The organism is Streptomyces sp. NPDC015345 (assembly GCF_043078805.1).
Classification (GTDB): Bacteria; Actinomycetota; Actinomycetes; order Streptomycetales; family Streptomycetaceae; genus Streptomyces.
This window is the reverse complement of the sequence record NZ_JBIBTX010000001.1, coordinates 1,299,191-1,414,163: the sequence shown is the minus strand read 5'-3', so window position 1 is coordinate 1,414,163 and position 114,973 is coordinate 1,299,191. Positions and strand designations below refer to the sequence as shown.

Here is a 114,973-nt window from a genome sequence, read left to right as displayed (position 1 = left end):
CGTGCTCGGGTGACATGTACTGCGGGGTGCCGATCAGGCCGCCGGACTGGGTGAGCTGGGTGGCGTCGGCCGCGCGGGCGATGCCGAAGTCGATGACGTACGGACCTCCGGAGCCCAGCAGGATGTTGCTGGGCTTGAGGTCGCGGTGGATGACGCCCGCGGCGTGGATCGCGGTCAGGGCGCGAGCCGCGCAGCCGATCAGCTGGAAGACGGCGGGCAGGGGCAGCGGGCCGTACGCGGCGAGGGCGTCGTGCAGGGGGATGCCGGGGATGAACGCGGAGGCGAGCCACGGGAGTTCGCCGGAGGTGTCGTGGTCCACGACCGGGACCAGGTGGTAGCCCTGGACGCGGCGGGCCGCCTGGACCTCCTGCTCGAAGCGGCGGCGGAAGTCGGCGTCCTGGCCGTACTCGCGGCGGATCACCTTGAGCGCGACGGGCTGGCCGCCGCGGGTGTGGGAGAGGTAGACGGTGCCCATGCCGCCCTCGCCGATCCTGGCGAGGAGGCTGTAGCCCGCGGCCTCTCTCGGGTCCTGGGGCCCCAGGGGGCTGAGGATTTCGGTGCTGCTCATGGTGGTTGGGAGCCTCCCCCGGTGGATGCGCGACGCCTGCGGCGCGTGAAGCGTTCAGAGCTTACGACACGCTTATGCCGGGGGAAGTTCCCGTGGGGCGGGGGGAATTCGGTCCGGGCCGCCGGAAGCCGCAACTGTTTGCGGGTGGTAGGTGCGGAGTTCATGTGTCGCGGCATCAACTATTGGAAAATAAAGGCTTGTTGAGTCGACCAAGGCCTGCCGGGCACAGAAGGCCTGTCGAGTACAGCGGGTTCCGGGCACGTCCGTCAGCGTCATTTCCCCCCACTGGAGGAAACCTCATGCGTCGTCGACTCGCCGCCCTTGCCGTGGGCGCCGCTTCCCTCACTCTCGGGCTGGGGGTCACCGCCGCCCCGGCGGCCGCCGTGCCGGCCGACAAGGCGCAGGTGCTCAGCCGCTGGACCCAGACCGACGTGGCCAGTTACCAGGCCTGGGCCTCGGCCGACGCGAACCGGGGTGCCTGGAGCGCGTACGGGTTCAACTGGACCACCGACTACTGCTCCACCTCGCCCGACAACCCCCTCGGCTTCCCCTTCAAGACGTCCTGTGCCCGGCACGACTTCGGCTACCGCAACTACAAGGAAGCGGGCACCTTCAGCGCCAACAAGGCGCGGCTCGACAGCGCCTTCTACGCGGACCTGAAGAGGGTGTGCGCGCGGTACAGCGGCGCGACGAAGGCCACGTGTGACGGGACGGCGTGGACGTACTACCAGGCCGTCGACAAGCTCGGCTGACCCGGTGCGCGCGCCCTGCGTCTCACGTCTCGCGGCGTACGCGGCGTGACCACTCCTCGTCCCGCACCGTCAGCGGCGCCGTGGGCGGCAGGGCGCGGACCGTCTCCGCCTCCGCCAACGGCACGCCCGCGCCCGGCGGCCGGGCCGATGCCGCCTCGATGCGCCGCACGTCCTCGGCCACGGGCGCCGGGAGCCATCCGGTGAAGTCGCGCAGGGGGCGCGGGGCCGCCGCCTCGGCCTCGCAGAGGCGGGCCGTCTCGGCGGCCGTCGGGCGGTCCTCGGGGCGCGGTGCCAGGCAGTGGGCGGCGATGGTGCGCAGCGGTTCGGGCACGTCGTCGAGGACCGGGGGCTCGCGGTCCGTGCCCGCGATGCGCGCGGCGATGGCCAGGCCGTTGCCCCGGCCGTAGGGGTGGTGACCGCAGGCGGCCTCGGCGATGATCAGGCCCAGGGTGAACACGTCGGAGGCGGGCGTGACCTCGCGGCCCAGCGCGTGCTCGGGCGACATGTGGCGGGGCGTGCCGACGAGGCGGCCGACGGTGGTGAGCGTGGCGGCGCCCGCGGCCCGCGCGATGCCGAAGTCGAGCAGCCAGGGCCCGTCGGAGGCCAGCAGGATGTTGCCCGGCTTCACGTCGCGGTGGATGACGCCCGCCGTGTGCACGGCGTCCAGGGCGTACGCCGTGCAGGCGGCGAGCCGCAGCGCGGTGGGGACGGGCAGCGGGCCATGGTCCCTGAGGGCGTCGTCGAGCGGGAGGCCGGGGACGTAGCGGGTGGCGAGCCAGGGGAGTTCCGCCTCGGCGTCGTGGTCGACGACGGGGATGAGGTGGTAGCCGTAGACGCGGCGGGCCGTGGCCACCTCGCGGGCGAAGCGTGCGCGGAAGGCGGGGCCCTGCGGGGCGCGGGTGTACTCGGCGCGGATCAGCTTCAGCGCGACGGGCTGGCCGCCGCGGGTGCGGGAGAGGTAGACGGTGCCCATGCCGCCCTGGCCGATCCGCGCGAGCAGTGGATACCCGGACACGTCCCGCGGGTCGTCGTCCCGCAGCGGCTTCGGAACCGCGAGTGGCCTCGGAACCGCGCCCCGCATGTGCCGCCCCCCTCTGTCCCCCGGCCTGTCCCCTGGCCCGGCCGGTGTGCTGGGCGAGCGTATCGCGCGGGGGTGCGGTCGCGCCGCCGGGCAACGTGGCCGCGCTTCCCGGCGTCTTCGGTGGCGGAGCCCGTGTCGCCGATCGGCTCTCGTGGGGGTAGGGGCCGCAGGGGCCACCCCGGGCCGAGTTCTCCGTGGCCTGATTGGTTGCCTCCGTGGCGCGGAATGGGTGATGAGATTCGCCATACCATTCCAATTCGGGCATTTGGTCTAAGGTGGGTGAGATTGTCTGACGGAGGTACGAGATCCACAGCGGAGATCCACCACGGAGATCCACAGCGCAGGTAACCGGACCACCCATCGACCGCGGACCACCGAAGGGCTCCAGCCATGACCGTGAACACCCCCGAGAACCTCTCCCAGGGCCTCGCCGCACGGCTGCCCGAAGCCTGGGCCGCCACCGAGTTGACCGTCGTCATGCCGACGTACAACGAGGCGGGGAACCTGCCCGGCATGGCCGAGGCCCTGATGGCGCTCCCGCTGACCGGCCTGCGCCTCCTCGTCGTCGACGACTCCAGCCCGGACGGCACCGGTGAGATCGCCGAGCGCTTCGCCGAGCGGTACGGCAGCGCCCGCATGAGCGTCCTGCACCGCACGGAGAAGGACGGCCTCGGCCGGGCCTACGCCGCGGGCATGGCGCGGGCCGTCGCCGAGGGCGCGCACTACGTACTCCAGATGGACGCGGACGGCAGCCACCCCGTGGCCAAGGTCGCCGAGCTGCTCGGGGTCGCCCTCGCCACCGACGCGGGGGTCGTCATGGGCAGCCGGTACGTCCAGGGCGGCACGCTCTCGGACGCCTGGGGCGCCCACCGCAAGCTGCTCTCCCGCTGGGCCAACGCCTACGCGGGCACCATCCTCGGCACCCGCGTCCGCGACATCACCGGAGGCTTCAACCTCTGGCGCGCGGACGCCCTGCGCGCCATCGACCTGGCCTCCGTGGACAGCGCGGGCTACAGCTTCCAGGTCGAGATGAAGTACCGCGCGCTGCGCCGCGGCTTCGGTGTCATGGAGGTGCCGATCCACTTCGAGGACCGCACGGTCGGCGAGTCGAAGATGAACCTGATGGTGCAGCTGGAGTCGATCGTCATGCCGTGGAAGCTGCGGCTCGACGCGAGAGCGTCCGCTCGCGGCTCGGGGGCGCGCGGATGACGGCGCCCACGCTCCAGGAGGCGCCGCCCGCCGCCCCGCCCGCCCCGCCGGCGGCGCCGCCCGCCGCGCCCGCCTCGACCCTCGCGCGGCTGCGCGGGCTGGCCCTGGAGCTGGTGAAGTTCGGCCTGGTCGGCGGCAGCGGGGTCGCCGTCAACCTCATCGTCTTCAACCTCCTCCTGCACGGCTTCGGTTCGCCTCCGATGACGGCGACGGTCCTGGCCAGCTGCGTGGCCATGGGCACCAACTACCTCGGCTTCCGCTTCTTCGCCTACCGCGACCGCGCCTCGCGCACCAAGCGGCAGATCGCCCTCTTCTTCGTCTTCAGCGGGATCGGCGTCGCGATGGAGAGCGTCCTGTTCTACGCGGCGTACCACGGCGCGGACATGAGCGGACCGATCGGCTCGAACATCGCCAAGGCGCTGTCGATCGTCCTGGCCTCGGCGTTCCGCTTCCTGGTCTACCGGACGTGGGTCTTCCAGCACGATGCGCGTCGCCTCTAAAGCCGCCTCCAAGGCCGCCTCCAAGGCCGCCTCTGAAGTCGCCTCCGAAGGGGGCATACGGTCCCCGCGCCCTCTCGTACCGCACGCCTTCGCCCTGCTCCTTGTCGCCCTGCTCCTCCTGGTGATCGTCCGGCTGCCCTGGGCGGGCGACCTCGGCATCCACGCGGCGACGATCGAACGCCTGCGCAACGACCCACTGCACCCCGGCAACCCCCTGGTCGACGCCGACACCCCGAGCCCCTACTACTCGCCCTGGACCCTGCTGCTCGGCTGCCTGGCGAAGGCGACCGGGCTCGGCACGTTCGTGGTGCTGCGGGTGGCGGCGGTGGCGGGGCTGGGGCTGCTGGCGACGGGCGTCGGCCACTTCGTACGTACGTTCAGTACGCGTCGTGGGGCGGCGCCGGTGGTGCTGCTGTGCCTGCTGCTGCTCTGGGGCCCCGGGCTGTTCAACTGGAGCGGTTTCCTCGGCCTCAACTCCCTTGCGCTGACGGTCTCCTACCCCAGTACCTTCGCGCTCGGGTCGGCCTTCCACCTCTGGGCGCTGCTGCGGAGGGCGTTGCGGTCGGCCGCGGGGTGGCGGGTGTTCGTGGGGCTGGGTGTGTTGTGGGCGGTGACGCTGCTGAGTCACCAGTTCACTGGGGTGGTCGCGTCGTTCGGGGCCCTCGCGATGGTGCTCGGGGCGCGGCCGTGGCCGACCAGGGCGGTACTGCTACGGGTGGCCGGCGGCCTGGCGCTCGGGCTCGCGGTGTTGGTGGCTTGGCCGTACTACTCCTTCTTCGGCCTGCTCGGCGTGGGCGGCCTGGAGGAGATCCACCGCTCGCTGTACCGGAACCTGCTGCCGCACTTCGGCCTCGCGCTGCTGGGCGTGGCGGCGCTGGCCGTGCGGTGGCGCAGGGACCACCGCGACCCCCTGGTGATCTTCTTCGCGCTCGGCGCGGCGATGTTCGCGGCGGGCGGCCTGACCGGCCACTACTCGTGGGGCAGGGTGCTGCCCGCCGCCCTGATCCCGGCGCAGGTGGCGGCGGCGCTGGAGGCCTTCGGCGCGGGCACCGCACGCAGGGCCTTCGCCGCCCTGCTGGGCGCGGCGCTGGTGCTGGGCGCGTGGACGCAGGCGGGAACGCTGGGGTATGTGGTGCCGCGGGGGGTGCTGCCGGGTCCGGTGGCCGCGAAGTACAAGCCGCCGTGGGCGGGTTACGACTGGCTGTCCCCGCGGGTCCGCCACGGAGACGTGGTCATGGCGAAGACGTTCCCTTCCCGCCAGATCCCGGCGTACGGGCCGTACACGGTCGCCCCCGGCTATCCGGACTTCTTCCTGCCGGATGAGGGGGAGCGGGGGGAGGCGGTACGGAAGTACTTCGCGCCCGGCACGACGCGGGCGGAGCGGTTGGCTGTCCTGCGTCGATATGGGGTGCGGTGGGTTGTGGCGTATCCGGGGGACGGGGGGTTGCGCGGCGACGATCCCGCGCTGAGGGAGTCGGGGGTGGGGCCGAGGGGGCAGGTGTTGTATGAGGTGGTGGGGTGAGGCTGGCGGTCCGGGAGCGCCTACTTCGCCGCGGGGCTCCAGGCGGGCGGGACTTATCGGGCCAGTAGGGGGATCGCAGGCCGAGTGCTCACTCCGGAGTGAACTCGTACTGCACCTCGTAGAGGTGGCCGGCCTTGACCATGACCGTGGCCTCGATGGGGCGGTCCCCGTCGCTGTAGACGACGCGCAGGGTGCGCAGTACGGGCAGGTCGCTCGGGAGGCGCAGCGCCTGGTACTGCTCCTGGGTGGGGACCCTGGCGGAGACCCGGTCCACACTCAGGCGGGGCGGGAATCCCAGTTCGGCGAGGAGGGCCGGGGTGCCGCCCCGGATCTTCTTCTTGCCCATGATGGGGGTGCCGTGGGCCAGGCTCAACGGGTAGTAGGACGCGACCAGTTCGACCGGCTCGTCGTCCAGAAAGAGGATTTGGCTGCGGAGGGCCACCGATTCGCCGTCGGAGAGGTTCAGGGCCGCCGAGACATCGGCCGGAGGCCGCGACTCCGTCACGTCCAGCAGCGTGCTGTGCGCCCGGACGCCGTGCTCGGCCGCCGCGGTGAGCCAGCGGTAGGGCTCTCCTGGAGGTGCGGGGGCCATGTAAGAGGCGGGCCGCATGGTCCGCTGCCGGTGCTCTCGTACGGTGACCGCCGCCCCGGCGCGGCCGATGACGAGCCGCTCGTCCTTGAGGAGGTGCAACGCCTTCTGGATGGTGGCGTTGGACGCGTCGAACCTTTCTTTGAGCTGGTTCGTTGTGGGCAGCTTCGAGCCCGGGGCGAGGTCGCCGCTCATGATCTCGTCCCGGAGATCGGCGGCGATCCGCTCGTGCAGGGAGCGGTGGTCCGCCGTGCCGTCGTCGGTGTGGGGCACTGTCATCCGATCCTGATCTCGTAGCGGAGCCGCTGGCGGTGGGCGGGCATGACCATCATGTCGGCCTGGATCGGCCGGTCGGCGCCGTCGAGGGTGAGCCTGTTCAGTCGCAGGACCGGTTCGTCCCCGCCCAGGCGGAGGGCTTCGCGCTCCTGGGCTGTGGGCATGCGGGCGGTGACGTCCTCACGAACGCGTACGCCGATGTGGCCGAGTTCGGCGAGGAGTGTGACGGCTCCGCCGCGGATCTTGCCCGTCCCGGCGAGGCGGGTGCCGCGGGCGATCTCCACGGGGTAGTAGGTGTCCGTCAACTCGATGGGCACGGAGTTGAGTTCGATGACCCGGCGGCGTACGACGACCGGTTCTCCGGCGGTTACGCCGAGCAGGGCGGCGACTTCTTCCGGTGCGGGCACCTCACCGGCATGCGTGATGCGCTGACTGCCCTTGCCGCCCCGGGCGGCGGCCTCCTCGCCCCAGGCTTCTGGCTGCCCCTTTTCTCGGGGCGTCACGTACGGCATCGAGGTACTGACCTACGTGCTGTCTCTCACGGCGTCCTCCTGCTGGCCGATGGCGGCGACCTTGCTCGTATACACGGTAAGCAAATCACGCCGGGTGTTCGCCTACCTTGCTGCTTTTCGCGAATAGCGATACGTTACTCGCGCTCGCAGGTCTGTGCGCGCCGCGCGCTGCTTTGCCGTAGAGGTACTGACGGAGTGGGGAGTTGCCGATCGGCTGGACGACATCCGGCTCTGCGTCTCCGAACTCGCCACGAATGCCGTACTGCACGGCGCCCCTCCTGGGCGGGAGTTCTGCCTGCGTCTCGTTCTCGACGTTGCGTTCGTCCGCGTCGAGGTGGTGGACAGCGGCGACGGGCAGCCGCGGGTGCTTGACCAGGGCGCCGAGGAGACGGGTGGTCGGGGACTCTTCCTCACGAGCGCTCTGAGCGACGATTTCGGGGTCACTTCACACGTCCCGGGCAAGACCGCGGGAGGAAGGGCGTCAGCCTGTGGCGTGACGGCGGCCGCGCGGACTGCCGGGTGTCCTCCCCCCCCCCGGCCTCACCGCGTCACGCTGGCCACCAACCGCGCCGCCCTCCTCACCCGCGCCCCCGCCTTCGCCCCCGCCCTGCGGGCCAACGGACGTACGACCTTCGCCGTCACGCCCACCGGGGTCCAGCGCAGCTGGAGGCGGCCCGCGGCGCGGCCTTCCGGTTCCACCGTGACCTCGTGGGGGAGTGCGCCGCCCCGGTAGTCGATGCGGGCCCGCAGGGTGGGGAACGTCAGTGGGGCCAGGAGCAGGGACGTGTTGCGCAGGGTGCCTGAGGTCAGTTGCAGGACCGGGTGGCGGGTGCCCTCGAAGCCGTTGAGGGGGAGGGGGGCCGCCGTCAGGTCCAGGTGGGCCCTGCCTTCGAAGACGCCGGGGCGGACCGGGTCCAGGCGGAAGGGGGTCCTCATGCGGCGGTGGCCCGGGGCCAGGAGGAGCGTGGCCACCTGGGGGCCCACCGGCAGGCGAAGGCCCGGGTCGTATGTGCGGATCGTGAGGTCGACTGAGGCGCCCGGGCCCCGCTCCACCCGCGTGATCTCGTGGCGGAACTGCGCGCTCGGGAAGGGGCGCGAGTCCAGGCCCTGGTCGGTCATGTCCAGTTCGGTGCGGGCCTCCTCCGACTCCGGGACGTACGCGCCCCAGTACACCCGGCCCTCCGCGTCCATCGACGTCTGCCGCGGCGCCACCCCGTGGCCGAGGCCCCGCGCCGCCAGTTGCGCGTCCGTCAGGCGGTTGTCGCGGATCAGTTGGAGGACGACCCGCTCGGCGCGGGGCAGGCGCGCGTACGCGTCGGAGGACAGTTCCGCCAGGTACGGGTTCACGATGTCCGCGAAGCCCGCCAGCCACTCCTCGTCGCGGAACGGCAGGTCACCCGCGTACATCCGGAAATCGTGCTTCAGGAACTTGAAGTCCTTGGGCTCCCGGACGGCCTCGTGACCGCCGGCCACGAGGAACTCGTCTATCAGGCGCTGGACGTGGATCCGGTCGCGTACGTTGGACAGCTTGTGGCGCTGGTTCGAGATCGACGCCGACTCCGCCGCCTCGTAGGGGGCTATGTACCAGCGGTAGACGGGGTCCGGGATCACCGTGAAGGACTTCGCCAGGCAGTACGCCTGCGCGGAGAACAGCTGGTCCTCGTAGTGGATGCCCTCCGGGAAGCGCAGTCCGCTGCGGTCCAGGAACTCCCGGCGGTACATCTTGCTCGTCGAGAGGTGTTCGAAGAGGAGGGAGGGCTCCGCCTCGATGCCGTTCACCGTGCGGCGTTCCGCCACCAGGTGCGGCATCCATGTCGACGTGCGGCCCGTGTCCACCCGGACCCGCTCCACCGCTCCCATGACGAAGTCCACTTCCCGTTCGCGGTGCGCCGCGAGCAGCAACTCCACCGACCGCTCCGGGAGTTCGTCGTCGCTGTCCAGGAACATCAGGTACGGGGCGCGCGCGATGTCCAGGGCACGGTTGCGCGGCGCGCTGCATCCGCCGCTGTTCTCCGGGAGGCGCAGATACGTGATGCGGGCGTCCTCCGCCGCCAGCCGGCGGGCCACTTCAGGGGTGTTGTCCGTGGAGTGGTCGTCGCTGATGATGATCTCGATGTTCTCGTGCGTCTGGCGGCGCAGGGACGCCACCGCGCGCGGCAGCCGCTCCGCGTCGTTGTAGACGATCACCGTCACGGTGACATCGGGTATCTGCGTCATCGGGTCATCGCCTCCTCGGGCGTCGGGGCCGGGGTGCGCGCGTCCACCGGGGTCACGGGCGGCAGCGACTCCTCGCTCTCGCCGAGGAAGACGCGGCGCACGACCCGCTCGGCGGCGCGCCCGTCGTCGTACTCGCAGAAGCGCTCGCGGAACGCCTTGCGTGCCTTGGCGGCCGACTCGTCGTGCCATGCCTCGGACGTGAACACCTCCGTCAGCTCCTCCTGAGTGCGCGCCACCTTGCCCGGCGCCTTTGCCATCAGGTCGAAGTAGACGCCGCGTGTCTTCGCGTACGTCTCCCAGTCGTCGGCGTAGATGACGATCGGGCGGTCGAGGTTGGCGTAGTCGAACATGATCGACGAGTAGTCCGTGATCAGGGCGTCCGCCGCCAGGGAGAGGTCCTCCACCGGGTCGTACGACGAGACGTCGATGATCCTGCCGCTCTTGCGCAGGCCTGCCAGCGGCGATGTCGCGCCGCCGTAGAAGTAGTGGCCGCGCACGAGCAGGACCGTGTCCTCGCCGAGGCGGTCGGCGAGCGTGGCCAGGTCGAGGCGCGGGGTCCAGGCCGCCTCGTAGTCGCGGTGGGTCGGCGCGTAGAGGATGGCCCGCTTGCCCGGCGCGATGCCGAGCCGGTCGCGGATGGCGCGGATGTCGGCGGCCGTCGCGCTGTAGAAGACGTCGTTGCGCGGGTAGCCGTAGTCGAGGGACTCGTAACGCGAGGGGTACGCGCGTTCCCACATCTGTGTGGAGTGGCTGTTCGCGGAGACGCTGTACGTCCACTTGTCGACGCGCTCCAGCAGGCTGTGGAAGTTCAGGCCCTTGGCCGCCGCCGGGTAGTCGAGCTGGTCGAGGCCCATCCGCTTGAGCGGCGTGCCGTGGTGCGTCTGGACGTGGATGGCGTCGGGGCGCTTGACGACCGCGTTGGGGAAGTTGACGTTGTTCACCAGGTACTTGGCGCGCGCCAGCACCTCCCAGTAGCGGCGCGTGCCGGGCACGATGTGGTCGGTGCCGGGCGGCAGCAGCGGCACGTTCGCCGCCGAGACGACCCACACCGGGTGGATGTGCGGGGCGAGTTCGGCGAGCTTCGCCGCGATGGCGGCCGGGTTGCAGGCCACGCCCCGGTCCCAATAGGCCGTGAAGACCGCGAGGTGGGGGTCGACGGGGCGCTCCAGCTCCCTGCGGTAGCGCAGGTCGCGGACCTTCACGCCCACCTTGTGCTTGCGCGCCACGACCGCCGAACGCAGCTTGCGCCGCTGCTGGTTCGCGGTCTGGAAGGTGCGGTACTTCGTGTACGCGTCCTCTTCGAGGATGCGGCGCCGCACGCCTTCCAGGCCGCCCGGCCGAAGGTACCCCTCGGGCCGCCACGCGACGGCGGCCTTCGAGGCGCGGTGGAAGAACTCCCTGCGGACGGAGTCGGGCAGCTTCTCGCGGGCGATCACCCGCAGGCAGTCGCCGGCCATCACGTCGTAGAGCGCGGCGCGGGGAGCGGCCGGCAGGCCGAGGTCCGCGGTGAGGGCGAGCAGCGACTCGTAGCGGTCGATGACGCCGAAGCGCTCCTCGGGGCGGCCGGTCGGCAGGCTCTCGGTGCGCAACTCCCGTACGTTCAACGTCACTTGGTCCAGCGTCGCGATACGGTCCGCCAGGAGCAGCGCCGCGTACGCCGCGTACGTCTCGTCATGCCCCGCCAAGTGCTCCGCGTGCTCCCGCCAGAACTCCGCCCGCAGCACGCGGTTGCCGAGCAGCGGCGTGACGCGCAGCAGGTCCGGGCAGTCCGCCAGCGGCAGATCGCGGCGGCCCTGCCTGGCGAGGTGCTTGCCGTCGGGGCTCGGCATGCCCTGGTGCCGCCACGTCGAGCGGACGTGGTCGGCCACGAGTACGTCCACGCCATCCGCGAGATCGGCCACGCGGTCCGCGACCGTGCGCGGCGCGCCCGTCGGCACGGTGTCCTTGCTGTGCACGAAGTGCAGCCACCGGGCGCCCGCACGCTCGGCGCCCGCCACCCGCGCCGCCGCGTCGTCCGTGCCCTCGGGCAGCGGGACGACGGTGACGCCCGGCCGGTCGGACGCGGCGTCCCGCGCGGAGGCCCCCACCGCGGCGACGATCACCTCGACGCCCGGCGAGGCCTGCGCGGCGAGGGCGTCCAGGCCGGCGGCCAGGTGGCCCTGGACGTTGCGGCCGTACACGACCACGCTCAGCACGGGCGGCCCGGCGGTGGTCTCCGTCTGTTCCTCGGGCATGGCGGTGCCCCCCTCTTCCGTACTCATGCGGTGGTCGTCCCTCGGTGGGCCAGCATCCGGTCCACGACGCGGCGCGCGGCCTGCCCGTCGTCCAGGTCGCAGAACTCGGCGCGGAAGTCGTCGTACGCCTGTTCGTACGGCGCGCTCATCGCGTCCACGTCGCGCAGTGCCGCGATCAGTTCGTCGGAGGTCGGGAGCAACGGGCCCGGCGCGCGCTTGGCGAAGTCGAAGTAGAAGCCGCGCAGCCGGTCGCGGTAGTGCTCCAGGTCGTACGTGAAGAACAGCATCGGACGGCCCGTCACGGCGAAGTCGAACATCACCGAGGAGTAGTCGGTGACCAGGACGTCGGCGATCAGGAGCAGGTCCATGATGTCGGGGTAGCTCGCGACGTCCCACACGAAGCCGTCGCCCGCGCCCGGCACCGGCTCCACGATGTGCGCGTGCGGGCGGACCAGCAGGACGTGGTCGTCGCCCAGTTCGTGCCGCGCCTTCTCCAGGTCGATGCGCAGGTCGAGCAGGAAGCCGCCGCGGTGGCGCTGCTTGTCCTCGCGCCACGTCGGGGCGTAGAGGACCACCTTCTTGCCCTCGGGCAGGCCGAGCGCGCGGCGTACGCGGGCGGCGCGCTCGGCGCGGTCCGGGGCGAGCAGCACGTCGTTGCGGGGGTAGCCCGCCTCCAGGAGCTCGCCCTCCACGTCGCCGCCGAACCGGAAGGCGCTGCGCATGATCGGCGTGCTGAACCGGTTCGGGGAGAGCAGCATCGTCCACTGGTGGCGCTCGCGGTCCAGGTCCATCAGGTACTGGGTGCTCGCGAAGTGGTCGTTGTCGAAGTCGAAGCCGATCCGCTTGAGCGGTGTGCCGTGCCAGGTCTGGACGATCTGCTGACCCTCGCGCCGCTCCAGCCAGCGCGGGAAGTGCGTGTTGCCGACGATGTAGCGGGAGCGGGCCATCGCCTCGTAGTACTCGGGGCTGTGCACGCGCACCGCCTTCGCGGTGGCCGGGACCTCGCACTGGCCGTCCTTGACGACCCACAGGTGCTCTACCGGCAGGCCCCGGCGGACCATCTCCTCGTGGATCGCGCGCGGCGAGTCGCCGTACATGCGTCCGCCGAAGACGTCGTACAGGACGGCCTCGCGCAGGGGCTCGTGGCGGGCGGACGGGTAGGCCTCGGTGCGCAGCCTCGTCTGGCGGTAGCGGCTGCGCTCGTCGGGGCGCAGCTCGGAGTGGGCCATCAGCGCCAGCTGGTCGTACTGCCGGACCTGGAGCTCGACGCGCTTGCCGTGCGCCACGACCTCCAGGGGCAGGTGGGCGTGGACGGGCGGGGCGAGCTGCACGGCGGTGCGGGAGCCGTCCGGCTTCTGCACGGACGGCCACCAGAAGCCGGCCCGCAGGGGTGTGGCGCCCGCGTGGGCGTGGGTGGGGGCGGGGACGAAGCGCGCTGTGAAGCGGCCGCCCTCGGCGCGGGCGGGGAACGTGTACTCGTGGCCCGACCAGGTCTGGCGCAGGACCAGCTCCAGGTCGCAGGTGCCCTGGGCCGGATAGCTGCCGGTGAGGGTGACGGTGCCGTCGGGGGCCACGGAGACGCGGTCGATCAGCGGCTGCGCGGGCTGGTCGCAGAGCTGGAGGTAGCCGCCGGGGCTGCGGCGGGCGTACATCGCGCGGTCTCCGTGCGGGAACTGGGCGCCGGAGAAGCCTTCGCGGTCATCCAGGATGAGGGCGAGGCGGGTCGACTTGGGCCCAACCTCAGTTCCGGCACCGGTGACGATCTCCACCGACATGTCCCACCGGCCGATCGACCGCTCCGCCTGTGTCGGCCTCAGCCGTTCGTGGTCCTCGCGCACCTCCGTGAGGGCCGCCGTGCCGATGAGGGCCGTGAAGGGGACGCGGCCCTCCACGGGCACGCCGAGGTCCAGGGGCACCGTCAGGATCGTGCCGGACTCGCGGTGGCGCATGCGCAGCCGGGCCGTGCCCTCGGGGGCGGTGCGCAGGACGCCGCGGACGAGCAGGCCGGTGCCCTCGGCGCGGACCTCCAGCGCACGCGCGTGCGCCGTCTCCACGCGGATGGCCAGCTCGCCGTCCTGGATCTGCGGGGCCACGCGGACGTCCTCGGCGACCCAGTGCGCGGGCGGCGTCTGCCCGGAGCCGGTGCCCGCGCCGTACAGCGGCCCGCGCCGGGGCGTCGAGCCCGTGCCGGCCACGGCGACCCGCACGTACCACAGGCCGTCCACCCACCTGCCGCGGTGCCGCAGCCGCGCGGGGTTCACCAGCGCCCCGAAGCCCGCCCAGTCGGCGTGCCGGAACTGCGCGCCCGAGGCCACGGTGGCCTCCGGGTCGAGATGGGTGCGGGCGGGCACGAGGACCGTGCGGCGGCTGCCCTTCTCCTTCAGGATCAGCGACTTCAGCGCCTTGCTCCGCGACTCGGCGCCGAGCTGGCGCGGGAACGCCCAGCCGGAAAGCCACAGCTTGCCGTCGTGCCAGGCGGCCTCGTCGAGGCGGCTGCGCAGCCGCAGTTCGGGGTCGAGGCGCAGGACGGCGTCCGGCACCGGGGCGGTCGGGTCGAGGAAGGGGTAGTCGGCCTTCGGGTGCAGCGTCCCGGAGACGGGGATCGAGCCGCCGTGGTCCTTCTCGAACTCCAGCTGCGCGATCAGCTCGTCCAGACGCCGGTGCACGGTCAGATACAGCTTCAGCTTGTGCGGCACGTGCAGCGCGCGCACCGCGTCCTGCCCGATCTCGCGGACCAGGCGGCCCACGTGCTCAAGGAACGCCTCCTGGTACGCGGCGTCCGAGCCGGGCAGCACCCGCCAGAACAGCGGGATCTCCTCGGCGAGGGCGTTGTTGTCGTAGACCCGCAGGTGCTCGGCGTACATCGGGTCGTCGCCGACCCGGGCGAGCAGGAACTCGCGCACCATGCGGATCGACTTCACGCGGTCGATGAGCCCTTGCGGGTTGGTGCGGTTCTGCGTGATGGACCGCTCGCCGGTCTCACGCTCGCGCCAGTTGTAGATCGGCTCGCTCAGCACGTCCACGGCGTCCGCGAGGTAGTGCGCGGGGACGCTGACGGGGGCGTCCTCGTAGAGCATGGCTTCGGGGTACGCGAGCTGGTGCTTCTCCCAGAAGGAGCGGCGGTAGACCTTGTTCCACGCGGTGCGGTCGGTCAGCAGCGGGCGGAACTTCGAGACGTGTGTACGCAGCCGGGTCGCCGCGAACGGCACGCGGTGCACGGGCGACTGGACGTACCCGGCGGAGCGGAAGCGGGTGACGTTGCCGGCCGCGAAGTCCGAGCCGGTGGTGTCGAGCGTCTCGATGAGCAGGGCGTACGCCGTGGCGGGCAGCGTGTCGTCACTGTCCACGAACGCGAGGTACTCACTGTCCGGGGACATCTCCCGCACGCCGGTGTTGCGCGCCGCGCCGAGGCCCTTGTTCTCCTGGGATATCAGGCGGAAGCGGGGGTCGGCCGCCGCGAAGGCCTCGGCGATGGCCGCGCTGCCGTCCGTCGACCCGTCGTCGACCATGACCACTTCGAAGTCCGTGAAGGTCTGGGCCGCCAGGGACTCCAGGCACTCGTCGAGGTAGAGCTCGACGTTGTAGACGGGGACGACAACACTCAGCCGTGGCTGCACGCGCACTCCTTCTGTTGCTAAACGCTCCCATAGTGTAAGGATGCGCATATTGATGCGACAAAAGGGCTACCTGTCCGGTTTTGAGTCGCGCGGTCACGCGAACCTCTCGTACTCCTTCAGTACGTCCGCCGTGGGGCCGTCCATCCGCAGCTCACCGCGCTCCAGCCACAGCACCCGGTCGCAGGTGTCGCGGATCGACTTGTTGTTGTGGCTGACCAGGAAGACCGTGCCCGCGCGCTCGCGCAGCTCGCGGATGCGGGCCTCGGAGCGCTTCTGGAAGGAGCGGTCGCCGGTGGCCAGTGCCTCGTCGACGAGCAGCACGTCGTGGTCCTTGGCGGCGGCGATGGAGAAGCGCAGGCGGGCCGCCATGCCGGAGGAGTACGTGCGCATCGGCAGCGTGATGAAGTCGCCCTTTTCGTTGATGCCGGAGAACTCGACGATGTCGTCGTAGCGCTCGGCCACCTGCTCGCGGCTCATGCCCATGGCGAGGCCGCCGAGGCGTACGTTGCGCTCGCCCGTCAGGTCGTTCATCATCGCCGCGTTCACGCCGAGCAGGGAGGGCTGGCCGTCGGTGAAGATGCGGCCGCGCTCCACGGGCAGCAGGCCCGCGACCGCCTTGAGCAGCGTCGACTTCCCCGAGCCGTTCGTCCCGATCAGGCCGATCGCCTCGCCCTTGCGGGCGGTGAAGGACACGTTCTTGACGGCGTGCACCGTGCGCACGCCCGCCCGCGCCTCGGTCTTCCCGCGGCCGCCGATGATCCGGTTGAGGGCGGCGGTGGCGGTGCCGCGGCCCGCTCCGGTGCCGTGCACGCGGTAGACGATGTCGACCTGGTCGACGATGACGGTGGGGGCGGGGGTCCGCTCTGTCTCAGCCACGGCCGTAGGTCTCCTCTGCCTTCCAGAAGTAGATGAACCCGCCGATCCCGGCGACCAGTGCCCAGCCCAGCGCCCACGCCCACACGTGGTGCGGCAGCTGGTCCGCCCGGAAGGTGTCGATCAGGGCGAACCGCATCAGGTCGATGTAGACGGCGGCCGGATTGCACTCCAGGAGGACCTTGACGGCGTGCGGCAGGTCCCGGTCCCTCAGGACCGCGTCGATGCTCCACATCACGCCGGACGCGTACATCCACGTCCGCAGCACGAACGGCATCAGCTGCGCGATGTCCGGCGTCTTGCTGCCGAGCCGGGCCATGACGAGCGCCAGGCCCGTGTTGAACGTGAACTGGAGTACGAGGACCGGGATCACCAGGAGCCAGGACGGCGCGGGCGGGACGCCGAAGCAGAGCAGGATCGCGACGAGCGCGGCCATGGAGAACAGCAGCTGCTGGAGCTGTTGCAGGCAGTACGAGATGGGCAGCGACGCGCGCGGGAAGTGCAGGGTGCGGACCAGGCCGAGGCTGCCGGATATGGCGCGGGTGCCGGCCATGACGGACGCTTGCGTGAAGGTGAAGACGAAGACGCCGGTGACCAGGAACGGGACGTAGTCCTCGACGTCCCGCTTGGTGTTCATCAGGACGCCGAAGACGAAGTAGTACACCGCCGCGTTCAGGAGCGGGGTCATCACCTGCCAGAGCTGGCCGAGCTTGGCCTGGCTGTACTGGGCCGTCAGCTTGGCCGTCGCGAAGGCGGTGATGAAGTGGCGGCGCCGCCACAGCTGCCGGACGTACGCGGGCAGGGAGGGGCGGGCACCGCTGACGGTCAGGCCGTGCCGGGCGGCGAGTTCGGCGGGGGAGAGGGGGGCCGCCGGGGTGGGGGGTGCGGGCGGTGGTGCGTCGAGGACCTGGCTCACATCCGTGGCTTTCGCTCGGGGAGGCTGCGGAGGGCTGCGGCGTGCGTCGGGACGGGCCCGTATCGTCGCAACGCCGAGCGTAGGACCTTGTGACGTCGGAACGCAACCGTATCGTCGTGACGCTGGGCCCTGCTTATGCTGTCCGTATGACGACGAGCAGGCCAGAGGGTGAACAGGCGGGCGGGCCGGAGGGCGAGCAGCAGGGCGCGCCCACGGAGGCACGGCCGCGCCGCAGGGCGCCCGCCGGAGCGGCCGTGCTCCGCGAGGACGTGACCGAGGCCATCCGGGCCGCCGTCTTCGAGGAGCTGGCCTCCGTCGGGTACGCGCGCATGTCCATCGAGGGCATCGCCCGCCGCGCGGGCGTCGGCAAGACCGCCGTCTACCGCCGCTGGCGCTCCAAGCTGCACCTCGTGCTCGACCTGGTGTCGGCCATAGCGGTCCAGGGGCTGCCCGCGCCGGACACCGGCTCCCTGGAGGGCGATCTGCGGCTGCTGTACGAGGTGACCTCACGCGCCCTGCGGCACCCCGTCGCCTCGCAGATCATCCCCGACCTCCAGGCCGAGGCGGCCCGCAACCCCGAGATCGCCGAGGCGCTCCAGAAGGCGCTGCGCGAAGGGCAGCACGGGGTCGCGAGCGGCATCGTGCGGGCCGCCGTCGAGCGGGGCGAGCTGCGGGAGGGTGCCGACGAGGAGCTGGCCCTCGACCTGGTGTCGGGGCCGCTCTACTGGCGCTCGGTGGTGGTGCGGGCGAAGCTGCCCAAGGGGTACCTGGGCCGGCTCGCGGCGGCCACGGCCGCCGGGCTGCGGGCGCTCTGAGCGGCGCCGGCCTTGGAAAGCGGCTGCTCAGGCGTCGCGGCGCCGCGTCACGTACAGCGTCACCGCCGTGCCGAGCGCCACGGCGCCCGTGACGACGCTGATCAGGACCTGCTGGATGCCGTCGAAGACGAGGCTGGTCGAGACGTTGAGGGCGACAGCGGCGGCCAGGACGAGCCAGAGCAGGGCCTTCATGGGGTGATTCCTTCCGGGGGCGGGTGACCGGCGCGCCGTGCGGCGGCCCGGCACCCACGCTGTCACCGGTCGGCCGTCGGCACGATGGGGTGCTCCCCCGGGCCGATGGTGGGGCCTGCTACACCCCAGGGCGGGCGCCCGCCTCCGGATGCAGCCGCACCCACCCGGCCCACGCCGAGGTGATCATGTCGCGCACGTCGCGCTTGGCCGTCCAGCCCAGTTCCGTGGCGACGCGGTCCGCCGCGGCCACCACGCGGGCCGGGTCGCCGGGGCGGCGGCCGGTGACCTCGGCGGGGATGGCGTACCCCGTCACGTCGTTGATGAGGTCCGTCATCTCGCGCACCGAAACGCCCTCGCCCCGGCCGACGTTGAGGGTCAGATCCGTGCCGGGCGCCGCCGCCGCGAGCCTGCGGGCCGTCGCCACATGGGCCTCGGCCACGTCGACGACGTGGATGTAGTCGCGTACGCAGGTGCCGTCCGGGGTGGCGTAGTCCGCGCCGAAGACGAGGGGGGACTCACCGGCGGTGAGCTTCTCGAAGACCATCGGGACGAGGTTGTAGACGCCGGTGTCCGCCAGCTCGGGCGAGGCCGCGCCCGCCACGTTGAAGTAGCGCAAGGACGCCGTCGCCAGGCCGTGCGCGCGGCCGGTGGCCCGCACCAGCCACTCGCCCGCCAGCTTCGTCTCGCCGTAGGGGCTCATCGGCAGGCACGGCGTCTCCTCGGTGACGAGGTCGACATCCGGCATGCCGTACACCGCGGCGGAGGAGGAGAGGACGAAGGACGGGACCGCGGCCTCCACCACCGCTTCGAGGAGGACCCGCAGGCCTTCCACGTTCTCGCGGTAGTAGCGCAGGGGCTGCTCCACCGACTCGCCGACCTGCTTCTTCGCCGCCAGGTGGATGACGCCGGTGATGGCGTGCTCCTTCAGGGTGCGGGCGACGAGCTCCGCGTCCAGCGTCGAGCCGGTCACGAGCGGGACGCCCGCGGGGAGGCGTTCGGCGATGCCGGTGGACAGGTCGTCGTAGACCACGGCCCGCTCGCCCGCCTCCGTCATGGCGCGGACGACGTGCGCCCCGATGTATCCGGCGCCGCCGGTGATCAGCCAGGTCATGGTCGTCTTTGTCCCGTCTTGTCGCGCGTGTTTCCGTGAAGGTGCAGTGTCGCAGAGCCGGTGTACGGGCCGTGTCAGCGGCCGGAAGCGCGCCCGAGGGAACCCCTGAGGGAGCCGGCCAGCCGCGTGAGGCGCCGCTTCGCGACCCCGGCGACACCCCGCACGCCGGGCGCGAGCCGCACCGAGAGGTTCCCCGCCTGGGTGGCGTACGGCTGGACGAGCAGGACGCCGTGCCGCCCGTTCGGCACCACCGTGCGGCGCAGCAGCCCGGGTCCCGCGACGGCGTGGGCGGTGGACTCGCGCGTCGTCCCGTCGGCGAAGCGGACCCGCAGCCGCAGGTCCCACACGCCGCCGTCCAGCGACCCGAGGTCGAGCAGGACCTCCGCGGTCCAGGTCTCGCCGGGCCGCTCGGGGCCGAACGCCGCGGTCCTGCGCAGGCCCGGCAGGCCGCTGTGCCGGTGCACCAGCTCGACGTCGACGGTGTCGGGGCCGGCGGCCGCGACCCGCCCGTACAGCTCGCGCAGCCGCAGCGTGAGCCGGCTGCCGCCCGCGCGGGGCCGCAGCTCGCCGTCGACCGCGAGGGGGAGCAGCCGCATGGGGCGTACCAACAGGTGCTCCAGGGTGACCTGGGGCAGGTCCGCCGCCCACACGGGCGTGCCGTCGGCCGCCCTCGGGTACGGCGGCGCGAGCCGCGCCGGGCGCGCCGCCACCTGCTTGAGGCGGCCCAGGTCGCGCGGCTGTTCGGAGGCCAGGACGACGCGCGCGATGACGCGGCCGGGGGCGGGCGCGGCGTCGAGGTCGGCGGCGTCGAACGTCTCCAGGTACGCCCGCGTGAGCGCCCACCACTCGCGCCGGTACTCCTCGCCGCGCGCGGTCAGTTCACGGGCGTACATGCGCAGCCCGTGGTCGATGAACTTGGCGCGGGCCGCCCGCGCCAGCCGCTTGCCGCCGGGCCCCGGCGCGTCCCGCAGGATCTCCACGGACTGGCGGTGGGCCTCCATGCGGGCCTGCCAGTTGGTGATTCCCGAGCGGTCCAGGGAGATGGAGAGTTTGGCGGCGGCGCGCCGCACGTGCCACACGTACACCGTGTCGGGGACGAGCGCGATGCGCGGGCCCGCGGCGAGCACGCGCGCGGTGAAGACGAAGTCCTCGTAGACGAAGCGGCCTTCGGGGAAGCGGATGCCGTGTTCGCGCAGGAAGCCGGTGCGGTAGAGTTTGTTGACGCAGAGCGTGTCGTGGACGAGGCGGGTGCGCAGCTCGGGCCGGGCGACGAGCCGGGCCTTGGCGTAGAGCTCCGGTTGCCAGGGCACCTCGCGGCCCGAGGGCAGTTCGCGGCGCACGCACAGCCCCGACGCGACCTCGGCGCCGTGCCGTTCGGCCGCGGCGAGCAGCGCGGCCGCCGCGCCGGGCGGCAGCACGTCGTCGCTGTCCAGGAACATCAGGTACGGCGCCGACGCGGCGTCGATCCCGTCGTTGCGGGGGGTGCCGCAGCCACCGCTGTTGCTCGCGCGGCGGATCACCCGCACGCGCCGGTCCCGCTCCGCGAGGCCGGCGAGGACCGCGTCGCTGCCGTCCGTCGAGCAGTCGTCGACGGCGATCACCTCGCGGACGACGGGGCCCTGGGCCAGCGCGGAGCGCACGGCGTCCGCGACATGGGCCGCGTCGTCGTAGCCGATCACGACGACGGAGATCTGGGCGGCGGACGGGTTAGGGGCGGATGGGTTCTGGGCAGTCGGGTGAGGCGGGATGCGGTCCACGGGGGAAATGTTAGTGGTTTCTCGTAATTATCCGATTAGGGGGGTATTCCGGGGTGCCGCACCGTCCCGGTTCGGGTGCTTCGGACCGCCGACCCGCGCCAGCACCTCGCCGGTGTGCCGGCTCCAGTCGACGACCACCGCCTCCCGGGGCACCTTCTGGCCGGGGGACAGCAGCAGCCACCGCACCTCGTAGCGGCGCACGATCGCCGCGCGCTCCTCGCGTGTCGAGTCGGGGGCGAGGTACGCGCGCACGGCGGCCAAACGGCGGCCCCGGACGTCCTCGTCCAGCGAGGCGTCCGGCCAGGCGGGGGCGACGAGGTTGGCGCCGTACGCGGGCACGGACCGGGTGGGGCGGTAGCCGTCGGTCAGCACGACGTCGCCGCGCCGCATATGGCCGACCGCCCAGCCGTAGTCCGGCCAGCGCGGCGGCTGGTCGAACCCGATGGGGTCCAGCGCCCGCGGCACCACCGCCCCCGCCTGGATCTGGAAGAACCCCACGCAGGCCCCGAGCGCCGCCGCCCCCGCGAGCGCGCCCCGCCGCCACCCCCAGGGCCGCGGCGCCGCAAGCTCGATGGCCAGGGCGAACTGCAGGGGCACCAGCGTCAGTCCGAGGATGCGGCCGTAGGTGTAGTGGCCGCTGACCCAGCCGTACGCGACGACCGCGCACTCCAGGGCGAACATCAGCACCAGCGGGTCCGTGCGGTCCCTGCGGAAGCGCAGCCACAGGGCGGGCAGACCGAGCAGCGCCAGCCAGAACCGCTGGGGCATCTCGGTGTAGAGCTGGCGGTGGATCCAGTCGACGCTGCCGTCGCCGACCAGGGAGAAGACGCTGTAGTACGGCCAGAGCGACGCGATCAGGGCCGCGGTCGCGGCGGTCGCCGCCCACATCCACACCTTCCGGCCGGACGCCGCGAACGCGACCACGCCGATCACCGCCGCCACCGACGAGATCGGATGGATGAGCAGGACGGTCCCGCACAGGGCGCCAAGACCGACGTACGCCCCAAGGCCCCTTCCGCGCGGTCCCCGCGCCAGCGCACCGGCCCACGCCCAGGCCCAGAACGCCAGGCCGATCGCGAACGTCGACGGGTAGCCGAGGTTCCCCGTCATCGACATCAGGCCCAGATAGCCGCTCCACCACGCCATGCGCGTGCCCCAGAGCAGCACCATCGCGAACAGCGCGAGGACGGGGGCCCACGGGCGGGGCGTCAGGAGCCGCACGAAGCGTCCGATGCCGGTGAGCAGGACGAGGAGGTTGAGCGGGCCCGAGACCTTGACGACCTGCCAGCCCGCCAGGTCGGTCGCCCTGGCGAACAGGCCCTGGGCGACCGCGTACGGCGAGTAGTACGCGCTGCCGTCACCCGGCAGGTCGGCCATCGGGTGCGCGGGGTGCAGGAGGTCGTCCTTGAGGCGCTCCACGACCGCCGCGTGCTGCCCGAAGTCGCAGCACATCGGCACCCGCCAGAACGCCAGCGACATCACCAGCCAGAACAGCCCGCCGAACACCGCGTAGGGGGAGGGGCGCCACCGGGGGCCACCCCCCAGAGCCGTCGCGCCGTGGACGGCCCTGCGCACGAGGAGCGTGCCGCTCACCGCATCAGCCTCTCCGCGACGCGGGCCGCGGCCCGGCCGTCGTCGAGGTCGCAGTACGCCTCACGGAAGGCCGCGTACGCGTCCGTGTGCCGGGCCGCGATGGCGTCCAGGTCGCGCAGCGCCTCGACGACCTCACCGGTGGAGGCGAGCAGCGGCCCCGGCGCGCTCGTCTCGAAGTCGAGGTAGAAGCCGCGCACGGTGTCGCGGTAGTGCTCCAGGTCGTAGGCGTGGAAGAGCATCGGGCGCCCGGTGTGCGCGAAGTCGAACATCAGCGAGGAGTAGTCCGTCACCAGCACGTCGGCGATGAGCAGGAGTTCGGCGGCCCGGGGATGGGCCGACACGTCCCGCACGAACGGCGCGCGGGCGCCCGGCAGCCGGCCCGCCGTCAGCGGGTGCTTGCGCACCAGCAGGACGTGGTCGTCGCCGAGCACCGACTCGGCGGCGCGGAAGTCGAGCGCCGGCTCGTAGCGGAACCGGCCGGGGGCGTACGCGAGATGGTCCCGGTAGGTCGGCGCGTACAGCACGACCCGCTTGTCCGGCGTGACGCCCAGCTCGTGGCGCACCCGCTCGGCGACCTTCTGGCGGTCGTCACCGAACAGCACGTCGTTGCGGGGCGAGCCCGCCTCCAGGACCTCGCCGTCGTAGGCGAGGGCGCGGCCCAGGTGCGGGGTGGAGAAGCGATTCGGCGAGACCAGGACGTCCCATTGGCGGGACAGGCGCGGCAGGGCGTCGAGATGGCCGTGGTCGGCGTAGAGGGAGTCGGTGAGGTCGGTGCCGATGCGCTTGAGCGGGGCGCCGTTCCAGGTCTGTACGACGGTCTGGCCCTCGCGGCGCTCGAAGAAGTCGGGCAGGTGGCCCGAGGTGACGATGCGGCGGCAGCGGGCCAGCGCCTCGTACCAGGCGGCGCTGTGCTCCTCCACGCCCTTCGCCCCGGCGGGCACGTGGGTCTGCTGGTCGTGCGTGACCCACAGGTGCTCGACGTCGGCGCCGCGCCGCACCAGCTCCTCGTGGACGGCGCGTGGAGAGTCCCCGTCGAGATACAGCACGGCATCGGTGAGCGGCTGTTGGCGGTGGCGCGGATAGTGGTTGGTGCGCAGCCGGTGCTGGCGGTAGGCGCCGCGTTCGGTGCGCGCGAGCACGGAGCCCGCCTCGACGAGGAGGCGGTCACCGAACCGCCGGTCGACGGTGAACTCCCGCCCCTCGACGCCCCGGTGGAGCGGCAGCCCGGCCGCCAAGGAGGCGAGCAGCCGCACCGGCATGCCGATCTCGGCCTGCCCGGCCTGCCCGGGGGCGCTCCCGGTGTCCCGCAGGAACGCGTACCACCGCCCCTCGCGCAGCGCCCCGCCGCCCGGCGCGACCACCGCGCGCAGCCGGTCGTCCGCGACGCGTTCGGCCGGGACCGTCAGCTCCTCGTCGCGGCCGCTGTGCCGCAGGACCAGTTCGGCCTCGGGCCAGGCGGCCCCGGAGGCGAGCATCTCGACGGTCAGCGTGCCGTCCGCGCCCCACGCGACGCGGTCGGCGACCGGCTGCCGCGTCACCTCGACGACCAGCTCGCCCCGGTCATTGGCCGTGGCGCACAGCTCCCGGCCGTCGTCCGACGCGTACCGCCCCGGCGCCAGGGCGAGAGCGGCGGCCAGTGACTTCAGCGTGCCGTCGGGCAGCACGAGGTTGGCCTGCCAGCGGTCGCCGTGCGGCGGCTCGACCTCCTTCGGCGCGAGGTGCGGGGTGGGCGCCACTCCCGTCAGGTCCGCGATCCGCACGCGGACCTCGAAGCGGTCCTCGGCGAGCGCCACCGGGTAGTCGACGTCGGTCCCGGAGTGCTTGTGGGTGAGGCGCAGGGCCCGGGGGCGCACCCGGCCGGGCAGGCCGCCGCTCAGCACCACGTCGCCCCCGTCGCGCCGGTGGGCCTCGACGCGCGCCGCGTACTCCTGGACCCGCAGCACCAGGCGCCCCTTGCTGTGGCCGAGGACCAGGCGCAGCCCGTCGCCCAGCTCGCGCACCAGGGACTGCGCGGACGCCCCCTCGGCGGCCCGCACGGCCGCGCGCCGCACCGTGCCGTGGCCCGCGACGACCACGCCGAGCAGCCAGTTCCCGGGCCGCCACGCCCCGCCCGTCCGCAGCTGCTCCGGGTCGACGGTCATCTCGAAGCCGGCCAGGTCGTAGCAGTGCAGGCGCTGCCGTGACTGCTCGGTGGCCTGCGGGGCGGCGACCGTCCGCGTCGGCACGCGGCGCAGCCGCCCCTTGCTCCGCGTCGACCGCAGCAGGCCCGCCTTGACGGAGTGCCCGGGGCGGGTCGCCTCCAGATTGCGCACATACGCGTATCCGCTGATCCGCAGCTTCCCGTCGTCGCCCCACCGTGCCTCGCCGGCCCGCGCCACGACGGGCAGTTCGCCCCGCCCGACGCGCGTCAGCTTCTCCGGGACGCGGCCGATGCCCGGGTAGGCGGCCCGGCGGCGCAGTGCGCCGCGCACGTGGAAGGCGGTGCCGTTGGCCCGCTCGAAGGCGAGCAGATCGATGAGTTCGGCGGTGCGCGCCTCACGGACGAGGTGCCACTTGACGCGCAGGTCGACGGGGAGTCCGGTGATGACGGCGGGGTCGGCGCGGCGCAGGAAGGCGGCGGCGTCCGTCATGAAGGCCGTGCGGTACTCGGGGCCGCCCATCGGCAGCCCCTCCAGGAAGTACACGAAGTCGTCGCGCAGACAGGAGGCGTCGTACGTCTCCTTCATCTCCGGCGCGTGCCGGGCGAGGAAGCCGCTGACGTGCGCGCAGGCCGCGATCCGGTCCCGCACACCCTTGACGTCGGTGCGCCGCCGGGTGATCGAGCCCTCGCGGACCCGCCAGTAGTAGACGTGGTCGCTGAGCACGTCCACGGAGTGGGCGAGGAAGTGCGCGGGGATCATCACGGGCGTGTCCTCGTAGAGCTTGCCCTCGGGGAAGGCGAAGCGGTGCCGGTCCCAGAAGGAGCGGCGGAACACCTTGTTCCAGGCCACGCGGTCGGAGAGCAGGTCCAGGTCGCGGGAGATGTGCGTACGGGTGCGCGGCTCGGTCAGCCACTTGTACTGCCAGGCCTGCGAGCGGCCGCGCTCGGTCAGCCGCCAGACGTTGCCGCTCGCGAAGTCGGAGCCGGTCTCGTCCAGGCTCGCGATCATCCGCTCGTACGCGTCGTGCGGCACGACGTCGTCGCTGTCGACGAAGGTCAGGAACTCGGCGGTGGGCGACGCCTTGCGCACGCCCGTGTTGCGGGCGGCGCTCAGCCCGGCGTTGCGCTGGCGGACGTAGACGAAGCGCGGGTCGCGGGCGGCGAACTCACGGGCGATGAGCGGGCTGCCGTCGGTCGAGCCGTCGTCGACCATGACGCACTCCAGACCACGGGGGCCGTCCGGACCGTCGGGACCGTCATGCCGCCCCGGTGCGTTGATGCCGTTGACGGTCTGCCGGGCGATCGATTCCAGGCACTCCTCCAGAAACTCCTCGACGTTGTAGATGGGCACGACGACGCTGAGACGGGGATGCACGGCGACCGGCCTTTCATGGGAGTACGGGCATATTTAGCCCCCTTTGCCCGCTCGCGGCCGGTGCCGGTCAGTTTCTCTGGCGTGTGTCACCCCAATGAGTGAGGTGAGGTCTTCGACAGGCGGTGTCCGGCTGACTACCGTCGGTTGCTATGTCGCGCTTCTCGGTTGTCGTCCCCGCCCACCGCGTCCAGGGCTACCTGCGGGAATGCCTGGACTCAGTGCTCACCCAGTCCTTCGGCGACCTCGAACTGACCGTCGTCGACGACGCTTCGCCCGACGCCTGCGGCGCGATCGCCGCCGAATACGCGGAGCGCGACCCGCGCGTGCGCCTGATCCGCCTCCCCGTCCGGGCGGGCACCGGCCCGGCGCGCAACATCGGCGCCGATCGCGCCACCGGCGGCCACCTCCTCTTCCTCGACGGCGACGACCTGCTGCTGCCGGGCGCCCTCGAAGCCCTCGACGCGGCCCTGACGGCCCACGGCGATCCGGACGTCCTGCTCTTCGCGCACGACCGCGTCGACTGGTGGGACACCGTCCGCCCCGGCGGCACCCTCCTCACGGGCGATCCGCTGGGCGCCGCCCCGGCCGCCTGGAACCGCCTCTTCCGCCGCGACTTCTGGTGCGCGCAGCGGCTCGCCTTCTCCGACGGCGCGTACGAGGACGTGGTGCCCGTCCACACCGCGACCCTGCGCGCGGACGAGCGCCTCGCCACCTGCGACCGGACCTGCGTGCGCTGGCGGGAGCGGCGCGGCGGCAGCTTCTCCAAGACGCCGGGCCGCCACCACTTCGCCGTCATCGGGCGGTACGGGGAGCTGCTCGCCGCCGCCGGGCCCGCCGACCGCGCCCGGCTCCTTCCGCACGCCGCCGCGCACCTCCTCGCCGTCCTGGACGACCCCGGCCGGATCCGCGCGGGCGACCGGCGCGACTTCTTCCGCGAGGCGGCCCGCGTCCACCGCACGTACGCGCCCGAGGGCACCGAGCCCCGTGGCCCCGGCGAGAAGGCCCTCGCCACCGCCTCCTACGCGGCCTACGAAAGTCTGCGCAAGGCCGAGTCGCGGCGCCTGCGCGTCACCCGGCACCTCAAGCGGCAGAAGAAGAAGCTGCGCGCCCGTGCCATGCGCGCCGCCTACCGCGCCGACCTGCACCGCGCACTGGACCCGCACCTCGCGGTCTACGGCGCCTACTGGAACCGCGCGGTCTCCTGCAACCCGGCCGCGATCCACGCCAAGGCCCGCGAACTGGCCCCGCACATCCGGGGCGTGTGGGTGGTCTCCGGACGCCACAAGGACAAGGTGCCCGCCGGGATCGAGTACGTCGTCGAAGGCTCCCGGCGCTACTGGGAGGCGATGGCGAGGGCGACGTACCTCATCAACAACTCCAGCTTCCCCGGCGGCTTCACCAAGCGCCCCGGGCAGCTTTACCTCCAGACCCACCACGGCACCCCGCTGAAGAAGATGGGCCTGGACCAGCGCCGCTACCCGGCCGGCACGCACGGCATCAGCTTCCAGAAGGTCCTCGACCACACCGACCAGTGGGACTTCAGCCTCTCCGCCAATCCGCACTCCACGGAGATCTGGGAACGCGTCTACCCCTCTCCCGCGTACGAGGCCCTGGAGGCGGGCTACCCCCGCAACGACGTGTACTTCACGACGGGTGACGAGGAGATCGCCCGCATCCGCGCGGAGCTGGGCGTCGAGGACGGGCAGACCGTGCTGCTGTACGCGCCCACCCACCGCGACTACCAGAAGGGCTTCCTGCCCCACCTGGACCTCAGGCGCTTCGCCGACCGGCTCGGCCCCGCCTATGTCGTCCTCGTGCGCGCCCACTACTTCTACGGCGCCGACGCCGGGCTCGACGCCCACCGGCGGATCGTCGACGTCACCTGCCACGCGCGCGTGGAGGACCTCTGCCTCGCCGCCGACGCGCTCGTCACCGACTATTCGTCCCTGATGTTCGACTACGCCTGCCTGGACCGCCCGATCGTGACGTACGCCCCCGACTGGCAGGCCTACCGCCTGGCCCGCGGCACCTACTTCGACCTGCTCTCCGGGCAGCCGGGCGAGACGCCGGGCGCGGTGGCCACCACCGAGGACGAACTGGCGGAGCTGTTCCGGGGCGGCGCCTGGGACTCCCCGCAGGCGGCGAAGCTGCGGTCGGCGTTCCGGTCCCGCTTCTGCCCCTACGACGACGGGAAGGCCGCCGAACGCGTCGTACGGCGGCTCTTCCTGCCCACCGCTCACAGCTCGTAGGGCGAACGCACCGGGAAGTACGCCGTCAGGAACGACCTGATGGCCAGCGCCATCTCCTCGTCCGCCATGCCGCTGTCGGGCGACTCCCCGATGCAGAACGCCGTCCTGTCGCGGTTCTGCAGCAGCCGCCCGAGCCGCGCGTGGTCGGCGCGGTCGCCGATGTCCACGAAGTCGTACGAGATCGTGCCCGGCACCGCGCGCCCGGTGAGGTACGCGTAGTGCTGGTAGAGCGACGAGACGAGGGAGTGGTCGCCGACGGAGCGGAAGCGGCTGCGGGCCGTGGCCGCGAGCTGCTCGGGGAAGCGCTCGGTGATCTCCGTCAGGACGCTGCGGCGCAGCGCGTACGGCACGTGGAAGAAGCTGTGGGTCGTGGTCCTGCCGAACGTGCGGCGCAGCAGCTCGCGGTTGTTCTTCGCCGCCGCCAGATAGCCCTCGTCGTCCGGCGAGAGCGGCAGGGCGGGCACCGACTCCGAGGACCAGAAGAAGCGGGGCAGGCCGTTGCTGAGGAAGAACGTGTCCGGGTTGGTGGGGCGGCCGAGGAACATGTCGTCGTTGAAGTACAGAAAGTGCTCCGACAGCCCCTCGACGCGGTGCAGTTGGCTTTCGATGGAGTGCGAGTTGAAGGTGGGCAGACACTCCTCGGGGTCGGCGAACAGGTCGCGGTGGTCGACGACCGTCAGGCCGGGATGCTCCCGGTCGAGCCAGTCCGGCACCTGCCCGGCCGTGACGAGGAAGACATGCCGGACCCACGGCGCGTACATCGCCAGCGAGCGCAGGCTGAAGCGGAGTTCGTCGCGGTTGCGGAAGCGCACGGCCCCGTCGTCCGCCGACTCCTGCCGGTTGCCGCCACGGGTCGCGTCCCGGCGGGCGCGCCACTCGGGGTCGGAGTCGTCGACCCAGGTGTAGACGGCGTCGATGGGGAAGTCGATGTCCCTGACGAGGAGTTCGGTGAACACCTGGAGGGTCGGGTAGTCGCGGTCCCCCACCCGCAGGGTCGCCGTCGGGGTCAGCGAGGGCAGAACCGAGCCGGCCAGCGTCGTCCCGAACGGCGCGCGGAAGCCGTCCTCGGCGGCGGGCCCGCCCTGGGGCGTGCGGGGCCAGAACGCCACCGTGCAGCCGAGGCCCGCGCCGTGCCGCAGCGACAGGGTGGTCGTGGTCACCGGCTTGAAGATCCTGACGCCGGACAGGTCGCCGATGCCGTCGAGGCGTTCGGCGAGGACCACGCCGGGCGCCGCGTCGCGCGGGTTGACGAGCTCGGCGTAGACCGGCTCGTCGCGCAACGCCCCGGCCAGGGCCTTCAGCGCACGGCCCTGGTCGTCGGCGGCCACCGCCAGGGTGTGTGCGGTGCCGTCGGCGGTGCGCACCAGCGCGTAGGGCACGTCCTGGGCCTCCAGGGCGGACGCGGTGAGCCGCAGGTTCCACTCCGCCATGCGCGGGGCGAGCACGTCGTCGCGCCGCTCGGCGAGGCGGCCCACCGAGCGGATGACGCGGCCCGTCGGATCGGCGGCGATGATCTCGTCCTCGCGGGCCCGCTCGTCGGCGGCGGCCGCGGCGTCGAAGGTGTAAGGCGCGGCAGGCCGGAAGCCGCAGCCACCGGAGGCGACACCGAGCGCCACCCGGTCCGCGCGCCCGCGCAGCCGCTCCGGCCGCTCCCGCCCGGCCACGAGCCGCGTGTACAGCTCCTCCCAGCGCCCGGTGACGTCCGCCGAGGAGAAACGGGCGTAAACGCCTTCCCGGGCGGCGCGGGCGTAAGCACGCCGAGCAACACCATCACCCATCAACTCGGCCATGGCACAGGCCAATCCATCGACCTCCCCGGGTGGGACGAGCAGCCCGTCGACGCGGTGCCGCACGATCTCGGCGGGCCCGGTCAGCACGTCGTACGCGATGACGGGCACCCCGGCGGCGAGCGCTTCCAGGAGCACGAGCGGGAACGCCTCGTTGTGCCCGGCGGTCATCAGGCTCAGCCCCGCCTTGGCCCACTCGGCGGCCATGTCCTGGCAGGGGCCGAGCAGTTCGACCCGGTCGTGCAGGCCGAAGCCGTCGACCAGGCGGCGCAGATGCTGCTCGCGGTGGCCGCTGCCGAAGATCCGCAGCGTCCACTCCGGGTACGCCTCGGCGACTTGGGCGAAGGCCCGGACGGCATGGTCGACGCGCTTCTCGCCGGTCAGCCGCGCCGCCATGACGATGACCTTGCTCTCGCCGTCCGCGCGCGGCCGGAAGCCGTCCGGCACGGCGTTCGGGATGACCGCCAGCTCCGGCGCGGTGGGCCCGAGGGACTCCGCGATCCAGTCGCGGGTGCGTTCGGTCAGCGTGACCAGGGCGTCCAGGCGGGGGGCGTGCAGGAGCAGCGGTTCGCCGGAGGGGCCGCGCCGCTGGGTGGGGCGGTGCTCCTGGTGGACGGTGATCACCCGGGCGGGCGCGAGCGTCACGGCGGCGGCGAGCAGCGCGGGCGTGGTGGTGACCAGCACGTCGGTGTCGATCGCGGAGAGCGCGGCGGTCATCTCGATGTCGGAGAGCCGGTCGAAGGTGTCCTCCCAGGCGGGCCTGATCAGCTCGCTGGGCAGCGCGGCGAGGGTACGGCACGCGGAGCCGTCCAACTCCGTCTCCCTCACCGGACGTTCGGGTGTCGTCGTACGGTCCACGAGGTACCGCACGGGCAGAGCGCGCGCCTCCGCGAAGAACGGCTCGGCGCGGGTCCGGAAGACGGAGACGACCTCGACCTCGATCCCGGGCCGCTCGGCGAGATGTGCGGCCTGGGTGTAGGTGGCCAACTCGGTCCCACCCATCTCGTCCCCCCAGCCGAGCAGGTACGTGATCTTCATGAGGTCTCCTTAGCGGGCTCCCGCGTGAGGTCGGTGATGTCCCCGCACGTCACCGCGAAGGCGCCGGTGCCGGTGAAGTGGGCGTGTGCCCGCACCAGCGCCCCTTCCGGCAGCGCGAAGACGCGGAAGGGCGTGGGGTAGGCGGCCGAGGGGTCCCGCACGTCCGTCAGCCACCGCCCGAGCGGCAGCCCCGCCACCCGGAAGTCCCACACCCACTGCCCGGCCCCGGCCCCGGTCATGGCACCGAGCGGCACCCGCAGCGTGAACGCGCCGCCCGGTCCGCCCACGACGTCGGCCGGCACGACGGCCTTGTCCCTGCGCCGCACGGCCTCCGCGCGCACCGGCGGGAGGGCCGCCCCGACCAGCCGCCCGTGCACGGTGATCCCGTCCCCCCGGGGCTCGAAGCGCACCAGTTCCGCGCGGGGCCGCGGCCGCGTGGCCTGGAGCACGGCCCGCCCGGTGCGGGACCGGACGATCCGCACGAGCGTCCCGGTCCGCGGGTCGGGGGCGTGCGGCAGGGTGGGCGTCGAGGGAGACGCGCCCTCCCCGGCGGGCGCGATTCCCTGACGCCGTACGCGGCCGTCGGCGCCCCGCGTCTCGACGGTGAGCCGCCACACGCCGTCCCGCATGTCCCGCAGGGTGGCCGTGGCGGTCAGGAGGGGCGTCCCGGCCGTGTGCCGCTCGAGGACGAGAGGGACGGTGAGCCTGCGGCGGCCGCGCGTGATCAGCAGCCGGGCACGGTCCGAGGGCGCGGCGTTCCCCGCGGCGAGGGCGAGGTTCAGGGTGCGGCTGTCACGGAGCGAGAGATGCACGGGCGTCAGCGGCGGCTCGGCGCGGGACACACGGCCGTGCGGTCGCCCGGCGGCGACCCGCTCCAGCCGGAACCGCGTGCTGCGCACGGTGGCACGCAGCCGCCGGACGAGGCGTGGCCGAGGCCCGAGGAGGCGGGGTGGCGTGAAACCAATGCGGTCCATTTATCCACTTTGCCCATTTTGAGACCGCGACTCGCACTCCGCCCCCCGTTTCGCCCCCACAGACCCCCCACAATCGCCCCGCTCGGAGCAGCGGAGCGCGTCCCGCGAGGGGGCGGGACGGCCGTGCGGCCCGCAACCACAAGCGCACCCGAGGGAACGTCGGCCGGGGTCCTGAGGCACATGGAGCCCGACGACAACCCGCAGCCGCCCACGCGCCGAAGGGGCCGTGGGGGTAGGTGCGCGCGGAGCACAGTGGCGGTCACCAGGGCCCCGAAGCAGCAAAGGCCCCACACCAAGATGGCGAGCACGGACCTACCCCCGCGGCCCCGCCCCGCAGACGCCCCGAGGCGCCCCGGGCCCACACACCGACCCGCAGCCGCCCACGCGCCGAAGGGGCCGTGGGGGTAGGTGCGCGCGGAGCACAGTGGTGGTCACCAGGGCCCCGAAGCAGCAAAGGCCCCGCACCAAGATGGCGAGCACGGACCTACCCCCACGGCCCCGCCCCCAAGACGACCCGAGGCACCCCGCAACGAACCGGGACGGCCCAACCAAGGGCCGCCCCACTCACCGTACGTACAGACGTTCCACGCCACGCGACGGCTACTTCACCGCACCCGCCATCACCCCCGACACGAACTGCCGCTGGAACGCGAAGAACACCGCCAGCGGTATCACCATCGAAATGAACGCCCCCGGTGCCAAAATGTGCACGTTGTCACCGAAGAACCGCACCTGCTGCTGAAGCGCCACCGTGATCGGCGGATTCTGCGAATCGGCGAAGATCAGCGCGATCAGCATGTCGTTCCAGACCCACAGGAACTGGAAGATGCCGAGCGAGGCGATCGCCGGCGCCCCCAGCGGCATCACGACCCGCAGGAAGAGCCGCAGCTCACCCGCCCCGTCCAACCGCGCCGCCTCCAACAGTTCGCGGGGGATCTCCGCGAAGAAGTTCCGCAGCAGGAAGATCGCGAACGGCAGACCGAACGCCACGTGGAAGATGACCACGCCCACCGTCGTCTCGAAGATGCCGATCTTGCCGAAGAGATCGGCGATCGGCACCAGCGCCACCTGCACCGGCACGACGAGCAGCCCGACCACGGCGATGAACCACCAGTCACGCCCCGGGAAGTCCATCCACGCGAACGCGTACCCCGCGAGCGAGCCGAGGATCACGACGAGCAGGGTCGCCGGCACGGTGATCGTGACGCTGGCCAGGAGCGAGTCGGTGATCGTCTCGTCCTTGAGGAGGTTCGCGTAGTTGTCCAGCGTCATCTGCGAGGGCGCGCCGAAGACCTTCCACCAGCCGCTCTCGCTCATGTCGGCGGAGGACCGCAGCGAGCCGATCAGCAGCCCGACCGTCGGCATCAGCCAGAACAGACCCACCAGTACCAGGAACACGCGCAGCGCGGTCCCGCCCAGCGCGGAGGCGATCCGCCCGCCCATGGACTGCTTGGCCTTGACGGTCTCCACCCGGTTCGTCGTCATCGTCGTGCCTCCCGCCGCATGCGCCGGATATTGAACAGCATCACCGGGATCACCAGCAGGAAGAGAAGCATCGCGATGGCGCTCGCCACGCCCGTGTCACGGTCGCCGAACGCCGAGTTGTAGAGCTGGAGCGCCAGGACGTTCGCGTCGTCCTTCGACGAGCCCGGCGGGATCACGAAGACCAGGTCGAAGATCTTCAGTACGTTGATCATGAGCGTGACAAGCACCACCGCGAGGACCGGCGCGAGCAGCGGCACCGTCACCCGCCGGAAGACCTGCCACTCGTTGGCACCGTCCACCCGCGCAGCCTCAAGCAGCTCACGCGGCACGCTCGCGAGCCCCGCCGCGATCAGGACCATCGCGAAACCGGCCCACATCCACAGGTACGAGCCGATGACCGCCGGTGTGATCAGGGACGGCCCGAGCCAGTCGACGCCGTTGTACGGCTCGCGGAAATTCGAGGCCGGGAAGCGCAGTTGGGCACCGTCGGCCTCCTTCGGCAGCGCGAAGGTGCCGTCCGCCGCCGCCTCGGTGGACGCGACCACCTCGCCGCCCTTGACGGCCTCGATCCGGATGCCCGCGTAGCCGAACTCGGAGGTGTCGGGCGCGTTGGGCTCGCCCCGGCCCTTGCCGCGCGTGAAGTCCTGCCAGGTCGCACCGGTGACCTGGTCCGGATCGGCCTGCGCGGGCTTCGCGGCCTTCGCGTCGTCCGGCATCTCGTTCGGCGGTACGCCCGTCAGCGGCAGCGCTACCGGCTCACCCGCCCGCACCGGCTCCTTGGTGATGAACGCGCCGCCGCCGGCCGCCTTCAGAGGCGAGTTCATGGCCGGATGCGCCTGCGGGAACGCCGACGACTCGGCGAACGTGTCGTGCACGCTCACCGCGACGGCGTTGGCGACACCGCGGTCGGGATCCGACTCGTACACGAGCCGGAAGATGATGCCCGCGGCGAGCATCGAGATCGCCATCGGCATGAAGATGACGAGCTTGAACGCCGTGCCCCAGCGCACCCGTTCGGTCAGCACCGCGAAGATCAGGCCGAGCGCGGTCGCCACCGTGGGCGCCACGACCACCCAGATCGCGTTGTTCTTGATGGCGGTCAGAATGCTGTCGTCCGTGAACAGCGTCTTGTAGTTGCCGAACGCCGTGAAGTCGCCCGACTCGTCGAAGAAGCTGCGGAACAGCGAGTACCCGATGGGGTAGAGGACGAGCGCGCCGAGCAGCACCAGGGCGGGCAGCAGGAAGAGCACCGCCACGGTCTTGCGGGTGCCGGTCACGCTCTTGCGCGGAGTCGTGGCCGGGGGCACGACCTTGGGGGTGCCCCCGGCGTTCGCGGACGCCACCGCGTCAGTCCTTGTAGGCCTTGGCGGCGGCCGTCTCCAGCGTCTTCTGTGTCCCCTCGACGTCCTTCGGGTTCTTCAGGAAGTCCTGGAGCGCCTTCCACTCGCCCTTGCCTGGCGTGCCGCCGAAGGACTGCGGGGCCTGGTCGGACATGTCGAAGCGGATGTCGTCGCCCGCCGCGATGAGCGCCTTGGCGATGTTGCGCTGCACGTCGTTCGGGTACGCCGCCAGGTCCAGGTTCTTGTTCGGCGAGATGAAGCCGCCCGCCTCCGCCCAGATCTTCGCGGCGTCCGGCGAGGCCAGATAGGTCAGCAGCGCCTGCGCGCCCTTGCTGTCCTTCAGCGCGACGGCCGCGTCACCGGCGACCACCGCCGGGGACTCCTCGCCGACGGCCGGGAAGGGGAACACCTTGGCCTCCTTGCCGACCTCGGCCTTGGTCTCGGAGATCGGCAGGGAGACCATGTCGCCCTCGAAGACCATGCCGGCCTTGGGCTGGTCGCCGCCCTTGAACGTCTGCTTCACGGATGCCGGGAACTCCGTCTGCAACGCGCCGTCCGCGCCGCCCGCGACGAAGCCCTTCTTCCCGAACAGCTCACCGAGCGTGGTCAGCGCCTCCTTGACCGACGGGTCCGTCCACTTGATCTCGTGCTGGGCGAGCTGGTCGTACTTCTCCGGACCCGCCTGCGACAGGTAGATGTTCTCGAACCAGTCGGTGAGGGTCCACGCCTCGGCGCCCGCCACCGATACCGGCGGCACCCCGGAGTCGTAGACCGTCTGGGCCGTCTTCATGAAGTCGTCCCAGGTCTTCGGTTCGCTCACGCCCGCGTTCTCGAAGACCCGCGTGTTGTACCAGATCAGCGACTTGTTGGCGGCCTTGAAGTACACGCCGTACTGCTTGCCGTCGACCGCGCCGAGGTTCTGCCACCCCTTGGCGTAGTTCTTCTCCAGCTCCTTCCGCGCCTCGGGGCCGACCGGCTTGGCCCACTTGTTCGCCACGGCCTGCTCGATCGCCCCGACCTGCGGCAGCATCGCGACGTCCGGCGGCTGCCCGCCCGCCACCTTCGACTCCAGGAAGCTGATGATGGGGTCCTGTGCGGGGACGAAGGAGACCTTGGCGCCCGTCCTCTCCTCGAACTCGTCGAGAACCTTCAGGAAGACCTTGCGCTCCGAGCCGCCCCACACGGCGGAGACGGAGACGGTCTGCCCGTCCAGCTTGGGCAGCTGGACCGTCGCCCCGCCGTCCTTGGCCCCGCTCTCGTCCGACTTGTCCCCGTCGTCGCTGTCGCCGCCGCACGCGGTGACGGTGAGCGCGAGCGTGCCCGCGACGAGGGCCGCGGTGAACCTGGCGGTGGCACGCCGGTGTTGCCGCGACCCTGGTGTCCTGCGTGTCCTGCGAAGAGTGCTGCGCATCACTGCCCCGTTCTCTTCCTGGCATGTCCCGTGCGCTCTGGTCTACGCCCGTGCGGGGAGGGGCGGCAAGATGGCCTGCGGTGTCAACTCGTAGATCGTGATGGCGTTGTGACGTGCCGTCATCGTCCCTTGCCACGCCTTGTCACACCACTGGTGGGAATAGGCACCACCCGACGCCGGTTGGGCCCGGCATGACTGACGCAACCGACGGCTCCTTCGACCCGCACGCGCTGCTCGCCGAGAGCCGCCTCGGAGTCCTCGCCACGATCAAGTCCGACGGCCGCCCCCAGCTCTCCCCGGTCCTGCCGACGTACGACCGCGCCACCGGCCGCCTCCAGGTGTCGACCACCGCGGGCACCGCCAAGACCACCAACCTGCGCAGGGACCCGCGCGCAGCCCTGGAGGTCACCCACCCCGACGGCATGGCCTGGGCCACCGCCGAGGGAACGGCCACCCTCACCGGCCCCGGCACCGACCCGCACGGCCCCGAGGTCGAGGCTTTGGTGGAGTACTACCGCAACGCCGCGGGCGAACACCCCGACTGGGACGAGTACCGCGCGGTGATGGTCGCGGAACGCCGCGTACTGATCACCATGGAGGTGGAGAGGGTCTACGGAGCAACGATCCGCTAACACCCACCCCGGGTTCACAGCGCCCCGTAAGGGTCGCGGGGAACGGCGCAACCAGGGCCGCCCCCTCAGGGGCGCGGGGAACTGCGCGCCCAGCCACAACGCACCCGCAGCCGAACAACAAGGCCAGCCCGCCGAACCAAGGCCACCCCGCACCCGACCCCGACTACAAGAGCGACGGCACCTGATCCGCCGACACCGACCGCGCCGCCCTCTCCAGAGCACTGGCCAGCAGGGCCAGATCCGTCGGCCCGTTCCCCAACTCCCGCACGGGCCGCCGAGCCGGCGGATCCCCCATCCGCTCCCACTCCAGCGGCACAACCGTGGGCCGCAGCGTCGCCGTCCGGGGAATCCGGCCGGTGACCCGCCCCGCCTGGAACGCCGTGGCCCTGCCGTCCGGGGACCGCAGCTCGCCCCGGCCCGGCGCGGGCTCCTCCGGCCCCGCCGTCACCGCGTCGAGCACCACCCGCAGCGAGGCCCGCTGCCCCAGCTCGGTCTCCGGCATCCGCTCACTGCGCCCCGTGGTCGCCACCAGGTGCACGCCGAGCCGCTCACCGTCCCGTGCGACCGCCTCCAGGGCGCGTACGACCGAACCGGCCGCGGGCCGCCCCGGAGAGCCGAGGGCGGGCGCGAGCAGTGCGTCGAAGTCGTCGACGAGCACCACGAGCCGGGGCAGCGGAGGCCCTGGCTCGGCCCGCCGCCGCGCCGCCATGGGCCGCAGCCGCATCGTGGAACTCGGCGGCGCCTCCAGATCCCCGTCGGACGGCTGGCCGGGCGCGGCGGCGGAACCACCCGCAGCGCCAGCCCCGGAGGACGCCCCGCCCGCCCCGGAGGACGACGGCGACCGCTGCGCCACCAACCGCCCCGAAACCTCCCGCCGCGTGTGCCACTCGGCGAACCCGAGCACGCCGAGCAGCTCGGCCCGCCGCTTCAGCTCGGCGGCCAGGGACTGCGCGAACTCCCGCATCCGCACCGGGTCGTTGGCCACCAGATGGGTCGTGACATGCGGCAGGTCCGTGCAGACACCGAGCCCCGCGCCCTGCCGCCCGGCGCCCCCGCCACCGCTGTCGCGGCCGTCGACGAGCACGATGCCGAGCCGGTCGGGCCGCTCCGCGGCGGCCAGCGACGCGGCGACGGAACGCAGCAGCTCCGTGCGCCCGCTGCCCGCGGGACCCTCGGCGAGCAGATGCGGCCCGTCGGCCGCCAGGTCGGCGACGAGGGGCCCGCGCGGCCCCGCCCCGAGCACGGCGACGGCCCGCCCGCCGAGCGCCTCGGGGTCGTCCGCGGCCGCCGCCCACCGCGCCATCAGCGAGGCGGGCGTGGCCCGGGCGAGGCCCAACTCGTCCAGCAGCCTGGCCGCTTGGGGCAGCGGAGCGGACACGCGCGCGTGCCCCTCACCGACCGTGCCGTCCGTCCGCAGCGGCGCCAGCGCCCGCGCGAACCGCTCGGCCCAGGCAGGCGACACCGCGTCCAGCGCGGCGACGGTGCCATGCCCCGCGGGGCGCCCGCCCGCCGTCCGCATCAGCCGCAGCGCGGTCGCCACGTCACCGCTGAGCAGCGCGACGGCACCACACGCGCGGAAGGGCGGCGACACCGAGCAGGCGGCCTCGTACGTGTCCAGGACGGGCGACGCCGGTGAGGCGGCCTCCGTCTCGGCGAGGCATACGACGTGGATCCCGGCCCGCGCGCCCTCACCGGCGAGCCGGACCGTGGCGTCGCGCAGCCCGGCCGAACCGGGGTCGCCGTCGACGACGACGACGGTGCGCGACGCGGGCTCCGCGGCGGGCGTGCCGCCGCTGTCCGTACCGCCCGTGCTGTCGGCGCTGTCGGCGATGCGGTCGTCCAGGCGGCGGATCAGCTCGTCCACGCGCGCGGCCGCCTGGTCGCGGTCGTAGGCGAGCAGGAGTCGGCAGTCCTGGCCGTGCGTGGGCCGCAGATGGGGGAGCCAGCCGAGCCACGCCCACTCCGCGGTGCGCTCCTCGGTGGGGCGCGCGCGGTCCGTGCTGATCAGCACGATCTCCAGGCAGTCGGGGGAGTGCAGTGCGCCGAGCTGGGCGACGACCGCCCTGGCCAGGCCGGTCAGCCGCTCCCGGGGCCCGGCGAGACCGAGCGCGCCCACCTCGCGCAGGCTCACGGTGACGGGCACGGCGGGCAGCAGCCCCCGGTCGTCGGGGCCCGCCCGGTCGACCGTGCCGAGCCGCACCGCGAGGGACTCCGGATGGGCCGGACCGCGCTCCCAGAGGCGGGGCCCCGGGCCGAGCGCGGTGAGCAGCAGGGCGGCGGGATCCGGCCACGACTCGGGCGTCCGCGCGGCGGCGGCCACGGCGAGCTCCTCCGGAGTGGGCTCCGACGCTCCGGAGCCCCCGTCACCGCCGCCCGCGTGTCCCTCGTGGCCGTCGTGCGCGTCGTACCGGTCGTACACCTCGTACCCGTCGTGCGCGTCCTGGCCCTGGCCGCCGTCCCTGCCGCCGGTCAGCCGACGGGCCCAGGCCGAGAGGCCGCCGCGTCGACGCAGTCCGCGCGGCACCGTCGTGCCCCGCAGCGGTGTCCCGAGACGGGTCTGTTCGGCGTCCGGCGCGCCGCCCTGCACCGGTACGACACCGGGGTCGCCATCGGCCGGGCCGTACACCCCATGGCCACCGCCGTGGGTCTGCGCACTCCCGTACGCCCCCTGAGTGCCGTACGCCCCTGAGGTCCCCTGGGCACGGGCGGCACCCGCAGCACTCGCGGTGCCGTCCCCGCCCGCCGCTCCCCAGTGCGCCGAGCCGTACGCGTGATGGCCGGGCGTCTCCTGGGAGTGCGAGGGGGCGAGGAAGGCCGGCTGCGGGGTCGCGGCGGCCCGCACGCGCACGTGGCCCTCACCGTCCGGGGCCGTCGAGAGGGCGGCGCCCGCGCCGGACGCCGGGCCGAGGCCGCCGTCCGTCAGGCGGAGCGCCGATTCGCCGATGCGCAGCAGGGAGCCGGGGGTGAGGCGCACGGGGCGGTCGGTGACATCCCTGCCGTCCACGGACGTGCCGTTCGTCGAGCCGAGGTCCGTGACCGTGACGCGGCCGTCCGCCGCGAGCGTGACCGCGCAGTGCATCCGGGAGACATCGGGGTCGTCCAGCGGGACGTCCGCCTCCGCCGAGCGGCCGACCCGGATCTGGCCGCCGTGCAGCAGATGGACGCCGCCCGCGTCGGGGCCCGCCACCACGTGCAACTGGGCGGCCGCCCCGGCCGGTTCGGGCCCCGGCTCGGCGGGCGCCCCCAGCGAGAGGACGGCGCCGTCGATCAAGGGGGGCTCACCGAGCGTGCACCGCTGGGCGTCCAGGCGCTCCGGGCCCGCGTACAGCACGAGGGGGCTCTCGCTGCCCGCGACGGCCGTGGCGAGGCCGGAGGCGACGGCGGCGAGCGCGGTCCCCGCGGGGGCGGTGACCAGGACGTCACACGAGCCGTGCGCCCCCGCCGCACCCGTGGGGCGGCCTTGCTGCTCGGTCTGGCCGCTGCGCGGCCCGAGGACGGTCAGCCGGATCTGCATCGCCGTCAGCGGTCCCTTCTGCGCTGGGCGCCCGGCACGGGGACTCGCGCTGTGTTTCCCCCCACCGCACACGGGCACGTCGGCCAGTACTGGGGGCATCCTCGCACCTGCCACTGACAACACGCCCGGCGGCCACCCGTAAGTGATCTTGATTGGTCGGCTCTGCTCGGAAAAGTGCCTGCTTGGACCGTTGGGGACAGGTGCCGGAACCCGTGGAAGAAGCTCACACCGGGAACTCGGCGGCAACCAATGGCCACGGGAGAGCGTCTCCCTCCCGGGCAGGCGAACGGTCGGCTTCCGTTCGGCCGGCGGCCCCTCCGGCGGCACTACAGTGGGTCGGAACACCTTCGTACAGCCCCCCGGACAGGACCAGACGGGACCAGCGTCCGGCGGGGGCCAGCCAGATCAGCAGGGAGCGCATGACGTGCGGCCGGTAGGCAGCAAGTACCTGCTCGAGGAGCCGCTCGGACGCGGCGCCACGGGCACCGTCTGGCGAGCCCGCCAGCGGGAGACCGCGGGGGCCGAGGCGGCCGTCGCCGGCCAGCCCGGCGAGACCGTGGCGATCAAGGTCCTCAAGGAAGAGCTCGCCAACGACGCGGACGTCGTGATGCGCTTCCTCAGGGAGCGGTCCGTCCTGCTCAGGCTGACGCACGAGAACATCGTCAGGACGCGCGACCTGGTCGTCGAAGGTGACCTCCTTGCCCTGGTCATGGACCTGATCGACGGTCCCGACCTGCACCGCTACCTGCGCGAGAACGGCCCGTTCACGCCGGTCGCGGCGGCCCTGCTGACCGCCCAGATCGCCGACGCGCTCGCCGCGAGCCACGCCGACGGCGTCGTGCACCGCGACCTGAAGCCGGCGAACGTCCTGCTCAAGCAGGACGGCCAGGGCATGCACCCGATGCTCACCGACTTCGGCATCGCGCGCCTCGCCGACTCCCCGGGGCTCACCCGCACCCAGGAGTTCGTCGGCACGCCCGCGTACGTCGCGCCGGAGTCCGCCGAGGGCCGCCCGCAGACCAGCGCCGTCGACATCTACGGCGCCGGGATCCTGCTGTACGAGCTGGTCACCGGCCGGCCGCCGTTCGGCGGGGGCTCGGCCCTCGAGGTCCTGCACCAGCACCTCAGCGCCGAACCGCGCCGCCCCTCGACCGTCCCCGACCCGCTGTGGACGGTCATAGAGCGCTGCCTGGACAAGAACCCGGACCGCCGCCCCAGCGCCGAGAACCTCGCCCGGGCCCTGCGCGTCGTCGCCGACGGCATCGGCGTGCACTCCACCCCCGCGCAGATCGCCGCCGCGGAGGGCGTGGGCGCGCTGCTCATGCCCGACCCGGCCCCGGCCCCCGTGCCGGACGCCCCCGGCGCCGCCGACCCCACGCAGGTCCTGCCGAACACCGCGGGCTCGTACGACCCGAACGCGGCGACGAGTGTCATGCGGAACACCGGCGGCCCCGGCCAGGGCACGGGCGACGCCGACCCGACGTCCGTCCTGCCGAGCACCGGCGCCGCCGACCCGACCGCGGTCATGCCGCCGGTCCCACCGGGCGCCCCGGGGGCGGACCCGAACGAGCCGCACCCCTGGCAGAACCAGATGCGCGCGGCCCGCGACCGCAACGACCAGACCCAGGTCCAGTACCTCGACCCCGGCGACGACCCGCTGCGTCGGCGCCCTCAGCGGCAGGTGGCCCGCCCCGAGCCGCAGCAGCCGCAGCCGCGCCCCCAGCAGTACGCGCCGCAGCAGCCGCGCGGCCGGCGTCAGCAGCCCCCCGCGCCGCAGCCGTACCAGCAGCCCCAGCACCAGCCGCAGCAGTACGCCGCGCCCCCGCAGGCGCCGCCGCCCCAGCAGCCCGCCCCGCGCCCGGCGCGCGAGCCGAGGCAGCCGCGTCAGCGCAGCGCCAACCCGATGAAGATCCCCGGGCTCGGCTGCCTCAAGGGCTGCCTGTTCACGCTGCTCATCCTCTTCGTGGCGAGCTGGCTGGTCTGGGAGTTCAGCCCGCTCCAGGAGTGGATCGGCACGACGAAGGGTTACTGGGAGCAGCTGACGTCCTGGTACGACACGGTCAGCGGCTGGATCGGAAAGCTCGGCGCGAACTAGCGCGCGGACGGTTCTGGGGATTTGTCGACATCGGCAGGGTGATTTCTGCTCCCGGAGTGAAGGTTGGCGGCAATGCCGCGTAGTTTTGTCGCCAACACGCATCCGTAGGAGCAGTCTTGACGCGCAAGATCGGCAGCCGGTACACCGCCCACCAGATCCTGGGCCGTGGCAGCGCCGGCACGGTGTGGCTCGGCGAGGGTCCCGAAGGCCCCGTCGCCATCAAGCTGCTGCGCGAGGACCTGGCGTCCGACCAGGAACTCGTCGGCCGCTTCGTCCAGGAGCGCACGGCCCTGCTCAGCCTCGACCACCCGCGCGTCGTCGGCGTCCACGACCTGGTGGTCGACGGCAATGACCTGGCCCTGGTCATGGACCTCGTACGCGGCACGGACCTGCGCACCCGCCTCGACCGCGAGCGCCGCATGGCCCCCGAGGCCGCCGTCGCCATCGTCGCGGACGTCGCCGACGGCCTCGCCGCCGCGCACGCCGCGGGCATCGTGCACCGTGACGTCAAGCCCGAGAACGTCCTGCTGGACATGCAGGGCCCGCTCGGCCCCGGCGGGGCGCATCCGGCCCTGCTCACCGACTTCGGCGTCGCCAAGCTGATCGACTCCCCGCGGCGCACCCGCGCCACGAAGATCATCGGCACCCCGGACTACCTCGCTCCCGAGATCATCGAGGGCCTGCCGCCGCGCGCGGCCGTCGACATCTACGCCCTCGCGACGGTCCTGTACGAGCTGCTCGCGGGCTTCACGCCGTTCGGCGGCGGACACCCCGGCGCGGTCCTGCGGCGCCACGTCACCGAGACGGTGGTGCCGCTCCCGGGCATCCCCGAGGAGCTGTGGCAGCTCCTCGTCCAGTGCCTGGCCAAGGCCCCGGCGTCCCGGCTGCGCGCCTCCGAGCTGGCCGCGCGCCTGCGGGAGCTGCTGCCGCTGATCGCGGGCATGCCGCCGCTGGACGTCGACGAACCGGACACGGAGTCCTCCGCATCCGAGGAGGCGTACGACGACGCGGCCCCGGCCCCCGAGCCGCGCGCCGCCGCCCCCAGGCGCGGAGCGGTGCCCCTGGTGCCGGGCTCGGCGTCCGCGGACTCCAACCGCGACACCCACACGTCCATGCGGGTCCCCGGCCCCGACGAGCTGGCCGGCGGCGCCCGCGGCACGGCCCGCGCGCCCCGGGCCGCCGGCGCGGCCAGGCCCGGTTCCGCCAGGCACCGCGCCTCCGCCCGGCGCCGGCGGATCACGCTGGGCGTGGCGGGAGTGGTGCTGGTCGCGGCGGCGGGCGTCGGTACCTGGGTGGCCACGTCGGGTGACGACACACCCCCGGACAGCGGCAACTCCGCCCCTCCGACCCCCTGACCCCCGGGCACGGGGCCCCGGAGGCCCCACGCGGGAGGGGACGGTTGCCGTAGCCGTTACGCTGGAGTCGTGGCAGTCGTCGATGTATCCGAAGAGCTCAAGTCCCTCTCCTCGACCATGGAGTCGATCGAGGCCGTCCTGGACCTCGACAAGATGAGGGCCGATATCGCCGTGCTCGAGGAGCAGGCGGCCGCCCCGTCCCTGTGGGACGACCCGGAGGCGGCGCAGAAGATCACCAGCAAGCTGAGCCACCTCCAGGCGGAGGTCAGGAAGGCCGAGGCGCTGCGCGGGCGCATCGACGACCTCAGCGTGCTCTTCGAGATGGCCGAGGAGGAGGACGACCCGGACACCCGTGCCGAGGCCGAGTCCGAGCTCACCGCCGTCAAGAAGGCCCTCGACGAGATGGAGGTGCGCACCCTCCTCTCCGGTGAGTACGACTCCCGCGAGGCCGTCGTCACCATCCGCGCGGAGGCCGGCGGCGTCGACGCCTCCGACTTCGCCGAGAAGCTCCAGCGCATGTACCTGCGCTGGGCCGAGCGCCACGGCTACAAGACGGAGCTCTACGAGACCTCGTACGCGGAAGAGGCCGGCATCAAGTCGACCACCTTCGCCGTCAACGTCCCGTACGCCTACGGCACGCTCTCCGTGGAGCAGGGCACCCACCGCCTGGTCCGCATCTCGCCGTTCGACAACCAGGGCCGCCGCCAGACCTCCTTCGCCGGCGTCGAGATCCTCCCCGTGGTCGAGCAGACCGACCACATCGAGATCGACGAGAGCGAGCTGCGCGTCGACGTGTACCGCTCCTCGGGCCCCGGCGGCCAGGGCGTCAACACGACCGACTCCGCGGTCCGCCTGACCCACCTGCCGACCGGCATCGTCGTCTCCTGTCAGAACGAGCGCTCGCAGATCCAGAACAAGGCGACCGCGATGAACGTCCTCCAGGCGAAGCTTCTTGAGCGCCGCCGCCAGGAGGAGCAGGCGAAGATGAACGCCCTCAAGGGTGACGGCGGCAACTCCTGGGGCAACCAGATGCGTTCGTACGTCCTGCACCCGTACCAGATGGTCAAGGACCTCCGTACGGAGTACGAGGTCGGCAATCCGGAGTCCGTCTTCAACGGCGAGATCGACGGTTTCCTGGAGGCCGGAATTCGCTGGCGCAAGCAGCAGGAGAAGTAAAAACCCGCTCCAAGCGGCTTTATCGACAAGGCAACTGCCGCCCAAGAGGCGGCAGTTGCCTTTTACGTCACAGTCACATGTCCCTACGACGGTCAACTGCCCCGATTTCGGACATCGCGCCCGCAACGACCTTGACGCTGCCATGAAAAGTGGAAAGGCTAGCGCGCGGTACGCGTATTACCGGGGCGCATGGGATCCGTGGGGGCCGATCGAACGCCCCCGGCGAATGCCGCCCCGGACGCTGCCTCACTGACATTTCAGCTACTGGGGGTAGCAGCCTGATGACCAAGAAGACGCGCATCCGTATCGCGCGGATAGCCGCGGGCGCCGTGATCGCCGCCGGTGCCTCGCTGACCGCCGCGGGTGCCGCCTCGGCCCTCGACGTCGGCGTCGACCTCGGCGGGGTGGGCGCGGGCGCCCACGCGGACGAGACCGGCGTCGGCGTGGACGTGGACCTCGACCCGCAGGACGACCCGCCGGCGCCCACCACGGAGCCCACGGCCCCGGATCCCACGGCCCCGCAGCCGACGGACCCGCCGGAGCCCACCACGGAGCCGACGGACCCGCCCGAGCCGACGGACCCGCCCGTGCCCACCTCGGACCCGACCGCCCCGGGTAACGGGAACGGCGGCAACAACGGCAACGGCGGTAACAACGGCAACGGCGGCGGCCACGGCAATGGCGGCGGCAACGGTGGCGGCAACGGTGGCGGCAACGACACCGGCCCCGACGGCGGCGGCTCCGTCCCCGTCGAGCAGGGCAAGGCCAAGGACAGCCTGACGGACACCGGCTCCACGCCGGTCGAGCAGGCCGGCGCCAAGGGCGGCGACCAGGCCGGCAAGGGCGAGCTGGCCGAGACCGGCGCCGCCGAGACCACCTTCCTCGTGATCGGCGCCGCCACGATGATCGCCGGCGGCATCGGCTTCCGCATCCTGCCGCGCCTCGTCGGCAACCGCGGCGCCGCCGCCTGATCCCGGGCGCCGACGCACGCGACGTAGGCGGATGTACGTCACGTACGCGCCGTACCGGCCGTACGTGACGTAGCCGCCGTACGGAACGCACGGAAGAAGGGCCCGGAGCTCATCGGAGCTCCGGGCCCTTCTTCCGTGTCTGCCTTACGCGGACTGGTGCGCCAGCAGCGCGACCGCCGCGATCAGTACCACGAGCAGGGCTATCAGTGCCGCGGGGTTGAGGCCCGCGAAGGGCCCCTCCTGCTGCATGCGCTCGCGATTGGCCCGGCACACGGGGCAGCGGCCTTCATTCACGGGCGCTGCGCAGTTCGCGCATACCAACCGATCCAGGGTCATGCGCTTCTCCTCCCGCACAGTCTCAGCCTGCCCAACGCTACGGGGAACCCAATCGTTCCCCTTACCACTGTGCCAGCTTCCGCGGATTTCGGCGCGGCCCGCCCTCTCGCGACGGTTTCGGCAGGTTCCCAGCCTCGCCACTTCCGTGACAAAACGCGCAACTCCGGACGTCGACTGCGCTCGCGTACCGCCTTCGCGTATGGTCACGCTCACCTACCCCCGGCAACCCGTGGTGCATCCGTGATCCGTTTCGACAACGTCTCCAAGGCCTACCCCAAGCAGACCCGCCCCGCTCTGAGGGACGTCTCCCTCGAGATCGAGAAGGGCGAGTTCGTCTTCCTGGTGGGGTCCTCCGGCTCCGGAAAGTCCACTTTCCTGCGGCTCGTCCTGCGCGAGGAGCGCACCAGCCACGGCCAGGTGCACGTCCTCGGCAAGGACCTCGCGCGCCTGTCCAACTTCAAGGTGCCGCACATGCGCCGCCAGTTGGGCACCGTCTTCCAGGACTTCCGCCTCCTGCCCAACAAGACCGTCGGCGAGAACGTGGCCTTCGCGCAGGAGGTCATCGGCAAGTCCCGCGGTGAGATCCGCAAGTCCGTCCCGCAGGTCCTCGACCTCGTGGGGCTCGGCGGCAAGGAGGACCGGATGCCCGGCGAGCTCTCCGGTGGTGAGCAGCAACGCGTGGCGATCGCTCGCGCGTTCGTCAACCGGCCGAAGCTCCTCATCGCCGACGAGCCCACCGGCAACCTCGACCCGCAGACCTCCGTCGGCATCATGAAGCTGCTCGACCGGATCAACCGGACCGGCACCACCGTCGTGATGGCCACGCACGATCAGCAGATCGTGGACCAGATGCGCAAGCGGGTCATCGAGCTGGAGAAGGGCCGTCTCGTGCGCGACCAGTCGCGCGGCGTGTACGGCTACCAGCACTGACGCCCCGTATCCCCACTGCCTTCTGTTCCACCAGATCCACCGAAAGGCCGCCATGCGCGCCCAGTTCGTCCTGTCGGAGATCGGCGTCGGCCTCCGTCGCAATCTCACGATGACCTTCGCGGTCGTCGTCTCCGTAGCGCTCTCGCTCGCCCTGTTCGGCGGCTCGCTGCTCATGCGCGACCAGGTGAGCACGATGAAGGGCTACTGGTACGACAAGGTCAACGTCTCGATCTTCCTGTGCAACAAGGCCGACGCCGAGCAGGACCCCAAGTGCGCCAAGGGTGCCGTCACGAACGAGCAGAAGGACCGGATCCTCGGCGATCTGAAGAAGATGCCCGTCGTGGACACGGTCCAGCACGAGACGGCGGACGAGGCGTACAAGCACTACAAGGAGCAGTTCGGCGACTCCCCGCTCTCCAGCTCCCTCACGCCGGACCAGATGCAGGAGTCGTTCCGCGTCAAGCTGAAGGACCCGGAGAAGTACCAGGTGGTCGCGACGGCCTTCTCGGGCCGTGACGGCGTGCAGTCCGTCGAGGACCAGAAGGACTACCTGGAGAACCTCTTCGAACTCCTCAACGGCATGAACTGGGCGGCGATCGCGGTGATGGCGCTGATGCTCGTCGTCGCCCTGATGCTGATCGTCAACACCGTGCGCGTCTCGGCGTTCAGCCGCAGACGGGAGACCGGCATCATGCGGCTGGTCGGCGCGTCCAGCTTCTACATCCAGATGCCGTTCATCATGGAGGCCGCCGTCGCCGGTCTCATCGGCGGCGCGCTCGCCTGCGGAATGCTGCTCGTGGGCCGCTACTTCATGATCGACCACGGACTCGCGCTCTCCGAGAAGATCAACCTCATCAACTTCATCGGCTGGGACGCCGTTCTGGCCAAGCTGCCGCTGGTGCTCGCGATCGGCCTCCTGATGCCCGCGCTTGCCGCGTTCTTCGCGTTGCGCAAGTACCTCAAGGTGTGACAAGTACCCTCCGCGTTCCAGGGCGCCGTACGGTCCAACGGACCGTACGGCGCCTTTCGTTGTCCTAGACTCACCGGCATGTCAGGTCTCGACCGGTTCGCCGATCGGCTCGTCGTGCCCCGCCGTGTACGCCGCGGGGCGGCCCTGACGTTGGTCTTCGCGAGCGTGCTCGTCACCGGGGCCGCCACCGGTTCCTGGAGCGAGGCGGCGGGCGACGGCCGGAAAACGCCTCCTGGGTCGGTGCGTTCGGACGCCGTGGCCCCCCTTGGCGGTGACGGCCACACCGCCGAGCGGGCATCCGAGGCCGCCGCCGAGGCCATGGCCGACGGCAAGTCCGCCGAGAAGGCCGCCGAAGAGGCCGTCAGCCGCAGCGGGGACCGCTGGGGCTCGGTGTACTCCCACGGCGAGTACCAGGAGTTCGAGGAGGCCCTCGACGGCGCCTACACCGGCGTCGGACTGTGGGCCCGGCGCGGCGCCGACGGCCGCATGGAGGTCTCCCGGGTCCAGAAGGGCGGGCCCGCCGACCGCGCCGGGATCCGCAAGGGCGACCGGCTGCGCTCCATCGACGGCGAGCGCGTCACCGGCCGCCCCGTCACGGAGGTCGTCGCCCTGCTGCGCGGCGACCGCGCCGGCACCCCGGTGCGGCTGGGCCTGGAGCGCGCCACGCGCGCGTGGAGCGAGACGCTGCGCAGGGCGCGCCTGTCCACGGACTCCGTCACCGTGACCAAGCTCTCCGGCGGGGCCGTCATGATCAAGGTCGCCGCGTTCACCAAGGGCTCCGGAGAGGCCGTGCGCTCCGCGGTGCGCGAGGCGCCCGAGGGTGCGGGGATCCTGCTCGACCTGCGCGGGAACTCCGGAGGCCTGGTCTCGGAGGCGGTCACCGCCTCGTCCGCGCTGGTCGACGGCGGTCTCGTGGCGACGTACGACGTACGGGGCGAGCAGAAGGCCCTGCACGCCGAGCGCGGTGGTGACACCGGGCGACCGGTGGTCACGCTGGTCGACGGCGGCACCATGAGCGCGGCCGAGCTCCTCACCGGCGCCCTCCAGGACCGCGGCCGCGCGGTCGTCGTGGGCTCCCGGACCTTCGGCAAGGGATCCGTCCAGATGCCGAGCCGCCTTCCCGACGGCTCCGTCGCCGAGCTGACCGTCGGCCACTACCGCACCCCGTCGGGCCGGACCGTGGACAGGCGGGGCATCACACCGGACCTGGAGGTCGAGCACGGGGCCGAGGCCAGGGCCGAGACAGTATTGACTGGCCTCGGACCCCCCTCGTAGTGCGAAAATGGGCGGACTATGGCGAAGGAAAAGGTAAAGCGCAAGGCCGCGAAGGCCAATGAGAAGGCCCCTGCCCGCAAGATGGTCGCGCAGAACAAGAAGGCGCGGCACGACTACACCATCCTGGACACCTACGAGTGCGGCCTGGTGCTGATGGGCACCGAGGTGAAGTCGCTGCGCCTGGGCCGGGCCTCCCTGGTGGACGGCTTCGTGCAGATCGACCGCGGGGAGGCGTGGCTGCACAACATCCACGTCCCGGAGTACGTGCAGGGCACCTGGACCAACCACTCCGCCACCCGCAAGCGAAAGCTCCTGCTGCACCGGGCGGAGATCGACAAGCTGGAGTCCAAGTCCCAGGAGACGGGTCACACGATCGTGCCCCTGTCGCTGTACTTCAAGGACAGCCGCGTCAAGGTCGAGATCGCGCTGGCCAAGGGCAAGAAGGAGTACGACAAGCGGCAGACGCTGCGCGAGAAGCAGGACACGCGTGAGACGAACCGCGCGATCTCGGCGGTCCGGCGCCGGCAGGGTATCGCCTAGCGGCGAGGTTCCCGGGAATGGGCTGGCACCCGTCGGCGTTGGTCACGTACGATGGGTCGTGCTCCGCAGGTGACGGGGCGCGGTTTGAAAAATCAACATGGGGATGATCGGTTTCGACAGCGGATGTCGAAGCAGGGGAAGCGTGTCGAGGAAGCGGCAATGATCTCGTAAACCATATGTCGCAACCAATAATCGCCAACACCAAGCGCGATTCCTTCGCCCTCGCTGCCTAAGTAGCGACTCGGTGAAGTGTCAGCCCGGGGCTGTTCCCGACCCGGATCCTGGCATCAGCTAGGGAACTAAACTTCTGGACCCGGTCACGGGGTCCAGGAGGAAATCAAACAGTGACTGGGCCCGTCGGCGACTTGTTCGCGGGATCGCCGGGGCCGAGAAAATCGCAGCGAACTGCACACGGAGAAGCCCTGATTCTGCACCGTTGGACGCGGGTTCGATTCCCGCCATCTCCACAATTCCCATGTGAGGTTGAAGCCCTCTGGCCCCCGGGCCAGGGGGCTTCTTCCGTGCCGCGGGGTTTTCCGTGCCGCGGGGTTTCCGTGCCGCGAGGTTTTTCGTGGCGGGTCCGGAGTGGGGTCTGTCGCCCGGCCGCGCCCTCCGGGATGCTCCAGGGTCATGAGTAGACCCGTGAGACGCGTCAACGACCGCATGCGCCACTGGATCTGGCCCGCCGTCCTCGGCCTCGCCGCGGCCACCCTCTCCGTCAGCTCACCGGCCGGGGCTGACGCCGACCGGTCGGGGCTGCCCGAAGCCATCGACACCGTCCTCGGCGACCCCCGTATGGAGGGCGGCGTGGCCAGTGTCGTGGTCGCCGACGCCGCGTCCGGCGACGTCCTGTACCGGCACCGCCCCACCGGGCGCCTCATGCCCGCCTCCAACACCAAGCTGCTCACCTCGGCCGCCGCCATGGAGCTCCTGGGCCCCGGCCACCGCTTCACCACCGACGTCCTGACCGACGGCGAGCGGCGCGGCCCCGTCCTGCGCGGTGACCTGTACCTGCGCGGCACGGGTGATCCGACGACGCTCGCCGAGGACTACGACCGGCTCGCCGCGAAGATCGCCGGCTCGGGCGTCCGCCGCGTCTCCGGACGGCTGATCGCCGACGACACCCGCTTCGACGACCACCGCGTCGGCGACACCTGGAGCGCCGACGACGAGTCCGCGTACTACGCGGCGCAGATCAGCGCCCTGAGCGTCGCCCCCGACACCGACTACGACACCGGCACCGTCATCGTCGAGGTCACGCCAGGGGCGAAGGCCGGCGACAAGCCGCGGGTCGGCGTGACGCCGAAGACCGACTACGTGGACATCGACCTGCGCGCGAGCACCGTCGCCGCGGGCGGCGCGGACACCATCGCCGTGGAGCGGCGGCACGGGCGGAACACCATCACCGTCAGCGGCACGGTCCCGGTCGGCGGGTCCGCCACCAAGGAGTGGGTCACCGTCTGGGAGCCGACGGGGTACGCCGCCGCCGTCTTCCGGGACGCGCTCGCCGCGCACGGTGTGCGGGTCAGCGGCCCGACCAGGGCCGGGGTCGCCACACCGGAGGGCGCACGGCGGCTGGCGTCGCACGACTCCATGGAGCTCAAGGACCTCATGGTCCCGTTCATGAAGCTCTCCAACAACATGCACGCCGAGAGCCTCACCAAGGCCATGGGTCACAAGACGACCGGGCGCCCCGGCAGTTGGCGCGACGGGATCGCCGCCATCAGCGGCTATCTGAAGACCGCGGGCGTCGACCCCGGGAAGCTGCGCCAGGTCGACGGCTCCGGTCTCTCGCGCAAGGACAACGCCCCCGCCGACCAGTACATCGAGCTGCTGCGGGCGGCCAAGGGCGAGCCGTGGTTCGCCGACTGGTACGCGTCCCTGCCGGTGGCCTGCGGGCCGGGCAAGTCCGTCGGCGGCACGCTGCGGTCACGGATGTGCGGCACACCGGCGGCCCTGAACGTCCGTGCCAAGACGGGCACGCTGACGGGGGCCTCCGCGCTGTCCGGCTACGTGACGGACAAGGACGGCCGCGAACTGGTCTTCAGCATCATCCTCAACAACCACCTGGCCCCCTCGGTGAAGGCGCTTGAGGACGCGATCGTGGTGACCCTCGCCTCGTCGACCAGGGACAAGGCGGTGCCGGTCATGCCTCGCTCGACGCGTGTCGCCGAGCGGGACGGCGACGTGGAGTGCTCGTGGCGCAAGCCTGCGCGCTGCTGAGCAGCAGGGCGGCGCAGGCGGCGGCGACCGGTACCCAGTAGGCCGTGGCGGGGCCCAGCCGCTCAACCGCCCAGCCGCCGCACGCGGCGCCGCACGCGATGCCCCCGAGGAGGCCGGTCACGGCGAGGGTCATGCCCTCGTTCAGGCGCCCCTCGGGGGTGTACCGCTGGACCAGGGTCATGCCGGTGACCATCGTGGGCGCCGTCGCCATGCCCGCGACCAGCAGGGCCCCGGCCAGGGCGACCAGCGAGCCCGTGACCGTCACCGCGAGCAGCGGCAGCGTCATCAGGGCCGCCATCGCGGCACCGCACAGCAGGTGGCGGCGCACGAGCGGGCCGCGCGGTTTCGCGGCCCCGTAGACCAGGCCCGCCGCGCAGGAGCCCGCGGCCTGGAGGGCGAGGATCGCGCCCGAGGCCGCCTTGTGCCCCTGCGCGTCGGCGAAGGCGATCGTGACGACCTCCAGGGAGCCGAAGACGGCGCCGGTGGCGAGGAAGACGACCAGCAGGGCGGGCATCCCGGGCGCGCGGAGGGGCGACGCGGCTTTCCTCGCGGCGTCGTCCGTACGTCCCTGGGGCGGCGGTTCCGTGGCGCGCTGCGCGGTGAAGAGCAGCACGCCCGTCAGCAGCAGGACCACGCCGATCAGGGTGCCCGCCTGCGGGAAGAGCGCCGCGCAGAGGAAGGCGGCGAGGACGGGACCGAGCATGAAGCACAGCTCGTCGACGGACTGTTCGAAGGAGTTGGCGGTGTGCGCGGCCGCGTCGTCGCCCTTGAGGAGGTGGGCCCAACGCGCCCGGGACATGCCTCCGGTGTTGGGCGTCGTGGCCGTGGCCGCGTACGACGCGAAGAGGGTCCAGTCGGGCGCTCCGTACCGCACGCAGAGCAGCAGCGAGAGCGAGCCGAGCGCCGCGATCGCGGTGGCGGGCACGGCGACGCGCGCCTGGCCGTGGCGGTCGACGAGCCGGGCCGTCCAGGGCGCCACGACGGCGGTCGCCGCGAGGCCGGTCGCGGTGACGGCGCCGGCCAGCGCGTACGAGCCGCGGGCACCGGAGATCATGATGACGGCGCTCATGCTGAACATGCCCATGGGCAGCCGTGCGATGAGGTTGCCGAGGGTGAAGGCGGTGGCGCCGGGTATCGCGAAGAGGCGGGCGTATGGGTTGTGGGGCTTGTGGGGCATGGGCTCACCCTCGCGGCGGGCGGTCCGCGGGGTCCAACACCTTCTCGGGTGCCATTCACGCGTACGCGTTGTAAATTCCTGCGGTGACGCGACTTCCAGCCCCGTTCCGTGACGTGGATCCCCGCCTGCTGCGCGCGTTCCTCGCCGTCGCCGAGGAGCTGCACTTCACCCGGGCCGCCGCCAGGCTGTATGTGGCGCAGCAGGCCCTGAGCCGTGATGTGCGGCGCCTGGAGCGGGAGTTGGGCGCCGAGCTCTTCTCGCGCACGACACGGCAGGTCATGCTCACCGCCGACGGCGAGCGGCTGCTGCCGTACGCGCGACGGGTCCTTGAGGCGCAGGACGAGCTGGTCGCCGCGTTCACGGGGGCCGCACGGCCGCTGCTCGTCGATCTGAACAGCCCCGGGCTCGTCAGCGGGCGGATCCTGGAGCGGGCCAGGGAACTCGCCCCGGAGTGCGAGCTGATGGCCCGCTTCGAGAGCGGGCTGACCGGAGCCGCCGTCGAGATGATCGCCGGCCGCCTCGACATGTCCTTCGGGCGGTACGCCGGGCTGGACCCGGCCCTGCGGGCCTCCCTCGCCCAACAGCCCGTGCGGTACGAGCCGATGGCGGTACTGCTGCCGTACGGCCATCCGCTGACCGGGCTCGACGCCGTGCCGCTGGACGCGCTCGCGGGGGAGAGCGTGTACGCGGGGGCGGGCAACCCGAGGACGCCGGAGTGGACCGACCTCGCGCACCGGCTCTTCGAGGGGCGAGGCATCGGCGTCGCACCGCCCGCGCCACTCGCCGTGGGCCGGGAGGAGTTCGGGCGGCTCATGGCGAAGAACCGTCACCCGGTCCTGGTCGTCGTGGACTTTCCGGCCATGCCGGGCGCCGAGCTGCGGCCCCTTGTCGACCCCGTTCCGCTCTCGCCCGTGTCGCTGGTGTGGCGGAAGGGGCTGGCTCACCCGGGTGTCGCCGCGGTCCGGGCCGCCGCCGCGGAACTGTCGGCCGACGAAGGGTGGCTGGAGAGGCCCGCGGGAGGATGGGTTCCGGCCGCAGATGCACTCATCATGATGAGTCGTCACTGACCAAAAACAATCCCTGTGGCCGCTGCGCTACGTTCGTTCTCCGGGCCCGGTGTGGCAGGGGGAGCGCTCGGACCAGGTGGGGGCCCGGTCCGCACGGCAGGGGCCCGGGGTCGTACGCGCACCCGAAATCTCTGACGTGGGGGGTTGTGCGTACGCATGGAAACGTGGCGAGAAGATGCCCTGCCAGGACACACCCACGACCCGGACGAGGTCACCGTCCGGATCGACGGCCTGGGGCGCGGCCCGGCGGAGCCGTCGGCGGGAGAAGACCCCCGCGGGCCGGCCGACGGCCCCGTCTTCGTCGACGAGACGGGCCGCCGCAGCCGGAGGTACCGCCGGGTCGGCGTGGGCGTCGGGGTCGCCTGCGGCGTCTACGCCCTGGTCATCGTGGGCACGCTGCTCTCGGGCAACTCCAGCGCGCCCTGGCTGCCGGTGCGGGGCCCCAAGGACGACGGACCGGCGAGCAAGGTGGAGACCGCCGACCGGCCGACGGGCACCGCCACCCCGTCCGCTCCGTCGTCCCGTACGACGCGGGCCTCGCACGGCCCTGACGCGGAGGGCGAGCACGGCGACGGGCCCCGCCCCTCGGGTGAGCGGGACGGTCGCGGACGGCGGGACGCGCCGCCCGACGGTGACGGCGACCGTGACCGTGCCGGGCGGATTCCGGAGGGCGGCGGCGCGCCACCGGCCCCCGGCCCGGACGCCCCGGGCACGCCGGGCGCCCCGGATGACGGACCCGCCCCGGGCCCGACCAGCGGTACGCCGGACCCGGGTCCCGGCCCGGTGGTTCCGGCCGACCCGCCTCCCTCCCAGGAGCCCACGCCGTCACCGGAACCGGGCGGCAGCGAGACACCGGGCGGTGGCGGCGGTGGTGGCGGCGGCGAGGTCCCCGCCGGGTACACGCCGCCCGCCGAGCAGCCTTCCGCGGACACCTCGCCGCCCCCGGAGGCCGCCGAGTGAAGGACTCCCGCACCGACGGGGGCCGTTGCGGCGGCCCCCAGGACAGCCGTGCCCGGAAGGGGAGCGGGGCCGAGCGGCGGACCGGCGGCGGGCGGCGCGGCGAGGCGACGCGCACCGCCCGGCGGCGCAGGCTCCTGTCGCTGCGCCATCTGCTGCCCGCGCTGCTGCTCGGCGCGCTGCTCGCCATGCTGATGCTGCGCGGCTACGTACACAGCGAGATCCTCGCCGACCACCGCGTCAGGCCTGCCGCGCCCACCGACCACGTACCGCGCGAGATCCTGCGCGGCGGCCCCGTCATCGACACCCGCGGCGGGCGTGAGACCACCCTGAGCGTGCCGGACCACCGGCTGGTCCTGACGTTCGACGACGGCCCCGACCCCGAGTGGACCCCCAAGATCCTCGACGTCCTCGGGAAACACCGGGCGCACGGCGTCTTCTTCGTCACCGGCACCATGGCCTCGCGCCATCCCGGCCTCGTGCGGCGCATGGTCGACGAGGGCCACGAGGTCGGCCTGCACACCTTCAACCACCCCGACCTCTCCTACCAGTCCGCCGAGCGCATCGACTGGGAGCTCTCACAGAACCAGCTCGCGCTCGCCGGGGCGGCAGGGATCCGGACCTCCCTCTTCCGGCCCCCGTACTCCTCCTTCTCCCACGCCATGGACGACCGGTCGTACCCGGTGGCCCGGTACATCGGTGCGCGCGGCTACCTCACCGTGGTCAACGACACCGACAGCGAGGACTGGAAGCGCCCCGGCGTCGACGAGATCATCCGCCGCGCCACGCCCGAGGACGGCGCGGGCGCCGTCGTCCTCATGCACGACTCCGGCGGCGACCGTTCGCAGACCGTCGCCGCGCTCGACCGCTTCCTGCCCGAGATGCGGGAGCGGGGCTATACGTTCGGAAACCTCACCGAGGCCCTGGACGCGCCGAGCGCGCACACGCCGGTCAGCGGCGTCGAGCTGTGGAAGGGCAGGTCCTGGGTCTTCCTCGTCGGCGCGGCCGAGCGGATCACCGACTGCCTCGTCGTGGCCCTCGCCGTCGTCGGCGTCCTCGTCTTCACCCGGTTCGGCCTGATGCTGCTGCTCTCGGGCGCGCACGCCCGCCGGGTGCGGCGGCGCGACTTCCGCTGGGGGGCGCCCGTCACCGAGCCCGTCTCGGTCCTGGTGCCCGCGTACAACGAAGCCAAGTGCATCGAGGCCACGGTCCGTTCCCTGATGGCGAGCGACCACCCCATCGAGGTCATCGTCGTCGACGACGGCTCGTCGGACGGCACCGCGGAGCTCGCGGAGGGCCTGGGCCTGCCGAACGTACGCGTCCTGCGCCAGCCCAACGCGGGCAAGCCGGCCGCCCTCAACAGAGGCCTGGCGGGCGCCCGGCACGACATCGTCGTGATGATGGACGGCGACACGGTCTTCGAGGAGTCCACCGTCCGTGAGCTGGCGCAGCCCTTCGGCGACCCGCGCGTCGGCGCCGTCGCGGGCAACGCGAAGGTCGGCAACAGGGACTCGCTCATCGGTGCCTGGCAGCACATCGAGTACGTGATGGGCTTCAACCTCGACCGCCGGATGTACGACGTGCTGCGCTGCATGCCGACCATCCCGGGCGCGGTCGGCGCGTTCCGGCGCTCCGCCCTGGAGCGGGCCGGCGGCATGAGCGACGACACGCTCGCCGAGGACACCGACATCACCATGGCCCTGCACCGCGACGGCTGGCGGGTCGTGTACGCGGAGCGGGCGCGCGCCTGGACCGAGGCCCCGGAGTCCGTCCAGCAGCTCTGGTCCCAGCGCTACCGCTGGTCGTACGGCACGATGCAGGCCATCTGGAAGCACCGCCGCGCCTTCGTCGAGTCCGGCCCCTCCGGACGCTTCGGCCGTGTGGGGCTGCCGCTGGTGTCGCTGTTCATGGTCCTGGCACCGCTTCTCGCCCCGCTCATCGACGTGTTCCTGCTGTACGGCCTGGTCTTCGGCCCGACCCGGAAGACCGTCGCAGCTTGGCTCGGCGTGCTCGCGGTGCAGGGGTTCTGCGCCGCGTACGCCTTCCGGCTCGACCGCGAGCGCATGACCCATCTGATCTCGCTGCCCCTCCAGCAGCTCCTCTACCGGCAGTTGATGTACGTCGTGCTCTTGCAGTCCTGGATCACGGCGCTCACCGGGGGCCGCCTGCGCTGGCAGAAGCTGCGGCGCACGGGAGTGGTGGAGGCGCCCGGCTCCCTTCCTCGACCGCGGACCGACGAGTACGAACGGAGGCCCGTCGCATGAGCCGGAGTCTGCTGATCCCCGAGGCCCCCGCCGCCGCGCGCGAGCCCGGCAGGGACCGCTGTCTCGACGTGCTGCGCTCCCTCGCGCTCGTCCGCGTCGTCGTCTACCACCTCTTCGGCTGGGCGTGGCTGACGATCGCCTTCCCCTCGATGGGCGTGATGTTCGCGCTGGCGGGCTCGCTCATGGCGCGCTCACTGGACCGACCGGCATGGGACGTGATCAAGGGCCGCGTCCGCCGGCTGCTGCCTCCGCTGTGGGTGTTCAGCGCGGTGGTGCTCTCCCTGCTCCTCGCGGGCGGCTGGAACGTCTCCGAGGACCCCGACCACGGCGGCGCCTGGTCCCCGCTGGCTCTGCTCACCTATGTGGTTCCGGTGGGCGCGCCGCCCTTCCCGTGGCATCTGGGCGACGAGGCGGGGCTCCTGGAGGACACCTGGCCGGTGCAGGCGGCGGGGCCGCTGTGGTACCTCCGCGCCTATCTGTGGTTCGTCATCGCCTCGCCCCTTCTGCTGTGGGCGTTCCGCAGGGCGCCGTGGGTAACGCTGTTCGCGCCGCTCGCGCTGACCTCGGTGGTCGGTACGGGTCTTGTCACGATCCCCGGCGAGGTGGGCGACGCGGTCACGGACTTCGCGGTGTACGGCGGCTGCTGGGTCCTCGGCTTCGCCCACCGGAGCGGCCTGCTGGCCCGCGTCCCGCGCTATCTGGCGGTGTCGGCCGCGTCGCTGCTCATGGCCTTCGGCCTGTGGTGGGCGTCGGGTCATCTCGGGCCGGACGGCTGGGACCTGAACGACATCCCGGCGGCGCAGGCGGCCTGGTCCTTCGGCTTCGTCGTCATCCTGCTCCGGTACGCGCCGTCGTGGCCATCGGGTCCATCGGGGCCGCGGCGGCCGGGCAGGTTCGCGAAGTGGGACAGGCTGGTCACGCTCTCCAACAACCGAGCCGTGACGGTCTACCTCTGGCACAACCTCCTGATCACGGCGACGGTGCCGGTCATCGACATGGCGTACGACCTGCCGTTCATGGCGGACGCCCGCTGGGACGCGGCGCTGGACGCCACGTACGGGCTGTGGATGGCCGTGCTGGTCTGGCCGCTGCTGGGCCTGACGATCGTGGCGGTGGGCTGGGTGGAGGACCTGGCGGCGGGGCGGCGGCCGAGGCTGTGGCCGGACGGTGTGGAGGTGTCGCGGAGGAAGGATGGACGTTCTTCGCGGTCTCGGCGGGGGTTCGGCGGCGAAGCGGACTGATTGCCGGAAGGGTCGTGATCGTTCCATTGCATCGCGTGATCGTCGGCGCGGCCGACTCCTAAGCTGGCGGCTCTTCCTGCCGCTCGCACGGGGTGTAACTCCGCTGAGCGGCAGGCCCATCACTGCCAGGAGATCGCTTTGCTCTGCAAGAAGACCGCGCTGCGCTTCGCCGCGCCCGTCGCAGTACTCGCCCTCGCACTGACCGCCTGCGGCGGCGGAGACGACAAGAAGTCGGAGGACAAGCCGAAGGCGGACGCCCCCAAGTCCCCGGCCAAGCCCGCCGAGCCCGCCGCGCTGGCGGCCGGCGAGAGCACCACGGGGAAGGTCAAGGAGGGCGACGCCACCGTCACGTACGACGTCGCCGCGCAGAAGGTCGACGTGGGCACGGAGGCCGAGACCAAGAAGCTGGTCTCGGACCCGAAGCGGGCCAAGGGCCTGGTCGCCGCGGTCGCCCACGTGAAGTACACGCACAAGGCGGGCGCCCCGCTCGCGGACGTCCCGGACGTGGGTGACGGCGCGGAGGTCTACGCCGACGGCACCCGCGGCGGCCTGCTGATCGGCGCCTCCGAGGACGCGCCGGGCTGCGAGGACGAGCTGGAGCTCGAGGGCTGGAAGAAGGGCGAGAGCCACGTCATCTGCCAGACCTACCTGGTGCCCGTCGGCACGAAGGAGCTGGAGGTCCACTGGGCCCCCGAGGACAGCGAGGGCGAGCCGGCCGTGTGGAAGTTCCCGGCGAAGTGACGAAGGACGGCGGGGGGCGGGAAGTGCCGGCCGTCGGCCGCTGAGGGGCGGTCGAGACCCGGCGCCGCGCTCTCAGTGCCCGGCCGTGAAGCGCGAGCGGTGGTGCTCCGGGTGTTCTGTCTCGTTCAGGAGTGCTATCGCCGCGTCCTTGGAGAGGGACGAGGTGCCGTCGGGGGCCACCAGTGGTTCTCCTTGCCGAGGCGGAACCGGCCCGTGCGGGTGCCCGGTTCGAAGAGGGCCGCGTTTCCCGCGTCGCCCGTACGGGGCGTGGCGCCGGGGTGCGGTTCCGTGTGGCGGGCCGCGTCGCGGACCACGGCGGTGGCCTCGTGGCCGCGGGCCTCCTTGCGTTCAGTTCAGTTCGTTCAGTGGAGGTGGGGCGGGCGGGTGCGGTCACCGTCGCTGCGGGCGGCGGAGGTTCTGGCCGAGGAGGACACTCGCCACCACCAGGACCAGACCGCCGACCTGCCAGGGCGTCAGCGTCTGGCCCAGGAGCAGCAGGCCCGCCAGCGTGGCGACGACCGGGTTGGTCAGGCCGAGGAAGGACACCGAGGACGCGGGCAGGCGCTCGATGCCGCGGAACCACAGGGCGTACGCGAGGGCCGTGCCGATGATGCCGAGGTAGGCGTACCCGGCGACGTTGGCCCCGGTGAAGTGGCCGGGCAGGCCCTCGGCGGTCAGGGCGACGGGCGCCAGGACCAGGCCGCCCGCGGTCAGTTGCCATCCCGTGAGCGCGAGCAGCGAGACCCCTTCCGGGCGGCCCCAGCGCTTGCTGAGCACCACGGCCAGGGCCATCAGTGTCGTGGCCGCCAGCATCGCGGTGATCCCGGCGGCGTCGACCGCCGCGCTGCCGCGCAGGACCAGCAGGGCGACGCCGATGACGCCGACGAGGCCCGCGATCAGCGTACGGCGGGTGGGCCGGACCTTCAGGACGCCGATCCCGAAGCCCGCCACGAGCAGCGGCATGACCGCGCTGATCGTCGAGGCGACGCCGCCGGGCAGGTGGTAGGCGCCGAAGAAGAGCAGCGGGAAGAACGCGCCGAAGTTGAGCAGTCCGAGCACGGCCGCCTTCCACCACCAGTCGCCGCGCGGCAGCCGCCGGGTGAGCGCGAGCAGGATCAGCCCGGCGGGCAGGGCGCGCAGGGCAGCGGCGAGCAACGGCCGGTCCGGGGGCAGGAGTTCGGTGGTCGTGACGTAGGTGGTGCCCCAGGTCGCGGGGCCGATGGCGGCTAGCGCGGCGATGCCCGCGGCGGCCTTGGCGGCCTTGGCGGAGTCACGCGGTGTGGTGCTCCCGCCCGGTGTACTCCCACCCTGCGCGGTCGCGGTGCTGACGGACGCGGACACGGACATGACGCTCCCCCTCATGGTTCCCTCAACGCTGTTATTCTCAACGTTGAGGTAAATATGGACCCCAGGTCCGCGAACGTCAAGTATCTGTACGTTGAGAGAACCGGGCAGGGATTGCACATGACCGAGAATCAGCCGCCGACCGGGCCGCGCCCCGACGCCATCGACGAGCTGCGCGGCCAGTGGCGCCGCGAGCGCCCCGACCTCGACCCCGCGCACCTGGACGCGATGGCGCTGGTGGGCCGCATCAAGCGCGCCGACCACCTGCTGAGCAAGGGCATGAAGAAGGTCTTCGTCGAGTACGGCCTGGAGTTCGCGGAGTTCGACGTCCTCGCCACCCTGCGCCGTGTCGGCGCCCCGCACGAGCTGACCGCGGGCGGCCTCCTCAAGACCGCGATGGTGACCTCCGGCGCCATCACCAACCGCCTCGACAAACTCGAACGCAAGGGCCTGATCGAACGCCGCCCCGACCCCACCGACCGCCGCGCCATCCGCGTCCGCCTCACCGAGGCCGGCCGCGAGCTGGTCGACCGCGCGGTCGTCGACCACATCGCCAACGAGGAACGCATGCTGGCGGCGCTGACCCCCGCCGACCGCGAGGCACTCGACCGGGCGCTGAGCCGCCTGCTGGTGTCACTTGGGGACACGCACCTGGGCTGACCCGCCCGCCGCCCTCACCATCCGGCCCCGCCCCCGGTGAGAGCAACGTTCCCCGCCGGTCACTCCCCGCCACAGGGCCGAAACGCGTGATCCCTACCTTCGGAAGCGTCAGCAGTGGGTGTGGATGTGGACGTGGACCAGTGGACTGGCCGTGGAGGCACGCGATGTGGATCGAGCGGTGGGACCCCGAGGACGAGAAGTTCTGGAAGGAGGAGGGAGGGGAGCGGGTCGCCCGGCGGAACCTGGCGTTCTCGGTGCTCTCCGAGCACATCGGGTTCTCCGTGTGGAGCCTGTGGTCCGTGATGGTCCTGTTCATGGGCCCGGAGTACGGGATCGACCCGGCCGGGAAGTTCTTCCTGGTGTCGATGGCGACCCTGGTGGGAGCCGTCGTCCGCGTCCCCTACACCTTCGCCGTCGCCCGCTTCGGCGGGCGTAACTGGACCGTCATCGCCGCCTCCCTCCTGCTCCTGCCGACCGTCGCCGCCTTCCTCGTCATGGAGCCGGGGACCTCGTACACCACCTTCATGGTGTGCGCGCTGCTCACCGGTGTCGGCGGCGGCAACTTCGCCTCCAGCATGACCAACATCAACTCCTTCTTCCCGCTGCGGGAGAAGGGCTGGGCGCTCGGCCTCAACGCCGGGGGCGGCAACATCGGCGTACCCGTCGTGCAGCTCGTCGGGCTCGCCGTCATCGGGGCGAGCGGCGGGCCGCGGGTGGTGCTCGGGATCTACATCCCGCTGATCCTCGTCTCCGTCCTCTGCGCCGCCCGCTACATGGACAGCATCTCGTCCGTGCGCAACGACACGGGGGCCGTCAGAGCCGCCGTCCGGGACGCGCACACGTGGATCATGGCGTTCCTGTACGTGGGGACGTTCGGCTCCTTCATCGGCTACAGCTTCGCCTTCGGCCTCGTGCTCCAGACGCAGTTCGGGCGTACGCCGCTGGAGGCCGCCCAGCTGACCTTCATCGGGCCGCTGCTCGGCTCGCTGATCCGGCCCGTGGGCGGGCGGCTCGCCGACCGGCACGGCGGGGCGCGCATCACCCTCGCCAACTTCGTCGGGATGGGCGCCGCGACCGGTGTCGTCGTGGTCGCCTCGGTCAGGGAGTCGCTGCCGCTGTTCGTCGGCGCCTTCATCGCCCTGTTCGTGCTCACCGGGCTCGGCAACGGATCCACGTACAAGATGATCCCCGGGATCTTCCAGGCCAAGGCCGAGCGCAAGGGGCTGGTGGGGGAGGAGGCCGCGGCGTACGGGCGGCGGCTGTCCGGGGCCTCGATGGGGCTGATCGGGGCGGTCGGCGCGCTCGGCGGGCTCGGCATCAACCTCGCCCTGCGGCAGTCCTTCCAGACCGTGGGGTCGGGCACGGGGGCGTTCGTGGCGTTCCTCGGCTTCTACGGGGTGTGCTCGGTGCTCACCTGGGCCGTATACCTTCGCGGCAAGGCGGTCCGCCGTACGGCCGCCGGGGCCGACGCGGACGTGAAGTCGCAGCTCAGCTACGCCGAGGTGTGACGTAACACGGCGGACATCGTCGTGAACCGGGCCTGTCACGCACCATTGGCAGGCTCGGTCGTCCGCCGCCGGCCACGAGCGGGAAGAATCGAGACGAGACAGCCGGGACGAGACAGCCGAGACGGTCGACGAGACAGCCGAGACGAGACAGACCTATGCACGCGCCCCCATCGAACTCCCCGACAGCGCACGGACCCCTCGCCGGATTCACCGTCGGCGTGACCGCGGCCCGGCGCGCCGACGAGCTCGGCGCGCTGCTCCAGCGGCGCGGCGCGTCGGTGCTGCACGCCCCGGCCCTGCGCATCGTGCCGCTCGCCGACGACAGTGAACTCCTCGCGGCGACCAAGGAACTGATCGACCACGCCCCGGACGTCGTGATCGCCACCACCGCCATCGGGTTCCGCGGCTGGATCGAGGCCGCCGACGGCTGGGGGTACGGCGAGGCGCTGCTCGGCTGCCTGCGCGGGGTCGAGCTGCTCGCCCGCGGCCCGAAGGTGAAGGGCGCGGTGCGTGCCGCCGGGCTCACCGAGGAGTGGTCGCCCTCGTCCGAGTCGATGGCGGAGGTGCTCGACCGGCTGCTCGGCGAGGGCGTCGCCGGGCGCCGCATCGCACTGCAACTGCACGGCGAACCGCTGCCCGGCTTCGTCGAGGCGCTGCGGGCGGCGGGGGCGGAGGTCGTCGGCGTGCCCGTCTACCGGTGGCTGCCGCCGGAGGACCTCGCTCCCGTGGACCGGCTGCTCGACGCGACGGTGGGGCGGGGCGTCGACGCCCTCACGTTCACCAGCGCGCCCGCCGCCGCGTCGCTGCTGGCCCGTGCCGAGGAGCGGGGCATGGTGGAGGAGTTCCTGGCCGCCCTCGGCCATGACGTGCTGCCCGCCTGTGTGGGGCCCGTGACCGCGCTGCCGCTCCAGTCGCGCGGCGTGGACACCGTCCAGCCCGAACGCTTCCGGCTCGGCCCCCTCGTCCAGCTGCTCTGCCAGGAGCTGCCCGCCCGCGCCAGGGCGCTGCCCATCGCCGGGCACCGCGTGGAGATCCGCGGCCATGCCGTCCTGGTCGACGAGGAGCTGCGGGCCGTGCCGCCCGCCGGCATGGCCCTGCTGCGTGCCCTCGCCCGCCGCCCCGGCTGGGTGGTGGCCCGCGCGGAGCTGTTGCGGGCGCTGCCCGGCACGGGCCGCGACGAGCACGCCGTGGAGACGGCCATGGCGCGGCTGCGTACGTCCCTGGGCGCGCCGAAGCTGATCCAGACGGTGGTCAAGCGGGGCTACCGGCTCGCGATCGACCCGGCGGCGGAGTCCAAGTACGCGGAGTGACGCGTGATCTGACGGCTCGTCGGACGTGAGCCGGTGGGAGGGGTTACGGACCCGCCGGGCGGCGTGCACTGTAGGGGGTAGGCGACGGCATTCACTCACCGGTACCCCCAAGGCGGTGACAGGCGCATGGCGTTGGGCATGGCCCCGGCCCCGTACGAGCTGCGATTCGACTCCGGGCGGAGCTGCCTGGACCTCGTGGCGACGAACCACCCCGTGGAACGGCTCGACTCCGTACGCAGGCTGCGTGCCTGGCTCGCGGGCGCCGGTCTCGTCCCGCCGGGCGCCCCGCTGCCCGGCGCGGACCAGGGCTGGCTCACCGCGTTCCGCGAACTGCGGGCTCACGTCGCCGAGTTGGTGCTCGGTGAAATCGAGAAGCGGCCCGCCGACAACGCCCTGGAGCACGTCAACGCGCTGGCCGCGGCCGCACCTCCCGCCCCCCGCGCGGTGCGCACCGCCGACGGCACCCTGGCCCGCGTCCTGCGCGACGACCCGGCCTGCGCGGCACTGCTCGCCGGCGTCGCCAGGGACGCCGTCGACCTGCTCACCGACCCCGTGGCCCGCGCCCTGCTGCGCCAGTGCGAGGGCGACACCTGCCCCATCGTCTACCTCGACACCTCCCGCGGCCACCGCCGCCGCTGGTGCTCAAGCGAGGTCTGCGGCAACCGCGAACGGGTGGCCCGCCACCGCCGCAGGGCAGCGCTCGCCCGGGCGTGAACCGGAGCCGATCCGTGCGGCGTTGAACACCTGGGGCTCCGCGTACGTACCTCCGGCATGAGACCCACCCGACCCGCCCGAAGCGCGGACACCGGAGGCATACGTGCGCAAGGATTCCGCTGTGGCCGATGAACGACCGCGGCCGCCCCGGCACCGTCTCGGGCGGCCGCCGGGGCCGGACGAGGAGTTGATGCGCGCGCTCTACCGCGAGCACGCGGGACCGCTGCTCGCGTACGTGCTGCGGCTGGTCGCGGGGGACCGGCAGCGCGCCGAGGACGTGGTGCAGGAGACGCTCATCCGTGCCTGGAAGAACGCCGGTCAGCTCAACCGGGCGACCGGTTCGGTACGCCCCTGGCTGGTGACGGTCGCCCGGCGCATCGTCATCGACGGCCACCGCAGCCGGCAGGCCCGGCCGCAGGAGGTCGATCCGTCGCCGCTGGAGGTCATCCCCGCGGAGGACGAGATCGACAAGGCACTGTGGCTGATGACGCTCTCCGACGCCCTGGAGGACCTGACTCCCGCGCACCGGGAGGTACTTGTCGAGACGTACTTCAAAGGGCGTACGGTCAACGAGGCGGCCGCGACGCTGGGCATTCCCAGCGGCACGGTCCGCTCACGGGTCTTCTACGCGCTTCGCTCGATGAAGCTCGCACTGGAGGAGCGGGGGGTGAAGGCATGACCGGGTCCTACGACCACCACGGCGCGTGGCGGGACGACACCGTCCACGAGGCCGTCGGCGCCTACGCCCTCGGCGTGCTGGACGAGGCCGAGAGCGCGTGGTTCGAGGCGCACCTCGCGGACTGCGAGCCCTGCGCGCGGCAGTTGGAGGAGTTCTCCGCCGTGGAGCCGATGCTGGCGGCGCTCGCCGGCCTCCCGGGCGGGCGCGGCGCACCGGAGATCGGCGAACGGCTCGCCGCGCGCCCCGGCCCGCGCCTCGCCGACCGCCTGCTCGGCGAGGTGTCGCGCACGCGCGAGCGGCGGCGCAGGCGCGGCCTCTTCCTCGTCGCGGCCGCCGTCGCGCTGATCGTCGGCGGCCCGCTCACCGTCCTCGCGGTGACCGGCGACGACGGCGGCGGCCCGAAGAATCTCGCCGCGGACCCGCACCCCACAAGCCCGGCCGAGGACGCCTTCTTCCATCACATGGACGAGAAGAAGGCGGCCACCGACCCCTCGACCAGGGTCAGCGCCACGGTCGGCACGGAGAAGAAGGCCTGGGGCACCCACGCGGTCCTGGAGCTGAAGAACGTCAAGGGACCGCTCAAGTGCTCCCTCGTCGCCGTCGGCAAGGACGGCACCAAGGAGACGGTCACCAGCTGGTCGGTGCCCAAGTGGGGCTACGGCATCAAGGACAGTCCGGACAAGTGGGCGCGCGGTCCGCTGTACGTCCACGGGGGCGCCGCCATGGACCGCAACGACATCGACCACTTCGAGGTGACGACGTTCGACGGCGAGCGCCTGGTCGAGGTCGACGTGTAGGCGCGGCCAGGTGCACAAGCGCGGTCCCTTTCGCGTACGGTGGACGGCTGCTCAACAGGGGCAGCAGCACGCTCGAAAGGGGCCTCGGTGGCCGACGCCAACGCCGTGATGCCGTCAGGCACACGCGACCGCGAGATCAGTGTCGAACAGGACCATCTCGACCAGGTCTACCGACGTCTCGAGGAGAAGATCCACGAGGCCGAGTTCCTGATGAACGACGCCGCCAAGCGCTCCCAGGTCGGTACGCCGGGCGCGCTCGCCGAGCGCGACGCCCAGGTCTTCCGCGCAGGTGTCCATCTCAACCGGCTCAACAACGAGTTCGAGGACTTCCTCTTCGGCCGCATCGACCTGCTCCAGGGCAAGGACGGCAAGAAGGGTCCCGACGGCGCGTACACGGCCGTGGAGCCCGCCGAAGGCGCGATCACGGAGAAGAACACGGCCGAGATCGCGGAGACGCTGCACATCGGGCGCATCGGCGTCCTCGACGCCGACTACTCCCCGCTCGTCATCGACTGGCGCGCGCCCGCCGCCGCCCCCTTCTACCGGTCGACCCCGGTCGACCCGGGCCGGGTCGTCCGCCGCCGCGTCATCCGCTCCAAGGGGCGCAAGGTCCTCGGCGTGGAGGACGACCTGATGCGCCCGGAGATCACCGCGTATCTGCACGGCGAGAAGCTGCCGGTGATCGGGGACGGCGCGCTGATGGCCGCGCTCGGTCAGGCCCGCAGCCACACCATGCGCGACATCGTGGCGTCCATCCAGGCCGAGCAGGACATGGTGATCCGCGCGCCCGCCGCCTCCGTGACCTACGTGGAGGGCGGCCCCGGCACCGGCAAGACGGCGGTGGCGCTGCACCGCGCCGCCTACCTCCTCTACCAGGACCGCCGCCGTTACGCGGGCGGCATCCTCATCGTCTCCCCGACCCCGCTCCTGGTCGCCTACACCGAGGGCGTCCTGCCCTCCCTCGGCGAGGAGGGCCAGGTGGCGATCCGGGCGGTCGGCTCCCTGGTCGACGGCGTCGAGGCCACGGTCTACGACTCCCCGGCGGTGGCCCGCGTCAAGGGCTCCTCGCGGATGCTCGGCGTGCTGCGCAAGGCGGCGCGGGGCGCACTGGAGGGCGTACAGGGCAGGCAGCCCAAGGCGCCCCGCGACGAGCAGCTGACCTTCGGCGACGATCCGGAGCCGGAGCCCGAGCAGTCCCAGGGCGCCCCCACCCGGCTGCGCGTCGTCGCCTTCGGCCGCCGCCTCGAACTGGACGCCGAGCAGCTGAACCGCATCCGCCGCAACGCCCTCGGCGGGACCGCCCCCGTCAATCTCCTGCGCCCGCGCGCGAGAAAGCTCCTCCTGGACGCCCTCTGGTCGCAGTCCGGGGCCGCGGGCCGCCACTCCGACCCGGAACTCGCCGCCGAGCTGCGCTCCTCCTTCGACGACGACATCACGTCCGAGGACGACTTCATCCGCTTCCTCGACGCCTGGTGGCCGGAGCTGACCCCCCGCGCGGTCCTCGCCGCGATGGGCGACGAGCGGCGCCTCGGCCGCTGGGCCCGCCGCGCCCTGAACCCCGGCGAGATCCGCAAGGTCGCCCGGTCCCTCAAGCGGGACGCCCTGTCCGTGCACGACGTGGCGCTGCTCGACGAGCTCCAGGCGATCCTCGGCACGCCGCACCGGCCCCGCAAGAAGAAGGAGCTCGACCCCCTCGACCTGCTCACGGGCCTCGAAGAGCTGATGCCGCAGCGCGAGGAGTCCCAGCGCGAGCGCGCCGAACGCCTGGCGGCGGAGCGCACCGAGTACGCCCACGTCATCGTCGACGAGGCGCAGGACCTCACCCCCATGCAGTGGCGCATGGTCGGCCGTCGCGGCCGGCACGCCACGTGGACGGTCGTCGGCGACCCGGCGCAGTCCTCGTGGTCCGACCCGGACGAGGCGGCCGAGGCCCGCGACGAGGCGCTCGGCTCGCGCCCCCGCCGCCGCTTCACGCTCACTGTCAACTACCGCAACCCCGCCGAGATCGCCGAGGTGGCCGCGAGGGTCCTGGCGCTCGCGATGCCGGGCGCCCACTCGCCATCGGCGGTCCGCTCGACCGGCGTGGAGCCCCGCTTCGGCGTCGTGCGCGACGGTGACCTCGGCGCGTCGGTGCGCGAGGAGGCGGCCCTGCTCCTGGAGCGGGTGAGCGGCACGGTCGGCGTGGTCGTCGCGATGAACCGCCGCGACCAGGCGGCCCGCTGGCTCGCCGGGCTCGGCGACCGCGTGGTGGCGCTCGGCAGCCTGGAGGCCAAGGGCCTGGAGTACGACGCGACGGTCGTCGTCTCGCCCGCGGAGATCGCCGACGAGTCCCCGGCGGGCCTGCGGGTCCTGTACGTGGCGCTGACGCGCGCGACGCAGCAGCTCACGGTCCTGTCGGGCGAGCGGGACGACCCGGACGCGGACGGCGTGCCGGACCTGCTCCGCGATTAGCCGCGCCGGTGCTCCGCGAGGCAGTTACCGGGACGGGAATTGCCTTACGGGGATCCTTTGTTACCTTGGATGTGGCACCGGCTCGATCCAAGCCCCCGGGCCCAACCTTCGTCGCTACGAGCGACCACTTGCCGCGAGGCGAGCATGGCGGGTCGGTGTCATGAACGGATGAGAGAGGCCCACGTCACCAAGTGACGTGGGCCTCTTTCTGTTTCCTTCAACTTCTCGTATGGTGGAAACAAGTTTCCGAAATCGCGCCGCGGTGCGATGCACCCGCCGGTGAACAAAACGTTCTCAATCCGGGGCGGCTACCACGTACCCGGCGGTAGGTGCGACCATCGGACGGCAAGAGCTACAAGGTGAAAGCAGAGGAAGTCGGCCATGGCAACGGCGCCCAGCGTCTCCTACTCGATGACGGTCCGGCTGGAGGTGCCCGCGAGCGGAACCGCGGTCTCCCAGCTCACCACGGCCGTCGAGTCATCCGGGGGCTCGGTCACCGGCCTCGACGTCACGGCCTCCGGCCACGAGATGCTGCGGATCGACGTGACGATCGCGGCGTCCTCCACCACGCACGCCGACGAGATCGTCGAGCAGCTGCGCACCATCGAGGGCGTCACCCTCGGCAAGGTCTCCGACCGTACGTTCCTGATGCACCTCGGCGGCAAGATCGAGATGGCGTCCAAGCACCCCATCAGGAACCGTGACGACCTCTCCATGATCTACACCCCGGGTGTCGCCCGGGTCTGCATGGCGATCGCCGAGAACCCCGAGGACGCGCGCCGCCTGACCATCAAGCGCAATTCCGTTGCGGTCGTAACGGACGGATCGGCCGTCCTCGGCCTCGGCAACATCGGCCCGAAGGCCGCGCTGCCGGTCATGGAGGGCAAGGCGGCCCTCTTCAAGCGCTTCGCCGGCATCGACGCCTGGCCGCTGTGCCTGGACACCCAGGACACCGACGCCATCGTCGAGATCGTCAAGGCGATCGCCCCGGGCTTCGCGGGCATCAACCTGGAGGACATCTCCGCGCCCCGCTGCTTCGAGATCGAGGCCCGGCTGCGCGAGGCCCTCGACATCCCCGTCTTCCACGACGACCAGCACGGCACCGCGATCGTCGTCCTCGCCGCCCTCACCAACGCGCTGCGTGTAGTGGGCAAGGGAATCGGCGACGTGCGCGTGGTCATGTCCGGCGCCGGCGCGGCCGGCACGGCCATCCTCAAGCTGCTGCTGGCCGCGGGCGTCAAGAACGCCGTGGTGGCCGACATCCACGGCGTCGTGCACGCCGACCGCGAGGACCTGGTCTCCCACGACGTCGACTCGCCGCTGCGCTGGATCGCCGACAACACCAACCCCGAGGGCCTCACGGGCACGCTCAAGGAGGCCGTGGTCGGCGCCGACGTGTTCATCGGCGTCTCGGCTCCGAACGTGCTGAACGGCGACGACGTGGCGGCCATGGCAGACGGCGCCATCGTGTTCGCGCTCGCGAACCCGGACCCCGAGGTCGACCCGGCGATCGCCCGTCAGACGGCGGAGGTCGTGGCCACCGGCCGTTCGGACTTCCCGAACCAGATCAACAACGTCCTGGTCTTCCCCGGCGTCTTCCGCGGCCTGCTCGACGCCCAGTCGCGTACGGTCAACACGGAGATGATGCTGGCCGCCGCGGGCGCCCTCGCCGACGTCGTCGCCGAGGACGAGCTGAACCGGAACTACATCATTCCGAGCGTCTTCAACGACAAGGTCGCGGGTGCCGTGGCCGGTGCCGTGCGCACCGCCGCCAAGGCCGCGGGGGCCTCTGTGACGGGTCCCACGTCCGCCTGACCCTCGGCGCGTCGTGGGCTGTGGGGCCGCAAACGCCCCTTTAGGGTGGCGGACCATGGGCTCTGCGGCCCTTCGGAGGGTGCCGGATTGGCTTTCCCGCCGCAGGTGGGGGCAGGATGCGTAATCGGGCGCGAGGGTCTGACGTAAGACCCGGGTCCGGGGACTGTCCGAGGACCCTGGCAGCATCGGCTTCGATCACGCCTCAACGGCAAAAGAACACGGGAGTACAAACATGAACCGCAGTGAGCTGGTGGCCGCGCTGGCCGACCGCGCCGAGGTGACCCGCAAGGACGCCGACGCCGTGCTGGCCGCGTTCGCCGAGACCGTCGGCGAGATCGTTGCCAAGGGCGACGAGAAGGTCACCATCCCCGGCTTCCTGACCTTCGAGCGCACCCACCGTGCCGCTCGCACCGCCCGTAACCCGCAGACCGGCGAGCCGATCAACATCCCGGCCGGTTACAGCGTCAAGGTTTCGGCTGGTTCCAAGCTGAAGGAAGCGGCCAAGGGGAAGTAACCCCGAGCAGCTGAAAGGGGCGGTCACCCACCGGGTGACCGCCCCTTTCCCATGCGCTGACGCGCTGAGGGCCGTTACAGCGCCGTCCTGCCGTTCGGCAGCTCGACCTTCGCGCCGAGCTCCTGGAGCTTGTCCATGAAGTTCTCGTAGCCGCGGTTGATCAGGTCGATGCCGTGGACGCGGGAGGTGCCCTGGGCCGCGAGAGCGGCGATCAGGTACGAGAAGCCGCCGCGCAGGTCGGGGATGACCAGATCGGCGCCCTGGAGCTTCGTGGGGCCGCTCACGACCGCCGAGTGCAGGAAGTTGCGCTGGCCGAAGCGGCAGTCGGAACCGCCGAGGCACTCGCGGTAGAGCTGGATGTGGGCGCCCATCTGGTTGAGCGCGGACGTGAAGCCGAGCCGCGACTCGTAGACCGTCTCGTGGACGATGGACAGGCCCGCGGCCTGCGTCAGGGCGACGACGAGCGGCTGCTGCCAGTCGGTCTGGAAGCCGGGGTGCACGTCCGTCTCCAGGGCGATCGCGTTGAGCGAGCCGCCCGGGTGCCAGAAGCGGATGCCCTCGTCGTCGATCTCGAAGGCACCGCCCACCTTCCGGTAGGTGTTCAGGAACGTCATCATCGAGCGCTGCTGGGCGCCGCGGACGTAGACGTTGCCTTCGGTCGCCAGGGCCGCGGAAGCCCAGGAGGCGGCCTCCAGGCGGTCCGAGAGGGCGTGGTGGTTGTAGCCGCCGAGGCTGTCGACACCGGTGATCCGTATGGTCCGGTCGGTGTCCATGGCGATGATCGCGCCCATTTTCTGCAGGACGCAGATCAGGTCCTCGATCTCCGGCTCGACCGCGGCGTTGGAGAGCTCGGTCACACCCTCCGCGAGGACGGCGGTGAGCAGGACCTGCTCGGTGGCGCCCACGGACGGGTACGGCAGGCGGATCTTGGTGCCGCGCAGCCGCTGCGGGGCCTCCAGGTACTGGCCGCCCTCGCGCTTCTCGATGGTGGCGCCGAACTGGCGCAGGACCTCGAAGTGGAAGTCGATCGGCCGGCCGCCGATGTCACAGCCGCCGAGGCCGGGGATGAAGGCGTGCCCGAGGCGGTGCAGGAGCGGACCGCAGAAGAGGATCGGAATCCGCGACGAGCCGGCGTGGGCGTCGATGTCGGCGACGTTGGCGCTCTCGACGTGCGACGGGTCCAGGATGAGCTCGCCCGGCTCCTCGCCGGGGCGGACCGTCACGCCGTGCAGCTGGAGCAGGCCGCGTACGACACGCACGTCGCGAATGTCCGGGACATTGCGCAGCCGGCTCGGAGCGCTGCCGAGCAGCGCGGCAACCATGGCCTTGGGCACGAGGTTCTTCGCGCCGCGGACACGGATCTCGCCCTCCAGCGGGGTTCCGCCGTGGACAAGCAGTACATCGTCAATGCCGGTGACGGTCATGAATCTCGCGTTCCGATTGGATGGACGGGGGAACAAGGGGCAAGCGTAATGGCCGTGTACCCCCCTTCCGTAAGGCCAAGGGCACGCAAAACAGGTCATGAGTTCGCCACAACACGAACCGTACGGAACCGGACACTCCGGGTCACCGCCCCCCGCCGTGCGCTCCGGTCGCTCTCATGCGCCCTGAACTGCACCGGCTCACGTACGGCCATTACCTCCCCGCGCACCGCGAAGATGCGGGATCATGTGGTCCATGACCGAGGTGTCCTCGCTCACAGGGCGGCTGCTCGTGGCCACGCCGGCCCTGGCGGACCCCAATTTCGACCGTGCGGTGGTGCTGCTCCTCGACCACGACGAGGAGGGCTCGCTCGGCGTGGTCCTGAACCGCCCCACCCCCGTGGACGTCGCCGACATCCTGGAGGGCTGGGGCGACCTGGCCGGCGCGCCGGGCGTCGTCTTCCAGGGCGGCCCCGTCTCGCTGGACTCGGCGCTCGGCGTCGCGGTGATCCCCGGCGAGGAGGGCACGCCGCTCGGCCTGCGCTACCGCACGGGCCGCGTGGATCCCGTGGGCTTCCGCCGGGTGCACGGCGCGATCGGCCTCGTCGACCTGGAGGCCCCGCCGGAGCTGCTCTCCCCGGCCCTCGGCAGCCTGCGGATCTTCGCGGGCTACTCCGGGTGGGGGCCGGGCCAGCTGGAGAAGGAGCTGGAGGACGGCGCCTGGTACGTGGTCGAGTCCGAACCGGGTGACGTCTCCTCGCCGGACCCGGAGCGGCTGTGGCGCGCGGTGCTCAGACGCCAGCGCAGTGAGCTGGCGATGGTGGCGACCTATCCGGACGATCCGTCGCTGAACTGACCTGCGCCCTCCAGATACCGCTCGGCGAGCGGGTGCGCGTCCCTGGCCGGGACCACGAGGCGCACGGCGACGGGCGGCGCGTTCTTCAGGCGTACGTAGCGCAGGGCTGGGTGGGAGTGCCTGCGGGCCACCGGTTCCGGGGCGATGCCCACGCCGTGGCCGGCGGCGACCGCCTCCAGCCATTCGTCGAAGTTGTGTGCGGTGCAGGCGAGCCGGGGGCGGCGGCCCTCGGGCCACAGCTCGGGCCCTGTCGTGCCGGTGACCGTGTTGACGACCAGCGGCAGGTCGGCGAGTTCCGTCCAGTCGACGACGCGGCGGCCCGCGAGTTCGGCCGCGTCGCGGGAGAGGACGGCGACGCGCGGCTCGTGCAGCAGCAGGCGCGAGCGCACCGCGCCGCCGGGCGGCAGCTCGCCCCGGACGACCGCGATGTCACAGGCGCCCGTCAGCAGGCCCGCGAGCGGGGCGTCGCCGCGCACCAGCCGCACGCCCGCGCCGGTGGCTTCCTTGAAGGCGGCGACGAGGGCCGCGCAGGCCTCGGGCAGCAGAGAGGTGAAGCCGAGGCGCAGGACGGGCGGCTCGGCCCCGGCGGCGGTGCGCAGGGTGCCCTCCAGCCGGCGCAGCAGCGGCGCGAGGTCGTCCCGCAGCCGCTGTCCGGCCCCGGTGAGCGCCACCCGCCGTGTGGTCCGGTCGAGGAGCCGCGCCCCGAGGCTTTCCTCCAGGGCCCGCACCGCCCGGGTCAGCGCGGGCTGCCCGACGCGGAGCCGGTCGGCGGCGTGCGTGAAGCTCAGCTCGTCGGCGACGGCGAGGAAGGCGCGCAGGTGCCGCAGCTCGATGCCGTCCAGAGGCTCCTGGAGCCGTACGTCATTCATGCCGCCCCAGCATAAATACCCGCCGTCAGGCATTTCCCCCGGGATACGGAGGGTGCCTACGTTTCCCTCGCCCGGCAGGACCGGCGAGGGACACGAGGGACACGAGGGAGCTGAACGGCGTGCGCAAGGTGTGGTTGCTGATGGTGGGGGCCTTCACGCTGGGGCTCGACGCCTATGTGATGGCGGGGCTGCTGCCGGTCGTCGCCGGGGACCTGGGGACGACCGTGTCGCTCGCGGGGCAGATGGTCACCGTCTTCACCCTCGCGTACGCGGTCAGCGCGCCGCTCGTCGCCGGGCTGCTGTCCGGCGTGCGGCCCCGGGTGCTGATCCTCGCCGCGCTCGCCGTCTTCACCCTCGGCAACGGCCTCACCGCGCTGGCGCCCGGCCTCGGGGCGCTGCTCGCGGCGCGCGCGGTGGCGGGGGTCGGCGCCGGGGTGTACTCGGCGCTGTCCACGGCGGCCGCCGCCTCGCTGGCGGGGCCGGAGCGGCGCGGGCGGGCGCTCGCGCTGGTGATGGGCGGTATGAGTTCGGGCACGGTCCTCGGCGTCCCGCTGGGCGTGCTGCTCGCCGACCACACGTCCTGGCGGGCCACCATGTGGCTGGTGACGGGGCTGGGCGCGGTCGCGCTCGTGGGTCTCGCGGTGGGGCTGCCGGAGGTGCCCGCCGAGCCGCCGGTCCCGATGCGGGCCAGGCTCGGGGCGCTCACCGACCGCACGGTGCTGCCTGCCGTGAGCGTCTCCTTCCTGGGCGCGGTGGCGAGCCTCGGCCTCTACACCTACCTCGCGCCGGTGCTCGACTCCTCGGGCGGCGTCGGCGAGAGCCAGGTGGCGCCGTACCTGTGGGCGTGGGGCATCGGCGGGGTGCTCGGCAGCGTGCTCGCCGGGCCGCTGGTGGACCGCACCGGCCGGGTGACGGCCCTGGTGACGGGGATCATCTCCACCCTGGTCGTCGCGATGGGCGCCCTGCCGTTCCTCGGCGCCGCCGCCTTCCCCGCGCTCGTCGTCTGGGGAGCCGCGGGCTGGGCCTTCCAGGTCCCGCAGCAGCACCGCCTGCTCGCCCTGCGCGCCGAGCGCGGCACGGTGGCCCTCGCGCTCAACAACTCCGCCCTCTACCTGGGCAGCGCGGTCGGCTCCGCCTTGGCGGGCCTCGCCCTTTCGGTGGGTCTCGCACCCCGTGCCTTGCCGTGGGCGGCGGCGGGGGTGGCTCTGGTGGGGCTCGTCCTGCACGTGTCCGCTGCGCGGGGCCGGGCGGGTGGGGGTGGCTTCTGTGGCGTGCGGGCCGGTGGGGGCTTGGCGCGCAGTTCCCCGCGCCCCTGACGGGGCCCGAGGTGCCGCCTCGCGTCAGGGGCCCGGGGCACCACAGCGCCCCGGAAGGGGCGCGGGGAACTGCGCGAGCAACCCCCACCGGGCCGCGCGACGCGAACGGGTCCCCCCGGAGGGCGGCGGCCGCTGCCGGGATGCCGTGCGCGTGAGTACCCTTGGCCCTTATGAGCACTCTTGAGCCCGAGCCCGAGCGCGGGGCAGGTACGGGGACCCTCGTAGAGCCGACGCCGCAGGTGTCGCACGGTGACGGCGACCACGAGCGCTATGCGCACTACGTCCAGAAGGACAAGATCATGGCGAGCGCGCTCGACGGCACGCCCGTCGTCGCGCTCTGCGGCAAGGTGTGGGTCCCCGGCCGCGACCCGAAGAAGTACCCCGTCTGTCCCATGTGCAAGGAGATCTACGAGTCCATGGGCGCAGGCGGCGACAAGGACAAGGGCGGCAAGGACGGCAAGGGCGGCAAGAAGTAGTCACCCTTTCCGGTCCTTGGTGAGACCCCTTCGCTCAGGGGGCGTTGCGTGTACCGCAACGCCCCTTTTGCGTGGCGCGATCGCGTGACAGCCTTACGCGCCATGACCCTTGAGCGCCCACCCGTCGCCCACCACCGCCCTCATGGAAGGCGCTTCGCGCCGCTCGCTGAAATCATCCCGGCGCCCGCACGCGCCGAGGCCATGCCTGGTTCCTCCTTCGTCGCCGGTCCCGCCACCACCCTGTGGGCAGGCCCCGGCACCGAGTCCACCGAACGCTGGCTCCGCGCCACGCTCGGCGCCGCGCTCGGGCTCCCGCTCACCCCCGGCGCCGAGGGCGCGGGCGGCTCCGTCTCCCTGCTGGTGGACGCCGCCCTGGAGCCGGAGGCGTACCGGCTCACCATCGACGAGGCCCGCGTCGAGATCCGCGGCGGCGCGGCCTCGGGCGTCTTCTGGGGCGCCCAGACCCTCCGCCAGCTCTTCGGTCCCGACGCCTTCCGGCGCGCGCCACTGCGGCCCGGCGCACGGCACTCCTTGTCGGCGTGCGTCATCGAGGACGCGCCCCGCTTCGGCTGGCGCGGCATGATGCTCGACGTCGCACGGCACTTCATGCCGAAGGACGGCGTCCTGCGCTACCTCGACCTGCTCGCCGCCCACAAGCTCAACGTCTTCCACTTCCACCTCACCGATGACCAGGGCTGGCGCGTGGAGATCAAGCGCCACCCCAAGCTGACGGAGACTGGTTCGTGGCGGGCGCGCTCCAAGTGGGGTCACCGCAACTCGCCGCTGTGGGAGGAGCGCCCGCACGGCGGCTTCTACACGCAGGACGACATCCGCGAGATCGTCGCGTACGCCGACTCCCTGCACATCACCGTCGTCCCCGAGATCGACATCCCGGGCCACTCGCAGGCCGCCATCAGCGCCTACCCGCACCTCGGCAACACGGACGTCGTCGACACCGGGGCGCTCACCGTCTGGGACACCTGGGGCGTCAGCAAGAACGTCCTCGCACCCACCGAGGACGTACTCCGCTTCTACGAAGGCGTCTTCGAGGAGATCCTCGACCTCTTCCCGTCCACCTTCGTCCACGTCGGCGGCGACGAGTGCCCCAGGGACCAGTGGAAGGCGTCGCCCGCCGCGCAGGACCGCATCAAGGAGCTCGGGGTCGACGGCGAGGACGGGCTCCAGAGCTGGTTCATCCGGCACTTCGACACCTGGCTCACCGAGCGCGGGCGGCGGCTCATCGGCTGGGACGAGATCCTGGATGGCGGCCTCGCCGAAGGCGCCACCGTCTCCTCCTGGCGCGGCTACCGGGGCGGCATCGCCGCGGCCAAGTCGGGCCACGACGTCATCATGTGCCCCGAACAGCAGGTCTACTTGGACCACCGGCAGGACGGCGGACCCGACGAGCCGATGCCCATCGGATTCGTCCGCACGCTCGAAGACGTCTACCGCTTTGAACCCGTCCCCGCGGAGCTGACGGAGGAGGAGGCCGCGCACGTCATCGGCACCCAGGCCAATGTCTGGACCGAGGTGATGGAGAACCAGGACCGCGTCGACTACCAGGTGTTCCCGCGTCTCGCCGCCTTCTGCGAGGTGGCCTGGCGCCGCCTGCCGGCCCCCGCCGAACGGGACTTCGCGGACTTCGGCCGCCGCATGGAGGCCCACTACGCGCGACTTGACGCCCTCGGCGTCGACTACCGCCCGCCGGGCGGCCCTCTGCCCCGGCAGCGGCGGCCGGCCCCCGAAGGGCTGACCAACAGCGACCTCGGCCGCCCGATCGAGGGGCCGCCCCCGAACGTGTGAGGGCCCGTCCGGGTGCGCGGAACCGGCGGCCCGTTGCCCCGAACGCGGGCCGCCGGAAGCAGTGCGAAAACGGCATATCCCCCTGGTCCGGGGACGAATGCCTCCTAGCGGACCCCCGCGTCGGCCCCCGGCGAAGATGTGCCAGAGTTGCCACGTCCGGGCTGTGAGCACGTACCGTACGGCGGAACAGGCGTAACGGCGACACGTCGCGAACGGCGAGCACTTCACGTACGCGACGTAGGTGAGGTACGCGGCCGGGCATCGGGAAGGGGCAGCCGGTTTTGACCACGCACGCACCGCAGGCGGCACAGACACCGCGGTCGGTGAAGCTGCCCGCCACGCTCGACGAGGCCGTGGCGGCACTCGCCGCCATGCCCGCCGCCGTGCCCGTCGCCGGCGGCACGGACCTGATGACCTCCGTAAACTCCGGACAGCTGCGCCCCGCCGCCCTCGTCGGCCTCGGCCGCATCAGCGAGATCCGCGGCTGGCAGTACCAGGACGGCCACGCCCTGCTCGGCGCCGGTCTCACCCACGCACGCATGGGCCGCCCCGACTTCGCCGCGCTGATCCCCGCCCTGGCCGCCGCCGCGCGCGCCGCGGGACCGCCCCAGATCCGCAACGCGGGCACCCTCGGCGGCAACATCGCCTCGGCCGCGCCCACCGGCGACGCGCTGCCCGTCCTCGCCGCCCTCGAAGCCGTCCTGATCATCGCGGGACCCGGCGGCGCCCGCCGCGAGGTCCCCGTCTCGCACCTGCTCGCGGGCATGGAGATGCTCCGCCCCGGCGAGCTCATCGGCTTCGTGCGCGTGCCGTTGCTGCACGCCCCCCAGGTCTTCCTCAAGGCGACCGGGCGCACCGGCCCCGGCCGGGCCACCGCGTCCGTCGCGCTGGTCCTCGACCCCGCCCGGCGCGGTGTGCGCTGCGCGGTCGGCGCCATCGCGCCCATGCCGCTGCGGCCCCTGGAGGCCGAGCAGTGGGTGGCCTCCCTGATCGACTGGGACGGCGGGCGCGGCAGCCTCGTGCCGGAGGCGGTCACCGCCTTCGGCGAGTACGTCGCCGCCGCCTGCATCCCCGACCAGCCCCCGGCGGCCGACGGCACCGAACAGCCGTTGACGCCCGCCGTACTGCACCTGCGGCGCACCGTCGCCGCGCTGGCCCGACGAGCACTGGGGAGGGCGCTGTCGTGAGCGACGACCGGAACACCCACAACGGCGGCGGCTGGCAGCCGCATCCGCAGGGCGAGTACGACTCGGACGCCACGGCGTTCGTGCAGCTCCCCGAGGGCATGCTCGACACCCCGCTCGCCGCGCCGGGCCACGGCTATGTGCCGCCGCAGATAACGGTCACCCCGACCACGTCGGACGCCACCGACCCGGCGGCGACCGGCACCTGGGTCATGCCGCCCGAGGTGACGGGCGCGGCGGGCGGCGGGCACCAGACGGTGAGCTGGCCCGACGCGGGCACGGCGCAGCGGCCCCACGCCGAACAGCAGCCCCACCAGCAGGACCAGCACCACGGCTACGACCCCCGGGCGACCGGACAGTGGAGCTTCACCGACGGCGACGCGGCGGAGCGACAGGCGTACGGGCAGGGGTACGAGCAGCAGGCCCAGGGCTACGAGCAGCAGGAGTACGACGCCGCCGCCCCCGGGTACGACCAGGGCCACGCGCACGGTCAGGACCACGGCCAGGAGCACGGCCAGGGCTACGGGCAGCAGTACGGGCAGGGCGTCGCCGCGCCCTCCTCCGACATCACCGGGCAGTGGTCGATTCCCGTCGCCGGTGGTGATCTCCCGGACGAGTCGGGCGAGTACACGGCGTCCTCGCAGGCCGGCGAGCTGGCCTACCCGGCGCGGACGCGGCACGACGCCTGGGCCGGGAGCGGCATGCCGCCCGCGACCCTGCCGGGCGGCGCGCCCGCGCCGTGGGCGACGGGCGCGGGGTCCGGTGCGCCCTGGGGCACGCCGCCTCAGGAGGCCGCGCGGCAGCTCCAGGAGACCCCGGAGCACGCGGAGCACGCGGAGGACCCGCAGCCGGAGCCGCGCGAGAGCCGGTTCGAGCAGACGACGCTGCTGCGGGCGGTCAGCGTGCCGCCCGCGGGGCAGTCGGGGGCCGAGGCGGCACGGGCCGCGGAGGCAGCGCGGGCGGCGCAGGCCGTCGAAGCCGCCCGGGACGCCGCCGAGGCCGCTCAGGAGGCCGCCGAGGCCGCGGAGATCGCGGACGTCCTGGAGACCTCGGAGCCGACGGAGGAGTTCGAGGCCGCCGAGCAGGTCGACGTGGCCGAGGCCGCCCCGGAGACCGACGCCGAAGCGGTGCCGGAAGCGGCGCCCGAAGCTGCCGTGGAGCCCGGGCCCGCAGACGGACCGGACGGGCCGGGTCTGCCCGGCACGACGGACGAGGCACTCGACACGGCCGCCGAGCCCGACGCGGCCGCCGAGCCCGACGCGTCCGGTGAGCCCGCCGACGCGGGCGAGCCCGGCGGGACGCAGGCGGCCGAGGAGGCGACGGCAGAGACGACCGAGACGGCAGGGGCGGCAGACGCGACCGAGGCGGCAGAGGCAACCGACGACGCCCCCGTCATCGCGCCCAACCCCCTCCACGACGACCACCCCCTCGGCTCCTACGTCCTGCGCGTGAACGGCACCGACCGCCCCGTCACGGACGCCTGGATCGGTGAGTCCCTGCTCTACGTCCTGCGGGAGCGGCTCGGCCTCGCGGGCGCCAAGGACGGCTGCTCGCAAGGCGAGTGCGGGGCGTGCAACGTCCAGGTGGACGGCCGCCTCGTCGCCTCCTGCCTGGTGCCCGCCGCCACCACCGCGGGCAGTGAGATCCGCACCGTCGAGGGCCTGGCCACCGACGGGCAGCCCTCCGACGTGCAGCGCGCGCTCGCCGCGTGCGGCGCCGTGCAGTGCGGCTTCTGCGTGCCGGGCATGGCCATGACCGTGCACGACCTCCTGGAGGGCAACCCCGCCCCCAGCGAGCTGGAGACCCGCCGCGCGCTGTGCGGCAATCTGTGCCGCTGCTCGGGCTACCGAGGGGTGCTCGACGCCGTGCGCGAGGTGGTCGCCGAGCGCGAGGCGTCCGCGGCGGCGGAGGCTTCGGCGCAGCCGGCACCGGAGCGGGACGTACACCAGCAGGCCGACGAGGCCCGCATCCCGCACCAGGCGCCCCCGGGTGCCGGTGGCGTCCACCAGACCATGTACGAGGACGGAGGCCAGGCGTGAGCGAGGACACCGGCACCGCGGCCGCGCCCGCCGACAACGCGCCGGGCGGCGAGCCGCTGCCGCACGGCATCGGCGCGTCCCTGCCGTCGGCGGAGTGCCGCGCCAAGACGGAGGGCACCTTCCCCTACGCCGCCGACCTGTGGGCCGAGGGCCTGCTGTGGGCGGCGGTGCTGCGTTCCCCGTACGCGCACGCCCGCATCGTCTCCATCGACACCAGCCACGCCCTGGAGATGCCGGGCGTGCACGCCGTCATCACCCACGAGGACGTGCCCGGCGACGCGCTGCACGGCCGCCGGACGCCGGACCGGCCGGTCTTCGCCTCCGATGTCGTACGCCACCACGGTGAGCCCATCGCCGCCGTGGCCGCCGACCACCCCGACACCGCGCGCATGGCGGCCGCCGCCGTCATCGTCGAGTACGAGGTCCTTGAACCGGTCACCGACCCGGAGAAGGCCTTCGAGGCCGAGCCGCTGCACCCCGACGGCAACTTGATCCGCCACATCCCGCTGCGGCACGGCGACCCGGAGGCCGTCGGCGAGCTCGTCGTCGAGGGGCTGTACCGCATCGGCCGCCAGGACCCGGCGCCGATCGGCGCGGAGGCCGGGCTCGCGGTGCCACGTCCCGACGGGGGAGTGGAGCTGTACGTCGCCTCCACCGACCCGCACGCCGACCGCGACCGGGCCGCCGCCTGCTACGGCCTGGCCGCCGACCAGGTCAAGGTCGTCGTCACGGGCGTCCCGGGCGCCACCGCCGACCGGGAGGACGCGAGCTTCCAACTCCCGCTCGGCCTGCTCGCGCTGCGCACCGGCTGCCCCGTCAAGCTCACCGCGACCCGCGAGGAGTCCTTCCTCGGCCACGCCCACCGCCACCCCACCCTGCTGCGCTACCGCCACCACGCGGACGCCGAGGGCCGCCTGGTGAAGGTGGAGGCGCAGATCCTGCTGGATGCGGGCGCGTACGCGGACACGTCGGCGGAGGCCCTGGCCGCGGCCGTCTCCTTCGCCTGCGGCCCCTACGTCGTACCGAACGCCTTCATCGAGGGCTGGGCGGTCCGTACGAACAATCCACCCTCCGGACACGTCCGGGGCGAGGGCGCCATGCAGGTGTGCGCCGCGTACGAGGCGCAGATGGACAAGATCGCCAAGAAGCTGGGCGTCGACCCCGCCGAGCTGCGGCTGCGCAACGCCATGGCGACCGGCGACATCATGCCCACCGGCCAGACGGTGACGTGCCCGGCCCCCGTGGCCGAACTCCTCGCCGCCGTGCGGGACTTTCCCCTCCCCGAGCTGCCCAAGGACACCCCCGTGGACGAGTGGCTGCTGCCCGGCGGCCCCGAGGGCGCGGGCGAACCGGCCGCCGTGCGGCGCGGCGTCGGCTACGGCCTCGGCATGGTCCAGCTCCTCGGCGCGGAAGGCGCGGACGAGGTCTCCACGGCCACGGTGAAGGTCCACGACGGCGTCGCGACGGTGATCTGCGCGGCCGTCGAGACCGGCCAGGGCTTCACGACGCTGGCCCGCCAGATCGTCCAGGAGACGCTGGGCATCGAGGACGTGCGCGTGGCCCCCGTCGACACCGACCAGCCCCCGGCGGGCCCGAGCTGCCGCGGCCGCCACACCTGGGTGTCGGGCGGCGCGGTGGAGCGCGCGGCGAAGATGGTCAGGACGCAGCTGCTCCAGCCGCTGGCCCACAAGTTCGGCATGTCCACCGAGCTGCTCCAGATCACGGACGGCAAGATCACCTCGTACGACGGCGTGCTGTCCACGACGGTCACCGAGGCGCTGGACGGCAAGGAACTGTGGGCCACCGCCCAGTGCCGGCCGCATCCCACCGAGCCGCTGGACGAGGCCGGGCAGGGCGATGCCTTCGTGGGCATGGCGTTCTGCGCGATCCGCGCGGTGGTCGACGTGGACATCGAACTCGGTTCCGTACGGGTCGTCGAGCTGGCCGTCGCCCAGGACGTGGGCCGCATCCTCAACCCGGCCCAGCTGAGGACCCGCATCGAGGCGGGCGTCACGCAGGGCGTGGGCGCGGCGCTCACGGAGAACCTCCGTACCCCGCGCGGCCTGGTCCGCCATCCCGACCTCACCGGGTACGCGCTGCCCACCTCCCTGGACACCCCCGACATCCGCATCGTGAAGCTGGTGGAGGAGCGGGACGTCGTCGCCCCCTTCGGCGCGAAGGCGGCCAGCGCGGTCCCGGTGGTCACCTCTCCGGCGGCGATCGCCTCGGCGGTGCGCGCGGCGACGGGCCGCCCGGTCAACCGCCTCCCGATCCGCCCGCAGGCGGCGGTGGCGCAGTAATCCGTTCGTGAGGCCGGGGGCCCGGTGGCACCATGGGCGGCATGACTGCCTCCCCTCCCCCCACCGGTGTCATCGTCCTCACCGGCATCATGGCGTCCGGAAAGTCCACGGTGGCGCAGGCGTTGGCCGAGCGGCTGCCGAAGGCCGCGCATGTGCGGGGCGACGTCTACCGCCGCATGATCGTCTCGGGCGGCGTGGAGTACGAGCCGGACGCCGGGGGCGAGGCGGAGGCCCAACTCGCCCTGCGGTACGGCCTGTCGGCGTCCACGGCGGACGCGTACGCGCGTGCCGGTTTCACGGCGGTCGTCCAGGACGTCATCCTGGGCGAGCAGCTGAAGACGTACGTGGACCTCGTCCGCACGCGCCCCCTGTACGTCATCGTCCTCGCCCCGCGCCCCGACGTGGTCGCCGCCCGCGAGGCCGGCCGCGGCAAGACGGGCTACGGCGCCTGGACGGTCCAGGACCTGGACACGGGCCTGCGCGAGACGACCCCGCGGATCGGCCTCTGGCTGGACAGCTCGGAGATGAGCGTGGAGGAGACGGTGGACGCGGTTCTGGGGCGGCTGGATGAGGCGCGGGTCGCCTGAGACCCGCTGTGGAGGCCGTGGCGGGAATCGAACCCGCGTTACTGGATTTGCAGTCCAGCCCCTCAGCCACTCGGGCACACGGCCAAGTCATCGACCTGACTCCTTGAACGTAGCGGGGGTGACTGCGGGGCCTCAAGGGAACGGCGGGGCATGCAATGTGACTGCCATGTGCCGTTCATGACGGGCGCGACCTTCAAGTAGGACTGGAATTGACCTACTTGGTTCGTACGTTCTTTCTGGCAACGGAACAGGCGGAGCAGTACGTACGGAAAGGCGGAGACCATGCACGATCTGCTGGACGCGTTGGACGGGCACCGGGAGATGTTGCGGCACACCACCCGCGACCTCACCGACGAGCAGGCCGGGCTGCGCACCACGGTGAGCGAGCTGTGCCTGGGCGGGCTGATCAAGCACGTCACCTCGGTCGAGAGGAGGTGGAGCGCCTTCATGCTGGAGGGTCAGTCCGCGCTGGTCGGCGTGAGCGACATGACCGAGGCCGACTGGGCGCGGCGGGCCGAGGAGTTCCGCATGCTGCCCGGCGAGACCCTGGCGGGCGTGCTGGACGCCTACGCCGAAGCCGCCCGCCGCACCGACGAGGTGGTCGCCGGCCTGCCCTCCCTCGACGTGACCTACCCGCTGCCGGAGGCCCCCTGGACCAAGCCCGGCACGCGGTGGTCGGCGCGCCGCACCCTGCTGCACATCATCGGTGAGACCGCGCAGCACGCGGGCCACGCCGACATCATCCGCGAGGCGCTGGACGGGGCGCGCAGCATGGGCTGACCGGATGACCTACGACGCGGCGCCGTCGAAGGGCGGGTAACTGTCGCCGCCCATCCGCTCGGCGGCGTCGATGTATCGGGTGAGGGCGTCGCGGGACCCGGCGAGCGTGGCCATCTGGTCCTCCAGCCGCCGCAGCCGCCCCCGCATCGCGGTCAGCAGCTCGGGGCACCCCGGCAGCTCCGGTGCCTCCCCGAGCGCGCACGGCAGTACGTACGCGATGTCCTCGGAGGACAGACCGGCGCCCAGCAGGTGCCGGATCTGCTTCACCCGCAGCACGGCGCTCTCGTCGTACTCGCGGTAGCCGTTCGCACCCCGGTCCACCTCCAGCAGGCCCTGGGCCTCGTAGTAGCGCAACTGGTGGGCGTTTACGCCCGCCCGGCGGCTGAGTTCCCCGATCAACATCGCGCCCTCGCTTGACCTTCACACCGGTATGAACGTTGAAGATCCTGTCATGAGCAACCGAAGCGAAACCCCCGTGACAGTCATCGGACTCGGACTGATGGGCCAGGCGCTCGCCGCCGCGTTCCTGAAGGCCGGTCACCCCACCACCGTCTGGAACCGTACGGCCGCCAAGGCCGATCAACTGGTGTCCGAGGGGGCGTCCTTGGCGCCATCGATCGCCGCCGCGCTCAAGGCGAGCCCCCTGACCGTCCTCTGCGTCACCGATTACGAGGCCGTACGCGCACTCCTCGGCGCGAGCGACGTCGAACTGGACGGTACGACGCTGGTCAACCTCACCTCGGGTGACTCGGCCCAGGCCCGGGAGGCCGCCAGCTGGGCCGAGCGGCGCGGCGCCCGCTACCTCGACGGCGCCCTCATGGCCATCCCGCCGGTGATCGGCACCGCCGACGCGGTCATCCTGCACAGCGGGCCCCGAGCGGACTTCGAGGCCCACGAGCCGGCACTCGAAGCGCTCGGCACCCTCACCTACCTCGGCGCCGACCCCGGGCTCGCGTCGCTGTACGACGTGGCGGGCCTGGCCATGATGTGGAGCGTCCTCAACGCCTGGCTCCAGGGCACCGCCCTGCTTCGGACCGCCGGTGTCGACGCCGTGACGTACGCGCCGTTCGCACGCCTCATGGCCGCCGGTGTCGCCGACTGGCTGCCCGGTTACGCCGAGCAGATCGACAAGGGTTCCTTCCCCGCCGAGGTCGCCGCCCTGGAGACCGACGCGCGGTCCATGGCCCACCTGATCGAGGAGAGCGAGGCGGCGGGCGTCAACGCGGAACTCCCGAAGCTGTTCAAGGCCATGGCGGACCGCGCGATCGCCGCGGGGCACGGGGGTGAGCAGTACCCCGTACTTATTGAGGAGTTCGCGAAGCCGAGCACCGACTGACCGGCGGCCTGCCCTTCCGCCGACGCGCGCACCTCTCGTCCGCTGTGCCGTCAGCGAACGAAGCTGTCGCCGCGAGGGCGGCCCCGTGCAGGCTGAGGCCATGGACGTGATCGAGATACTGCCGAGCCTGCGCATGCTCCGCTTCCCCGTGGGGGCCGCCTATCTCTGGCGGGACGACGACGGGCTGACCCTGATCGACACCGGGACGGCGGACTGCGCCGCTCTGATCGATGACGTGCTGGACGGCAGGCTGCGGCGGATCGTGCTGACGCACTGGCACGAGGACCACACGGGCTCGGCCGCCGAACTCGCCGCCCGGCACGGCGCGGAGGTGGTGGCGCACCGGCTGGAGGCGCCGGTGATCCGGGGCGAGGCGGCAGGCGAGCCGCCGGTACTGGAGGAGTTCGAGAAGCCGATCCGGGCATCCATTCCGCCTCTGCCACCGGCCCCGCCGTGCCGGGTGGACCGGGAGGTGGAGGACGGCGACGTGCTGGAGTTCGGCGGCGGGGCGGTGGTGGTCGCGGTACCCGGACACACGGACGGCTCGATCGCTCTCCACCTGCCCGGACCGAGGGCACTGTTCACCGGCGACGCGGTCGCCAACGTCGGTCAGACCATGCTGGGCGTCTTCAATACCGACCGCGCCCGGGCCATCGCGTCGCTGCGGCGGCTCGCCGAGCTGGACGTCGACACGGTGGTCTTCGGACACGGTGACCCGATCTCGGACGGTACGGCGACCGCCGCCTTGCGTGCGGCGGCTTCAGCGGTGTGAAGAAGAGGGCGGGCAGGCCAGCTCCGCCCACACCGTCTTACAGGGGACGGGGCCGTCCGTCGTGCCCCAGCGGTCCGACAGGGCCTCCACCAGGAGGAGGCCCCGGCCCGACTCGGCTTCCGGCAGCGGTCGTTGGGCGGTGCTCGGCGGGTGACGGTCCGCCCTCGCGTCCGTCACCTCGATACGGAGCGTGTCCGCCTCGGTGAGCATCAGGGCCAGGCGGAAGCTTCTGCCGGGGACGTGGCCGTGCAGTGCCGCGTTGTTCGCCAGCTCGGCGACGATGTGCTCCGCGATCTCGTACGGGCGCCCCCAGCTGCGGAGTTGCTCCCGCGCCAGGAGCCTGGCCAGGCGGGCGCCCCTTCGCGTGGCGGAGAGCAGGACCGTGAACTGGTGTGTGGGGGCGGGGCTCTGCACCCCGGTGGTTTCTTGGTTCACGTCACTCAGCGTGGCCGCGTGGGTGCGCCGTGAACAGGGGCGCGGGCGGTGCGTATCGCGTTTGTCCCGTGCTTGTCCCGCGTTGTCTCGGCTGTCTCGGGTGACGTACGGGTACGAGTGCGCGTTGGACCTGGACGGACGTCGGAGGTGGGCGCGGTGGAAGAGCACAACGACGGTGTGGACGAACCCGGTTGGGACGTCGATCCGGAGGACGAGATCAGTGCGGCGGTCGAGATGGTCGGCCAGCACCTGAAGCTGCGGAGGGAGGCGGCGGGGCTCCGTACAGCGGAGTTCGCCGACGCGATCGGCTACGGGGAGGACATGGTCCGGAAGATCGAGCGCGGGGCGCGGATTCCTCGGCCGGAGTATCTGGACATGGCGGACGAGCTGTTGCAGGCGGGCGGGCTGGTCGCCGCCATGAAGGAGAAGATGCGGGAGGCCAGGTATCCGAAGAAGACGCGGGACTTGGCGAAGCTGGAGGGGCGGGCAGTCGAGATGGGGTTGTACAGCAACCACAACATCCACGGGTTGCTCCAGACGGAGGAGCACATGCTCGCGCTGTTCGAGATGCGGCAGCCGTCATATTCGCAGGACCAGGTGGAGCGGTATGTAGGCGCTCGCATGGCCCGGCAGGTGATCTTTGAGCGTGAGCCCGCACCCGCTCTCAATTTCGTCCAGGAAGAGGCGACACTGCGACGCACCATCGGAGGGAGAATGGCTCTGAGGCGACAGCTTGAACACCTCGCCGAGGTGGCTCAGTTGCGCAACGTCACCTTCCAGGTGATGCCGCTCGACTGTGAGGCCCATGCCGGGATGGGAGGCCTGATCGAAGTGCTGAAGTTCCGCGACGGCAAGGCCGTTGGGCGCTCCGAAGGGGCCTTCAACGGCCACCCCGTCTCCGATCCGAAGCGGCTCAGGGTCCTTGAGCTGCGCTATGGGATGATCCGGGCTCAGGCTCTCACGCCACGGGAGTCGCTGGCCTTCATCGAGCAAGTGCTGGGAGAGACATGATCCGCAAGGCCTCTGCCGGAGATGCCTCTGAGCTTGAGTGGTTCAAGAGCAGTTACAGCAGCAGTAGCGAGGGTGATGACTGCGTCGAAGTCGCCCTGGACTGGCGCAAGAGCAGCTACAGCAGCAGCAACGAGTCGGGCGACTGCGTAGAGGTCGCCCAGGGCTGGCACAAGAGCAGCTACAGCAGCAGCAGCGACCCCAGCGACTGCGTCGAAGTCGCCGCCCCCACCCCCGCCACCATCCACATCCGCGACTCCAAGACCCCCACCGCCCCCCACCTCACCGTCACCCCCGCCACCTGGTCCCGCTTCATCGCGGACGTACGACCAACGGCCCACTGAACCCCCGCCTCCGGACAGGGGCAAAACACGCTCACGCCTCTTACCCTGAGGCGCATGACCGAGACTGGCGTCGCCGCCGAGACCACCGCCCCGCCCCGCCCGGAGGGCCCCGGTGTCCTCGGCAAGCCGTACCGCGCCCTCAGCATCGGCATCGTCTCCGTCGTGCTGCTGATCGCCTTCGAGGCGACCGCCGTCGGGACCGCGATGCCGGTCGCCGCGCGGGAGCTGGACGGGGTCTCGCTCTACGCCTTCGCGTTCTCCGGGTACTTCACGACCAGCCTCTTCGGCATGGTGTTCAGCGGGCAGTGGTCCGACCGGCGCGGGCCGCTCGGGCCGCTGGCGGGCGGCATCTCGCTCTTCGCGGCGGGGCTGCTGCTGAGCGGGACCGCGAGCGTGATGTGGCTGTTCATCGCGGGGCGGGCCGTGCAGGGGCTCGGCGGCGGGCTCGTGATCGTCGCGCTGTACGTCGTCGTCAGCCGGGCGTATCCCGAACACCTGCGGCCCGCCATCATGGCTGCCTTCGCGGCGAGCTGGGTCGTGCCGTCAGTCGTGGGGCCGCTGGTGTCCGGGACCGTCACCGAGCACCTCGGGTGGCGGTGGGTCTTCGTCGGCATCCCCGTCCTCGTCGTCGTGCCGCTCGCCCTCGCGCTGCCCGCGATCCGGCGGACCGCCGCCGGGCCCGTCGACGCGTCGGCGCCCGTCGCCCCCTTCGACCGGCGCCGTATCCGCCTCGCGCTCGGGATCTCGCTGGGCGCCGCGCTCCTTCAGTACGCGGGTCAGGACCTGCGGTGGTTCTCGCTGCTCCCGGCGGTGCTCGGCGCCGTCGTCCTCGTGCCGGCCGTCCTCGGGCTGCTGCCGCGCGGCACCTACCGCGCCGCCCGCGGCCTGCCCTCCGTGGTGCTGCTGCGCGGCGTGGCGGCGGGGTCGTTCATCGCCGCCGAGTCCTTCGTGCCGCTGATGCTCGTCACCCAGCGGGGGCTGAGCCCGACCATGGCCGGGCTCTCGATCGCCGTGGGCGGGGCGACCTGGGCCCTCGGGTCCTACGTACAGTCGCGGCCCCGCATGGAGCCCTACCGGACGCGGTTCGTGGCGGCGGGGATGGTGTTCGTCGCCGCGTCCATAGCCGCCGCGCCCACCGTCCTCATCGCGGCCGTGCCCGTGTGGATCATCGCGGTCGCCTGGGGCCTCGGCTGCTTCGGCATGGGCACCGTCATCGCCTCCACGAGCGTGCTGCTGCTCCAGCTGTCGGCGCCCGAGGACGCGGGGTCGAATTCGGCCGCGCTCCAGATCTCCGACGGACTCTCGAACGTCCTGCTGCTCGCCGTCGGAGGCGCCGCGTTCGCCGCGCTCGGCGGGGGCACGGTCGGCGCGGGCCACGGCACGGACGGGGTCTCGGCGTCGCATCCGGGCGCCTTCGTCGCCGTCTTCCTGCCCATGGCCGCCGTCGCCCTGGTGGGAGCCTGGATCGGCACCCGGCTGACGGAACGCAAGCCCTGACTCCCTCGTGTGACACCCGTCGCACCCGCCCCGGCAGCCGCCCCGAACCCGGCGGTACGGCAACAGCTCACCGGTAGGGTGGCCCGGTTGTCGTACGTACCCGAGCCGTAAAAACCCGGAGACCGTGACTACCACCAGCGCCGCCGCCAACTCCTCCCACCACCTCTCCCCGGCCTTCCCCGGCCGCGCCCCCTGGGGCACCGCCAACAAGCTGCGTGCCTGGCAGCAGGGGGCGATGGAGAAGTACATCCAGGAGCAGCCGCGAGACTTCCTCGCCGTCGCCACCCCCGGCGCCGGCAAGACGACGTTCGCGCTCACGCTCGCGTCGTGGCTGCTGCACCACCATGTCGTGCAGCAGGTCACCGTGGTCGCGCCCACCGAGCACCTCAAGAAGCAGTGGGCCGAGGCGGCCGCCCGCATAGGCATCAAGCTGGACCCCGAGTACAGCGCGGGCCCGCTCAGCAAGGAGTACCACGGCGTCGCCGTGACGTACGCGGGTGTCGGCGTCCGCCCGATGCTGCACCGCAACCGCTCCGAGCAGCGCAAGACCCTCGTCATCCTGGACGAGATCCACCACGCCGGTGACTCGAAGTCCTGGGGCGAGGCCTGCCTCGAAGCCTTCGAGCCCGCGACCCGGCGCCTCGCGCTCACCGGTACGCCCTTCCGGTCCGACACCAACCCGATCCCCTTCGTCACGTACGAAGAAGGGAACGACGGCATCCGGCGCTCCTCCGCCGACTACACCTACGGCTACGGCAGCGCGCTCGGCGACGGCGTCGTGCGGCCGGTGATCTTCCTGTCGTACTCGGGCAACATGCGGTGGCGTACGAAGGCCGGTGACGAGATCGCCGCGCGCCTCGGCGAGCCGATGACCAAGGACGCCGTCTCGCAGGCCTGGCGCACCGCGCTCGACCCGCGCGGCGAGTGGATGCCGAACGTGCTGAAGGCCGCCGACACACGGCTCACCGAGGTCAGGAAGGCCATCCCCGACGCGGGCGGGCTCGTCATCGCCTCCGACCAGGACTCCGCGCGCGCCTACGCCAAGCTGATCCGCGAGATCACCGGGAGCAAGGCCACGGTCGTCCTCTCCGACGACACCGGCGCCTCGAAGCGCATCGACGACTTCAGCGCGAGCACCGACCGGTGGATGGTCGCCGTCCGCATGGTGTCCGAGGGCGTCGACGTGCCCCGCCTGGCGGTCGGCGTGTACGCGACGACGATCTCCACGCCGCTGTTCTTCGCGCAGGCCGTCGGCCGCTTCGTGCGGTCCCGGCGGCGCGGCGAGACCGCGTCCGTCTTCCTGCCGACCGTCCCCGACCTGCTGACCTTCGCCAACGAGATGGAGGTCGAGCGCGACCACGCCCTCGACAAGCCGAAGAAGGAGGGGGAGGAGGACCCCTACGCCGAGTCCGAGAAGGAGATGGACGAGGCGAACAAGCAGGAGGACGAGGACACCGGCGAGCAGGAGCAGTTCTCCTTCGAGGCGCTGGAGTCCGAGGCCGTCTTCGACCGGGTGCTCTTCGACGGCGCCGAGTTCGGCATGCAGGCGCATCCGGGGAGCGAGGAGGAGCAGGACTATCTCGGCATCCCCGGTCTCCTCGAACCCGACCAGGTGCAGATGCTGCTCCAGAAGCGGCAGGCCCGGCAGATCGCGCACAGCCGCAAGAAGCCGGACGAGGAGGCGGACCTGCTCGAACTGCCCGCCGAGCGGCGGCCCGTGGTCTCCCACAAGGAACTCCTCGGGTTGCGCAAGCAGCTGAACACGATGGTCGGCGCGTACGTCCATCAGAGCGGGAAGCCGCACGGCGTGATCCACACCGAGCTGCGGCGCACGTGTGGCGGGCCGCCGAGCGCGGAGGCCACGGCGGGGCAGCTGCGGCAGCGCATCGCGAAGGTCCAGGAGTGGGCCACCCGCATGAAGTGAGCCCGTTCGGCTCGGGGGCCGGGAGCGGGGCATTCCGAGTGCGGAGGGCTTGTGCGAATGTCGCACGCGCGTCTGTCCGGCGGCGCCCGGCGTAACGGGGCAGATGGGGGCGCTAGGGGCGTCCCCGTGCCCGGATTCTGGACTGAGTCTTCCGCTGAGCGGGACGGGCTCGCTACTGTCCCCGACACACGCACACGCCCCGTGGCAGCGCCGCCGCGGAGCGCAGCCGGTGTTCCGACCGGCGGCCTCTGACGCGCGTCGCCCACGGGACCGGCGGCGCAACCGCCGCGTAAGGAGGTCGCCGACCCTCACCAAAGGAGTGGGCGTCGTGACCGCGGAGACATCCCAGACGCTGGACCGAGGACTGCGCGTCCTCAAGCTGCTGGCCGACACCGACCATGGCCTCACGGTCACCGAGCTGTCCAACAAGCTCGGCGTGAACCGCACCGTGGTGTACCGCCTGCTCGCCACGCTCGAACAGCACGCCCTCGTCCGACGCGACCTGGGCGGGCGCGCCCGCGTCGGCCTCGGCGTGCTGCGCCTGGGCCGCCAGGTGCATCCGCTGGTGCGGGAGGCGGCGCTGCCCGCGCTGCGTTCGCTCGCCGAGGACATAGGGGCGACGGCCCACCTGACCCTCGTCGACGGCTCGGAGGCCCTCGCGGTGGCGGTGGTCGAGCCCACGTGGACGGATTACCACGTGGCGTACCGGACGGGCTTCCGGCACCCCCTGGACCGGGGCGCCGCAGGCCGCGCCATCCTGGCCGCCCGCCAGGGCCTGGTGACCGATCCCGGGTACGCGCTCACCCACGGCGAACTGGAGGCCGGGGCGAGCGGGGCCGCGGCGCCGCTGGTCGGCGTGACCGGGATAGAGGGCAGCGTGGGCGTGGTGATGCTCGCGGACTCCGTGCCGGAGCGGGTGGGGCCGCGGGTGGTGGACGCGGCTCGGGAGGTGGCCGACGCGTTGCGCTGACGCGGTGCGCTGGGGCCGCGGGGCGAGCGGAGTCCGGGGGCGCCCGGGGGATCGCCGGCTGCGCCGAGCTCGTCCTCAATCGCCGGACGGGCTTGATGTGGGTCGCGTTGGGGCGCCCGCTCGGGTGGGGAAGTTGCCTCGCGTTAGATTGATCCCGTGGTCTTCTCCTTCGCTCGATTCACGCGGCCCCAGGCCCTCGCCGTCTGCGCCCTGCCCGTCGTGGCCCTGCTCGCCGTCGCGGGGCTCGCGCCGTTGCCGTATGCCGTGGCGCAGCCCGGGGGTACGGCGGACGTGCTGGGGGAGCATGAGGGCAAGCCGGTGCTCACCATCACCGGCGCGGCCACCCGCGAGACCAAGGGCGAGCTGCGCATGACGACGATCGTGGCGACGGGCCCGCAGATGGACGTGCGGCTCGGCGACGTGATCGACGGCTGGTTCCGCACGGACCGCGCGGTGATGCCGAAGGACTCGGTCTACCCGACCGGGGACAACGTGAAAGAAGTCCAGAAGCACAACCTCGGCGACATGAAGAAGTCGCAGGACGACGCCACGAAGGCGGCGCTGTCCTACCTGAAGGCCAACGGCTTCGACGGCACCGACAAGGTGAACGTCAAGGCCGACCTCGGCAAGATCGGCGGCCCCAGCGCCGGGCTTTTCCTCTCGCTCGGCATCATCGACAAGCTGGACGGCGACGGCAGCGGCCGTGACCTCACGGGCGGCGGCAAGATCGCCGGCACCGGCACCATCACCGCCGACGGCGAGGTCGGCGCGGTCGGCGGCGTCGCCCTGAAGACGCAGGCCGCGCGGCGTGACGGCGCCACGGTCTTCCTGGTCCCGAAGGCCGAGTGCGCGGACGCCCAGGCGGAGCTGCCGAAGGGCCTGCGCCTGGTCCCGGTCACGACACTGAAGGGCACGGTCGACTCACTGCGGGCCCTGGCGAAGGGCGCGAAGGTCCCGAGCTGCTGACCAGCCGCAGGCCCAGCTCGACCAGGGTCCAGCCGAGCCGGGCGCGGAGCCGGGCGCGGGAGTCCCGTGCGGGTGCCTCGCGTCGTAACTCCTCCGCGCGCGCGTGGTGCAGCATCAGGTGTACGTCGGGGTGCATGCCGTGCCCCTCTCAGGTGCCGTCGGCCTTCGGCCGGGTCGGGAAGATGTGGGAGTGGACGCGCACCTTGGCCACGTCCGGTGTGTCCTCTTCGGGCGCCGACGCGCGGTAGCTCTCCACGAGTTCATGGATCTTGCCGCTCAGCTCGGCGGCGAGCTCGGGCGTCAGCCGCAGGGTGAAATCGCTGGTGTCCGCGGCCTCGTCCCACTCCTGTGACCACTCGTGCCGTGTGGCGATCCAGGTGGAGACCTCCTGGGCGCGCTGGGTCGCGTACTCGTGCAGGAGGGTGCTCAGCGCGCCGCGCACCTCCGGATCCGGGTCGCGGATGAGGTCCTCGTCGGTCCGTGTGCCCTGGTGGGCCGACCGCCACCACCGCTCCCGCCCCTTGCCCCGCTCCGGGTCGTCCTCCACGAACCCGTACTCCGCGAGCTGCCGCAGGTGGTAACTGGTCGCCCCGCTCGATTCGCCGAGCCGGGCGGCGAGTTGGGACGCGGTCGCCGGGCCGTCGAGGCGCAGCGAGGAGAGCAGGCGCATGCGCAGCGGATGCGCGAGGCCGCGCAGCGTGCGGGCGTCGAGGTGGTGGACCTTGCGGGGCGCCGACTGTTGCGTCATGCCCTCAGCGTAGAGATGCAAAGACTCCGTTGCAACGGGTTCTTTGCAACGGAGTCTTTGTAACTGAGTATTGGTGACGGGGCTCGGGCAACTCCCGTATCGCGCCTACTCCTTGACGAAGCCCTCCTCGATCAGCCAGTCCTTCGCCACCTCGTGCGGGTCCTGGCCCTCCACGTCCACCTTGGAGTTCAGCTCCCGCGCCACCGTGTTGTTCAGCTTCTTCGTGATCGGCGCCAGGATCTCCGCCATCTGCGGGTACTTCTCCAGGGACTTGCTGTTGATCTCCGGGGCCGCGTTGTAGTTGGGGAAGAAGCGCTTGTCGTCCTCCATCGTCGTCAGGTTCATCGCCTTGATGCGGCCGTCCGTCGTGAAGACCTCGCCGTACGTGCACGTCCCCTTGGACACCTGCGTGTAGATGATGCCGGTGTCCATCTTGGTGATATTGGCCGCCGGGACGCTCATCCCGTACTCCTTCTGCATGCCCGGCAGCCCGTCCTCGCGCGAGGCGAACTCGCTCTCCACGCAGAGCGTGACGGCCTTCGGGTCGGACTTGGCCAGGGCCGCCACGTCGGAGAGCGTCTTCGTCCTGTACTTCGCCGCGTTCCGCGCGTTCGTCGCCAGCGCGTACGTGTTGTTGAGCGTGGCCGGCGGCAGCCACGTGACGCCGTTCCCCAGGTCCGCGTCGCGCACCGCCTGCCACTGCTTGTGCGGGTCGTCGATCGGCTCGGTGTTGCCCTGGTACGTGATCCAGGCGGTGCCCGTGTACTCGTACATCGCGTCCGCGTCGCCGCTCTTCACGGCCTCGCGCGCGCCGATCGAACCCTGGATGCCGGTGCGGTCGAGCACCTCCGCGCCCGCCGCCTCGAAGGCGATGCCCATGATCGCGCCGAGGATCAGCTGCTCGGTGAACTCCTTGGACGTGACGGTGAGGTCGGCGCCCTTGAGAGGCAGGCCCCGGCCGATGGAGCCGGGTTTGACGTCGTCCACCATGGGGCTGCCGCTGGTCAGGCCGCAGCCGGCCAGCAGCGCCGCGGCCAGCACTCCGACGGCCCAAGTGCGCGCGGTGACCTTCATGAGCCCGCCTCCAGCCCGCGCGGGCGCAGGAACAGTTCGGCCAGCGACGCCAGCCAGTCCACCAACAGAGCCAGCACGATCGTCAGGATCGAACCGAGCATCAGGACCGGCATGCGCTGGTTGGTCATGCCGGTCGTGATCAGGTCGCCGAGGCCGCCGCCCCCGCCGAACGTGGCGAGGGTCGCCGTGCCGACGTTCAGGACGAGCGCCGTCCGCACGCCCGCGAGGATCAACGGGACGGCCAGCGGGAGTTCGACCTTGCCGAGGACGCCGAGCGGTGACATGCCGATGCCGCGCGCGGCTTCGAGCAGCGTCGGGTCGTTCGCCTTCAGGCCCGCGATCGTGTTGGACAGGACCGGCAGGACGGCGTAGACGATGATGCCGATCAGCGCCGCCTTCTCGCCGATGCCCAGCCAGATCACCAGCAGGGCCAGCAGGCCGATCGCCGGGGTCGCCTGGCCGACGTTGGCCAGCGCCATCGCGGCCGGCGCCGCCCTGCGCAGCTTCCCGCGGGTCAGCAGGATGCCGAGCGGGATGGCGATGATCAGGACGAAGAAGGTGGAGATGACCGTGAGCTGGATGTGCTGGCGGAGCCTGAGCCAGACGTTGCCGTTCGCCAGCGCGTTCCTGGAGATCGAGTCCAGGTCCGTCTGCTGGAACCACCCCCAGGTCAGCAGCAGCACCACCGCGAGGACGGCGGGCAGGAACGTGACCTTCTGCCAGGTGACCCGGCGTGCCTGCCTTCCGGCGGCCGGTGGCGGCGGAGCCTCCTGCTCGCTCTCGCCGACGTCACGGAAGGCGAGACCCTTGACCTCGTGCTCCCCCTCGGGGCGGTCTCCGTGCGGCCTCATGCCCTCGCCGCCCCTCCGAGCCCCCCGGGCCCGGCGCCCTCCTGCTCCTGGTGGGTGAGCTGGGCGCGCTGCTCCTCCAGTTCGTGCTGGTGCTCGATGGCGTCGAGGCGGTCGGCCTCCAGCATCTCGTGGACGGAGTTCAGCAGCGTCTCCATGTCCACCACGCCCGTGTACTCACCGCGCCGCCCGGTCACCGCGACCCGGCCCGCGTTGTCCGTGAGCACCGCTTCGAGCGCGTCGCGCAGCGTGGCGTCGCGGGTCACCGTGTCGTGGACGAGGGTGCCCGCGCGGGCCAGGGAGCCGCGGGCCCGCATCAGGTCGCCGCGGCGCAACCACTTGTAGGGGCGGCCGCGCTTGTCGAGCAGGAGCAGTTCGTTCGTGGTGCCCCCGCGCAGCTTGTCGAAGATGTCCTGGAGCGGGTCGTCGACGGTCACCGTCGGCACGTCGGCGATCTCCACATCGCGTACGCGCGTGAGGTTCAGCCGTTTCAGCGCCGCGCCCGCGCCCACGAAACCGGAGACGAAGTCGTCCGCCGGGTTGGTCAGGATCGCCTCGGGCGTGTCGAACTGCGCGATGTGCGAGCGCTCGCGCAGCACGGCGATGCGGTCACCGAGCTTGATGGCCTCGTCGAAGTCGTGCGTGACGAAGACGATCGTCTTGTGCAGCTCGCTCTGGAGCCGGATCAGCTCGTCCTGGAGGTGGTCGCGGGTGATCGGGTCGACCGCGCCGAACGGCTCGTCCATCAGCAGAACGGGTGGGTCGGCCGCCAACGCCCGCGCCACACCGACGCGTTGCTGCTGGCCGCCGGAGAGCTGACGCGGATAGCGGTCGTGGAACTCGCCGGGATCCAGGCCGACCAGGTCGAGCATCTCCTCCACCCGGGAGCGGATGCGCGCCTTGCCCCAGCCGATCATCTTCGGTACGAGGGCGATGTTCTGGGCGACCGTCATGTGCGGGAAGAGGCCGGAGGACTGGATGGCGTACCCGATCTTGCGCCGCAGCTTCACCGGGTCGATGTCGGTGACGTCCTCGCCGTCGATGCGGATGCGGCCGCCGGTCGGCTCGATCAGGCGGTTGATCATCTTCAGCGTCGTCGACTTGCCGCAGCCGGACGGCCCGACGAAGATCACCGTCTCGCCCGCCTTGATCTCCATGCTGACGCTGTCCACGGCCGGCTCGGGGCTGCCCGGGTAGCGCTTGGTGAGGTTCTCCAGTTCGATCGTCGCCCCGGAGGTGGCGGCGCCGGACTCGGTGGGCTCAGACACGGATACCCCTTGGAATCGTCAGCCGCCCGATCAGGACGTACGCGGCGTCGAAGAGCAGCGCAAGGACGATGATGCCCAGCGTGCCCGCGAGCACCTGGTTGAGCGCGTTCTTGCTGCCGAGCGAGCCGATGCCGCGGAAGATCTCGTTGCCGAGGCCGGGCCCGGAGGCGTACGCGGCGATGGCGGCGATGCCCATCAGCATCTGGGTGGAGACCCGGATGCCGGTGAGGATCGGCGGCCAGGCGATCGGCAGCTCCACCCGGAAGAGCCGGGCGGCCCTGGACATCCCGATGCCCTTCGCCGCGTCGACGAGCGAGGGGTCCACGCCCCGCAGGCCGACGATGGCGTTGCGCACGATGGGCAGCAGGCCGTACAAGGTCAAGGCCACGACGGTCGGCGCGACGCCGAGACCCACGACCGGGATGAGCAGGCCGATCATGGCGAGCGACGGGACGGTGAGGATGGTGGAGGTGACCGTCGTGGCGACATTGCCCGCCCACTCGCTGCGGTAGGTGAGGACGCCGATCAGTACGCCGATCACGGTCGCCACGACCATGCACTGGAAGACGGCGCTCGCGTGTTGGTACGCGTTCGTCAGCAGCTGTTCGTGACGGGTGCCGAGGTAGTCCCAGAAATTCACTGCCGTGCTCACCTCGCCTTTTCTCGAAGGTGCTCAGGGGCCGTAGGACTCGGGGGCGCAGGGGTCTTCGGACGCCTGTTCCACGAGCGGGATGATCCGCAGCGGAACGGGATTTTCCATGACGATCGCGGTGGAGGCCCGGACGATGCCATCAAAACCCACGACCCGGTCGATCACACGTTGGAGATCCGCGTTCGACCGCGCCACGAGGCGGCAGAGCATATCGCCGTGGCCCGTGATGGTGTGGAGTTCGAGCACCTCGGCGACGGTCGCCAAATGGGCCCGCACATCCGCGCCCTGCCCCTGTTTGATCTCCAGCGTCGCGAAGGCCGTGACGGGATAACCGAGCGCCGCCGGGTCGACCTCCGGGCCGAACCCGCGGATGACTCCATTGGACTGAAGCCGGTCCATCCGCGCCTGCACCGTGCCGCGCGCGACCCCGAGCCTGCGGGACGCCTCAAGAACCCCGATACGCGGCTCGCGCGCCAGGAGCACGATGAGCCTGCCGTCCAGATGATCGATCGCCATGCGGCCCTCCAAGGTGGTCATCATGTACAGATAGCCCGGCCATCCTGGCGCCTCGCTGTACAGATTGACCACTGAAAACGCGAACTATTGCGCACCTTGTGGATCGGCGGGAGCCTCAGCACATGACTGAGACCAGCACCCACCCCACCCCGAACACCGCGCGCGAGGCCGATCCCTTCCCGGTCAAGGGAATGGACGCGGTCGTCTTCGCCGTGGGCAACGCCAAGCAGGCGGCGCACTACTACTCCACGGCCTTCGGCATGAAGCTCGTGGCCTACTCCGGACCGGAGAACGGCAGCCGCGAGACCGCCAGTTACGTCCTCACGAACGGCGCCGCCCGCTTCGTGTTCACCTCCGTCATCAAGGCCTCCTCCGAGCGGGGCCACTTCCTCGCCTCCCACGTGGCCGAGCACGGTGACGGCGTCATCGACCTCGCCATCGAGGTCCCGGACGCCCGCGCCGCGTACGCGTACGCCGTCGAGCACGGCGCGCGCGGCATCACCGAGCCGTACGAGGAGAAGGACGAGAACGGCAAGGTCGTGCTCGCCGCCATCGCCACGTACGGCAAGACCCGCCACACGCTGGTGGAGCGCACCGACTACGACGGCCCTTATCTGCCCGGTTTCGTCTCCGCGAAGCCGATGGTCGAGCCGCCGGCCAAGCGGACCTTCCAGGCGATCGACCACTGCGTCGGCAATGTCGAGCTCGGCAAGATGAACGAGTGGGTCGCCTTCTACAACAAGGTCATGGGCTTCACGAACATGAAGGAGTTCGTGGGCGACGACATCGCGACCGAGTACAGCGCGCTGATGTCGAAGGTGGTCGCGGACGGCACCCTCAAGGTGAAGTTCCCGATCAACGAGCCCGCCATCGCCAAGAAGAAGTCGCAGATCGACGAGTACCTGGAGTTCTACGGCGGCGCGGGCGTCCAGCACATCGCGCTCGCCACGAACGACATCGTCGAGTCCGTGCGCACGATGCGCGCGGCGGGCGTCCAGTTCCTCGACACCCCCGACTCGTACTACGACACGCTCGGCGAGTGGGCCGGTGAGACCCGCGTGCCCGTGGAGACCCTGCGCGAGCTGAAGATCCTCGTCGACCGCGACGAGGACGGCTACCTGCTCCAGATCTTCACCAAGCCGGTCCAGGACCGCCCGACCGTCTTCTTCGAGATGATCGAGCGGCATGGCTCGATGGGCTTCGGCAAGGGCAACTTCAAGGCGCTGTTCGAGGCGATCGAGCGGGAGCAGGAGAAGCGGGGCAACCTCTAGGGCCTGTCTGACAATTCCCGCCTGCCTCGCGACGCCATGCACGCACTCTCGCCGCGCCGGGCGCAGAGCCAAGTACATCCAGTACGAGGCCCTACGCCCGGCACGCCGAGAGCACGCACCTGACGCCGCGAGGCCGCCCTCCGGGCGACGACGCGAATTGTCAGACAGGCCCTAGCCGCCGGGGAATCCTCGGGCGCCGTTGCTCGCGGGCTGCGCCCAGCTCGTCCTCAATCGCCGGACAGGCTCGATTTCCCTCGGTCCTGTCCGGCGACCGGCGTTCAAGCCTTCGACGTGCGCGCGCGTACGAAGTCCAGTGAGCGCGTGAAGATCCGCTCCACCTCGGCTTCGTCCGGGCCGTGCCACCCGTGGTCCGCCCCCGGCACCGTCCACAGTTCCGCCGAGGCCCCCGCCCCGTGCAGCGCGGCGGCCAGCGACGCGCTGTGCGAGTGGTCCACCATCGTGTCCGCGTCGCCGTGCACCAGCAGGAACGGCGGCGCCCCCGGATGTACGCGGCTCAGTGGACTGCCCGCCCGCGCCGCCTCCGGTACGGCCGCCGGGGCCGCGCCCAGCAGGAGCGCCTCGGGGGTGGCCGGGTCCTCGGGGCGGAACGGGCCGCGCGCGGCGGTCAGATCGCTCGGCCCGTACCAGATCACGGCACCGGCGAGGCCCGGCCCGTCCAGCGCGAGGAGCGAGGCCAGGTGCCCGCCCGCCGACTCGCCCCAGACCACGGTGCGCCCGGTGTCGATGCCGAGTTCCGGGCCGCGCAGGACCAGCCAGCGCAGCGCCGCCCGCAGATCGTCGAGCGGGGCGGGGAAGCGGGCTTCGCCGCTGAGCCGGTAGTCGACGCACGCCACGCCGAACCCGGCGGCCGCGATGCGCGCGAACGGCCCCGGAGCCCACTGCCGCGTCCGCAGGCCCATGTCGTCACGCCGCCCCTGCAGCCAGGCGCCGCCGTGCACGAACAGCACCAGCGGCGCCGGGTCGGCCGCGGGGGCGGCGCCCGGCAGCCACAGGTCGAGTTCCAGGGGGCGGCTGCCCATGGCCTGCTGGTAGGGAACGCCGCGGAGTTCGCGCACGCCGGGCTCGCGCACCGCCGCGGGCGGCAGCGGGGCCCGGTCCGGGTGGGGCGAGGCGATCAGTTGCCGCAACGCGGGCCCGGTCACCGGGTGCGCCACTGGTGGTCGGGCAGGAAGTTCACGTCGTACTCCTGGGGCACGGTCCCGAACTTGTGGGGCTCGGGTATGAGCGGCCGGTGGGGCAGGCCGTGCTGTTCCGTGGGCGCGCCGAGGTTCTCGAAGAACCGCTCGAAGGTGCCGCCGGGGCCCGCGGCGACGCCGACGACCTGGCTGTGGTGGCGCTCCATGCGGTAGGCGTGCGTGCAGTTCTTCGGTACGAAGCCGAAGTCGCCGGGGGTGAGCAGCTTCTCCTGCTGGACCCCCTCGGTGTCCTCGACGAACAGCCGGACGGCGCCCTGGGTGACGTAGAAGACCTCGTGGGTGTCGGCGTGCATGTGGGCGGGGATGAGGTCGCCCTTGGGGCCCTCCACGGTGAAGAAGTTGAAGGTGTTCTCGGTCTGCTCGCCGCCCGCGTAGACGGTGACCAGGTCGCCGAAGAGATGGGCGCGGTCGCCCTCGCCCTTCTCGATGAAGTAGGGCTTGCCCGGCTCTGCGGGGATGCGGGAGGCGGGCCGGTAGCGCGTGGCGTACTCGATGGTCATGGAATGCTCCGGAGAGTCGGATCGGCGGAATGTCAGGTAGCCTGACATTAATGGGCGCCGGTGAGCAAGCCCGGTGAGCACACCTGTGAGGAAGAAATGCCGTCCACCCAGCGCGACCTGTCCCAGCTCCTCGGCGCGGCCCGCCGCTGGTGCGAGGAGGGGCTCTTCGCGGCCATGGAGGCCGCGGGCGAGACCCCGGTCTCCCCGACGCAGGTACAGCTCTGCTCCGTACTCGACGACGAGGGCACCACGGTCTCCGAACTGGCACGGCGCACGGGCGTCACCCGGCAGACCGCCCACCAAGCCGTGCATGGACTCGTCGCCGCCGGAATCCTCGAACAGGCCCCGGACCCCGCCTCCGCGAAGCAGCGACTCATCAGGCGCACCGCCGAGGGCGAACGCGTCCACCGCCTGGCCAGGGCCGCCCTCGCCCGCATCGAGGAGCAGCTCGCCGCACGCATCGGCGAGGACCTGGCCACCGCCCTGCGGGCCGCCCTGGAGGCGCCGTGGGGGCCGCCGCCCGGCGCGGACTCAGTTCCCGGGTGACGCCGTGCGCACCCGGCCGGGAGACGCCGGGGACGACCGGCGGGGGCTGCTCACAGCCGCCCCGCGCGGCGTCCGGGGGCGGGGCGAGGCACGCCGCGGCGAGGAGTGGCCCGGCGAGGCCCGGTGCGGCTCCGCCCGCCGCTCGGGGCCCGGCGCCGCCGGTGCCGGCTCGTACACCTGCTCGGGCCCGCCCTCCGGCGGATCGCCCAGGGCCGCCAGCGCCCGCTTCGCCGCGGGCACGGCCAGCGGCGAGAAGTACGGGTTGATCCGCAGGGCCTCCCCGATGTGCCGCCGCGCCGCGCCGTACTTGCCGAGCTGCCGCTCGATCTCCCCGCGGTGGTAGGCGAACAGCGCGCTGCGCGGCCCCTTCTTCATCGCCTTGGTGACGAGCTTCAGGCCCTTCTCACCCTCCCCGGAGCGGTGCAGCGCCCAGCCCAGCGCGTCCGCCGTCTGCGGATTGCCGTGCCGCTCGTACTCCGCCTTCAGCCGCTCCACCGCGGCCTCCGTGTCACCGTGGTCCGCCTCGAAGAGACCGAGCACCCGTTCGTTGTTGACGCCGCCCGCGCCCTCCTCCCGCACCCGCGCCCGCAGCACGTCGTACTGGGCGCGCGCGGCGGGCCGCAGCTTCAGCGCCTGGTACAGCTCGCCGAGCTCCAGGGCGTACTCGGGCAGCGGCTGCCTGGTGAGCGCCGAGCGGTAGGCGTGCAGCGCCTCCGAGGTGCGGCCGAGCGCCGCGAGCGCGCGGCCACGGCCCGCCAGCGAGGCATGGTGGTCGGGATCGGCGGCGAGCGCCGCGTCGTAGTGGCGCAGCGCCTCCGCCGGCTCGCCCCGCTCCCACGCCAGCTCCCCGACACGGTGCAGGCACGCCGCCCTCTCCACGGGCGCGTCGGCGAGCGCCGCCGCGTCGGTCAGCGCGGCGTTGGCGTCCTCGCGCCAGCCGCGGTCGCGGTAGACCTGCCCGGTGCGCGCCTTCACGGCGGAGCGCGGGCCCAGCTTCTTGAGGGACTCCAGGGCCTTGCCGACCGCCTTGGCGTCACCGAGCCCGGTGTAGGCGTCGATCAGCGTGGAGTGGGCCACCCACCGCTTCGGCGCCTGCCGGACCGCCTGCTCGCCCCACATGCGGGCCGCCCGGAAGTCGTGCCGGGCGTTCGCCAGGGCGGCGAGCCCCGTCAACGCCTCCGGATTGCCCTCGGGCCGCGCCTTCAACGACGTACGCAGCGCCTGCTCGGCCTTCGGGTAGTACGCGACGTCGGCGGTGCGCGCGCCCCGCGCCACATACGCCGAGCCGAGCATCGCCCAGGAGTGTCCGTCGCCCGGGTGCGCCCGCAGATGCGCCTCGCGGTCCCCGATGAGCGCCGCCAGGTCCACCAGCGCCGCAGGCCTGCCCGCCTCCACGGCCACCCGGGCGCGCCCCACCGGTCCGAGCGCGGGCGGCGAGGCCTCCCCGCGGTCCAGCGGCACCAGCACATAGGCGGCCCCGAGCGCCACCGACCCGGCCGCACAGGCGACCAGCGCACGCCGCACCGAACGCCGCATCGGGGGCCGGTAGGGCTTCGGGGAGGACCCGTAGGACTTCCGGGGCGACCTGTAGGGCTTCAGCGGGGACCCGTAACGCTTCATGACGCTCACTGTGCGTCAATACGAAGAGCACATCCCGGCACGGGGAAGGGCGCGGCACACGGGTTCACACCGATGGCCCCGGGTGCGACGCTGTGATCATGAGCCGCACCCTCGTCGAACTCCTCCAGGAGGGACTGCCCGCCGAGGCGGTCCTCACGGACCCGGACGTCACGTCCGCGTACTCCCACGACATGGCGAGCTTCTGCGCCGCCGGTGTCCCCGCCGTCGTGGTCCTGCCCCGCACCGTCGAACAGGTCCAGCACGTCATGCGCACGGCCACCGAGCTGCGCGTCCCCGTGGTGCCGCAGGGCGCCCGCACCGGCCTGTCCGGCGCCGCCAACGCCAGCGACGGCTGCATCGTGCTGTCCCTCGTCAAGATGAACCGCATCCTGGAGATCAGCCCCGTCGACCGGATCGCCGTCGTCGAACCGGGCGTCGTCAACGCCGCGCTCTCCCGCGCGGTGGGCGAACACGGCCTGTACTACCCGCCGGATCCCTCCAGTTGGGAGATGTGCACCATCGGCGGGAACATCGGCACCGCCTCCGGCGGCCTGTGCTGCGTCAAGTACGGCGTCACCGCGGAGTACGTCCTCGGGCTCGACGTCGTCCTCGCCGACGGGCGGCTCATGAGCACCGGCCGCCGCACCGCCAAGGGCGTCGCCGGATACGACCTCACGCGGCTGTTCGTCGGCTCCGAGGGCAGCCTCGGCATCGTCGTACGCGCCGTCCTCGCGCTGAGGCCGAAGCCGCCGCAACAGCTGGTGCTGGCCGCCGAGTTCGCGTCGACCGGGGCCGCCTGCGACGCCGTATGCAAGATCATGGAAACGAAAGGGCGCGAAGCGCTTCCGCAGAAGGGTGGTGGTGGGAGACGGGCGGGCGGTCACGTCCCGTCGCTGCTTGAACTGATGGACCGTACGACCGTGCGGGCCGTCAACGCGCTGGCGAACATGGGGCTGCCCGAGACCACCGAGGCCCTCCTGCTCGCCGCCTTCGACACCCCGCACCCCACGGCCGATCTCGCCGCCGTCGGCGCGCTCTGCGAGGCGGCGGGCGCCACCCAGGTCGTCCCGGCCGAGGACGCCGCCGAGTCGGAACTGCTGCTCCAGGCGCGGCGGTTGTCCCTCACCGCGCTCGAAGCCGTCAAGGGCACCACGATGATCGACGACGTGTGCGTGCCGCGCTCCAGGCTCGCGGAGATGCTCGACGGCGTCGAGCGCATCGGCGAGAAGTACGGCCTGACCATCGGCGTCTGCGCCCACGCGGGCGACGGCAACACGCACCCCACCGTCTGCTTCGACGCGGCGGACGCCGACGAGGCCCGGCGCGCCCGCGAGTCCTTCGACGAGATCATGGCCCTCGGTCTCGAACTCGGCGGCACCATCACCGGCGAGCACGGCGTCGGCGTCCTGAAGAAGGAGTGGCTGGCGCGCGAGCTCGGCCCGGTGGGCGTGGAGATGCAGCAGGCCGTCAAGGCGGCCTTCGACCCGCACCACATCCTCAACCCCGGAAAGCTGTTCTGACGGCCGGAAGGGGTGATCACTCGCCGTCCTTGGACTCGTCCGAGGGCCACGGGTCGCGCAGCCACAGCTCGTCCACGCGGCCACGGCCGAAGGTGGGCGCGAGCAGCTCGGCGAGGCCGTCGTCGATGCCGAGCTGCTCGGTCTCGGAGCCCGGGGGCACCACCCGCAGGGTGCGCTCCAGCCAGGCGGAGACGGCCGCCGCCGGAGCTTCCAGGAGGGCGTCGCCGTCCGGTGAGCTGAGCGCCATCAGGACGACCCCGCGGCCGTCCACCTTCGTCGGCCAGACCCGCACGTCACCGTGGCCGCACGGCCGGAACACCCCCTCCACCAGCAGCTCGCGGGCGAACGTCCAGTGCACGGGGTGCTCGGAGCCGATGTGGAAGGCGATGTGGACGGCGTAGGGATCGGCCGTGCGGTAGGTGAGCCGGGCCGGGACGGCGACCGCCCGTTCCGGTGAGAGGATCAGCTTGATTTCCAGTTCGCGTTCCACCACGGAGTGCATGTCGGTGCGTTTCCTTTCTCGTGGGGGCCCTGGGAGCGGACCCGTACGAGTGGAGAGCGCGTGATCGCCGAAGCATTACGCGGGTTCGGGAGATTTTCTTCGGACGACTTCGAAGAGGGGGCGTCGACGGGGGCGTGACCGGGGGCGTGGAGTTCGCGGGGGAAGTGTGGGGACCGTGCCCGGATAGTGGTCCGTAGGGCGGGAGCCGCCCGGTGGGACACGGAGGTCTGATAGATGTGGAGCCCTCAAAAGACCCCCGAGCAGATACGGGACGACGGACATGAGCGCCCCAACTCCGGCCCCAGGCGACGACAGGCCCCGCGAAGGCTACTACCCCGACCCGTCCATTCCGGGATATGTCCGGTACTGGAACGGCGCCGCCTGGGTGCCCGGTACGAGCCGTCCCGCGCCGTCCGACGGCGAACCCCTCCCGGCACCGCCCGGCACCGGCCGGGGCACCGGCGCCCCGGTGACGCCGCCCGCCGTGGAGGAGACCGGCCCGCACTTCTTCGACGAGGAGCCCCCGGCGGCCGGCCAGGAGCAGCACGGCGCCCGCCCCGAGCCCGCCTCCGCCTGGCAGGCCGACGCGACCCGGCAGTCCGGCCTCGGCGGTGAGCAGGAGCGCCGCGTCTCGTGGGGCGCCCCGGGCCAGGCCGACCCGCGCGTGCCGAGCGACGCCGCGCCGCGCGCCGGGACCCCGGCCGCCGGGCCCGCGGCGGCGCCCGAGCCGCCCGAGGACGAGAGCAACCCCGGCACGGTCGTGATCCGCGCCGTCGAGCCGGGCGCGTCGAAGCCGACCGCAGGCGAGGGAACAGTGACGTTCCGCCGCCCCACAGGCCCGGTGAAGCCCGCCGACGGGGCGGCCACCGGGGCGCCCGCCCCCACGCCGACTCCCGCACCGGTGGCCGACGGCACCATGACGATCCGCGCCGTGCGGTCCGCCTCCGGGCAGCAACAGGGCGCCCGGACCGCCACCCCGCAGCCCGCCGCCCCCGCGCAGGCCTCCGTACCGCCGCAGGCACCCGCCCCCGCCCAGGCTCCCGCGCCGCAGCCCCAACCGGTCCAGCAGCCCCAGCCGGGCGCCGCGACCCCGCAGCCCACCGTGCCGCAGCAGGGCGGCGCCCCCGCGCCCGTCACCTCCGGACCCGGCGGCGGCTCGCAGTCCTGGGCCCAGCAGGTGCACCAGCTCGCGGGCGCCGCCCCGGTTGCGGGGCAGGGCGACGGACAGCCGGTCGTGCCGTGGAAGCCGGTGGCCGATGACCCGTTCCTCGCCGCCGCGCGCGCCCAGGCGTCGGCCAGGCCCGCCGGACTCGGCAGGCGCCTCGCGGCGCGGCTCATCGACACCGTCGCCCTCGCGGCGGTCACCGGGGCCGCGGCCCTGCCGCTCGGCGCCGAGGCCGCCGACCACGTCGACAGCAAGATCGACGCGGCGAAGCTGTCGGGGGAGAAGACCACGGTCTGGCTGCTCGACGGCACCACCGCGGGCTACCTCGGCATCATCCTCGCCGTCCTCCTGCTCTTCGGCGTCGTGTACGAGGCGCTGCCCAACGCCAAGTGGGGCCGCACGCTGGGCAAGAAGGTCTGCGGCATCGAGGTGCGGGACATCGAGGAGCACGAGCCGCCGACGTTCGCGGCGGCCCTGCGGCGCTGGCTGGTCTACAGCGTGCCCGGCCTGTTGGTGGTCGGCGTCGTCGGAGTGCTGTGGTGCCTCTTCGACAAGCCGTGGCGGCAGTGCTGGCACGACAAGGCGGCCAACACTTTTGTCGCCGGATGAGCCGCCGGATGAGCCGCGGGACGAGCGGACGTACGTACGCCGTGGTGTGAGGGGTACGTACGCCGTCGGGTAACCCGGTCAGCCGCTCGCCGGATGCGGAGCGGGGGCCGTCGCGGTCGACTCGGGCCATGAGCACCGAACCGCCGCAGTACCCGCCGCCGGACGACGACCCGTTCAAGAAGCAGCCGCCCGGCGGGCCTTCCCCCGGGTCCGGTGACGGCTCCCCGTACGACACACCGCCACCGGGCGGCGGCGCCCCCTACGGGAACACGCCTCCGGGTTCCGGCGGCGGCACGCCCTACGGAGTCCCGCCCCCGCCCTCCGAGGGCGACCCCTACGGCGGCAGCGGCAACCCGTACGGCGGCGGCGCCGGCGGCCCCTACGGGGGCGGTCCGGGAGGTCCGGGTGGCTACGGCGGGCAGGATCCGCTGGCCGGCATGCCCCCGCTGGCCGACAGCGGCAAGCGCGTCCTCGCCCGCATCATCGACATGATCCTCGTGGGCATCGTCGTCTGGCTGCTGTCCTGGCTGTTCGACACGTCCGAGTACGACGTCGACCCCGACAAGGTGAACACGGGCAGGTCGTTCGGCCAGTCGCTGCTGGCCGCCGTGCTCTACATGGCGTACGACACCGTCATGATCTCCAGGACCGGGCAGACGCTCGGCAAGAAGCTGCTGGGGATGCGCGTCGCGAACCTCAACGACGGCGCCACGCCCAGCATGCAGACCGCGCTCGCCCGCGCGGCCGTCCTCTGGCTGCCGTTCGCCTTCTGCTGCGCCTGCATCTGGACGGCGATCTGCGGCGGCTGGAGCTTCTTCGACAAGCCCTACAAACAGGGCCTGCACGACAAGGCCGCCAAGACGGTGGTGGTCAGCGTCTAGCGCGAAAGGCCCGGTGCGGCGGCACCGGAACCGGCGGGTCCGTGTGTCACGGGCCCGCCGGTTCGCGTACGGATTCGGCGAGCACCGCGCGCTGCGCGGGGACCCGCTCCGGGGCTGCGGGCACGGCGGGCGCCGCCGACGCGGGCGCCGGTACCGTCATCGCGACCAATAAGCCGAGGCCGAGCGCGGCCATGGCGATCACCGCGACGCCGATCCCCGACGCGGTCCGGGAGAGCAGCAGCATGGCGAGGGTGGAGAAGACGACGGTCACCGAACCGTAGGCGATCTGTGCGGTGGTCGGACGTGGCATGGGACGAGGCATGACGTGATCCGTCCTCGGCAGGAGATGGCTGTATACGAATCAAAGGGTGCCCGACACCGACGACTTGGGATCTGCCGCCTCGCGCGGTAGCGCACCGTCGATTGACTCTATGACGCTGCATGCCCGACGGGAACGGTCGGTAAGCGTGACCTAACCCACGGTGCCGCAGCACAGGGGGCGCACGGGTTCATGGCGTCCATCAAGTGGACGGTGCGGCGCGCCCGTTGGCCGGTCCCGTGGAGGAGTGCCCGATGTCCGGATAACGGACCCGGCGGTCGCATAGTGCACTTGGCCTGTGCAAGTCAAGGTCTGTCTTTTCTCCCGTACTTCCGGTCGAATGTCGTCACTTGTGACGCGTACATCGCGCGCGGACCTCCTCCGACCGGGATCTCGGTCCGCCATTCGCGCGGGCGCGTGGGGAGGACATTCATCAAGTGACAGCCAGAACACGCACGTTCAGAGCCACGGCCGTGGCCGTGGCGGTGGCCGCGGCCGCCGCCACGTACTCGGCGACGACGGCCACGGCGGCGCCCGGGGACGGAGCCCCGGGCGCGGCGCCCGCCGTCGACCGGCAGGACCCGTCGCGCCCCAAGGCGCACGTCGACCACGACCTCGAAGGACCGTTCAGCAAGCAGCAGGCGCAGCAGCGCAAGGCGGCCCTCCAGCAGGTCGTCGCGGGCGACGCCAAGGTGCAAAAGCGCGGTGCCTCGAAGGTCGTCAAGCTCGACGACAAGAAGTACGTCGAGCTCGGCCGCGAGAAGACCGACAAGATCTTCACGATCCTGGTGGAGTTCGGGGACAAGGTCGACGACACGACCATGTACGACCCGGACGGCCCCGACGGCCCGGAGCCGCCCGTCAAGAAGTACGGCGGCAAGCCCGGCCCGCTGCACAACAAGATAGCCAAGCCCGACAGGGCGAAGGACAACAGCACGGCCTGGCAGGCGGATTACAACCGCAAGCACTTCGAGGACCTGTACTTCGGAGAGGGCAAGGACAGCAAGGGCAAGACCAAGCACTCGCTGAAGACCTACTACGAGAAGACCTCCTCCGGCCGCTACTCGGTCGACGGCGCGGTCTCCGACTGGGTCAAGGTCGACTACAACGAGGCGCGCTACGGCTCGAACTACTGCGGCGAGTCCAACTGCGCCAACGTCTGGGACGCGGTCAAGGACGGCGTGACCGCCTGGACCAAGGCCCAGAAGGCCCAGGGCCGCACCGACGCGCAGATCAAGGCGGACCTGGCCAAGTACGACCTCTGGGACCGCTACGACTTCGACAACGACGGCGACTTCAACGAGTCCGACGGCTACATCGACCACTTCCAGATCGTCCACGCGGGCGAGGACGAGTCGGCCGGCGGCGGCGCCGAGGGCGAGAACGCCCTGTGGGCGCACCGCTGGTACGCGTACGGCAACGACGCGGGCAAGACCGGCCCCGGCAACAACAAGGCCGGCGGCACCCAGATCGGCGACTCCGGCATCTGGGTCGGTGACTACACGATGCAGCCGGAGAACGGCGGCCTCGGCGTCTTCGCCCACGAGTACGGTCACGACCTCGGCCTGCCGGACCTGTACGACACCACCGGCAAGGGCGAGAACTCGGTCGGCTTCTGGTCGCTGATGTCGGCCGGTTCCTGGCTCGGCACCGGCAAGGACGCGATCGGTGACCTGCCCGGCGACATGACCGCCTGGGACAAGTTCCAGCTGGGCTGGCTCGACTACGCGAAGGCCAAGGCGGCCACGACCTCCGAGCACAAGCTCGGCGTCGCGGAGTACAACACCCGTCACCGCCAGGCGCTCCTCGTCGACCTGCCGAAGAAGGCCGTCACCACCAAGATCGTGAAGCCCGCCGAGGGCGCGAAGCAGTGGTGGAGCGACCAGGGCGACGACCTGAAGAACACCCTGACGCGCTCCGTCGACCTCACCGGCAAGACCAAGGCCGAACTGTCGCTCCAGGGCTGGTGGGACATCGAGGCCAACTACGACTACCTCTACACCGAGGTCTCCACGGACGGCGGCGCCAACTACACGCCGGTCGACGGCACCGCCGACGGCAAGCCGATCACCCGCGACGCCGGTGACAAGCCCGCTCTGACCGGTGTCTCGGGCGCGTACAAGAAGCTGGTCTTCCCGCTCGACGCCTACGCCGGCAAGAAGATCGACATCCGCTTCCGCTACGCCACGGACGGCGGCGCGGGCGGCAAGGGCTTCGCGGCCGACGCCCTCACGATCACCGCGGACGGCGCCAAGCTCTTCGAGGACGGCGCCGAGGGCGACGACAACGGCTGGACGTCGAAGGGCTTCTCGCGCATCGCCGAGTCCTTCACCAAGAAGTACGACCAGTACTACCTGGCCGAGAACCGCCAGTACGTCTCGTACGACAAGACCCTCAAGGTCGGCCCGTACAACTTCGGCTTCTCGCAGTCCCGCCCCGACTGGGTCGAGCACTACCCCTACCAGACCGGCCTGATGATCTGGCAGTGGGACACCTCCCAGAAGGACAACAACACCAGCCAGCACCCCGGCCAGGGCCTGATCCTGCCGGTCGACGCGCACGCCAAGCCGCTGAAGTGGAAGAACGGCGAGATCCTGCGCAACAAGATCCAGCCGTTCGACGCGCCCTTCAGCAAGTACGCGACCGACAAGTTCACGCTCCACAACGCGGACGTCGCGCTGAAGATCAAGTCCCAGAAGGGCGTCCCGGTCTTCGACGACCGCAAGGGCACCTACTGGTACGCCTCGAACCCCACGGGCAGCGTCAAGGTCACTGACACCAACACCCAGATCAAGATCATCAAGCAGCCGAAGGACGGCTCGACGATCACGGTCCAGGTGGGTCGCTCGGCGAAGTAATCAACGTTTCCGCAGGTCAAGTCATGATCGGCCGTTGCCCCCTAGCGGGCGGCGGCCGATCGTGTTTAGGTGCGTGCTGTGTACTTCTTATTGACGGGGGAGTGACCGAGCATGTCCGCAGGAGGTTTCTGCAAGCTGCCGAACGGCAGCGTGGTGGTGGCACTGACCCTGCCGAGTCCGTCGGAGGCGGGCGGCGCGGTGCGGATGATCGTGCACGCCGTGAACCGCGCGAGGGCGCTGACGCGGCTGCGGAACCTCGGCCTGCGGGCGGTGTATCTGCGGGGCAACGCGCAGCCGCCGACGCCGGACGAGGTCACGGCGGTGCTGCACCATCCGGACGGGTTGATATGGCGGACGGCGCCCAATGCCCTGGAGGAGCTCTGGCACCCGATCAGGGCCCTGCGGCGCTGAGCGGCGCCCGAGATCAGCCCCTCCGGCGTCCGAGGAGCGGGGTCCGGGCCGGAGCCCCGTGTCAGACGACGGGCTTCCCCGTCAGTTCGACCCCGGCCGCCCGAAGCTCCGCCAAGGCCCTCTCCGTGCTGGCTCCGTCGACGCCCGCCGTGAGGTCCAGCAGCACGGTCGTGCGGAATCCCTCCCGCGCGGCGTCCACGGCGGTGGCGCGGACGCAGTGGTCCGTGGCGATCCCGACCACGTCCACCTCGGTGATCTCCCGCTCCCGCAGCCACCGGGCCAGCGACACGCCGTTCTCGTCCACACCCTCGAAGCCGCTGTAGGCGGCGGCGTAGGCGCCCTTGTCGAAGACCGCGTCGATCGCGCCGGAGGCGACGGCCGGGGCGAAGTTCGGGTGGAAGCCGATGCCCTCGGTGCCCGCCACGCAGTGCGGCGGCCAGGAGTCGACGTAGTCCGGGTGGTCGGAGAAGTGGCCGCCCGGGTCGATGTGGTGGTCACGGGTGGCCACCACGTGGCGGTAGCAGGCCGGGGCCTGGCCGATCAGCTCGGTGATGGCGGCGGCCACGTCCGCGCCACCGGCCACCGCGAGGCTGCCGCCCTCGCAGAAGTCGTTCTGCACGTCTACGACGATCAGTGCGCGGCGCATGGGCGGTGTCCTTCTGCTGTGGGGACTACGAGCCTAGAGACTTCAGGGGCGTTGCGGGAGAGGGCGGGCGCAGCTCCGGGTGCCGCGTGGGCGGCACCCGGTGCCGCGCTCAGACGTACTCGGTGGGGATGACCGCCTCGCCCCGCGACAGCTGCGTCGCCGACAGGGGCAGGCGGGCACGGGCGGCGGCGTGCCGGTCGCGGACCGCGTCCAGCGGCTCACGGGCGATGACCTGCCCGCCCTTGACCAGCTCGACCTGGAGCTGGTCGTCGACCAGCTCGGCGGGCACGGGCCCGGTGCCGATGACCTCGGCCTCCGCGACGCCGTACGCGTCGCTCCGGCGCGCGGCCCACTTGCGGCCGCCCACCGAGCTCTTGGCGCCCAGCGACTTCTTCGCCACGGGCTCCAGGGGGGCCTTGGGGTCCGCCGAGTGGGCGCGGGCCACCAGCTTGTAGACCATGGAGGCGGTGGGGTGCCCGGAGCCGGTGACGAGCTGGGTGCCCACGCCGTACGCGTCCACGGGCGCCGCCGCGAGCGAGGCGATGGCGTACTCGTCGAGGTCGGAGGTCACGACGATCTTCGTGTTCGTCGCGCCGAGATCGTCCAGCTGCTGGCGCACGCGGTGGGCGACGAGCAGCAGGTCGCCGGAGTCGATGCGGACCGCGCCGAGCTCGGGCCCGGCGACCTCGACGGCCATGCGGACCGCCTCGGTCACGTCATAGGTGTCCACGAGCAGCGTGGTGCCGCGGCCGAGCGAGTCGACCTGGGCGCGGAAGGCGTCGCGCTCGCTGTCGTGCACCAGGGTGAAGGCGTGGGCGCTGGTGCCGACGGTCGGGATGCCGTAGCGGAAGCCGGCGGCCAGGTCGGAGGTGGTCGCGAAGCCGCCGACGTAGGCGGCGCGGGAGGCGGCGACGGCGGCCAGCTCGTGGGTGCGGCGGGCGCCCATCTCGATCAGCGGGCGGCCCCCGGCGGCCGAGGACATGCGGGAGGCGGCGGCCGCGATCGCCGAGTCGTGGTTGAGGATGGAGAGGATCACCGTCTCCAGGAGCACGCACTGGGCGAACGATCCCTCGACCCGCAGGATCGGCGAGCCGGGGAAGTAGACCTCGCCCTCGGGGTAGCCCCAGATGTCGCCGCTGAAGCGGTAGCCGGACAGCCAGTCCAGGGTGGGCTCGTCGACGATGCCGCGCTCGCGCAGGAAGCCGAGGACACCGGCGTCGAAGCGGAAGTTCTCCACGGCGTCCAGGACCCGGCCGGTGCCCGCCACGACGCCGTAGCGCCGCCCCTCGGGCAGTCTGCGGGTGAAGACCTCGAAGACCGAACGGCGCTCGCCGGTACCGGCTTTCAGCGCCGCCTGGAGCATCGTCAGCTCGTACTGGTCCGTGAAGAGCGCCGTCGAGGGAACATCCACCGGCAGGCCAAGGTCCGCTGTGTTCATGGGAAGGATGCTACCCGCATCTCGTCACTCTGACGATTTCCGGGTCCGTTTGTGCGAGTGCCCCTCAGGGGTGGCAGCATGGGACAGGTGAG

At 72.2% G+C, this 114,973-nt stretch carries 94 protein-coding genes, 1 tRNA gene, 1 other RNA gene and 1 pseudogene (1 of these 97 only partly in view); 56 read left to right on the top strand and 41 right to left on the bottom strand.

The genetic code is table 11. The features are described from left to right. A protein-coding gene (locus ACF062_RS06360) for a serine/threonine-protein kinase (protein ID WP_392136345.1) crosses the window boundary here: on the bottom strand, positions 1–568 show its beginning. 1,163 nt of this gene lie to the left of the window's left edge; only the first 568 of its 1,731 coding nucleotides appear in the window; its start codon is at positions 566–568; the stop codon falls past the left edge of the window. A 299-nt stretch (positions 569–867) separates the two neighbouring features. Between ACF062_RS06360 and ACF062_RS06355 the strand changes: the two genes are divergently transcribed. After that, positions 868–1,320, top strand: a complete 453-nt coding sequence (locus tag ACF062_RS06355) for a phospholipase (protein ID WP_392136343.1) — start codon at positions 868–870, stop codon at positions 1,318–1,320. Positions 1,321–1,342: 22 nt separating this feature from the next. On the opposite strand, the gene ACF062_RS06350 is transcribed toward ACF062_RS06355, so the two are convergent. Continuing rightward, positions 1,343–2,401 carry a serine/threonine-protein kinase gene (locus ACF062_RS06350; RefSeq protein ID WP_392136340.1) on the bottom strand — a complete coding sequence of 353 codons (1,059 nt, stop codon included), beginning with the start codon at positions 2,399–2,401 and terminating at the stop codon, positions 1,343–1,345. A 390-nt stretch (positions 2,402–2,791) separates the two neighbouring features. On the opposite strand from ACF062_RS06350, the gene ACF062_RS06345 reads away from it, so the two are divergent. From ACF062_RS06345 to ACF062_RS06335, 3 genes are read left to right on the top strand one after another with little or no spacing between them, the layout of a single operon-like run. Continuing rightward, positions 2,792–3,610, top strand: coding sequence for a polyprenol monophosphomannose synthase (locus ACF062_RS06345; RefSeq protein WP_392136337.1), 819 nt, complete (start codon positions 2,792–2,794; stop codon positions 3,608–3,610). Next, entirely contained in the window at positions 3,607–4,110 is a 504-nt protein-coding gene (locus ACF062_RS06340) for a GtrA family protein (RefSeq protein ID WP_392136334.1), read from the top strand. The genes ACF062_RS06345 and ACF062_RS06340 overlap by 4 nt, the downstream gene beginning before the upstream one ends. After that, positions 4,094–5,632, top strand: a complete 1,539-nt coding sequence (locus ACF062_RS06335) for a hypothetical protein (RefSeq protein ID WP_392136331.1) — start codon at positions 4,094–4,096, stop codon at positions 5,630–5,632. The genes ACF062_RS06340 and ACF062_RS06335 overlap by 17 nt, the downstream gene beginning before the upstream one ends. A gap of 88 nt (positions 5,633–5,720) precedes the next feature. Here ACF062_RS06335 and ACF062_RS06330 read toward each other — a convergent pair whose 3' ends face one another. Both ACF062_RS06330 and ACF062_RS06325 read right to left on the bottom strand, forming a co-directional pair. Then, positions 5,721–6,500 (bottom strand): GntR family transcriptional regulator, encoded by a 780-nt coding sequence (locus ACF062_RS06330; protein WP_392136328.1) that lies wholly within the window; start codon positions 6,498–6,500, stop codon positions 5,721–5,723. Next, positions 6,497–7,009 (bottom strand): GntR family transcriptional regulator, encoded by a 513-nt coding sequence (locus ACF062_RS06325; RefSeq protein ID WP_392136325.1) that lies wholly within the window; start codon positions 7,007–7,009, stop codon positions 6,497–6,499. The genes ACF062_RS06330 and ACF062_RS06325 overlap by 4 nt, the downstream gene beginning before the upstream one ends. Before the next feature lie 154 nt (positions 7,010–7,163). Here ACF062_RS06325 and ACF062_RS06320 point away from each other — a divergent pair. After that, positions 7,164–7,448: pseudogene (locus tag ACF062_RS06320) on the top strand (ATP-binding protein); the annotation flags it as partial. A gap of 101 nt (positions 7,449–7,549) precedes the next feature. On the opposite strand, the gene ACF062_RS06315 reads toward ACF062_RS06320, so the two are convergent. The 5 genes from ACF062_RS06315 to ACF062_RS06295 form a co-directional block, all read right to left on the bottom strand. Next, the gene (locus ACF062_RS06315) at positions 7,550–9,226 is read right to left on the bottom strand and encodes a glycosyltransferase family 2 protein (protein ID WP_392136322.1); all 1,677 of its coding nucleotides are present in this window, start codon (positions 9,224–9,226) and stop codon (positions 7,550–7,552) included. After that, positions 9,223–11,460, bottom strand: coding sequence for a CDP-glycerol glycerophosphotransferase family protein (locus tag ACF062_RS06310; RefSeq protein WP_392136570.1), 2,238 nt, complete (start codon positions 11,458–11,460; stop codon positions 9,223–9,225). Before ACF062_RS06310 ends, ACF062_RS06315 begins: the two co-directional genes overlap by 4 nt. Positions 11,461–11,483: 23 nt before the next feature. After that, positions 11,484–15,077: a CDP-glycerol glycerophosphotransferase family protein gene (locus tag ACF062_RS06305; RefSeq protein ID WP_392136319.1), complete on the bottom strand. Its 3,594-nt coding sequence runs from the start codon at positions 15,075–15,077 to the stop codon at positions 11,484–11,486. Between the two features lie 93 nt (positions 15,078–15,170). Beyond that, positions 15,171–15,953: an ABC transporter ATP-binding protein gene (locus tag ACF062_RS06300; RefSeq protein ID WP_392136317.1), complete on the bottom strand. Its 783-nt coding sequence runs from the start codon at positions 15,951–15,953 to the stop codon at positions 15,171–15,173. After that, a complete protein-coding gene (locus ACF062_RS06295; RefSeq protein ID WP_392136314.1) occupies positions 15,946–16,866 on the bottom strand; it encodes an ABC transporter permease in 921 nt (306 codons plus the stop codon). The genes ACF062_RS06300 and ACF062_RS06295 overlap by 8 nt, the downstream gene beginning before the upstream one ends. A 146-nt stretch (positions 16,867–17,012) precedes the next feature. Here ACF062_RS06295 and ACF062_RS06290 point away from each other — a divergent pair, with 146 nt between their 5' ends. After that, positions 17,013–17,681: a TetR/AcrR family transcriptional regulator gene (locus ACF062_RS06290; RefSeq protein ID WP_392136311.1), complete on the top strand. Its 669-nt coding sequence runs from the start codon at positions 17,013–17,015 to the stop codon at positions 17,679–17,681. Between the two features lie 27 nt (positions 17,682–17,708). Here the strand turns inward: ACF062_RS06290 and ACF062_RS06285 are convergent, their stop codons facing one another. From ACF062_RS06285 to ACF062_RS06265, 5 genes are all read right to left on the bottom strand, one after another. Next, positions 17,709–17,873, bottom strand: coding sequence for a hypothetical protein (locus tag ACF062_RS06285; RefSeq protein ID WP_392136308.1), 165 nt, complete (start codon positions 17,871–17,873; stop codon positions 17,709–17,711). 118 nt (positions 17,874–17,991) lie between these two features. Beyond that, positions 17,992–18,984, bottom strand: a complete 993-nt coding sequence (gene galE / locus ACF062_RS06280) for a UDP-glucose 4-epimerase GalE (RefSeq protein WP_392136305.1) — start codon at positions 18,982–18,984, stop codon at positions 17,992–17,994. 74 nt (positions 18,985–19,058) lie between these two features. Continuing rightward, positions 19,059–20,741, bottom strand: a complete 1,683-nt coding sequence (locus ACF062_RS06275; RefSeq protein ID WP_392136302.1) for a glycosyltransferase family 2 protein — start codon at positions 20,739–20,741, stop codon at positions 19,059–19,061. Positions 20,742–20,768: 27 nt separating this feature from the next. Then, on the bottom strand, positions 20,769–22,334 hold the full coding sequence (locus ACF062_RS06270) for a hypothetical protein (protein WP_392136299.1): 1,566 nt from the start codon (positions 22,332–22,334) through the stop codon (positions 20,769–20,771). Continuing rightward, a complete protein-coding gene (locus ACF062_RS06265; protein ID WP_392136297.1) occupies positions 22,331–25,849 on the bottom strand; it encodes a CDP-glycerol glycerophosphotransferase family protein in 3,519 nt (1,172 codons plus the stop codon). The genes ACF062_RS06270 and ACF062_RS06265 overlap by 4 nt, the downstream gene beginning before the upstream one ends. Positions 25,850–25,998: 149 nt before the next feature. On the opposite strand from ACF062_RS06265, the gene ACF062_RS06260 reads away from it, so the two are divergent. Further along, positions 25,999–28,098, top strand: coding sequence for a CDP-glycerol glycerophosphotransferase family protein (locus tag ACF062_RS06260; protein ID WP_392136294.1), 2,100 nt, complete (start codon positions 25,999–26,001; stop codon positions 28,096–28,098). Here ACF062_RS06260 and ACF062_RS06255 read toward each other — a convergent pair. The 5 genes from ACF062_RS06255 to ACF062_RS06235 form a co-directional block, all read right to left on the bottom strand. Continuing rightward, positions 28,086–30,923 carry a stealth conserved region 3 domain-containing protein gene (locus tag ACF062_RS06255; RefSeq protein ID WP_392136290.1) on the bottom strand — a complete coding sequence of 946 codons (2,838 nt, stop codon included), beginning with the start codon at positions 30,921–30,923 and terminating at the stop codon, positions 28,086–28,088. The genes ACF062_RS06260 and ACF062_RS06255 overlap by 13 nt on opposite strands. Further along, positions 30,920–31,897 carry a hypothetical protein gene (locus tag ACF062_RS06250; RefSeq protein WP_392136287.1) on the bottom strand — a complete coding sequence of 326 codons (978 nt, stop codon included), beginning with the start codon at positions 31,895–31,897 and terminating at the stop codon, positions 30,920–30,922. The genes ACF062_RS06255 and ACF062_RS06250 overlap by 4 nt, the downstream gene beginning before the upstream one ends. 600 nt (positions 31,898–32,497) lie before the next feature. Then, positions 32,498–33,382, bottom strand: coding sequence for a carbohydrate ABC transporter permease (locus ACF062_RS06245; protein WP_392136284.1), 885 nt, complete (start codon positions 33,380–33,382; stop codon positions 32,498–32,500). Beyond that, positions 33,379–34,725, bottom strand: coding sequence for a carbohydrate ABC transporter permease (locus ACF062_RS06240; RefSeq protein ID WP_392136281.1), 1,347 nt, complete (start codon positions 34,723–34,725; stop codon positions 33,379–33,381). Before ACF062_RS06240 ends, ACF062_RS06245 begins: the two co-directional genes overlap by 4 nt. 4 nt (positions 34,726–34,729) lie before the next feature. Beyond that, the gene (locus tag ACF062_RS06235) at positions 34,730–36,133 is read right to left on the bottom strand and encodes an ABC transporter substrate-binding protein (protein ID WP_392136278.1); all 1,404 of its coding nucleotides are present in this window, start codon (positions 36,131–36,133) and stop codon (positions 34,730–34,732) included. A gap of 191 nt (positions 36,134–36,324) precedes the next feature. On the opposite strand from ACF062_RS06235, the gene ACF062_RS06230 reads away from it, so the two are divergent. After that, the gene (locus ACF062_RS06230) at positions 36,325–36,765 is read left to right on the top strand and encodes a PPOX class F420-dependent oxidoreductase (protein WP_392136275.1); all 441 of its coding nucleotides are present in this window, start codon (positions 36,325–36,327) and stop codon (positions 36,763–36,765) included. A gap of 163 nt (positions 36,766–36,928) precedes the next feature. On the opposite strand, the gene ACF062_RS06225 is transcribed toward ACF062_RS06230, so the two are convergent. Next, the gene (locus tag ACF062_RS06225) at positions 36,929–40,279 is read right to left on the bottom strand and encodes an FHA domain-containing protein (RefSeq protein WP_392136272.1); all 3,351 of its coding nucleotides are present in this window, start codon (positions 40,277–40,279) and stop codon (positions 36,929–36,931) included. A gap of 424 nt (positions 40,280–40,703) precedes the next feature. On the opposite strand from ACF062_RS06225, the gene ACF062_RS06220 reads away from it, so the two are divergent. From ACF062_RS06220 to ACF062_RS06205, 4 genes are all read left to right on the top strand, one after another. Beyond that, positions 40,704–42,374: a serine/threonine-protein kinase gene (locus tag ACF062_RS06220; protein WP_392136270.1), complete on the top strand. Its 1,671-nt coding sequence runs from the start codon at positions 40,704–40,706 to the stop codon at positions 42,372–42,374. A gap of 116 nt (positions 42,375–42,490) precedes the next feature. Next, positions 42,491–43,729 (top strand): serine/threonine-protein kinase, encoded by a 1,239-nt coding sequence (locus tag ACF062_RS06215; protein WP_392136267.1) that lies wholly within the window; start codon positions 42,491–42,493, stop codon positions 43,727–43,729. A gap of 69 nt (positions 43,730–43,798) precedes the next feature. Then, positions 43,799–44,905, top strand: coding sequence for a peptide chain release factor 2 (gene prfB, locus ACF062_RS06210; protein WP_223774923.1), 1,107 nt, complete (start codon positions 43,799–43,801; stop codon positions 44,903–44,905). Positions 44,906–45,186: 281 nt separating this feature from the next. Further along, positions 45,187–45,876 (top strand): hypothetical protein, encoded by a 690-nt coding sequence (locus ACF062_RS06205; protein WP_392136264.1) that lies wholly within the window; start codon positions 45,187–45,189, stop codon positions 45,874–45,876. A 144-nt stretch (positions 45,877–46,020) separates the two neighbouring features. On the opposite strand, the gene ACF062_RS06200 is transcribed toward ACF062_RS06205, so the two are convergent. After that, on the bottom strand, positions 46,021–46,212 hold the full coding sequence (locus tag ACF062_RS06200; protein WP_223774921.1) for a hypothetical protein: 192 nt from the start codon (positions 46,210–46,212) through the stop codon (positions 46,021–46,023). Between the two features lie 240 nt (positions 46,213–46,452). On the opposite strand from ACF062_RS06200, the gene ftsE reads away from it, so the two are divergent. The 6 genes from ftsE to dacB all read left to right on the top strand — a co-directional run bounded on the left by ftsE (position 46,453) and on the right by dacB (position 52,150). After that, on the top strand, positions 46,453–47,142 hold the full coding sequence (gene ftsE, locus ACF062_RS06195; protein WP_030788113.1) for a cell division ATP-binding protein FtsE: 690 nt from the start codon (positions 46,453–46,455) through the stop codon (positions 47,140–47,142). A gap of 52 nt (positions 47,143–47,194) precedes the next feature. Beyond that, positions 47,195–48,112: a permease-like cell division protein FtsX gene (ftsX, locus tag ACF062_RS06190; RefSeq protein ID WP_223774920.1), complete on the top strand. Its 918-nt coding sequence runs from the start codon at positions 47,195–47,197 to the stop codon at positions 48,110–48,112. A gap of 78 nt (positions 48,113–48,190) precedes the next feature. Next, positions 48,191–49,387, top strand: a complete 1,197-nt coding sequence (locus tag ACF062_RS06185; protein WP_392136260.1) for a S41 family peptidase — start codon at positions 48,191–48,193, stop codon at positions 49,385–49,387. A gap of 18 nt (positions 49,388–49,405) precedes the next feature. Continuing rightward, the gene (smpB, locus tag ACF062_RS06180) at positions 49,406–49,927 is read left to right on the top strand and encodes an SsrA-binding protein SmpB (RefSeq protein ID WP_223774918.1); all 522 of its coding nucleotides are present in this window, start codon (positions 49,406–49,408) and stop codon (positions 49,925–49,927) included. A gap of 99 nt (positions 49,928–50,026) precedes the next feature. After that, positions 50,027–50,397, top strand: a transfer-messenger RNA (tmRNA) gene (gene ssrA, locus ACF062_RS06175). A gap of 160 nt (positions 50,398–50,557) precedes the next feature. After that, entirely contained in the window at positions 50,558–52,150 is a 1,593-nt protein-coding gene (gene dacB, locus ACF062_RS06170; RefSeq protein WP_392136256.1) for a D-alanyl-D-alanine carboxypeptidase/D-alanyl-D-alanine-endopeptidase, read from the top strand. Here dacB and ACF062_RS06165 read toward each other — a convergent pair. Next, positions 52,074–53,327 carry an MFS transporter gene (locus ACF062_RS06165; RefSeq protein ID WP_392136253.1) on the bottom strand — a complete coding sequence of 418 codons (1,254 nt, stop codon included), beginning with the start codon at positions 53,325–53,327 and terminating at the stop codon, positions 52,074–52,076. The genes dacB and ACF062_RS06165 overlap by 77 nt on opposite strands. 83 nt (positions 53,328–53,410) lie before the next feature. Here ACF062_RS06165 and ACF062_RS06160 point away from each other — a divergent pair, with 83 nt between their 5' ends. The 5 genes from ACF062_RS06160 (at position 53,411) to ACF062_RS06140 (ending at position 59,597) form a co-directional block, all read left to right on the top strand. After that, positions 53,411–54,394, top strand: coding sequence for a LysR family transcriptional regulator (locus ACF062_RS06160; RefSeq protein WP_392136250.1), 984 nt, complete (start codon positions 53,411–53,413; stop codon positions 54,392–54,394). A 156-nt stretch (positions 54,395–54,550) separates the two neighbouring features. After that, positions 54,551–55,354, top strand: coding sequence for a hypothetical protein (locus ACF062_RS06155; protein ID WP_392136247.1), 804 nt, complete (start codon positions 54,551–54,553; stop codon positions 55,352–55,354). Positions 55,355–55,539: 185 nt separating this feature from the next. After that, on the top strand, positions 55,540–57,615 hold the full coding sequence (locus ACF062_RS06150; protein ID WP_392136567.1) for a glycosyltransferase: 2,076 nt from the start codon (positions 55,540–55,542) through the stop codon (positions 57,613–57,615). Next, positions 57,612–58,856, top strand: a complete 1,245-nt coding sequence (locus ACF062_RS06145) for an acyltransferase (RefSeq protein ID WP_392136244.1) — start codon at positions 57,612–57,614, stop codon at positions 58,854–58,856. The genes ACF062_RS06150 and ACF062_RS06145 overlap by 4 nt, the downstream gene beginning before the upstream one ends. Positions 58,857–58,994: 138 nt before the next feature. Then, entirely contained in the window at positions 58,995–59,597 is a 603-nt protein-coding gene (locus ACF062_RS06140; RefSeq protein WP_392136241.1) for a hypothetical protein, read from the top strand. 390 nt (positions 59,598–59,987) lie between these two features. On the opposite strand, the gene ACF062_RS06135 is transcribed toward ACF062_RS06140, so the two are convergent. Continuing rightward, positions 59,988–60,944: an EamA family transporter gene (locus ACF062_RS06135; RefSeq protein ID WP_392136239.1), complete on the bottom strand. Its 957-nt coding sequence runs from the start codon at positions 60,942–60,944 to the stop codon at positions 59,988–59,990. 117 nt (positions 60,945–61,061) lie between these two features. Here ACF062_RS06135 and ACF062_RS06130 point away from each other — a divergent pair, with 117 nt between their 5' ends. From ACF062_RS06130 to ACF062_RS06090, 9 genes are all read left to right on the top strand, one after another. Continuing rightward, entirely contained in the window at positions 61,062–61,601 is a 540-nt protein-coding gene (locus tag ACF062_RS06130; RefSeq protein WP_392136236.1) for a MarR family winged helix-turn-helix transcriptional regulator, read from the top strand. A gap of 164 nt (positions 61,602–61,765) precedes the next feature. Then, complete coding sequence (locus ACF062_RS06125) at positions 61,766–63,109, top strand: nitrate/nitrite transporter (RefSeq protein ID WP_392136233.1); 1,344 nt, start codon at positions 61,766–61,768, stop codon at positions 63,107–63,109. A 155-nt stretch (positions 63,110–63,264) separates the two neighbouring features. Then, positions 63,265–64,419 (top strand): uroporphyrinogen-III synthase, encoded by a 1,155-nt coding sequence (locus ACF062_RS06120; protein WP_223774905.1) that lies wholly within the window; start codon positions 63,265–63,267, stop codon positions 64,417–64,419. A 126-nt stretch (positions 64,420–64,545) separates the two neighbouring features. After that, positions 64,546–65,133: a CGNR zinc finger domain-containing protein gene (locus ACF062_RS06115; RefSeq protein WP_392136230.1), complete on the top strand. Its 588-nt coding sequence runs from the start codon at positions 64,546–64,548 to the stop codon at positions 65,131–65,133. 103 nt (positions 65,134–65,236) lie between these two features. Continuing rightward, a complete protein-coding gene (locus tag ACF062_RS06110; RefSeq protein WP_223774903.1) occupies positions 65,237–65,812 on the top strand; it encodes a sigma-70 family RNA polymerase sigma factor in 576 nt (191 codons plus the stop codon). After that, on the top strand, positions 65,809–66,609 hold the full coding sequence (locus ACF062_RS06105) for an anti-sigma factor family protein (RefSeq protein ID WP_392136227.1): 801 nt from the start codon (positions 65,809–65,811) through the stop codon (positions 66,607–66,609). The genes ACF062_RS06110 and ACF062_RS06105 overlap by 4 nt, the downstream gene beginning before the upstream one ends. Before the next feature lie 108 nt (positions 66,610–66,717). Next, positions 66,718–69,060 carry a HelD family protein gene (locus ACF062_RS06100; RefSeq protein WP_392136564.1) on the top strand — a complete coding sequence of 781 codons (2,343 nt, stop codon included), beginning with the start codon at positions 66,718–66,720 and terminating at the stop codon, positions 69,058–69,060. A gap of 381 nt (positions 69,061–69,441) precedes the next feature. Next, entirely contained in the window at positions 69,442–70,875 is a 1,434-nt protein-coding gene (locus tag ACF062_RS06095; protein WP_392136224.1) for an NAD-dependent malic enzyme, read from the top strand. Between the two features lie 232 nt (positions 70,876–71,107). Then, positions 71,108–71,389: an HU family DNA-binding protein gene (locus ACF062_RS06090; protein WP_016645140.1), complete on the top strand. Its 282-nt coding sequence runs from the start codon at positions 71,108–71,110 to the stop codon at positions 71,387–71,389. 74 nt (positions 71,390–71,463) lie between these two features. On the opposite strand, the gene murA is transcribed toward ACF062_RS06090, so the two are convergent. Next, positions 71,464–72,813, bottom strand: coding sequence for a UDP-N-acetylglucosamine 1-carboxyvinyltransferase (gene murA / locus ACF062_RS06085; RefSeq protein WP_223774901.1), 1,350 nt, complete (start codon positions 72,811–72,813; stop codon positions 71,464–71,466). 253 nt (positions 72,814–73,066) lie between these two features. Here murA and ACF062_RS06080 point away from each other — a divergent pair, with 253 nt between their 5' ends. Further along, positions 73,067–73,666: a YqgE/AlgH family protein gene (locus ACF062_RS06080; RefSeq protein WP_223774900.1), complete on the top strand. Its 600-nt coding sequence runs from the start codon at positions 73,067–73,069 to the stop codon at positions 73,664–73,666. On the opposite strand, the gene ACF062_RS06075 is transcribed toward ACF062_RS06080, so the two are convergent. Then, entirely contained in the window at positions 73,639–74,535 is an 897-nt protein-coding gene (locus ACF062_RS06075; RefSeq protein WP_392136219.1) for a LysR family transcriptional regulator, read from the bottom strand. The two genes, ACF062_RS06080 and ACF062_RS06075, sit on opposite strands and share 28 nt — an antisense overlap. 119 nt (positions 74,536–74,654) lie before the next feature. Between ACF062_RS06075 and ACF062_RS06070 the strand changes: the two genes are divergently transcribed. From ACF062_RS06070 to ACF062_RS06040, 7 genes are all read left to right on the top strand, one after another. After that, entirely contained in the window at positions 74,655–75,851 is a 1,197-nt protein-coding gene (locus ACF062_RS06070; protein ID WP_392136216.1) for an MFS transporter, read from the top strand. 170 nt (positions 75,852–76,021) lie between these two features. Continuing rightward, positions 76,022–76,327 carry a DUF3039 domain-containing protein gene (locus tag ACF062_RS06065; protein WP_055550135.1) on the top strand — a complete coding sequence of 102 codons (306 nt, stop codon included), beginning with the start codon at positions 76,022–76,024 and terminating at the stop codon, positions 76,325–76,327. 102 nt (positions 76,328–76,429) lie between these two features. Beyond that, on the top strand, positions 76,430–78,130 hold the full coding sequence (locus tag ACF062_RS06060; RefSeq protein ID WP_392136213.1) for a beta-N-acetylhexosaminidase: 1,701 nt from the start codon (positions 76,430–76,432) through the stop codon (positions 78,128–78,130). A 281-nt stretch (positions 78,131–78,411) separates the two neighbouring features. After that, a complete protein-coding gene (locus ACF062_RS06055) occupies positions 78,412–79,317 on the top strand; it encodes a xanthine dehydrogenase family protein subunit M (protein WP_223774896.1) in 906 nt (301 codons plus the stop codon). Next, positions 79,314–81,353 carry a (2Fe-2S)-binding protein gene (locus tag ACF062_RS06050; protein ID WP_392136210.1) on the top strand — a complete coding sequence of 680 codons (2,040 nt, stop codon included), beginning with the start codon at positions 79,314–79,316 and terminating at the stop codon, positions 81,351–81,353. Before ACF062_RS06055 ends, ACF062_RS06050 begins: the two co-directional genes overlap by 4 nt. Next, a complete protein-coding gene (locus ACF062_RS06045; protein ID WP_392136207.1) occupies positions 81,350–83,653 on the top strand; it encodes a xanthine dehydrogenase family protein molybdopterin-binding subunit in 2,304 nt (767 codons plus the stop codon). The genes ACF062_RS06050 and ACF062_RS06045 overlap by 4 nt, the downstream gene beginning before the upstream one ends. A 41-nt stretch (positions 83,654–83,694) precedes the next feature. Further along, positions 83,695–84,240 carry an AAA family ATPase gene (locus ACF062_RS06040; RefSeq protein ID WP_392136204.1) on the top strand — a complete coding sequence of 182 codons (546 nt, stop codon included), beginning with the start codon at positions 83,695–83,697 and terminating at the stop codon, positions 84,238–84,240. Between the two features lie 9 nt (positions 84,241–84,249). On the opposite strand, the gene ACF062_RS06035 is transcribed toward ACF062_RS06040, so the two are convergent. Continuing rightward, positions 84,250–84,324 (bottom strand) — tRNA-Cys (locus ACF062_RS06035). A gap of 198 nt (positions 84,325–84,522) precedes the next feature. On the opposite strand from ACF062_RS06035, the gene ACF062_RS06030 reads away from it, so the two are divergent. Continuing rightward, on the top strand, positions 84,523–85,020 hold the full coding sequence (locus ACF062_RS06030; protein ID WP_392136202.1) for a DinB family protein: 498 nt from the start codon (positions 84,523–84,525) through the stop codon (positions 85,018–85,020). Positions 85,021–85,029: 9 nt separating this feature from the next. Here ACF062_RS06030 and ACF062_RS06025 read toward each other — a convergent pair whose 3' ends face one another. Continuing rightward, positions 85,030–85,422 carry a MerR family transcriptional regulator gene (locus ACF062_RS06025; RefSeq protein ID WP_392136199.1) on the bottom strand — a complete coding sequence of 131 codons (393 nt, stop codon included), beginning with the start codon at positions 85,420–85,422 and terminating at the stop codon, positions 85,030–85,032. A gap of 49 nt (positions 85,423–85,471) precedes the next feature. Between ACF062_RS06025 and ACF062_RS06020 the strand changes: the two genes are divergently transcribed. Together ACF062_RS06020 and ACF062_RS06015 are read left to right on the top strand one after the other, a co-directional pair. Continuing rightward, complete coding sequence (locus ACF062_RS06020) at positions 85,472–86,356, top strand: NAD(P)-dependent oxidoreductase (protein ID WP_392136197.1); 885 nt, start codon at positions 85,472–85,474, stop codon at positions 86,354–86,356. Positions 86,357–86,456: 100 nt separating this feature from the next. Beyond that, positions 86,457–87,128: an MBL fold metallo-hydrolase gene (locus ACF062_RS06015; protein WP_392136195.1), complete on the top strand. Its 672-nt coding sequence runs from the start codon at positions 86,457–86,459 to the stop codon at positions 87,126–87,128. On the opposite strand, the gene ACF062_RS06010 is transcribed toward ACF062_RS06015, so the two are convergent. Continuing rightward, positions 87,117–87,563: an ATP-binding protein gene (locus ACF062_RS06010; protein WP_392136193.1), complete on the bottom strand. Its 447-nt coding sequence runs from the start codon at positions 87,561–87,563 to the stop codon at positions 87,117–87,119. The two genes, ACF062_RS06015 and ACF062_RS06010, sit on opposite strands and share 12 nt — an antisense overlap. Before the next feature lie 147 nt (positions 87,564–87,710). On the opposite strand from ACF062_RS06010, the gene ACF062_RS06005 reads away from it, so the two are divergent. The 6 genes from ACF062_RS06005 to ACF062_RS05980 all read left to right on the top strand — a co-directional run bounded on the left by ACF062_RS06005 (position 87,711) and on the right by ACF062_RS05980 (position 94,272). After that, positions 87,711–88,574 (top strand): helix-turn-helix transcriptional regulator, encoded by an 864-nt coding sequence (locus ACF062_RS06005; RefSeq protein WP_392136190.1) that lies wholly within the window; start codon positions 87,711–87,713, stop codon positions 88,572–88,574. Then, on the top strand, positions 88,571–88,915 hold the full coding sequence (locus ACF062_RS06000; RefSeq protein ID WP_392136187.1) for a DUF397 domain-containing protein: 345 nt from the start codon (positions 88,571–88,573) through the stop codon (positions 88,913–88,915). The genes ACF062_RS06005 and ACF062_RS06000 overlap by 4 nt, the downstream gene beginning before the upstream one ends. Positions 88,916–88,969: 54 nt before the next feature. Further along, complete coding sequence (locus ACF062_RS05995; RefSeq protein ID WP_392136184.1) at positions 88,970–90,412, top strand: MFS transporter; 1,443 nt, start codon at positions 88,970–88,972, stop codon at positions 90,410–90,412. Positions 90,413–90,536: 124 nt separating this feature from the next. Then, complete coding sequence (locus ACF062_RS05990) at positions 90,537–92,336, top strand: DEAD/DEAH box helicase (RefSeq protein ID WP_392136181.1); 1,800 nt, start codon at positions 90,537–90,539, stop codon at positions 92,334–92,336. A gap of 328 nt (positions 92,337–92,664) precedes the next feature. Then, positions 92,665–93,306 (top strand): IclR family transcriptional regulator, encoded by a 642-nt coding sequence (locus tag ACF062_RS05985; protein ID WP_223774882.1) that lies wholly within the window; start codon positions 92,665–92,667, stop codon positions 93,304–93,306. 156 nt (positions 93,307–93,462) lie between these two features. Beyond that, complete coding sequence (locus tag ACF062_RS05980; RefSeq protein WP_392136177.1) at positions 93,463–94,272, top strand: S16 family serine protease; 810 nt, start codon at positions 93,463–93,465, stop codon at positions 94,270–94,272. 148 nt (positions 94,273–94,420) lie between these two features. On the opposite strand, the gene ACF062_RS05975 is transcribed toward ACF062_RS05980, so the two are convergent. The 6 genes from ACF062_RS05975 to ACF062_RS05950 form a co-directional block, all read right to left on the bottom strand. After that, positions 94,421–95,020 carry an ArsR/SmtB family transcription factor gene (locus tag ACF062_RS05975; protein ID WP_392136174.1) on the bottom strand — a complete coding sequence of 200 codons (600 nt, stop codon included), beginning with the start codon at positions 95,018–95,020 and terminating at the stop codon, positions 94,421–94,423. A gap of 105 nt (positions 95,021–95,125) precedes the next feature. After that, on the bottom strand, positions 95,126–96,094 hold the full coding sequence (locus ACF062_RS05970; RefSeq protein WP_392136171.1) for a glycine betaine ABC transporter substrate-binding protein: 969 nt from the start codon (positions 96,092–96,094) through the stop codon (positions 95,126–95,128). After that, on the bottom strand, positions 96,091–96,945 hold the full coding sequence (locus tag ACF062_RS05965) for an ABC transporter permease (RefSeq protein WP_392136168.1): 855 nt from the start codon (positions 96,943–96,945) through the stop codon (positions 96,091–96,093). The genes ACF062_RS05970 and ACF062_RS05965 overlap by 4 nt, the downstream gene beginning before the upstream one ends. Next, on the bottom strand, positions 96,942–98,210 hold the full coding sequence (locus ACF062_RS05960) for a betaine/proline/choline family ABC transporter ATP-binding protein (RefSeq protein ID WP_392136165.1): 1,269 nt from the start codon (positions 98,208–98,210) through the stop codon (positions 96,942–96,944). Before ACF062_RS05960 ends, ACF062_RS05965 begins: the two co-directional genes overlap by 4 nt. Then, positions 98,203–98,850, bottom strand: coding sequence for an ABC transporter permease (locus ACF062_RS05955; protein ID WP_223779058.1), 648 nt, complete (start codon positions 98,848–98,850; stop codon positions 98,203–98,205). The genes ACF062_RS05960 and ACF062_RS05955 overlap by 8 nt, the downstream gene beginning before the upstream one ends. A 33-nt stretch (positions 98,851–98,883) precedes the next feature. Beyond that, complete coding sequence (locus tag ACF062_RS05950) at positions 98,884–99,378, bottom strand: Lrp/AsnC family transcriptional regulator (protein WP_223774875.1); 495 nt, start codon at positions 99,376–99,378, stop codon at positions 98,884–98,886. Between the two features lie 122 nt (positions 99,379–99,500). Here ACF062_RS05950 and hppD point away from each other — a divergent pair, with 122 nt between their 5' ends. Continuing rightward, positions 99,501–100,649, top strand: a complete 1,149-nt coding sequence (gene hppD, locus ACF062_RS05945; protein ID WP_392136162.1) for a 4-hydroxyphenylpyruvate dioxygenase — start codon at positions 99,501–99,503, stop codon at positions 100,647–100,649. 278 nt (positions 100,650–100,927) lie between these two features. Here the strand turns inward: hppD and ACF062_RS05940 are convergent, their stop codons facing one another. Further along, complete coding sequence (locus ACF062_RS05940) at positions 100,928–101,812, bottom strand: alpha/beta hydrolase fold domain-containing protein (protein WP_392136159.1); 885 nt, start codon at positions 101,810–101,812, stop codon at positions 100,928–100,930. Then, positions 101,809–102,366, bottom strand: a complete 558-nt coding sequence (locus ACF062_RS05935; RefSeq protein WP_392136156.1) for a quercetin 2,3-dioxygenase — start codon at positions 102,364–102,366, stop codon at positions 101,809–101,811. Before ACF062_RS05935 ends, ACF062_RS05940 begins: the two co-directional genes overlap by 4 nt. A 96-nt stretch (positions 102,367–102,462) precedes the next feature. On the opposite strand from ACF062_RS05935, the gene ACF062_RS05930 reads away from it, so the two are divergent. Further along, the gene (locus ACF062_RS05930; RefSeq protein ID WP_392136153.1) at positions 102,463–102,912 is read left to right on the top strand and encodes a MarR family winged helix-turn-helix transcriptional regulator; all 450 of its coding nucleotides are present in this window, start codon (positions 102,463–102,465) and stop codon (positions 102,910–102,912) included. Here ACF062_RS05930 and ACF062_RS05925 read toward each other — a convergent pair. Further along, the gene (locus tag ACF062_RS05925; RefSeq protein ID WP_392136150.1) at positions 102,898–104,532 is read right to left on the bottom strand and encodes a tetratricopeptide repeat protein; all 1,635 of its coding nucleotides are present in this window, start codon (positions 104,530–104,532) and stop codon (positions 102,898–102,900) included. The genes ACF062_RS05930 and ACF062_RS05925 overlap by 15 nt on opposite strands. 98 nt (positions 104,533–104,630) lie before the next feature. Here ACF062_RS05925 and ACF062_RS05920 point away from each other — a divergent pair, with 98 nt between their 5' ends. Further along, positions 104,631–106,052, top strand: a complete 1,422-nt coding sequence (locus tag ACF062_RS05920) for an FAD-binding oxidoreductase (RefSeq protein ID WP_392136147.1) — start codon at positions 104,631–104,633, stop codon at positions 106,050–106,052. 16 nt (positions 106,053–106,068) lie between these two features. On the opposite strand, the gene ACF062_RS05915 is transcribed toward ACF062_RS05920, so the two are convergent. Next, on the bottom strand, positions 106,069–106,554 hold the full coding sequence (locus ACF062_RS05915) for an SsgA family sporulation/cell division regulator (RefSeq protein ID WP_392136144.1): 486 nt from the start codon (positions 106,552–106,554) through the stop codon (positions 106,069–106,071). Between the two features lie 280 nt (positions 106,555–106,834). Here ACF062_RS05915 and ACF062_RS05910 point away from each other — a divergent pair, with 280 nt between their 5' ends. Both ACF062_RS05910 and ACF062_RS05905 read left to right on the top strand, forming a co-directional pair. Further along, positions 106,835–108,328, top strand: a complete 1,494-nt coding sequence (locus ACF062_RS05910) for an RDD family protein (protein WP_392136141.1) — start codon at positions 106,835–106,837, stop codon at positions 108,326–108,328. Positions 108,329–108,456: 128 nt separating this feature from the next. Further along, positions 108,457–109,209: an RDD family protein gene (locus ACF062_RS05905; protein ID WP_392136139.1), complete on the top strand. Its 753-nt coding sequence runs from the start codon at positions 108,457–108,459 to the stop codon at positions 109,207–109,209. Between the two features lie 46 nt (positions 109,210–109,255). Here ACF062_RS05905 and ACF062_RS05900 read toward each other — a convergent pair whose 3' ends face one another. Next, complete coding sequence (locus ACF062_RS05900; RefSeq protein WP_392136136.1) at positions 109,256–109,519, bottom strand: hypothetical protein; 264 nt, start codon at positions 109,517–109,519, stop codon at positions 109,256–109,258. A 446-nt stretch (positions 109,520–109,965) separates the two neighbouring features. Between ACF062_RS05900 and ACF062_RS05895 the strand changes: the two genes are divergently transcribed. Together ACF062_RS05895 and ACF062_RS05890 are read left to right on the top strand one after the other, a co-directional pair. Continuing rightward, positions 109,966–112,386, top strand: a complete 2,421-nt coding sequence (locus ACF062_RS05895; RefSeq protein WP_392136134.1) for an immune inhibitor A domain-containing protein — start codon at positions 109,966–109,968, stop codon at positions 112,384–112,386. 111 nt (positions 112,387–112,497) lie between these two features. After that, on the top strand, positions 112,498–112,797 hold the full coding sequence (locus ACF062_RS05890) for a hypothetical protein (protein WP_223774863.1): 300 nt from the start codon (positions 112,498–112,500) through the stop codon (positions 112,795–112,797). A gap of 61 nt (positions 112,798–112,858) precedes the next feature. Here ACF062_RS05890 and ACF062_RS05885 read toward each other — a convergent pair whose 3' ends face one another. Together ACF062_RS05885 and ACF062_RS05880 are read right to left on the bottom strand one after the other, a co-directional pair. Next, positions 112,859–113,443, bottom strand: coding sequence for an isochorismatase family protein (locus tag ACF062_RS05885; RefSeq protein ID WP_392136131.1), 585 nt, complete (start codon positions 113,441–113,443; stop codon positions 112,859–112,861). A gap of 109 nt (positions 113,444–113,552) precedes the next feature. Further along, the gene (locus ACF062_RS05880; protein ID WP_392136128.1) at positions 113,553–114,881 is read right to left on the bottom strand and encodes a nicotinate phosphoribosyltransferase; all 1,329 of its coding nucleotides are present in this window, start codon (positions 114,879–114,881) and stop codon (positions 113,553–113,555) included. Positions 114,882–114,973 lie beyond the last annotated feature (92 nt).

Excerpts from the sequence above, each read along its gene's own strand:
- ACF062_RS05995 (WP_392136184.1), top strand. The coding sequence starts at position 88,970 with ATGACCGAGACTGGCGTCGCCGCCGAGACCACCGCCCCGCCCCGCCCG.
- ACF062_RS06120 (WP_223774905.1), top strand. The coding sequence starts at position 63,265 with ATGCACGCGCCCCCATCGAACTCCCCGACAGCGCACGGACCCCTCGCC.
- ACF062_RS06020 (WP_392136197.1), top strand. The coding sequence starts at position 85,472 with ATGAGCAACCGAAGCGAAACCCCCGTGACAGTCATCGGACTCGGACTG.
- ACF062_RS06200 (WP_223774921.1), bottom strand. The coding sequence starts at position 46,212 with ATGACCCTGGATCGGTTGGTATGCGCGAACTGCGCAGCGCCCGTGAAT.
- ACF062_RS06025 (WP_392136199.1), bottom strand. The coding sequence starts at position 85,422 with ATGTTGATCGGGGAACTCAGCCGCCGGGCGGGCGTAAACGCCCACCAG.
- ACF062_RS06310 (WP_392136570.1), bottom strand. The coding sequence starts at position 11,460 with ATGCCCGAGGAACAGACGGAGACCACCGCCGGGCCGCCCGTGCTGAGC.
- ACF062_RS06145 (WP_392136244.1), top strand. The coding sequence starts at position 57,612 with ATGAGCCGGAGTCTGCTGATCCCCGAGGCCCCCGCCGCCGCGCGCGAG.
- ACF062_RS06290 (WP_392136311.1), top strand. The coding sequence starts at position 17,013 with ATGACGACGAGCAGGCCAGAGGGTGAACAGGCGGGCGGGCCGGAGGGC.
- ACF062_RS06165 (WP_392136253.1), bottom strand. The coding sequence starts at position 53,327 with ATGCCCCACAAGCCCCACAACCCATACGCCCGCCTCTTCGCGATACCC.
- ACF062_RS05920 (WP_392136147.1), top strand. The coding sequence starts at position 104,631 with ATGAGCCGCACCCTCGTCGAACTCCTCCAGGAGGGACTGCCCGCCGAG.
- ACF062_RS05890 (WP_223774863.1), top strand. The coding sequence starts at position 112,498 with ATGTCCGCAGGAGGTTTCTGCAAGCTGCCGAACGGCAGCGTGGTGGTG.
- ACF062_RS06060 (WP_392136213.1), top strand. The coding sequence starts at position 76,430 with ATGACCCTTGAGCGCCCACCCGTCGCCCACCACCGCCCTCATGGAAGG.
- ACF062_RS06285 (WP_392136308.1), bottom strand. The coding sequence starts at position 17,873 with ATGAAGGCCCTGCTCTGGCTCGTCCTGGCCGCCGCTGTCGCCCTCAAC.
- ACF062_RS05885 (WP_392136131.1), bottom strand. The coding sequence starts at position 113,443 with ATGCGCCGCGCACTGATCGTCGTAGACGTGCAGAACGACTTCTGCGAG.
- ACF062_RS05905 (WP_392136139.1), top strand. The coding sequence starts at position 108,457 with ATGAGCACCGAACCGCCGCAGTACCCGCCGCCGGACGACGACCCGTTC.
- ACF062_RS05910 (WP_392136141.1), top strand. The coding sequence starts at position 106,835 with ATGAGCGCCCCAACTCCGGCCCCAGGCGACGACAGGCCCCGCGAAGGC.
- ACF062_RS06130 (WP_392136236.1), top strand. The coding sequence starts at position 61,062 with ATGACCGAGAATCAGCCGCCGACCGGGCCGCGCCCCGACGCCATCGAC.
- ACF062_RS06355 (WP_392136343.1), top strand. The coding sequence starts at position 868 with ATGCGTCGTCGACTCGCCGCCCTTGCCGTGGGCGCCGCTTCCCTCACT.
- ACF062_RS06325 (WP_392136325.1), bottom strand. The coding sequence starts at position 7,009 with ATGCCGTACGTGACGCCCCGAGAAAAGGGGCAGCCAGAAGCCTGGGGC.
- ACF062_RS06230 (WP_392136275.1), top strand. The coding sequence starts at position 36,325 with ATGACTGACGCAACCGACGGCTCCTTCGACCCGCACGCGCTGCTCGCC.
- ACF062_RS05930 (WP_392136153.1), top strand. The coding sequence starts at position 102,463 with ATGCCGTCCACCCAGCGCGACCTGTCCCAGCTCCTCGGCGCGGCCCGC.
- ACF062_RS06335 (WP_392136331.1), top strand. The coding sequence starts at position 4,094 with ATGCGCGTCGCCTCTAAAGCCGCCTCCAAGGCCGCCTCCAAGGCCGCC.
- ACF062_RS06115 (WP_392136230.1), top strand. The coding sequence starts at position 64,546 with ATGGCGTTGGGCATGGCCCCGGCCCCGTACGAGCTGCGATTCGACTCC.
- ACF062_RS06015 (WP_392136195.1), top strand. The coding sequence starts at position 86,457 with ATGGACGTGATCGAGATACTGCCGAGCCTGCGCATGCTCCGCTTCCCC.
- ACF062_RS06255 (WP_392136290.1), bottom strand. The coding sequence starts at position 30,923 with ATGAAGATCACGTACCTGCTCGGCTGGGGGGACGAGATGGGTGGGACC.
- smpB (WP_223774918.1), top strand. The coding sequence starts at position 49,406 with ATGGCGAAGGAAAAGGTAAAGCGCAAGGCCGCGAAGGCCAATGAGAAG.
- ACF062_RS06205 (WP_392136264.1), top strand. The coding sequence starts at position 45,187 with ATGACCAAGAAGACGCGCATCCGTATCGCGCGGATAGCCGCGGGCGCC.
- hppD (WP_392136162.1), top strand. The coding sequence starts at position 99,501 with ATGACTGAGACCAGCACCCACCCCACCCCGAACACCGCGCGCGAGGCC.
- ACF062_RS06225 (WP_392136272.1), bottom strand. The coding sequence starts at position 40,279 with ATGCAGATCCGGCTGACCGTCCTCGGGCCGCGCAGCGGCCAGACCGAG.
- ACF062_RS06185 (WP_392136260.1), top strand. The coding sequence starts at position 48,191 with ATGTCAGGTCTCGACCGGTTCGCCGATCGGCTCGTCGTGCCCCGCCGT.
- ACF062_RS06350 (WP_392136340.1), bottom strand. The coding sequence starts at position 2,401 with ATGCGGGGCGCGGTTCCGAGGCCACTCGCGGTTCCGAAGCCGCTGCGG.
- ACF062_RS06245 (WP_392136284.1), bottom strand. The coding sequence starts at position 33,382 with ATGACGACGAACCGGGTGGAGACCGTCAAGGCCAAGCAGTCCATGGGC.
- ACF062_RS06345 (WP_392136337.1), top strand. The coding sequence starts at position 2,792 with ATGACCGTGAACACCCCCGAGAACCTCTCCCAGGGCCTCGCCGCACGG.
- ACF062_RS06340 (WP_392136334.1), top strand. The coding sequence starts at position 3,607 with ATGACGGCGCCCACGCTCCAGGAGGCGCCGCCCGCCGCCCCGCCCGCC.
- ftsX (WP_223774920.1), top strand. The coding sequence starts at position 47,195 with ATGCGCGCCCAGTTCGTCCTGTCGGAGATCGGCGTCGGCCTCCGTCGC.
- ACF062_RS06040 (WP_392136204.1), top strand. The coding sequence starts at position 83,695 with ATGACTGCCTCCCCTCCCCCCACCGGTGTCATCGTCCTCACCGGCATC.
- ACF062_RS05975 (WP_392136174.1), bottom strand. The coding sequence starts at position 95,020 with ATGACGCAACAGTCGGCGCCCCGCAAGGTCCACCACCTCGACGCCCGC.
- ACF062_RS06330 (WP_392136328.1), bottom strand. The coding sequence starts at position 6,500 with ATGACAGTGCCCCACACCGACGACGGCACGGCGGACCACCGCTCCCTG.
- ACF062_RS05915 (WP_392136144.1), bottom strand. The coding sequence starts at position 106,554 with ATGCACTCCGTGGTGGAACGCGAACTGGAAATCAAGCTGATCCTCTCA.
- ACF062_RS06135 (WP_392136239.1), bottom strand. The coding sequence starts at position 60,944 with ATGTCCGTGTCCGCGTCCGTCAGCACCGCGACCGCGCAGGGTGGGAGT.
- ACF062_RS06155 (WP_392136247.1), top strand. The coding sequence starts at position 54,551 with ATGGAAACGTGGCGAGAAGATGCCCTGCCAGGACACACCCACGACCCG.
- ACF062_RS05880 (WP_392136128.1), bottom strand. The coding sequence starts at position 114,881 with ATGAACACAGCGGACCTTGGCCTGCCGGTGGATGTTCCCTCGACGGCG.
- ACF062_RS06100 (WP_392136564.1), top strand. The coding sequence starts at position 66,718 with ATGCCGTCAGGCACACGCGACCGCGAGATCAGTGTCGAACAGGACCAT.
- ACF062_RS06260 (WP_392136294.1), top strand. The coding sequence starts at position 25,999 with ATGTCGCGCTTCTCGGTTGTCGTCCCCGCCCACCGCGTCCAGGGCTAC.
- ACF062_RS06065 (WP_055550135.1), top strand. The coding sequence starts at position 76,022 with ATGAGCACTCTTGAGCCCGAGCCCGAGCGCGGGGCAGGTACGGGGACC.
- ACF062_RS05935 (WP_392136156.1), bottom strand. The coding sequence starts at position 102,366 with ATGACCATCGAGTACGCCACGCGCTACCGGCCCGCCTCCCGCATCCCC.
- ACF062_RS05950 (WP_223774875.1), bottom strand. The coding sequence starts at position 99,378 with ATGGCGATCGATCATCTGGACGGCAGGCTCATCGTGCTCCTGGCGCGC.
- ACF062_RS06030 (WP_392136202.1), top strand. The coding sequence starts at position 84,523 with ATGCACGATCTGCTGGACGCGTTGGACGGGCACCGGGAGATGTTGCGG.
- ACF062_RS06080 (WP_223774900.1), top strand. The coding sequence starts at position 73,067 with ATGACCGAGGTGTCCTCGCTCACAGGGCGGCTGCTCGTGGCCACGCCG.
- ACF062_RS05970 (WP_392136171.1), bottom strand. The coding sequence starts at position 96,094 with ATGAAGGTCACCGCGCGCACTTGGGCCGTCGGAGTGCTGGCCGCGGCG.
- ACF062_RS06090 (WP_016645140.1), top strand. The coding sequence starts at position 71,108 with ATGAACCGCAGTGAGCTGGTGGCCGCGCTGGCCGACCGCGCCGAGGTG.
- ACF062_RS05925 (WP_392136150.1), bottom strand. The coding sequence starts at position 104,532 with ATGAAGCGTTACGGGTCCCCGCTGAAGCCCTACAGGTCGCCCCGGAAG.
- ACF062_RS06105 (WP_392136227.1), top strand. The coding sequence starts at position 65,809 with ATGACCGGGTCCTACGACCACCACGGCGCGTGGCGGGACGACACCGTC.
- ACF062_RS06000 (WP_392136187.1), top strand. The coding sequence starts at position 88,571 with ATGATCCGCAAGGCCTCTGCCGGAGATGCCTCTGAGCTTGAGTGGTTC.
- ACF062_RS06095 (WP_392136224.1), top strand. The coding sequence starts at position 69,442 with ATGGCAACGGCGCCCAGCGTCTCCTACTCGATGACGGTCCGGCTGGAG.
- murA (WP_223774901.1), bottom strand. The coding sequence starts at position 72,813 with ATGACCGTCACCGGCATTGACGATGTACTGCTTGTCCACGGCGGAACC.
- ACF062_RS06250 (WP_392136287.1), bottom strand. The coding sequence starts at position 31,897 with ATGGACCGCATTGGTTTCACGCCACCCCGCCTCCTCGGGCCTCGGCCA.
- ACF062_RS06315 (WP_392136322.1), bottom strand. The coding sequence starts at position 9,226 with ATGACGCAGATACCCGATGTCACCGTGACGGTGATCGTCTACAACGAC.
- dacB (WP_392136256.1), top strand. The coding sequence starts at position 50,558 with ATGAGTAGACCCGTGAGACGCGTCAACGACCGCATGCGCCACTGGATC.
- ACF062_RS06075 (WP_392136219.1), bottom strand. The coding sequence starts at position 74,535 with ATGAATGACGTACGGCTCCAGGAGCCTCTGGACGGCATCGAGCTGCGG.
- ACF062_RS06125 (WP_392136233.1), top strand. The coding sequence starts at position 61,766 with ATGTGGATCGAGCGGTGGGACCCCGAGGACGAGAAGTTCTGGAAGGAG.
- ACF062_RS06235 (WP_392136278.1), bottom strand. The coding sequence starts at position 36,133 with ATGCGCAGCACTCTTCGCAGGACACGCAGGACACCAGGGTCGCGGCAA.
- ACF062_RS05965 (WP_392136168.1), bottom strand. The coding sequence starts at position 96,945 with ATGAGGCCGCACGGAGACCGCCCCGAGGGGGAGCACGAGGTCAAGGGT.
- ACF062_RS06150 (WP_392136567.1), top strand. The coding sequence starts at position 55,540 with ATGCTGATGCTGCGCGGCTACGTACACAGCGAGATCCTCGCCGACCAC.
- ACF062_RS05900 (WP_392136136.1), bottom strand. The coding sequence starts at position 109,519 with ATGCCACGTCCGACCACCGCACAGATCGCCTACGGTTCGGTGACCGTC.
- galE (WP_392136305.1), bottom strand. The coding sequence starts at position 18,984 with ATGACCTGGCTGATCACCGGCGGCGCCGGATACATCGGGGCGCACGTC.